We start from the raw sequence: 114,757 nt of genomic DNA on the forward strand, positions 1-114,757 counted from the left end.
TTCGCAACGGCCTGACCCCGCCGCACATTGCCGCCGGGATCAACCTGAACATGCCGGTGCTGGGCCCGCTGCTACGCCGTGGCGGGGCATTTTTCATGCGCCGCACCTTCAAGGGCAACCCGTTGTACACCTCGGTGTTCAACGAATACATGCACACCCTGTTCACCAAGGGTTTCCCGGTGGAGTACTTCGTCGAAGGTGGCCGCTCGCGCACCGGACGCATGCTGCAACCGAAAACCGGGATGCTGGCCATCACCGTGCGCAGTTTCCTGCGTTCATCACGCACGCCGATCGTGTTCGTACCCGTATACATCGGTTACGAACGCGTTCTTGAAGGCCGCACCTACCTGGGTGAGTTGCGCGGCGCGAGCAAGAAAAAAGAGTCGATTTTTGACATTTTCAAAGTGATCGGTGCGCTGAAAAAACAGAAGTTCGGTCAGGTCGCAGTCAACTTCGGCGAGCCGATCAAGCTGGCCGAGTTTCTTGAGCAGGAGCAGCCGGGCTGGCGTCAGCAGGAGCTTGCACCGTCCTACCGCCCTGAATGGCTGAGCCAGACCACCAACCGCCTGGGAGAAAAGGTTGCCCGGCATCTGAATGAAGCGGCGGCCATCAACCCGGTAAACCTGGTGGCACTGGCCTTGCTGTCCACTACCCGCCTGGCCCTGGATGAGCAAGCCATGGCCCGGGTACTGGACCTCTATCTGGCCCTGCTGCGCCGTGTGCCTTACTCGCCGTACACCACCTTGCCCGAAGGCGATGGCCCGGCGCTGATCAAGCATGTCAAAGACATGAATCTGCTGGCCGAGCAAAGCGATGCGCTGGGCAAGATCCTCTATCTGGATGAGCAGAACGCGGTACTGATGACTTATTACCGCAACAACGTGATGCATATCTTTGCCTTGCCATCATTGCTCGCCAGCTTCTTCCAGAGCACTTCGCGCATGAGCCGCGAACAGATCCTGCGCTACACCCATGCGCTGTATCCGTACCTGCAATCGGAACTGTTTATCCGCTGGTCCGAGCAAGAACTCGACGGAGTGGTCGATCAATGGCTTGAAGCCTTTGTCGAGCAAGGGTTGCTACGGTTCGAAAAAGACGTGTACCTGCGCCCTGCGCCAAGCTCGCGACACTTTGTATTGCTGACGCTGCTGTCCAAAAGCATTGCGCAAACCCTGCAGCGCTTTTACATGGCCATATCCCTGCTGCTCAACAGCGGCCAGAACACCCTGAGCGCCGAAGAACTGGAAGACCTGTGCACCATGATGGCCCAGCGCCTGTCGATTCTGCATGGGCTCAACGCCCCGGAATTCTTCGACAAGAGCCTGTTCCGGCACTTTATCCAGACCTTGCTTGAAGAGGACGTGTTGCGCCGCGATAGCAATGGCAAGCTGAGCTACCACGAACTGCTCGGTGAACTGGCTGAAGGGGCCGCCAAGCGCGTGTTGCCTGCGGAAATCCGCCTGTCTATTCGCCAGGTGGCATTGCACCGCAGTGAAGATGCCGCGGATATTTCCGAGAGCGTGGGATAATCCTGCAAAGTTGAGTTGAAACGTCTCAACCGGTTTCAGCCTTCCAATCCGCGACTAGCCTTGGATGTGTGCCGAAGATTTCGGCACACATCCAAAGCAAACCAACGATAAGGAAGTCTGGAAATGACCCAAGACAACAAAACCCCCTCCGAACACCCCTCTCCTGAAACCAGGGGTAATGCTGGCACGCCCTGGCATGTTCAGAATCCCGATGGCAGCGTCCACGGTGGCAACGGCATCCAACCCGCCAGCCACAACAACCCCCCTGACGAATCCCAGGATGAACCTCTGACTGAATAACCCACTGAAACAGCAGCGGTTGTCAGGCACAGGTTTGCCGCTTCAAAGGCAAGTTCATTGCTAGAATCCCTTCCTTTCTCCAGTGTGAAATGTCTTACACAGGAAAAGAAACGGAGTCTGCCCTATGAAAAAGTTACTTTTACTGAGCCTGACCGCCCTGCTGGGAGCCTGTAGTTCCATGACCTCGACCCCGCAAGCGTCCCTCGACGGTGAAGTGTTCTACCTGCAACGTATCGCCCTGCCACCTACCGCTACACTGGAAGTGAGCCTGCAGGATGTGTCTCTGGCCGACGCGCCAGCAGTAACACTGGCCAAACAGAGCGGCCCGGTAAAAGGCCAGGTGCCACTGCCTTTCCACCTGACCTATGACCCGGCGCAAATCAAACCCGGCCACACCTACGCAATCAGCGCGCGGATTGAAGAGAACGGCCAGTTGCTGTTTATCAACACCGAGCGCAACAGTGTCGACCTGACGGCCAAGACCCAGCAGCCGATCCGTGTGCGCGTGGATCAGATTCGCTAATCCGCAGGCTCGCCCTCACCCCAACCCTCTCCCGAAGGGAGAGGGTTGGGGTGAGGGGCTTTGGCTCCTAGACCTTCTTCACCTTGAACCAAGCCGCATACAACGCAGGCAAGAACAGCAACGTCAGCACAGTCGCCACGATCAACCCGCCCATAATGGCCACCGCCATCGGCCCGAAGAACACGCTGCGTGACAGTGGAATCATCGCCAGTACCGCCGCCAGCGCGGTCAGCACAATCGGCCGGAACCGCCGCACCGTCGCTTCAATCACCGCCCGCCACGGGTCCAGCCCCGCCGCCTTGTCCTGCTCGATCTGATCCACCAGGATCACCGAGTTGCGCATGATCATCCCCGACAACGCAATGGTGCCCAGCATCGCCACAAAACCGAACGGTTTGCCAAACAACAACAGGAACAATGTCACCCCGATCAAACCCAAAGGCGCCGTCAGGAATACCATCACCATGCGCGAGAAACTGCGCAACTGCACCATCAGCAACGTCAGCACTACCACGATAAACAGAGGTACACCGGCCTTCACCGAGTCCTGGCCGCGGGTGGAGTCTTCCACCGTGCCACCCACTTCCAGCAGATAGCCATCTGGCAGCTCGGCACGCACACCTTCCAGGGTCGGCAGAATCTGCTGCACCAGGGTCGCCGGTTGCTCCTTGCCGTAAATATCCGCCCGCACCGTCACGGTCGGCAGACGATTGCGGTGCCAGATAATGCCTTCTTCAAAGCCGTACTCCAGGGTCGCAATCTGCGACAGGGCAACGCTCTGGCCATTATCGGTCGGTACCGCCAGGCTCGGCAGCAGCGCCAGTTCGGTACGTTCCTGGGCTGTGCCGCGCAGCAGAATTTCGATCAACTCGTTATCTTCGCGGTACTGGCTGACCGTCGAGCCCAGCAAGGTACTTTGCAAGAAGCGTGACAGGTTGGCCGTACTCACCCCCAGGGCACGCGCCCGGTCCTGATCGATATTGAGGTTGACCACCTTGCTCGGCTCTTCCCAGTCCAGGTGCACGTTAACCACATAGGGGTTGCCCCGCACCTGGGCTGCGACCTTGCGCGCCAGCGCCCGTACCTCTTCGATATGCTCGCCGGTCACCCGAAACTGCACCGGATAGCCCACAGGCGGGCCGTTTTCCAGACGCGTCACCCGCGAGCGTATCGTCGGGAACTGTTCATTGAGCGTGTCGATCAACCAGGTGCGCAGGCTTTCCCGGTCCTCGATGGTCTTGGCCAACACCACAAACTGGGCAAAGCTCGCCGCGGGCAGTTGCTGATCCAGTGGCAGGTAATAGCGGGGCGAACCGGTGCCTGCGTAAGCCACATAGTTCTCGATGCCCGGGTGATCCTTGAGCAGTGCCTCGAGCTGCTTGACCTGGTCGGTGGTGTTGCTCAACGAAGCACCCTCGGCCAGCTTCATATCGACCATCAGCTCCAGTCGGCTGGACGCCGGGAAGAACTGCTGCGGAACAAACTTGAACAGCACCACCGAGCCTATAAACACCAACGCGGTCAGGGCAATCACGGTTTTGCGCCGGGTCACGCACCACTCCACCAACCGACGTACGCGCTGGTAAAATGGCGTTGCATAGGGGTCAGGCACGCCAGCCCCTGTGCCGTGGTTGGCCGCATGAATCTTCGCCAGGTCCGGTAACAACAGCGCGCCCAAATACGGCACAAACACCACCGCAGCCACCCACGACGCCAGCAGGGCAATGGTCACCACCTGGAAAATCGAGCGGGTGTATTCGCCGGTGCTCGACTGCGCCATGGCAATCGGCAAAAAGCCCGCAGCCGTTATCAGCGTACCGGTGAGCATCGGGAACGCGGTGCTGGTCCAGGCAAAGCTGGCGGCCTTGAGCCGGTCGTAGCCCTGCTCCATTTTGATCGCCATCATTTCCACGGCAATGATCGCGTCGTCGACCAGCAGGCCCAGCGCCAGTACCAACGCGCCCAGCGAGATCTTGTGCAGGCCGATGCCAAAGTAATGCATGGCGGCAAAGGTCATGGCCAGCACCAGCGGAATGGTCAGCGCCACCACCATGCCGGTACGCACACCCAGGGAGAAAAAACTCACCAGCAAAACGATGACCAGTGCTTCGACCAGCACCTGCACAAACTCACCAACGCTGGTTTTCACCGCCGCAGGCTGGTCTGACACTTTGCCCAGCTGCATCCCCGCCGGAAGGTTTTTCTGGATCCGCTCAAACTCGGTGTCCAGTGCCTTGCCCAGCACCAGAATATCGCCACCGTCCTTCATCGCCACGGCCAGGCCAATCGCGTCCTGGCCCATAAAGCGCATGCGCGGTGCCGGAGGATCATTAAAACCGCGACGCACATCCGCCACGTCGCTGATGCGCAAGGTGCGCTCGCCTACGCGAATGGGGAAGCGCTCGATCTCTTCGACCGTCTTGAAGTTACCGCTCACACGCAATTGCACGCGCTCGGTCGGGGTTTCGAAGAAGCCCGCCGTCGATACTGCGTTTTGCTCTTCAAGGGCTTTTTGCACGGCAGCCAGCGGCAAACCCAGGGTCGCGAGCTTGAGGTTGGACAGTTCGATCCAGATTTTTTCGTCCTGCAGGCCCAGCAACTCGACCTTGCCCACATCCTTGACCCGCTGTAGCTGGATCTGGATACGGTCAGCGTAGTCCTTGAGTACCGCGTAGTCGTAACCTTCGCCGCTCAGGCTGTAGATATTGCCAAAGGTCGTGCCAAATTCATCGTTGAAGAACGGCCCCTGAACGTCCGGTGGCAAGGTGTAGCGGATATCACTGATCTTTTTGCGTACCTGATACCACAGCTCGGGGATCTGGTCGGAATGCATCGAATCGCGGGCCATAAAGGTCACTTGCGATTCACCCGGGCGCGAGAACGAGACAATGCGCTCGTACTCGCCGGTTTCCATCAGTTTCTTCTCGATTCGCTCGGTGACCTGACGCGAGACTTCTTCAGCCGTGGCGCCCGGCCAAAGGGTGCGGATCACCATCGCCTTGAAGGTAAACGGCGGGTCTTCGCTTTGCCCTAATTTGGTGTAAGAAAGACCGCCAACGATTGCCAGCAACAGCATCAGAAACAGGACGATCTGGCGATTACGCAATGCCCATGCGGACAGGTTGAAACCCATGGGGATCACTCCTTGGCCGCAATATTGATTGCCCGGTTGGAGCGATCAATCGGCCGCACCTCCTGGCCGGGATGCAACACATGCACACCGGCGGCAACAATCCAGTCATCGGCCGTAAGGCCTTCGAGCACCGGCACGCTGCTTTCGCCAAACGGCCCCACACGCACGGGCACCTGCTCCAGCTTGTTGCCTTGGCCCACCCGCCACACATAGGACGCACCATTTTCCGCAGTCAGGGCCGACAACGGCACCGACAGCGAGCTGACACCTTCACTCTGAATAAACACCCGGGCACTTTGTCCCAGTTCGGCAGGCACTTTGCCAGCGGTGAAAGCGATACGGGCAGCAAAGGTGCGCGATTTAGGATCAGCTGAAGGCGACAGTTCGCGGATGCGACCGCTGAAGCGCTGGCCAGGCTGCGACCACAACTCGACCGCTACCGGCATGCCTATCTTGAAACGGCCAAAATCCTGTTCCGGCAAGCTGATCAATACCTCACGCTCGCCATCGGCAGCCAGGGTAAACACCGTTTGCCCGGCATTGACCACCTGCCCCACTTCGACCTGGCGCTGGGCAATCACTCCGTCTTGCGGCGCACGCAACACCGCATAACTCGCCTGATTGCTGGCCACGTCCTGCTCGGCCTTGAGCTGTTGCAGCCTGGCTTCGCCTGAGCGGTAGAGGTTTTCGGCGTTGTCGAACTGCGAACGGCTGACCATCTGCCGGTCCAGCAGGGTCTTGTAGCGGTCGCGCTCGGCACGCACCAGGTTCAGGTTGGCCTGCCCGGCGGCGACCTGGGCGCGAGTGGCGTCCAGTTGCAGGCGCACGTCCTGCGGGTCCAGCTCGGCCAGCGGCTGATTAGCCTTGACCCGCTCCCCCTCGTCCACCAGACGCTTGGTAACTTTGCCGCCAATGCGAAACGCCAACTGCGGGTCAAAGCGTGCCCGCACTTCGCCGGGGTAACTCTGGCTGGCCAGTGCCGAAGGCTGCGGTTGCACCACCATCGCCGGGCTGATGCTGATTTTTGCGGGCTCCTGCTGCCCACACCCAGACAATAAAAACAGCAGACACACAGGCACAGCGCGGGGCAAGGCATGGCGCAACATGGTGATGACCTTTCGCTAATGGGGCTTGGAATATTTATACTGGCAGCATGTTATTAATACTAAACTCACCAGTCCAGTAATAAACGGATATGTCTGACAATCCTTTACCCCCCAATGCCCTCGGGCGCCCCAAGGACCTGGCAAAACGCCAGTCGATCCTCGACGCCGCCAAAACCCTGTTTTTGACCAAGGGCTATGCCAACACCAGCATGGATGCGGTTGCGGGCCTGGCAGGCGTGTCAAAACTGACGGTCTACAGTCACTTCACCGACAAGGAGACCCTGTTTTCCTCGGCAATCAAGTCCAAATGCACCGAACAGTTGCCGGTACTGTTCTTTGAATTGCCGGCGGGCAAGCCGATCAAGGATGTATTGCTGAACATTGCCCGTGGTTTTCAGGTGCTGATCAACAGCGAAGAGTCGCTGAACCTGCATCGCCTTATGGTTGCCCTGGGCAGCCAGGACCCCAAGCTGTCGCAGATCTTTCTGGAGGCCGGGCCGGAGCGCGTGGTGCACGAGATGGAGGGGCTACTGCGCAAGATGGATCAAAGCGGCGCGCTGCAGATCGACAACCCCCATTATGCGGCGGAGCACTTCTTCTGCATGCTCAAGGGCGCGCCGAACTTTCGCCTGCTGTTTGCTGGCGGTGAACCGCCGGGGCCTGAGGAAAGCGAGGCCCATGTGCAGGAAGTGGTGGGGATATTTATGCGGGCGTATCAGCCATTGTCGTGAGACCGCGGCGCCTTTTACCCTCACCCCAACCCTCTCCCGGAGGGAGAGGGGGCTGATCTGTGGTGTTACGCAGATTTGCTTTTACCTTTTAGGCCCCTCTCCCTCCGGGAGAGGGGCTTTTAAGGTTTCAACGCTTTTTTCGGATAAATATCGTAACGGCTCGACTTACCATCCAGCGCATGGCTCGGCTTGGGCCCGGCAATGCACGGTGCCTTGCGCGGGCGCTTGACCACCACCCGGTGGCTGGCCAACGCCAGCGCAGCTTCCAGCAACGCCGGGGCATCGTTGTCATCACCCACCAATGGCCGGAACAAGCGCATTTCCTTTTTCACCAGGGCGGTTTTTTCGCGATGGGGGAACATCGGGTCCAGGTAAATCACCTGCGGCGGTTCGCCTTGCCAATTGCGCATCACTTCGATCGAATTGCCCTTGAGCAAGTGCATACGCGACACGATCGGCGCCACCTCAAAGTCATCCAGACCACGGGCCAGCCCGTCTTCGAGCAAGGCACCGATCAGCGGCTGGCGCTCGATCAGGCTCATTTCACAGCCCAGGCTCGCCAGCACAAATGCATCCTTGCCCAGGCCCGCCGTGGCATCCAGCACCCGCGGGCGCACACCCTGCTGAATCCCCACGGCCTTGGCGATCATCTGCCCCGTGCCGCCGCCAAACAAACGTCGATGGGCCGCGCCACCTTCGACAAAGTCGACCCGCACCGGGCCCGGCGCATCTGCGCCCAACTGCTGCAGCTGCAAACCCTGGGCGCTCAATTGCAAGGCGAACTCGGCGTCCGGTTCGTCCAACGACAAACCCAGACGCTCGGCCCATTGCTCGGCCAGGGCCTGATAAGCCTCGTCCAGTGCCTCGACTTTGATACGACAGCCCGCTGTTTGCTCAATCATCTAAAAACACGCTCAAAAATTTAATGATCGGCAAAGACTGCCGATAAATGAAATATCCGGCATTTTGCCAGAGCTGAGCGCCAACCGAGAGTTATGTCAGACATTCAATCCGCATCTATCGGCTTTATTGCGCCCATTGGTGACTTTGGCCGACACAATTCCCAGATCACAGGAAGCGTCAACCACCTGTGGAAGGACTTCTACGCCCAGGCATTGGCCGAGCAGTCCGGTACTGAAGACTATGCGACGGTTGATACAGCGCCGACAGCCAAAAATGAAAATGCCGAGCCCCGTGGCGGCAGTGAGGTTTTGGGCACTATCGTGACCCAGCGCCACTGCGACGTTCAGGACACTGAACTGCGCCCGCCTGAAGCCCTGTTTTTGCCCATTGCCGAATTTGAACTGGACCTGCTGCCACCGCCCGCCGTGCCCTACCCGCCTGAGGTCATTGTCGAGCAACAACACCAGCAGGATTTCAACACTACGTGGGTGCGCCCAGTAGTCATGGCTCAGGGCCATCCGCTGCCTGAACCGGGCCCTGCGCCTGAACCTCGCGCGTTGCATCTGCCCATTGCCGAGTTTGAGTCTGACTTGCTGTCGCCGCCTGCCGAGCCCTTCGATGCCATGACCCTGATCGAGCAACAACGGGCCATGGATTTCGATCTGGGCTGGGCACGCCCGCTGGTGGTCAACAACTTGCGCCTGGCGGCTTAAAGCAGGCCTAGTTGTTCGCGACTCTGGGGGGGATGCAGCTCGGGCAATGCCGGCAACCCAGGTAACCTTTCACTCAGTTGAAGATGAAAACGCCGTGCCAGTTCCGGAGCACGGTGATTGTCCGGCGTGTGCAAAAAAACATAGGGCGTGCGCCCTTCCTCGATCCAGCCCGCGACTTTTTCAACCCAGGGCACCAGGTAAGGATCGTTGGCCTCAAGCTCCGGACGGCCAATAAAACGCACCTGCGGACATTGCGTGAAAGCCGCCGGACGTGGGGGCACCCTGGGCTTTTTCGATTGTGCGTGAAGCACGGCAGGGTCGCCCGAATCACAACTGAACAGTGCCCGCGAATCAAGGCAGATACGCTCAACCCCTCGATCCATCAGCAGACGATTGAGCAGGCGCTCGGCATCGCCCTTGGCGAAGAACTCCGGATGCCGCACCTCAACGGCCAACGGCCTCTGCAAGGCGTCCACAAAGCTCACCAGCTCCGCCAGGCGCTGTGGCCCGAAGCTTGCCGGGAGTTGTAGCCAAAATGGCGCTACACGCGCTCCCAAGGGCTGCAACAGTTGCAGGAAGTCTTCGGCTGCATGCAATTGCTCGCGCAAATCACCGCCGTGACTGATATCCCGAGGGAACTTGGCCGTCAGCCGAAAGTGTTCAGGCAGGCTTTGTGCCCATCGGACCACCGTGGTCGGTGCAGGCCTGGCGTAAAACGTGGTGTTGCCCTCGACCGCATTGAACACCTGCGCATACAGGCTCAGAAAATCCGCCGGGCGGGCGTTTTGCGGATACAGCCCTTCGCGCCAGGCGTTTTCACTCCAGGACGGACAACCGAGGTAGTAAGGAAGGTCAGTCATGTACTCAGATGTAAAGATCCAGGCCCAGCACTTCCTGTTCCCAGTCGACGAAGCCTGCGGTGGTCAGGTAGCTGGCAAGGGCACTGGCCGCGCTTTTGCTCATGGCGCGCTGGAAGATCATGTCTTGCGAGCGCACCGGCAACTGGCTGATGCGCTCGGCGCCGGAGGATGTGCGGGGGGTGTTTTCGGGCGCAGCCTCAGTGTCTTCAACCGACTCATCAACCACCGCCTGACCATTACGCGGCTTGCGCTTGATGGGGTATGACCGGGGAGAAAAGCTGTCAATGCGCATGGCTGCATGCTCTGTAACGATAGATACAATTTAGCGGCGCAGGGCAGACTAAGCAAATGGGCCGGCCATTTTGTAGCAGCAGCCTCGCTCCGCTCGGCAGCTGCTACAAAAGTGGATCAAACGCCACGTTCGGCTTTTGTAGCCGCTACCTTGTCGCGCAGGTACACAGGCTGGGCGTCATCGGCACGGATGGCTTCGCCGCGGGCCCAGGCAAAGCGGGCCAGGGTCAGCAGGTCTTCGGCGTGGGGCAACATGCCTGCGTCCATTGCATACGGCTTGACGTTCAAGCGCTCGGCATAGCCCCAGCCAGTGCCCGCGCCATACCAGTCGCCTGTAGCACCATCGGGCAAGGCCGCAGCCTCAGGCGCCAATACCGCTTCAGCGCCTTGCAGGCGCATTTCACCCGCTTCTTCGCGGTAGCAGCCCCAATACACCTCGTCCATGCGCGCATCGATCGCCGACACCACCTGGGTTGCGCCGTGCTCACGGTGAGCACGCTGGGCCAGGACCGCCAGGTTGGAGATCGGCAACACCGGGCGCTCCAGTGCAAAGGCCAGGCCCTGAACCACGCCAATGGCAATACGCACACCGGTAAAGGCACCAGGCCCGCGACCGAAGGCAATGGCCTCAACCGCCGACAGCTCGACACCGGCCGCGGCCAGCAGCGCCTTGATCATCGGTAACAGCTTTTGCGCATGCAGGCGCGGGATCACCTCGTAGTGGCTAGTAACCTTGCCATCGTGCAACAAGGCAACTGAGCAAGCTTCAGTCGCGGTATCCAGGGCCAGCAAGGTGGTCATCGGTGTTCCCGTCAGAATCAGAATTGAAAAAAGTGCAGCAGTATAAACAACAACAGCCCGCAAGCGGGCTGTTGTCATGACGCAAAATCGACTTATCAGCTCAGTGCTTCAAGCACCTTGGCCGTGATCGATTCGACCGAGCCAACGCCTTCAACGTGGCTGTACTTGGGCTTGCCCTGAGCAGCGGCCAGCTTCTGGTAGAAGTCCACCAGCGGCTTGGTTTGCGAATGGTAAACAGACAGGCGGTGACGAACGGTTTCTTCGGTGTCGTCCTTGCGCTGTACCAGATCTTCGCCGGTCACATCGTCCTTGCCTTCAACCTTTGGCGGGTTGTAGACGGTGTGGTACACACGGCCCGAGGCTTCGTGTACACGACGGCCAGCAATACGCTGGACGATCTCTTCGTCTTCAACGGCGATTTCCAGCACGTGGTCCAGCTCGACACCGGCTTTAACCAGCGCTTCAGCTTGCGGAATGGTGCGCGGGAAACCGTCGAACAGGAAACCGTTTACGCAATCCGGCTGAGCAATGCGCTCTTTGACCAGATTGATGATCAGGTCGTCGGAAACCAGGCCACCGCTGTCCATCACGCCTTTGGCGATCAGGCCCAGCTCGGTGCCGGCTTTTACGGCTGCACGCAACATGTCGCCGGTGGAGATTTGCGGGATGCCAAATTTTTCAGTGATGAACTTTGCCTGAGTACCTTTACCGGCCCCGGGAGCTCCCAGCAGAATTACGCGCATCGATGTGCTCCTCAAATTTTTTATTTAAATGACAACAAACTCGCCTCTTTGGGCCAGTCTCAAAATCGGGTTATGGCCATCAAAACGGCCAAGGGCTGATCAAGATACACAGCAGGCCCGGCCCACACAAGCCGCCCAAAGTAGGAAAAATTACAGCCAAACGGGCCTGTGCGGCCGGGTGTCACAGGTCGCAACCCCACAATAAAGTGTCGCGCCCGCGCAGCGATCGGCATCCAGTCTGCCGTGTCCCCGCCCGCTCTGGCGCGACATTTGCCGCTGTTTTGCCTTAGCCGGTGTTGCGCAAGCCGGCCGCGATCCCGGCCACAGTCACCAGCAACGCTTGTTCCAGAGGGCTGTCCTGCGCCGCTTGCTGGCGACGCGAGCGTGCCAGCAGCTCGGCCTGCAATAGATGAAGAGGATCAAGGTAAGTGTTGCGCAAACGGATGAACTCGAGCGTCTCCGGGCTATGTGCCATCAACTGCGCCTGCCCGGTCAAGCCCAGCACCACTGCGCACGCCTGCGACAATAAGTCGCGTAAGTGCGCACCCAATGGCAGCAGTTCCGGGCTCACCAGGCGCTCGTCGTAAAGCCGGGCGATATCGGCATCGGCCTTGGCCAGGACCATTTCCAGCATGTCGATACGGGTGCGAAAGAAGGGCCACTGCTCACGCATTTGTGCCAGTTGATCACCTTCACCGCGTTCCAGCGCACGACGCAATGCAGTTTCCCAACCCAGCCAGGCGGGCAACATCAGGCGGGTCTGGGTCCAGCCAAAAATCCACGGGATGGCCCGCAGGCTTTCAATGCCCCCTGCCCGGCGCTTGGCCGGCCGACTGCCCAGAGGCAAGCGGCCCAGCTCCTGCTCCGGGGTGGACTGGCGAAAGTACTCGACGAACTGCGGATTATCCCGCACTACGCCACGGTAGGCAGCGACCCCGTCTGCCGCCAGCTCATCCATCAGTACCCGCCAGCCCGGCTCCGGCAGGGGCGGTGGCAGCAAAGTGGCCTCCAGCACGGCGGCCAGGTACAGGTTGAGATTTTGCTCGGCAATGTCCGGCAGGCCGAATTTGAAGCGAATCATTTCGCCCTGTTCAGTGGTGCGGAAACGCCCCGCCACCGAGCCCGGCGGCTGCGACAGGATGGCCGCGTGAGCCGGGCCACCGCCGCGCCCCACGGTACCGCCGCGACCATGAAACAACAGCAGCTCGACGCCTTGCTCACGGCAGATATTGACCAGGGCTTCCTGCGCCCGGTACTGCGCCCAGGCGGCCGCGGTGGTGCCCGCATCCTTGGCCGAATCGGAATAGCCGATCATCACTTCCTGCGGGCCCTGCAGGTGCGCGCGATAACCCGGCAACAGCAGCAGGCGCTCGATCACCGGCCCCGCATTGTCGAGGTCGGCGAGGGTTTCGAACAGCGGTACAACCCGCATCGGCCGCTCCAGCCCAGCCTCCTTGAGCAACAGTTGCACCGCCAGTACATCCGAGGCAGCACCGGCCATCGAGATCACGTAGGAGCCCAGCGAGGCGCCCGGTGCGGCAGCGACTTCGCGGCAGGTCGCCAGCACTTCGGCGGTGTCGGCCCCCGGCTTGAAATAACCGGGCAACAGCGGCCGACGGTTGTTCAATTCGCGCATCAGAAAGCTAAGACGCGCATCTTCGTCCCAGTCCTCATAGCGGCCCAGGCCCAGGTAATCGGTGATTTCAGTCATGGCCGAGGCATGGCGTGCAGCATCCTGGCGCACATCGAGGCGCACCAGGAACAGGCCGAAGGTTACAGCCCGACGCAGGAAATCGAGCAGCGGGCCATCGGCAATTACGCCCATGCCACAGGCATGCAGGGACTGATAACACAGCTGCAACGGCGCCAGCAGTTCGCGATTGTCCTGCAGCACTTCAGGCGGCGCGGCCTGGGTGCTGTGCAAGGCTGTATGCGCCCAATTGCGGGTGGCCCGCAGGCGTTCACGCAATTGTTTGAGTACGGCGCGATACGGCTCGGCGCTGTCGCCTGCAGCGGCCAGCAGTTGCGCCGAGGCCTGTTGCATCGACAGATCGGCCGCCAGTTTGTCGATATCGCGCAGGTACAGGTCCGCCGCCATCCAGCGCGCCAGCAGCAGTACTTCACGGGTAACGCTGGCCGTGACATTGGGATTGCCATCACGGTCGCCGCCCATCCAGGAAGCAAAGCGGACCGGTGCGGCCTCAAGCGGCAAATGCAGGCCGGTCGCGGCATGCAGGGCCTTGTCAGCCTTACGCAGCATATGCGGCACGGCGTGCCATAACGAATGCTCGATCACCGCAAAACCCCACTTGGCCTCATCCACAGGGGTAGGTCGGGTGCGACGGATTTCTTCGGTGTGCCAGGCCTCGGCGATCAACCGCTGCAAGCGCTGATGAATCTCGGATTTTTCCGCGAGGGTCAGGTCACGATGGTCCTGGGCCGCCAGTTGCTCGGCTATGGCATCGTACTTCTGGATCAGGGTGCGGCGAGTCACTTCAGTGGGGTGTGCGGTGAGTACCAGTTCAATTTCAAGACGGCTGACCTGGCGCGCCAGCGACTCGGGGTCATGGCCTTCGGCGAGCAGGCGCGCAAGCAGTTGCGGCAACACCAGCGCCTCAAACGGCTGGGGCTGGCCTTCTTCACGGCGGTGGATCAGTTCGTACTGCTCGGCAATATTGGCCAGGTTCAAAAACTGGTTGAAGGCTCGCGCAACGGGCAGCACTTCGTCATCGCCCAGGGCGTCCAGAATGGCGCTTAACTCCTCGCCGGTGGTGCCGCGCCGGTCGGCTTTGGCCCCCTGGCGAATGCGCTCGATCTTGGCGAGAAAAGCTTCGCCGTATTGGTCACGAATCGTATTACCCAACAGCTCACCCAGCAGGTGAACATCATCGCGCAAGCGTGCATCAATATCGGTCATCAGCAGTTTCTCCAGCAGGATCCGGGGACAGCTCGTGCCCCAAGAGTGCGTTGCAAAGGCAGTTGGAGGCAAGCCATGGGAAGCACAGATTTAAAAAAATGCGCTGACCAATCGGTCAGAAAATCTTTTAGGCCAAATGCCATCTTTTATTGAACTATTCAAAAAACGCTTCGGTCACAGCCATTAACCATCACCGCTGGAACTCGTGTTCCAACACTCCGGGTGACGTCGCCAGTCGTGATGGAATTTGCTTTTTTAAGGAGCTTCCCAATGGAGTTGAAGACCATGATGACCCGCACTGTCAAAACCACCTCACCTCGCCTGCGCGGGCTAAAACTGGCTGCGCTGGCAATCGGCACCAGCTTCGTTCTGGCCGGTTGTGCTGGCAATCCACCTTCAGAGCAGTACGCCGTGACGCAATCGGCGGTGAACAACGCCGTGAGCGCAGGTGCCACTGAATATGCACCGGTGGAAATGAAGTCAGCCCAGGACAAGCTCAAGCAGGCCGAGCTGGCCATGCATGACAAAAAATATGACGAGGCCCGCCGCCTGTCCGAACAGGCTGAGTGGGATGCTCGCGTAGCAGAGCGCAAGGCCCAGGCAGCTAAAGCAGAGAAGGCTGTTCAGGATGCTCAGAATGCCGTTCAGCAATTGCGTCAGGAAGGCATGCGCAGCGTTCAGTAAACGCTGCCCTTTTTTGACTGCATCTGACGACACAGCATTCCTAATCGATAGAAAGGACGACATATCATGCGCAATACAGTAATGATCCCTGCCCTGTTGGCCCTGAGCGTTGGCCTGGCGGCGTGCTCGCACCAGCCCAACGTCAACCTGGAAAACGCCAAGACCAACTTCTCGGCCCTGCAAACCAACCCTGAAGCGACCAAGGTTGCAGCGCTCGAAACCAAGGACGCCAGCGAATGGCTGGACAAGGCTGAAAAGGCTTACCTGAACAAGGAAGACGAGTCCAAGGTTGACCAGCTGGCTTACCTGACCAACCAGCGTGTGGAAGTGGCCAAGCAGACCATCGCGTTGCGAACCGCTGAAAACAATCTGAAAAACGCCGGTGCGGCGCGCAACCAGGCCTTGCTCGATGCCCGTGATGCGCAGATCCAGCAACTCAAAGGCATGAACGCCAAGCAAACCGAACGCGGCACACTGGTGACCTTTGGTGATGTGCTGTTCCAGTTCGGCAAATCCGAGCTGCAACCCAACGGCATGCGCAATATCAACACCCTGGCCGAATACCTGCTGCAGAACCCGGACCGCAAGGTGATTGTCGAGGGTTACACCGACAGTGTCGGTTCGGCGGCTTTCAACCAGACCCTGTCCGAGCGCCGTGCCGAGTCGGTGCGTAATGCACTGGTGCGCAAAGGCGTAGACCCTACCCGCATCGTGGCGCAGGGCTATGGCAAGGAATACCCGGTGGCCAGCAACAGCACCGATTCTGGCCGCGCCCAGAACCGCCGCGTTGAAGTGACCATCTCCAACGACAACCAGCCGGTTGCTCCGCGTTCAACCATGAAGTAAGACATGAAAAAGCCCCGCCTGAGTAATCAGGCGGGGCTTTTTTTTGCGCAAATATATTCACAACTGTGAGAGCGGGCTTGCTCGCGATGCAGACAGCGCGGTTCGTCAGGCATACCGAGGCGATTCAATCGCGAGCAAGCCCGCTCCCACAACAGAACGTTACTGCTCCAGCTTCGGCGTTTCCTGGCCCAGGCAACGTACGGCCTGTTTCTTGTTGTTGACCAGCACACCGGTCAGGCCTTTTTGCTCGGTATCGAACAAGACGATGATGCCGTCGATGCACTGCGCCACCTGGTTGGCCGGCGTGAGCGAGACCTTATAGTCCTCCCCCGGGATAGTTTTGAGCATGGTGAAGTCGCTGAGCAGCAAGGCGTCCTCGGGCTTGGCAAAATGCAGGTAACCGTAGTACCACAGGGCGCCCACGGTGCCGATAATGCTGCAGATACCGGTGATGATCAGGGGGATGGCGTTGCGTTCTTCACTCATTGTTGGCTCTCGGATTCAAGTTCGGTGTTCGGTGACGCGGGGTAATTGGCAATTTCGCCCAGGCGCCGCACGCCATTGAAATGTTGCGGGTCATCCAGGTAACGCAGCATTACCTGACGCCAGGTCGGGTCGGCAAACGTCTGTACATGGCCGCCACGGGTCAGTTGCAGCACCTTGGGCGGTGGCGCAGCCTGGTACAGGCGCAGGCCATTGGAAAGCGGCACGATGGGATCATCGAGGCTGTGGAAGATCAGCATCGGCGTGTCGCCCATGTTCGGTATCGCGTAAAGAGCACTGTCGGCATCCGGTACCAGCCAGGACAGCGGCACCTGCAGCGGCCAGGTCAGCCAGGACGTACTCAGGGCAAACTGCCCCACTTCGCGGTAACTGGCCGGCACGCCATCGAGCACCACCGCCTTGACTCGCGCGCGCTGCTGCGGGTGCTCGCTCAGGTAGTGGATGCCCATGGCGCCGCCCAGGCTTTGCCCCAGCACAATCAACGGCAGGCCGCGGGTTTGCGGCTCATGCTGCAACCAGTCAAAAGCGGCATCGATGTCCTGATACACCGCCGGCAGCCCGGGCTCTCCTTGGGACAGGCCGTAACCGCGATAGTCGAGCATCAGCACTTGATAACCCTGCTCCGGCAACCAGGCAGTGGCGCCGAGATGGTAAGCCAGGTTGCCGCCATTGCCGTGCAGATGCAGCACCGTGCCCTTGAGCGGCACGCCTTTCTTGGCCGGTAGCCACCAACCGTGCAGGCGCGTGCCATCGGCGGCAGTCAGGGTGACATCGCTATAATCCAGGCCAGCGGCCTTCGGGGTAACCGGCTGGCCGGGCTCAGGGTAGAACAACAGGGAACTGCATCCGCTGAGGGTCAACAGCAGGCAGAGTGCAGCCAGGATTTTCATCAGAACGATTCGCCTGAACGAGTGAGTGTGGGAGCGGGCTTGCTCGCGATGGCATCGACGCGGTTCAACTGAAACGCCGCAGCGCCTGTATCGCGAGCAAGCCCGCTCCCACAGGGTTCACAAAATGTTGGAGTAATCCGCTTCGATACGGTCAAGGCTCAAATGGTTGAGGAAGTTGCTGAAGCACATCCAGGCCGAGAGCGCGTTCATGTCGCGGAACTGGTCCGGCAGGTACTTGGGCGCTACCACCAGGCCTTCATCCACCAACTGACGCAGGGTTCGCATGTCCTCCAGGGTGGTCTTGCCACAGAACAGCAGCGGCACTTGTTCCAGCTTGCCTTTACGTACGGCCAGCTGAATGTAGTTGTAAACCATGATGAAGCCCTTGAGGTAGGACAAGTCTTTGGTGAATGGCAGTCCATTTGGCACCGACCCACGGAAAACCCGACTCGCGTTGCCATAACTTTCTGGCATCTCGAAGCCTTGCTCGCGGAAAAACTCGTACACCTGCATGAAATCTGCGCCCTCCTCCACCATATGGATGGCGCGGGTTCGGTTGGTCAGTTTGCGCAGGCGACTGGGGTAGGAGGCAAAGGTGATGATCTCCATCAGGATTGCCAGGCCTTCCTGGGTCACGGTGGAAGAAGGCGGCCCCTTGGACAGGAAGGTGCAGATCGGCTGGTTCAGGCCATTGAGCGTGGTGCCCACATGCACCAGCCCTTCGTGGACTTCGAGGGCGCGCACGTCGCGTTCGTTGAACATCGCATCGGTACGGATCTTGATGTAATCGGCACCCGCCGCCGCATCTGCCACGATACCGTCGGACTCGAACACGCGGATGGTTTCTTCAGCCTCGCCAAACACCTTGTTCAGGCGGCTTTGCAGCAGATTCACGGCATCCTTGGCGGTCAGGATCTTGGCTTCGTCCTTGAGCGCCCCGCGCCCGTCGATGTTGTCCAGGTAATCGGACATCATCAGGCCCAGGTCAGCCAGGGTCGGATCGCCAGCATGAAACGCATCGGAAGCTGCGCCATACAGCTCCTGGGAAATAAGCCCGAAATCCTCGGTGCCACGGGCTTCGAGCATGCGCACCACCATGCGGTATTCCTTGCACATGCGCCGCATGATCTGCCCGACCGGGTTGAATTGCCCCAACTGGCGGGTGATATCCCGCTCGATGTTCTGGAACTCGGACTTCACCGCCGCCGAATCAAAAGCCAGTGGCCGGCCCAGGTAATAGTCGCGATCAACTGCAGGCATGGCCTTGCCTTTGGCCTTTAAAAAGCCCTGGCGGATGCTGTCATCCCACTTCACCGCATCCAGCACGCGGATCGGTGTCTGTGCCAGCACGATGCGGTCAGACAAGGTGCGTATCGTGCGCTGGTAGTCGTCCACCGGCAGCTTCCTTCAGTTAACAGCGTTATTTGGCCACACGTTTATAGCGGGCCGCTTCGACAAATACGTCGGAATTGGCCGGGTCATCCAGATAGGCAAAGACTTCAGCCGACGGGCTTTTGATCAGGGTACCCGTCCCTTCAGCGGTTTCCACAGGCTCACCGTTCAATGCGGACTGGCCAATGGCCTGCTTGATCTGATCCAGGTCAAGATCGTAGATCACCAGTTCGCCGTTATCGGTCAGCTCAAATCCGCTGAGGGTATGGTTGCCGCCCAGTTTGGCCGGTATCGCGGCCGAGGCATACCAGCGGCTGCCGTGGCGGGCGACGATAAAGACATAGCGCTCACGGGCCTTGGGTTCGCCCTTGGGGTAAACGACGGCCTGGTAGCGTGTTTTGTCGATGGCACTGATATCGAGATTGCGCGCCTGGCCCCAGGCATCCTTGCTGACCCATTTGCCCAGCAGCTGTTTGGGTGCCGGCTGCGCCTCGATCGGGGCCTGGCTGAAGGTCACGAGACAGCCGTTCAACATCAAAAACGACAATGCCATAAGCATCACGCGCCAAACTTTCATGCCTGCATCCTTCTATAGAGCGGCCAACACCAAGTGCATGTAACGCGTAAGAATAGCCAGACGGTCGTCATCCGCCTCGGGCTGCGCGCCATCAAGTAGGGCCTGATATTCCATCCGACCGATAATCGCCGTCAAGACTTTGGCATCCTGCTGAGGTTGTGTGGAGCCTAGCACTTCGAAGATCTGCCCGGCACCCTGCAGGAAAATCTGCTGATGGGCACGTACCAGCACCGCCAGCCGCGGGTTGATCAATGCGGCCTGATGAAAAGCTTGCTCGGCCATCAACTGGTCGCGGCGGGTGAGCAGTTGGCGCTGAAGGTAATCGGCAGTCATCCGTGCAATATCATCGGCCAGCAGCCCCCGCGCCCGGTGGCTGCCATCGCCCTGGGCCATCATTTCCCGCAACTTGCCTTCGGTGCCCTGCCACAGCTTGGCCATAAAGGCCGCACTGCGCTCCACATACTGGGCGAAGGTGTCGTTGATCAGGTCATCGATATCCTTGAAGTAATACGTGGTTGCCGACAACGGCACCCCCGCTTCGGCGGCCACCGCCCGATGGCGCACGCCCCGCACGCCGTCGCGTATGACGATGCGCATGGCAGCATCGAGAATCAACTGGCGGCGCTGCTCGCTGCCATGCCGGCTGGCCTTGCGACCCTGGTATTCGACACTTTGGGCAAGCGCCACCGCAACATTTGCTGCGCCTTGAGGAGGCATCACAGATTCCTTCTGAATTGAGCGGCGTTACCGAAACTGTGGGAGCGAGCCTGCTCGCGAAAGCCACCTTCGCGAGCAGGCTCGCTCCCACAAACTCTCCTGATTATTCTGCTGGCTGCATGCCAGGCAATAAAAAGCCGCCTTTAACGGCGGCTTCTTATTCTGCATCGTTACGCTTGCGGGCGCATATGCGGGAACAGGATAACGTCGCGAATCGACGGTGAGTTGGTCAACAACATCACCAGACGGTCGATACCGATACCTTCACCGGCAGTCGGCGGCATGCCGTATTCCAGGGCGCGGACGAAGTCGGCATCGTAGTGCATGGCTTCGTCGTCACCGGCGTCCTTGTCGGCTACCTGTGCCATGAAGCGCTCTGCCTGGTCTTCTGCGTCATTAAGCTCGGAGTAGGCGTTGGCGATTTCACGGCCACCGATGAACAGCTCAAAACGGTCAGTAACGTTCGGGTTCTCGTCGTTGCGACGGGCCAGCGGCGACACTTCGAACGGGTACTGGGTAATGAAGTGCGGTTGCTCCAGCTTGTGCTCGACCAACTCTTCGAAAATCATCACTTGCAGCTTGCCCAGACCTTCGAAGCCCAGCACCTTGGCGCCGGCTTTCTTGGCGATGGCGCGAGCCTTGTCGATGTCGTTGAGGTCGTCAGCGGTCAGCTCGGGGTTGTACTTGAGGATCGAGTCGAATACCGACAGTCGCACAAACGGTTCGCCAAAGTGGAACACCTTGTCGCCGTACGGTACGTCTGTAGTGCCCAGAACCAGCTGCGCCAGTTCACGGAACAGCTCTTCGGTCAGGTCCATGTTGTCTTCGTAGTCGGCGTAAGCCTGGTAGAACTCCAACATGGTGAATTCAGGGTTGTGACGGGTCGACACGCCTTCGTTACGGAAGTTGCGGTTGATCTCGAACACTTTCTCGAAACCACCCACCACCAGACGCTTGAGGAACAGTTCCGGCGCGATGCGCAGGTACATGTCCATGTCCAGGGCATTGTGGTGGGTTTCAAACGGCTTGGCCGCAGCGCCACCCGGGATGGTTTGCAGCATCGGCGTTTCGACTTCCAGGAAGTCGCGTGCCATCAGGAAGCTGCGAATGTGGGCAATCACTTGCGAACGTACACGGAAGGTGTGACGCACGTCTTCGTTAACGATCAAGTCAACGTAACGCTGGCGATAGCGCTGCTCGGTGTCGGTCAGGCCGTGGTGCTTGTCCGGCAGCGGACGCAGGGATTTGGTCAGCAGGCGCACGCTGGTCATTTCAACGTACAGGTCACCTTTGCCGGAGCGGGCCAGGGTGCCTTCAGCGGCAATGATGTCGCCCAGGTCCCAGGTTTTTACTTCGGCCAGGGTTTCTTCCGGCAGGGTCTTGCGGTTGACGTAGACCTGGATGCGACCGGTCATGTCCTGGATCACCATGAACGAGCCACGGTTAAGCATGATGCGACCGGCAACCTTCACCGGAATGGCGGCTTCGGCCAGCTCTTCCTTGGACGCTTGCGCATACTTCTTCTGCAGGTCAGCGCAGAGGCTGTCACGGCGGAAGTCATTCGGGAAGGCATTGCCCTTGGCACGCACGGCAGCAAGCTTTTCCTTGCGCAGGGCGATCAGGGCATTTTCTTCCTGTTGCAGGTCTTGCGGGTCGAGTTGTTGGTCGCTCATGTCTTTAAAAATTCCATCACAGTTCTGTTGCCCCCGCCTTGCGGCAGGGGGAAGCGGGCTTTGGCGCGCCCTATGGGCATCGCACTGGCTTCGCACACGTTTTGTTGCCGACTTACAGCCCTTGTTTCAGGCTGGCTATCAGGTATTCGTCGATATCGCCGTCGAGCACCTTGTCGCAGTCGCTGCGCTCGATATTGGTACGCAAATCCTTGATCCGCGAGGCGTCGAGAACGTACGAGCGGATCTGATGACCCCAGCCGATGTCCGACTTGGTGTCTTCCAGGGCCTGGGAAGCGGCATTGCGCTTCTGGATTTCCTGCTCGTAAAGACGCGCCCGCAGCATTTTCATCGCGGTGTCTTTGTTCGCATGCTGGGAACGTTCGTTCTGGCAGCTCACCACGGTATTGGTCGGCACGTGAGTGATACGTACGGCCGAGTCAGTGGTGTTTACGTGCTGACCACCCGCTCCGGAGGAGCGATAGGTATCGATCCGCAGGTCAGAGGGGTTGATGTCGATTTCGATGTTGTCATCGATTTCCGGCGAAACGAATACAGCCGAAAACGAGGTATGACGACGGTTGCCCGAATCGTACGGGCTTTTGCGTACCAGACGATGGACGCCAATCTCGGTGCGCAACCAACCAAATGCATATTCGCCTTTGATATGAACGGTTGCACCCTTGATACCGGCAACTTCACCGGCGGACAGTTCCATGATGGTGGCATCGAAGCCGCGCTTGTCGGCCCAACGCAAATACATCCGCAGCAGGATATTGGCCCAGTCTTGCGCTTCGGTGCCACCGGAGCCAGCCTGGATGTCCAGGTACGCGTTGTTGGCATCCATCTCACCACTGAACATGCGGCGGAATTCGAGTTTTTCAAGGGCTTCGCGCAGGCGTTCAACTTCAGCGGCCACGTCATCGACGGCGCCCTGGTCTTCTTCCTCGGCGGCCATCAACAGCAGGTCTTTGGCATCGGCCAGGCCTGTGTGCATCTCATCGAGGGTTTCAACGATCTGCGCCAGCAGGGAGCGCTCGCGCCCCAGTTCCTGGGCGTATGCAGGGTTGTTCCAGACACTCGGATCTTCAAGCTCGCGATTGACTTCGGTCAGACGCTCATGCTTTTGATCGTAGTCAAAGATACCCCCGAATGGTTTCGGAGCGCTCTGACAGGTCCTTGATGCTGTTAAGGATCGGGTTGATTTCCATGGCTGGCGGCACTCTCAGGCGATTTTTACAAAGCCGGGGAGTATACCGTAAACCGAGCGTATCAGCAGCCCGCCTGGCGGGGTTATGTGGCCAGTGACAACAGGTCGCAAGCCTTCTTCGATGAGCGATACGTCGCACATAATTCTGGGCACAGAATTACATCTGAAAGACGAGGCCATCTCAGCCGTACGACAAGTTTGAATACTACATAGGAATAGTTACCCAATTTGAGAGAAAAGTACTACGCGCCAAATAATTGCACTTAAAAACCTGCACCGCTATACCTACAACACACTTACAACACCTGATTACCTGATACCCACACGCCATATCCGAACAACCAATAATTAAATGGCAGCCCCATGTCGAACTTAGCGAACGGTCACTCATTCGGTATAGCGACCCCCCACTTCAAGTCCTCGATGATGGCCATGCAGGCCTATCTAACATCAGGGGCGACCCCGCATGCCGTATTAAGTGCAGCCGTGTCACTGACGTATAACCTCCCGCACTTATGCGGCCTGGGAGGCGACGCAATTATCATGCAATCAACCCCCCATAACCTGGCCATCTTCAACGGAACGGGCAGAACAGGTTTTCACCAGCATCACGACAACTACTTGCATAAAGGCCTTGTATCAATTCCTCGCAGAGGGATTTACAGCACCATGATCTATGGCTGCCCTTCAGCTTATGATCGATATACACGCCTACATGACATCGACTTGAACGGCGTATTTAAACACCTGCACGACAATGACTTGAAACATGGCGTGGTGGCGTCCAGCAGTTTGATTCAGGCGTTTGATAACAGCACTAAAGACTCACTCAGGCAGACACGATTTTCACAATGGAACAAATACTTTATTCAACAGCAAGATCCAGCGCCCTTCTACCGTCAAACCCTGGCCACTTTGGCGCGTGAAGGTTTTGCATCCATGTACAGGGGGCAGTTGGCGGCGCAGGTATTTGACGCGCTGTCGACCTGCGACCCGCATTTGTATACACCTGAAGATTTTTCCGACTTTACCCCTAACCCCTTTGAAGTAAAAAAAACCACCTTCATGCACGCCAATGTCACGGCGCATGGCAGTAACAGCCCATGGAAAGAGCTGTTCCTGCTCTTGAAAGTCTACCAGTGGAGTGCCGAAGACACGGCCTTGCTCACACCGGCACAGCTCTGTACGGCAGCCGGGCTGATCGACAGCTGGGTGGCATCGCCGCTTTCTTCAGAGACGCACAGCGATGACAGCCTGAGCCAACAGGCCGCCCTGATCTATCAACAGCTCAAATTCGACAACCCCGAACCTGTGCCTCAATTGTCCAAACCCTCCCACACCATCTTTATGGCATGTGCCGAGGCCGACGGGACCCTGACCGGCATAACCAACTCCATCTTTACCCCCCTGGGGTCACTGTTCGAGATCGATGACACAGGCATTATCCTGAGCAACCGGGCATTCTCATTCAATGGCCCCCATCTGGGTTCGACCTTCAAAGGCAACACAGCCGCCAAACACACCACCAACTGCGTGCGCGTCACCACCGATCACCTGGAATTTATCATTGGTACATCCGGGGGGCCTGTGCAGTCCCAGACACTGGCGTACGTCATCTACAAAATTATCGCTGAGCAATGCCCGGTTCAAACCGCACTGTCGAGCCCGCGCTTTGCCAATCTGGGCCGGCACCCGAAGACAAACGGCATTACCTATTTAAGCGAATCCGCACAAACGAACCCGATATTTACCTGTACTCACGGGCTATCCGATAAATTCGGGGTGGTACAGCTGGCTGGCATCAACACCCTGACCGGTCAGGTGTTCGCCGCTGCAGACCCTCGTGGCAGCGGTGTGGCGCTGGCGGTATGAAGGCTCACAGTTGCGGTTCAGGCCATGCAGCCATACTGACTGTCGCCAGTGCTTTCTTTCTGGAAGTACTGGATGCAACCATCATGCTGATGGCCATCATCCCCATGGCCAACGACCTGGGCGCCAGCATCAGCGGCGTGACACTGTCACTGGCCACCTATCTACTGGCCCTGGTCTTGTTCCTGCCCCTGAGCGGGCATTTGTTCAACCGTTTCGCGCTTGCCCAACAATTCCTGTGCGGCCTGGCGATTTTTTGCCTCGCCTCCCTGGCCTGCGCCATCAGCCAGAATATTTACCTGCTGTGCATCGCCCGCCTTGTCCAGGGCTTTGGCAGTGCGTTGGTGGTACCTGCCGGACGAGCCTTGATCCTGGCCAACACCCCGAAGATTGCCATTCCCAAAACCATGGCCTGGCTGATTGCGCCTGCGCTCGTCGCCCCGATGGTTGCCCCCTATATGGCCAACCTGCTGTTAAACATCGGCAACTGGCGACTGATTTTTGCCTCTATCGGACTCTTTGCCGCAGGATTGATTATTGCCTGCCGCATCACCCTGTACTCACTGCCTGCCCCTGAAACCCCGCGTTTACAGCTTGATAAACATGCCTACGCACTATGGGCACTGTCCTCATCGGCCTTGTTCATGATGTTTATGGCGGCTTCGAATAACTGGCTCTTCTGCAGCGTTCTGGCCGCAGGTGCAATGCTCTATGGCAGCAAACGACTGTGCACAAGGCTGCACCAGCACGCGAAGGCGCAATTGTTTGATTTGTCCTTGCTCAATGATCCGGCGTTCAAGTTCAACATTTTCTCCGGCAGTTTGTTCCGTATCAGCATTTATGCATTTCCAACGCTGCTGATTATTCACCTCATGAAAAACTCGAATTATTCGCCCGTTTCGATTGGCCACTGCCTGTTGTTTATTTTCGCCGGCAACCTTGTTTCAAAACCACTGGCAGTCCGGCTATTAACGGGCTGCCGCTGCCTGAAACGCTATTTCATCTATTCGGCACTGACGACATCCGTCACGTTGGGCCTGTTTCTTTTCCCGCCACTGCTCAGCCAACTACCGGCACTGTGGTTGATGTGTTTTCTACACGGTTGCGCACGCTCATTTCAATTTCTCGGCTACTCATCCACCGCACTGCGCAATGTGCAACAGCACCGCATGCATCACGCCAATATCCTGATCAGTTCGGTGATGCAACACAACGCCCTGATCGGCCAGGCAGTACCTGCCCTTCTGAGTGCCTTCTTTATTCCCGAACACCTGCCGTTCTTCACGATCGGCATGTCCACCGTGACGCTTGCGTCACTTCTTACCGTGCTGGGCGCACTGCGCCTGCCCAACTCAAACAGGAGCCATATCGACCCCATGCACTTCAAGTCCGATTAACGGAAAACCTGGGTATGTCCCGTACTCATGTGGTGTTACGCAAGGAGCTGAAGATGAAAGCATTGACGTTGAAAACCACCGTTGAAATTCCGATAGAGGGCGTTCCTCAACTCACCCGATTTGTGTCATTTGAAGGTGTCGATAAAGAACACTTCGCGCTATTGATTGGTGACTGTCAAACCACTCCCGTACTCACCCGGGTTCATTCCGAGTGCCTGACAGGCGATGTATTCGGCTCAAAGCGTTGCGATTGCGGCGCCCAGCTCAAAGAAGCCCTGTCGCAAATAGCCGCGCGAGGGGGTGGCGTATTGATCTATCTGCGTCAGGAAGGGCGCGGTATTGGCCTGTACTCCAAGTTCGATGCCTACCTGCTGCAAAACCAGGGCATTGATACCTTCACTGCCAACGAGATGCTCGGGTACGCCGATGACTTGAGAGAGTTTGAAAGTGCGGGGGCCATGCTCAAGGCCCTGCATATTCATCACATCGACCTGATTACCAACAACCCGGCAAAAATCCTGGCCCTGGAAAATTGCGATATCACCATCAATACCACCCTGCCCTCCGGGGTTTTCCTGACCGTCGAAAACGAGGACTACCTGCGCAGCAAAATCAATAAAAAACACCATACGATCAACTTGAAAAACAAAAAATGGTGATCGCAATGAGCACTTACATTCTGAATTTTTCACCTACAGGCATGCTACCAACAAAGCAGATGAACCCCCACACACCCATCAGCACCTCAGAAATTATCGACGATGTATTGATGGCCGCCGAACTGGGTGCGTCCATTGCGCACCTGCACGCCAGGGATCAAAAAACCGGCGAACCGACCTGCGACCTCAACACATTTGCCACTCTCTTCGAAGGCATCAGAAAATATAATAAACAACTGATTTTATGCGCCTCACTCAGTGGTCGAAACATTTCCGATCCGACTCTCAGAGCGCTGCCCCTGTCATTGGACGGTGACGCAAAACCCGATATGGGTTCATTGACCTTGTCGTCCATGAACTTTTCCACGCAGCCCAGCATTAATGCCCCGGCGACAATCAACTACCTCGCCGAACAAATGGCGCTAAAAGGCATCTCGCCCGAGGTTGAGATATTTGATAGCGGCATGTCGAACTACCTGCATTGCCTGATCAAAAAATCGTTAATGCCGCCCACTGTCTACGCCAATATTTTGCTGGGCAATATTTTTGGCGCACAGCCCAGTTTTGCGCACATGGCAGCCATTACCAGCTCACTGCCGGGCAATGTCGTCAGTTCTTTCGCCGGGCTGGGCAGCTATCAACTGCGCAGCAATACCCTGGCTCTCGCCTCTGGTCACGGCATCCGCATCGGCCTTGAAGACAATATCTGGCTCGACCATAAACGCACCACCCTGGCGAGTAATCGCAGCCTGCTCGAGCGCATCACCGCCATTGCCAACCTGCAGGAGTTGACACCCGCCACCCCCAGGCAGGTCAGGGAACAACTAGGACTGCAACCTGGACAAGGTCGCTATGGCTTGCCCCCTATCGTTGACTGATACGAGGAAACAGAAAATGGAGAATGTCTGGTTTACTCCCGAAAATTATCAACGCACCTCCAAAAACCTGCAGAGACGCTGTTTGAAACTATTGCTGTCGTTCGCGCCCCCCCAAGGCACATTGCTGGATGTCGGGTGCGGAACCGGTAATACCCTGCTCTTCACGGACAAAGAAAAGATTGAGCAGTACGTGGGCATTGATATTTCCGCTGACATGATTGCGTACGCCAACCGCGCTCATGCAGCACCCAATATCAGATTTATGGTCAGCGACTTCCTGGACTGTTCCCTCGAACACTGGCCAGCGTTTGACGCAGCCGTCTGTGCCGCCTGCCTGCATTGGTTTATTCCCAACGAACAAACCGTTATCGATAAATTATTCAGGGCTTTGAAACCGGGCGGTTACTTATATTTATCCTGTGCGTTCGACTTCGATTATGTACAAGGTGAGCGATCAATCCAGGAGCGGGTGCTGACCGCTATCCGCCAGCAATACCCCTGTATTGCCGAGCCCGTGGTATTCGATGATTTCAGGTTCAACAGGCACTCCCTTGTCACGGCACTTCACGGTTTCGAGATCATTCGCTCGCACCGTATCGAGGAACCCGTGCACTTCAAGACGTTTGAAGATTTCAGGGATTGGCACCTGGGTAGCGGCTCCGTGGTCTATGGCCAGTTCGAAGAAAGCGTCCGCGACCTGGCAATCGCCGCTTACTATCAAAAACTCTATGAGCACTATTGCGCCGCAGAATACAAAACCGCGTATTCCACTGGCTTGATGCTGCTTAAAAGGAGGGCTGCCTGATGTATACCGGAATTGTTCAAGGCACTGCCCGGGTGCTGTCGGTGCACACGCAGGCTGGGCACAAACGTATCGTCCTGGCCCAGAAAGCCTCTCTATTCGAAAACGTTGATATCGGTGCCAGCGTGTCGGTCAACGGCACCTGCCTGACCGTCGTTGCCTACTCTGCAGGCACCGCGACGTTTGATATTTCTCACCGAACGGCCGAAATCACGACACTCAAACACTTGAGTATCGATGAGCAGGTCAATATTGAACGCTCACATCGAACTGGCGATGAGAATGGCGGGCACGCACTGTACGGCCATGTTGAAAGTACCGCGCAGGTCGTGTCGTGGCAGCCACTGGGCGAAACGGTGACTGCGCAACTCCAGCTGGATGCGTCGACCTTTGCCTACCTGTTCAAAAAGGGTTTTGTCGGTATGCATGGCTGCAGCCTCACCATCGATAGCCTGGATGAAGAGCGGCACTGGGTGACGGTCAACCTGATTGCGCAAACACTCGCCCTGACCAATTTGAGCAGCTTGCGGGTGGGCGACCGGGTCAATATCGAAATCGACCAGACCACCCGCACCCTGGTGGATACCCTTAGGACTACCCTGGCCCGCCTGCTCCCGGGAAACCTGTAGCGTGCGGCAAAGCAGTCACCGTTGATGCCATCGCGCGCAGGCTCGCTCCCACGACAGTGCTGTAAGCACTCCGGCTGTGTGAACGACACAAAACCTGTGGAAGCTGGCTTGCCTGCGATGCAAGCGACAAGGTCTTGAGAGCAATCACTCAATACCCACCTGATTACGCCCATTCTTCTTGGCCAGGTAAAGCCCCTTGTCCGCCGCCGAAATCAGCTCACGGCAGTTGCTACCCTGCTGCGGGGTCATGGTCGACAGGCCAATACTGATGGTCAGGCTGGAGCCTGCTGTCGGCGAAATATGCGGGATTTTCATCGCTTCAACCGCCATGCGCAGTTTTTCTGCCACCAGCCGCGCGCCGCCCTGGGAAGTGTTGGGCAGTACAATGGCAAATTCCTCACCGCCATAACGGGCCGGCAAGTCAGATGGCCGGCTGCTGGCATCACGGATGCCCGCCGCCACCTTGCGCAACGCTTCATCGCCGTCCAGATGGCCAAATGAGTCGTTGTATGATTTGAAGTAATCAACATCGATCATCAACAACGACAATTGGTTCTGCTCACGCATGGCGCGACGCCATTCCAGCTCAAGGTATTCATCAAAGTGGCGGCGGTTGGACAGCCCGGTCAGGCCATCGGAGTTCATCAGCCGTTGCAGCACCAGATTGGTGTCCAGCAATTGCTGTTGGCTGACCCGTAGCGCACGGTAGGCAGCATCACGCTGCAACAGCGTCATGTAGGAGCGCGAGTGATAGCGGATACGCGCCACCAGTTCGATGTTGTCCGGCAGCTTCACCAGGTAATCATTGGCCCCGGCCGAGAACGCCGCGCTTTTGATCAACGGGTCCTCTTTGGTGGACAACACGATAATCGGGATATTTTGCGTCGCCGGGTGGTTGCGGTATTCGCGCACCAGGCTCAAGCCGTCCAGGCCCGGCATCACCAGATCCTGCAAAATCACCGTCGGCTTGATGCGGATAGCCTGGGCAATGGCCTGGTGCGGGTCGGCACAGAAGTGAAAATCAATGTTCTGTTCAAGGGCCAACCCTCGGCGCACGGCTTCGCCGATCATTGCCTGATCGTCTACCAGCAACACCATGGCCGCGTTTTCATCAGTTTTAACGTCGTCCAACTGCAAGTCGCTCATGCGCGTTCACCTGAATTACTGCCTTCAAGCCACTCTTGCCGGGTTCTACCAGTCATTTGGCAAATTTCTCCAGCAAGCGTGGCGCAATCTTGTCCAATGGGCGAATCTCGACTGCGGCATCGATGGCCGCTGCCGCTTTGGGCATTCCGTACACCGAGCTGCTCTGCTGATCCTGGGCAATGGTGAGAAACCCCTGCTGGCGCATGAGTTTAAGACCTTGAGCCCCGTCACGCCCCATGCCGGTCAACAGCACTCCCACCGCTTCACCATTCCAGTAGCGGGCAACACTTTCAAAAAAAACATCGATCGATGGCCGATAAATCTCATTGACCGGCTCGGCGGTGTAAGCCAGCGTGCCATTTTTCAATAGCCTGATATGGTGATTGGTGCCCGCCAGCAGCACAGTGCCCACCTGCGGCGTCTCCCCGTCGCGGGCCAGGCGCACATCAAGTCCGCACGAAGTGCTCAGCCACTCGGCCATACCTGCAGCAAACACCTGATCAACGTGCTGAACCAGTACGATAGCTGCCTCAAAGTTTCTCGGCAGACCTTTAAGCAGGGTTTCAAGTGCAGCCGGACCACCTGCCGACGAACCGATGGCCACCAGCCCTGCCCGCACACCCGGTACACGAGCATGGGTCACTACCGGCTTGACCCGTTTCTCACTCTGCCCCATCAACCAGCCAACATTGAGTATCTTGCGCAGCAAAGGCGCCGCCGCCTCTCTGGGGTTGCTGCCGCCCAGCACGGGGGTATCCACCACATCCAGCGCACCAAAGCCCATGGCCTCAAAAACACGGTGCACATTCTGCTCGCGGTCGATGGTGACAATCACAATCGCACAAGGGCTTTCAGCCATGATCCGGCGCGTGGCCTCGACGCCGTCCATGACCGGCATGATCAAGTCCATCAGAATCAGGTCCGGGGTGTTCTCGGCGCACAGGCGCACCGCCTCCTGACCATCACCGGCAACCCAGATCACATGGTGCGCGGGTTCGAACGCCAGCGCCCGGCGCAAGGCCTCAACCGCCAGGGGCATATCGTTGACGATGGCGATTCTCATGTCTGGGCTCCACCAATGAGTTCAACCACTGCGTCGAGCAGGGCATCGTCATGGAAACTCGCTTTGGCTAGATAATAGTCGGCGCCTGCATCCAGGCCGCGCCGACGGTCTTCTTCACGATCTTTGTACGACACCACCATCACCGGCATTGATTGCAATCGGTTATCGCGACGCAACAGGGTAACCAGTTCGATGCCATCCATGCGCGGCATATCGATGTCGGTAATCAACAAATCGAAATGTTCGGCACGCAGCGCGTTCCAGCCGTCCATGCCGTCAACCGCCACAGCCACTTCATAACCACGGTTAATCAGCAACTTGCGTTGCAGTTCGCGCACCGTCAATGAGTCATCCACCACCAGAATACGTTTGCGGGTCAATTCGGCGGTGTGCCGGTTACGCCGGTCGATACGCTCAAGACGCCCGGTATTAAGCAGTTTGTCTACCGAACGCAGCATGTCTTCGACATCTACGATCAGCACCGGTGAACCATCATCCAGCAAGGCCCCGGCGGAAATGTCCTGGACCTTGCCCAGACGCGGATCAAGGGGCAGGACCACCAGGGTGCGCTCGCCGATAAAGCGCTCAACGGCCACGCCATAGACCGCGTCGCGTTCGCGAATCACCACCACCTTGAGGGTTTCGTCATCGCTCTGGCTGGCAGGGCGCTGCAACAATTGGCTGGCGGCAACCAGCCCCACATGGCGGCCTTCATGCCAGAAGTGCTGACGGCCTTCGAGCTGCACGATGTCGTCGGGCTCAAGGTCGCGCATGCGCTCGATATGGGCCAGCGGGAAGGCATAGGCTTCGTCGGCCACTTCAACCACCAGGCTGCGCACCACCGACAGAGTCAACGGCACTTCAAGATGGAAGCGGCTGCCATGCTGGGGGGTGTGCTCCAGCACAATGGCACCGCGCAACAGGCGCACCATATGCTGTACGGCATCCAGCCCCACACCGCGCCCCGATACTTCGGTGACGGTGTCGCGCAGACTGAAACCGGGTAAAAACAGAAAGGTCAGCAGCTCTTCTTCGCTCAGTTGCGCCACCGTCTCCTCGGTGGACAACTGACGCTCGACGATGGTGCGACGCAAACGGTCCAGATCGACACCGGCACCGTCATCGCTCAACTCCAGCACCAGCAGACCGGCCTGATGGGAGATGCGCAGGCGGATCAGGCCTTCGGCCGGTTTACCCGCCAGCAAGCGCTGTTCCGGGGTTTCAATACCGTGGTCGACGGCATTGCGCAATAAATGGATCAAGGGTGCTTCGAGCTTTTCCAGCACGTCGCGGTCAACCTGGGTTTTCTCGCCTTCGATTTCCAGGCGGATCTGCTTGCCCAGGGCGCGACCCAAATCACGCACCATGCGCTCCTGCCCGACCAGCACATCGGCGAAGGGCCGCATGCGACACGCCAGTGCAGTGTCGTAGAGCAATTGCGCACGCTGGCCAGCCTGCCAGCAAAATTCGTCAAGTTCGGCGGTCTGCTCGCTGAGCAGGTGCTGGGACTCGGCCAGCATCTGCCGGGCATCGACCAGTGCCTGCTCGGCTTCATGGCTGATGCCCGAGACCTTGAGGTGTTCATTGAGCGTGTCCATGGCCCGCAAGTTGGTGCTTTGCATGCGTTTAAGCCGTTGCAATGTCACCAGAAAGGGCTTGAGGCGCTGGGTTTCCACCAGGGATTTGCTCGACAGATCGAGCAGGCTGTTAAGGCGCTGGGCCGTGACCCGCAGTACCCGCTCGCCGCTTTCGGTCAGACGCTGGGGGCGACGTGCTGGCTCCGCTGCCGGCTCGGCTGGCACCTCGACCTGACGCTCAACCACAGGTTCTGGCGCAAATTCGGGTACTGCTGGCGAGGGCATCAACAACAGCTGCGACACGTCAAATTCGGGCGGCGCCACCCGCGCACCGGGGGCAGACGGATCCAGCAGCTCATTCATGTGCGCCACATAGGCGTCGATGTCGTGAGGCGTGACAGTGTTGCCGGGGGTGGCAATGCGCATCAGCAGGTCGGTACCTTGCAACAAGGCATCAATGTGTTCGCGTTGCAGGTACAAACGGCCTTCCTGGGCACTGACCAGGCAGTCTTCCATGACATGGGACACGCTGACCCCGGCATCCACCCCGACAATCCGGGCTGCGCCCTTGAGCGAGTGGGCCGCGCGCATGCAGGCTTCCAGCTGGTCAGCCTGGGTCGGGTTGCGTTCCAGCGCCAGCAGGCCTTCGTTGAGCACCTGGGTTTGCGCCTCGGCCTCCAGGCTGAACAGCTCAAGCAGCGAGGCGTCGCGCATTTGCTCGGGGGTCATGTCAGGCTCCGGGTGATTGCGCTCAACAGTTGCTCTTCATCCAGTAAACGCAGGCTGCGGGTTTTCCACTGCAGCACACCCCGGGTGTATTTGGCGCTGACATGCTCGCCGGAGAGCGATGCAGCATTGATGTCGCCCTCGGCAATATTATGAATGCCATCCACCTCATCCACCGGCAGCACCACGGCTCCACCGTGGGCGGCCACAATCAGCATGCGCGGCATCACCCGCTGCGAGGAGGCTCCCGGCGTGGCTGGGTCAAGCCCCAGCAGTTCAACCAGCGACAGGCACGGCACCAGAGTACCGCGCACATTGGCCACACCGCGCAAGGCCCGGGAACGCTGGTGCGGCAGGGAGTGAATGGTTTGCATCGGTGCCACTTCATCCAGGCAACGCGTGGGCAGCCCCAGCCACTCCTCACTCAGGCGGAAAATCACCAGTGAGCAGGTTGCAACCTTTTGCTCATGGGCCTGCGGGGCATAAAGCTCCTGGCTTTGCTGCTCAAATGAATAGCGGTCGAGCAAACGGGTCGCGGCAGCAGCATACGTGTCGCAGTTGCGGCAATGGATATGCTGGGGCAGCAACGGGCAGCTTTTGTCACCGTAGATGCCAATGCGGTTCCAGCAGTCATCAATGGCCTGCGCTTCGGAGTGAATCAAGCTCTGTGCTGCTAAAGCGCTCATTGTTTACGCTCACTTTGAGTGGAACGCCCGTTACGGGCTGCGCGCTCGTGCAAGCGCCGGGCGCCTGCTTCATCGCCTTGTGAAGCCAACAGCGCTGCCAGATGGGCCAGCGCTTCCGAATGCTGGGGTTCCAGGTACAGCGCCTTGCGATAGAAGCCCTGGGCCTCTGAGGTCTGGCCCTGCACATCGCTGAGCAGGCCCAACCAGTAAAACACCTCGGCCTGCGGGTCATGCCGCTGCAAGAACTGTTCGCAGACCGCACGCGCCTCAAGGCTTTTGCCTTCATTGGCCAGGCTGGCAATCTGTTCAAGCAACAGACCCGGCCCATCCACTGGCGAAGCCGATTTTTGCCCGATCGGGGCTTGCGCGCGCGGGGCAAAAGGCCGGCTGGCCGGTGTCGGCACAGGCGCTGGCGCTTTTGGTCGTGCCAGTGGCTTGAGTTCGGCAAGCACAGGGCGCGCTGCCGGCAATGGCTCATGATTGTGGCAAAAGGCAAACGACTGCGGAGCACCGATCGAACGCATGCCCAGCCGGTTGAGCAAGCTGCCTTCGGCCGGACCTATAAATAAAACACCATCATCACGGGTCAGGCGCTTGAGCACATCAAGGGCCTGCTGCTGGGTTTTAAGATCAAAGTAGATCAACAGGTTGCGGCAGAACACAAAGTCATAAGGCTCGTGGCTGGCGAGCAGTATCGGATCCAGCAGATTGCCTGCGGTGAAGCTGACCTGCCCGCAGACCCGCTCCGACAACTGATAACCATCGCTCTCGACACAGAAGTAGCGCTCACGAAAATCTGTTGGCTGACCTCGAAAGGAGTTTTTGCCATACAGCGCGTTTTGCGCACGCTGCACCGAAAGCGGACTGACATCCAGGGCGTCGACCTTGAATTGGTGTGCAGCAAAGCCGGCATCGAACAGTGCCATGGCAATCGAATACGGCTCTTCGCCGGTCGAACACGGCAGACTCAGGATACGCAACGGGCGTCGGCTGCCGATTTCCGCCAGGCGCTGCCTGGCCAGGCGGCCCAGGGTGGCAAAGGATTCGGGGTAACGGAAGAACCAGGTCTCGGGCACGATCACCGATTCGATCAGGGCTTGCTGTTCATCCTGGGAACTGAGCAGGCGCTGCCAGTAGCGATCGTTATCAGCCATGCCCAATGCAATGCAGCGCTGGCGTACGGCACGTTCGATAATCGCCGGGCCGACCGATGCCACATCCAGGCCGATGCGCTGCTTCAAATAGTCAAAAAAACGCTGATCAAGACTCATGGCGCCACCTGGACGCAGGTGTCATCTTCGCCCTGGGCAAAAAGCAGAGCAGACACCGCAGGGCTGAGCAGATCGTCGACACTTAACCACTGCAACAGCCCGGCCTCATCTTTGCGCACCGGTCCCAGGTAAGGCGCATCGCGGTTATCGACACCGTAGGGCTGAAACTCCGCCGGATCGCAGCGCAAAGTGTCACTGGCCTGTTCAAGCAACAGGCCGAGCAATTGCCCGCGATAATTGACCAGCACCAGCCGGGTGCTGGTGCGGGCTACGGCGGCGGTTCCAAAGGTCATGGCACTGATATCGATCACCGGAACCATTCGATCACGATGAGCAAAAACCCCCGCTACCCACTCGGGGGCATGGGCTATGGGCTTGAGTGGCAAGCGCGGCAACACTTCGACCACATCGCCAGCGGCCAGTGCATAGCGCTCGTTACCAATATAAAACACCAGAAACAGGCGTTTTTGCGACACCTTGGCGCCCGGTTTTTTGGCTGAAAGCTCGCTCATCAGACTTTGAAACGCGAAACGCCGCTGCGCAACCCAACGGCAACCTGACTCAATTCGTCGATCGCGAAGCTGGCCTGACGCAGGGACTCAACGGTCTGGCTGCTGGCATCACCCAATTGCACCAGCGCAAGGTTGATCTGCTCGGCGCCCGTAGCTTGAGCCTGCATGCCTTCATTGACCATCAGTACACGCGGCGCCAGGGCCTGAACCTGATGGATGATCTGCGACAGCTGCTCGCCCACTTGCTGCACTTCGGACATGCCGCGGCGTACTTCTTCAGAGAACTTGTCCATGCCCATCACGCCCGCCGACACTGCCGACTGAATCTCGCGCACCATCTGCTCGATATCGTAGGTAGCCACGGCAGTCTGGTCGGCCAAACGGCGCACTTCGGTAGCAACCACAGCAAAACCGCGGCCGTATTCACCGGCTTTTTCAGCTTCAATGGCCGCGTTAAGCGATAGCAAGTTGGTCTGGTCGGCGACCTTGACGATGGTCACCACCACCTGATTGATGTTACCGGCCTTCTCGTTGAGGATCGCCAGTTTGGCGTTGACCAGATCGGCAGCCCCCATCACCGAGTGCATGGTTTCTTCCATGCGGGCCAGGCCCTGCTGCCCGGAACCGGCCAGGATCGAGGCCTGGTCGGCTGCCGAGGTCACTTCGGTCATGGTGCGCACCAGGTCACGGGACGTGGCGGCAATTTCCCGGGAAGTTGCACCTATTTCCGTAGTGGTGGCTGCGGTTTCAGTTGCTGTGGCCTGTTGTTGCTTGGAGGTAGCGGCAATTTCCGTAACCGACGTAGTGACCTGCACCGAAGAGCGCTGGGCCTGGGACACCAACGTAGTCAGCTCGGCCATCATGTCGTTGAAGCCGGTTTCCACCGCGCCAAACTCGTCCTTGCGCTCCAGATTCAAGCGCGAGCTCAGGTCACCGGAACGCATCACTTCCAGAATCGTGACGATACGCTGCATCGGCGACATGATTGCGCGCAGCAACAGGAAGCCACACAGCGCTGCTGCAAGTACGGCAATAACCAGGGAAATGATCATGCTGATCTTGGCAGTCAATACGGCGTGACCAATATTGTCAGTGGCGAGCTTGGCCGACTCGCTGTTGCCTTCAATGATGCTGTTGAGCAACTTGCGGCCTTCCATCCAGGCTGGAGCCAGTTGCTCACTAAGCACCTTGTGGGCCTGGGCGTAATCCTTGTTCTGATAGAGATCAAGAATTTTCGCCAACACCACGCCGTACTCTCCATGCAGACGCTCGAAGTCGTCGAAGTGGGCCCTGTCTTCACCTTCAAAAATAGTGCCGCGATAGTTATCCAGTTCTTTGTTCAAGCGGTCTTCGTAGCTGGCGTACAACTTGCGGTCTTCGTTGGTCAGGTCACGCTGATTAAGCGAGCCCACCAGCTCCAGGGTCAGGACATAGCTGTCGACCCAGGCGCTACGAATCATCGAACTGTAATAGACCCCAGGAATCGAGTCGGTTTGCACCTTTTCTTCACTGGTTTCGATCGACAGCAGGCGCGAGTAAGACGCAACAACCATCAGCAGCATAATGGCGATGATTACAGCAAAGCTCGCCAAGATGCGTTGGCGTAACGTCCAGTTCTTCACAGTCGATCCTCGGGTGCCATTCAAATGAAGGTGAGTATAGCCGAGGGTAAGCAATGATTCGTACAGGCGTTGAGACAGATCTCACAGCAATAGACAAAAATTCCTACATGCAAAACTTCAAACCTGTGGGGGGGCTGTTGTCAAAACATCAATGCATTGGTCAGGTCGCCCATGGGCGCTTGCCCCCGCGCCTTCATGGCATCGTCACGTTGCTTGAGGCCATCCAGCACTTCCAGCTGATGCACCCGGCTAATCAGGCGCAGAATCGAAGCGGTGTCATACACCGTGTGATCCACCGTCCCCTTGCGTGCGAAAGGTGATACCACTAGAGCCGGAATCCTTGTACCCGGCCCCCAGCGATCACCTTTGGGCGGTGCAACGTGATCCCACCAGCCACCGTTTTCGTCCACGGTAAGCACGATCACCATGTTTTGCCATTGCGGGCTGTTGCGCAGCACCTTGAGCACACGGTCAAGGTGCCGGTCACCGGCAGCCACATCGGCATAGCCAGCGTGCAGGTTGAGGTTGCCCTGAGGCTTGTAGAAACTCACGGCAGGCAGGCTGCCAGCCTCGGCGTCAGCCAGAAAGCGGTTGCTGCCAGACTCATCGCCCAGGCCTGCGTCGCGCAGGCGCTTGCTGCGCTCCTGCGGGTTCTGCGGACCTTGTTGAACAAAGTAGTTGAATGGCTGGTGGTGGTACTGGAAGTTGGGGATCTTGGGGATCCCGTCCGAGCCCTTGAACTGCTCCAGCGTGGCCTGCCAGGCCCCCGCGTACCAGGCCCAGTCAATGTTCTTTTTGCTCAGTTTGTCGCCGATATGCTCATGGCTTTGTGGCACCAGTACGCTTGGCAGGTCGGGCTTGGCATAGTCGGGACGCTCGGGGTCGCGGATCCAGGTCGGCCAGTAAGGCGGCGCCATGGTGTTGACTGCAAAACCGTCCGGAGTAAGAGCGCTGGGACCGAACTGCGCGGCGCCGGTCATGGCGCTGGCCGGGGATTTGTCCAGAGGCTTCAAGCGTGTACCGGCAGGGTCATCGCCCTGCAAAACAGCAATCTGCGCCTCGGCAACAGAGGTATTCGCGTTCGGATAGAACGGCACCGCTGCGCTGATCAGGTATTGGTGGTTAAGGAACGAACCGCCAAAAGCCCCCTGGAAGAAGTTGTCGCACAGTACGAATTCACGGGCTACGTCCCACAGACGCAGCGAATACTGCGACTGGGCGTAGTAGCCCATGGGCAAGCCGCCGGAATCCCCCCAGGCCACGAACTGGTCGTTCTTGCCATCGTTGATCTGCATCTGGTTCTGATAGAACACATGCCACAGGTCGCGGGTCACCAGATTCAACGGCAGATCTTGCTGATTCGGCCCTTTCAGCGCGAAGGGGGCGTTGGGCAGGTTCTCCTGAAACTGCTCACCCGGCGCATAGGTCACGCCGTCTACCGTCTGCGGTCCCACTTGCAGCAGCCCGCCCCATATCGGTGGCAGGGTCTGTAGCAGGCTGCCATCACGGTCGCGTTGCTGGTAGTCGGCGGGTTTGAGGGCCGACAACGGCTTCTCGACACCGGGGAAGTTTGCAAACAGGTTGTTGAAGCTGCGGTTCTCGGCATAGATCACCACGATGGTCTTGACCTGTTCGTGGAGCTTTTTGTCCAGCTCGGCCGGGGTCAGCGGTTGCGGCCTGACGGGGGGTTCATGCTGACTGCTGCCGCAAGCGCTCAAGGTGGCCGCGCCAACGCCCAGTGCGGCAGCACCGGCGAGGAAGCGACGGCGGCTGCTGTCGGCCGGGCGTTGGGTGTCCTGGTCTTTCTTGTCGCTCATTGCGGCTTCCTGATTACACGTAACAAATTATTTCTGGCGGGCAGGCTAACAGGGGATTATGACGGGGAAGTTGCAGTGGATCGAAGCCACGAAGCATAAAAAAACGCCCCGGGCCGTTGCGGCTCGGAGCGTCTAAAACAAGCATGTTGCGGCGCCTGCATCGTGATGCAGGCTCGCGCCCACAGAGTGCGCTAGCCCTGCGCCTGCTTGACCTGGGCTTCCAGCTCGATCTTGAGCCCCGGGTCGAGCTTGAGCTGTTTGGCCAGCTCTTCCAGATAGGCGCGCTCCATGAAATGTTCTTCATCCACCAGAATCAGGCTGGCGATATACATTTCGGCCGCGATTTCCGGGGTGCTGGCAGCTCTGGCAACCTCTGCCGGGTCCAGCGGCTTGTTCAGTTCAGCTTGCAGCCATTGGCGCAATGCAGGGTCGCCATTGAGTTTGTTCAACTCGCCATCGATCAGTTGGCGCTCACGCTCATCCACATGCCCATCAGCCTTGGCAGCAGCCACCAGGGCCTTGAGGATCGCCTGGCTGTGTTGCTCCACTTGCGGCGCCGGAACACGGTCAATGGTTTGCGGCTCGGTCTGCGGTGCCGTGCCCTGATTGGCCTGCCAGTTGCCGTAGGCCTTGTAGGCCAGAACGCCCAGGGCGGCAAGGCCGCCATAGGTCAGTGCCTGACCACCGTATTTGCGCGCACTCTTGTTGCCCAGCAGCAGCCCCAGGGCACTGGCTGCCAGAGCGCCGCCACCCGCGCCGGAAAGCAGGCCGCCCAGGCCACCAGACCCGAGCAGGTCACCCAGGCCGCCTTTATCGTCACGGGAGGCGCTGCCTTGGGCGCCGGTTTTTTTCGCCAGCATCTGTTGGCCGGATTTAAGCAGTTGGTCGAGCAAACTCATAAGCATCCTCTCTTAACAGGGTCAGGGGGCGCCAGAAAACCCGCCCGCAGGCAGGTTTATCGTAAAGAGCACTGGCTATCAGTCGCGCAGGTCGGACTCATGAATCGGTTGGTCGCGATGGGTCGCGCGCTGGTACTGGGCTGGCCAGATGGCCTTTTTACCGCCCAGGTCATCGTCTGCATGCAACGGCCAATACGGGTCACGCAACAGTTCACGCGCCAGCAGGATCAGGTTGGCCTGCCCGGTACGCAAAATATGCTCGGCCTGGGCCGGTTCGGTGATCATGCCCACCGTACCGGTGGCAATGCAGGCCTCCTTGCGCACGCGCTCGGCAAAACGGGTCTGGTAGCCAGGCCCCACCGGAATCTCGGCATTGGCTGCGGTACCGCCCGAAGACACGTCGATCAGGTCCACGCCCAATGCCTTGAGGCGTCGTGCCAGTTCGACGGTTTCGTCAGGGTTCCAGCCGTCTTCCACCCAGTCGGTGGCCGAGACCCGCACAAACAGCGGTAGCTCCTGCGGCCATACACCGCGCACGGCCTCGGTGACTTCCAACACCAGACGGATGCGATTCTCGAACGAACCGCCGTATTGGTCACGTCGCTGGTTGCTCAACGGTGAAAGAAATTGATGCAACAAGTAACCATGAGCAGCATGTACTTCAACCACCGAGAAGCCAGCCTCCAGCGCTCGCTTGACGGCAGCCACGAACGCCTGGATAACCTCATTGATCTGGGTCTCGTCCAGTTGCACTGGCGCAGTGTGCTGTGGGTCGAAGGCAATGGGTGACGGCCCGACAGGCACCCAGCCGCCCTCCTCCACCTTGACGCTGCCATGCTTGCCCAACCAGGGGCGGTGGGTGCTGGCCTTACGCCCGGCATGGGCCAGCTGGATGCCGGCTACAGCGCCCTGGGAGCGAATAAAGCGGGTGATGCGTTGCAGGGGTTCAATCTGCTCGTCGTTCCACAGGCCCAGATCCTGGGCAGTGATACGGCCTTCGGGGGTGACGGCAGTGGCTTCGGTAAAAATCAGCCCGGCGCCGCCAACGGCACGGCTGCCCAGGTGGACCAGGTGCCAGTCATTTGCCAGCCCATCGACGCTGGAGTACTGGCACATTGGCGAGACCGCAATGCGGTTAAGAAGGGTCAGTTGGCGCAGGGTATAGGGTTCGAGCAGCAGACTCATGGGTCACCTCTAATTCCAGTGGGCAGGCTCCAAGTACTTCTGAAGAGCCTAGTCGACAACACTGGATGAGGGGGAGTTCATATCGCAACGGGACGTGGTGGTTTTGGTGGGAGCGGGCTTGCTCGCGATACGGGCACCGCGGCCTGTCAGGCCAACCGCGGTGAAAGCATCGCGAGCAAGCCCGCTCCCACAGGGGATTGGCGGATTAGCGCGGCTCGATATGGGCAATCATCAACTGTACGGTTTCGTTGCCGCGAAATTCGTTGAGGTCAAGCTTGTAGGCCAGTTCCACCCAGCGAATGGTCGGGTTCGGCCACACTTCGCGGTCGATCCCGAAAGCAATGCCGTCGAGCTTTACGCTGCCGCATTCGGTCTTGAGCACGACTTTCAAATGCCGCTCCCCCACGATGCGTTGCTCCACCAACTGGAATACCCCGTGGAACAGCGGTTCGGGAAAGTGCTGCCCCCATGGCCCGGCATTGCGCAGGGCACGCGCCAGCTCCAGGTGAAACTCTTCCACTGCCAGGCTGCCGTCAGACAGCATGCGCCCGGTCAGGTCTTCTTCACGCAATTGACGCCGCACTTCAGCATCAAAGGCCTCACAGAACAGCGGGAAGTTAGCCTCAGGCAAAGTCAGGCCAGCCGCCATGGCATGGCCACCGTATTTGCTGATCAAGTCCGGATGCTGTGCAGCCACCACACTCAGTGCATCACGAATATGAAAGCCCGGCACCGATCGGCCGGAGCCCTTGAGCATGCCATCCCCGGCATCGGCAAAGGCAAAAGTCGGGCGGAAGTAACGCTCCTTGAGCCGCGAAGCCAGAATTCCGATCACTCCCTGGTGCCACTCGGGGTCGAACAGGCACAGGCCAAACGGCATGCTGTCGATGGTCAGATCCTTGAGCTGGGCCAGCGCTTCACGTTGCATGCCCTGCTCGATGGATTTACGGTCCTGGTTCATTTCGTCCAGTTGCGCAGCCATTTCCCGTGCGGCATTGGCGTCATCGGTGAGCAGGCATTCGATACCCAGGCTCATGTCGTCCAGGCGCCCGGCGGCATTCAGGCGCGGCCCGAGGATAAAACCCAGGTCGGTGGAGGTAATTTTCGAATGGTCACGCTTGGCCACTTCCAGAATAGCCTTGAGCCCGGGCCGGGCACGCCCGGCACGGATGCGCTCAAGCCCCTGGTGTACCAGGATGCGGTTGTTCGCATCCAGCGGCACCACGTCCGCGACGCTGCCCAGCGCCACCAGATCCAGCAATTCGGCAATATTCGGCGCCTTGCTGTTCTGGTACCAGCCCAGGCTGTTCAAGCGCGCGCGCAAAGCGATCAGCACATAGAAGATCACCCCTACCCCCGCCAGCGCCTTGCTCGGGAACTCGCAGCCGGGCTGGTTGGGGTTGACGATGGCATCCGCGGCCGGCAATTCACTGCCCGGCAAGTGGTGGTCGGTAACCAGCACGCTCAAACCAGCTTTTTTGGCTGCGGCCACACCTTCGATACTGGAAATTCCGTTATCGACCGTGATCAACAGCTGCGGCGTACGGGTCAGCGCAACTTCGACGATTTCCGGGGTCAAGCCGTAGCCATATTCGAAGCGGTTAGGCACCAGGTAATCGACATGGGCCGCCCCCAGCAGGCGCAGACCCAGCATGCCCACGGTGCTGGCTGTGGCGCCATCGGCGTCAAAGTCGCCGACGATCAGGATGCGCTGGCGCTGCTCAAGCGCGACCACCAGCAAGTCCACCGCAGCATCGATGCCCTTGAGCTGCTGATACGGAATCAGCCGCGCCAGGCTCTTGTCCAGTTCTGCTTGCGACTGCACACCCCGAGCAGCGTAAAGACGGGTCAGCAGGGTTGGCATTTCGCCCAGAAAAGGCAGGGTTTCAGGCAGTGGACGAGGTTCGATGCGCATAAGCAGGTGAAGAGTCTCTAAGCGTAAAAAAGGGTTGGAACTTAGCCGCGTTCGCCTTGCAGCCACTGCAGTTGCACTTCGTGCTGGCCGCGATCGTCGGTCACGAAAATCGTGCCTTCGCTGATCATCACGTCCCACTTGATAACCCGTGGCATATCTTTGGCCAGCACCTCAAGAATCTCTTGCGGAACGGCTGCGATATTGACGTTCTTCAGGTTCTTGATTGCAGGAATCACCTTGCCTTCCCACACACGCAAGCTGCCATAGGCCAGCAGGCTGGTGCGCTCGGTACGGCGCGAGCACCAGGTCAGACGGTCGGCATCGGGCTGTCCGACTTCGATCCAGTGCAGAACACGGTCATCCAGGCTTTTTTCCCACAGGGCCGGTTCGTCTACATCTGACAGGCCTCGACCAAAAGACAGCTGCTCGTTGTACCAAAAAGCGTAGGCCAGAAGGCGCACAGTCATGCGTTCTTCGGTCTCCGAAGGGTGGCGGGCGATGGTCTGCTTGACGCTTTCATAGACCCCGCGATCGAGATCGGTAAGGTTGAGTTCAAACTTGTAGGTCGTGGACGGCTGTGCCATGAACGGGCTTCTTGATACGGAGAAAGGCGACAAGTCTAACCGATACACCGTGATTGAACGAATCGGCCAGCTTCTTGCCAGCCGCCAGCTATGTTAAAAGGCTGTACTCGCTCGCCCTTGGACAAGGATTCCACATGCCGCTCGCCACCAAACCCCTTTCAGGCCTTAAAGTTGTTGAATTGGGTACCCTGATCGCCGGGCCATTTGCATCGCGCATTTGCGCCGAGTTTGGCGCCCAGGTGATCAAGGTCGAATCTCCTGACGGCGGCGACCCGCTGCGAAAATGGCGCAAGCTGTATGAAGGCACATCGCTATGGTGGTTCGTCCAGGCGCGCAACAAAAAATCCCTGACCCTGAATCTAAAACACCCCGACGGTCTGAGCATTCTCAAGGAGCTGCTGACAGACGCCGATATTCTGATCGAAAACTTTCGCCCCGGGGTTCTGGAGAAACTCGGACTGGGTTGGGATGTGCTGCATGCACTGAACCCCAAGCTGGTGATGGTGCGCCTGTCCGGCTTTGGCCAGACCGGCCCGATGAAAGATCAGCCGGGGTTTGGTGCGGTCGGCGAATCCATGGGCGGGCTGCGTTATATCACCGGTTTCGAAGATCGTCCGCCAGTGCGCACGGGCATCTCGATTGGCGACTCGATTGCCGCTCTGTGGGGCGTGATCGGTGCCCTGATGGCTTTGCGTCATCGCGAGGTCAACGGCGGCCAGGGCCAGGTGGTAGACGTGGCCCTCTACGAAGCGATTTTTGCCATGATGGAAAGCATGGTGCCCGAGTTCGATGTATTCGGTTTCATCCGTGAACGTACCGGCAATATCATGCCGGGTATTACGCCCTCTTCCATCCATACCAGCCTGGACGGCAAGCACGTACAGATCGGCGCCAATGGCGACGCCATTTTCAAGCGCTTTATGCAGATTATCGGGCGCGACGATCTGGCCAACGACCCGGAGCTTGCACACAACGATGGTCGTGACGCACGCCGTGACGAACTGTATGGCGTGATTGACCGCTGGGTCGGCTCGCTGCCGCTGGCCACGGTACTTGAACAACTGGGCGCAGCGCAGGTGCCTGCCAGCCGTATTTTCTCGGCAGAAGACATGTTCAGCGATCCACAGTTTCTGGCCCGTGAAATGTTCCTGCAGGCCAAACTGCCTGACGGTAAAGACTTCAAGATGCCCGGTATCGTGCCAAGGCTCTCCGATACTCCGGGCACGGCAGATTGGGTAGGCCCCGAACTGGGTGCACATAACATCGAGGTGTTGAACGACCTGGGTTACGACGCTGCAGCAATCGCCAACCTCAAGCAAGCGGGCGCCATCTAGGCGTGTTGCCCATTTTTAGTGGCCACCCAAGGAGATCAGCAGCATGACCCAGCGTTCGACCTTGCGAAGACTTTGGGCAGGCCTGATCACCGCATTGTTTCTGGCCTGGGCCCCTGGCAGTCAGGCAGCACCCACACTCATCTGGTTGTTGCGCGACCTGCCACCGTTAACGGTGTTTCATGGCCCGCAAAAAGGTAAGGGGATAGTCGACCAGGTGATGCCAGCCCTGATCGCAGGCATGCCGCAATACCAGCACGTGATAATGCGGGTTAACCGGGCTCGGGCCCTGCAGATGCTTGAAGAACCCTCGCTGACCTGCGATCCGGCGCTGATCTGGAATCCCGCCCGCGCCCTCTCGATCGTTTACTCCGAGCCCGTTGCGATCATGCACAGCAATGGCATGGCCATACTGCGTGAGAATCAGCATTTGATCGAACCCTTTGTCCATGACGACAAGGTAGACCTGCCGGGGCTGCTCAAGGCGCAAACCCTCAAGCTTGGAGTCATTGCCAAACGCAGCTACGGAGTATTGATTGATAGCCAGCTGAAGCTGAGCCCGCCAGGCCAGATTGTCATGCATTACGGTAACGATCCGTTGGGCAGCCTGCTGCAAATGCAACATGCAGGCCGTATGCCGACGCTATTGGGCTACTGGCCAGAAATCCAGGCCAAGGCCAGTCAGCAAGGTTTGTCATCCGACGAACTGCTGTTTTATCCGATCCAGGGCGCCCCGGAATATCAGTCGATTTACGTTGGCTGCTCGGACACTGCGCAAGGACGTGAGGTCATTCGCAGGGTCAATTCGATACTCACCACATTGGGTTCGCCATCCCTGTCTTACCTGGATGAGCAATGACACGTACGCATAAAAAAACCCCGAGCAGTGGGGAGGCTGCTCGGGGTTTAACAGGGTCATGATAACCCGCTCAACAGGCTACAAGTATCGGAGCAATAAACTTGCTCCTGCTGATGAAAAATCTGACAAACCAAACCTGCTGGAAGTTCCCCCGGTACTGGCAATTAATCTGCATTCGCGCCATCAGCACTTATCTGCTGTAGCTCGAAGGCGCCCAACAATTGCCCCAGCGCCCCTATGGTCACGGGTTTTGACAGACACCCCAGCACCCTGAGACCTTGACTGCGGGCCACTCTGGCCGCCCTCTCGACCACCGGAGGTGCAGCAGCACTCAAAATGATCAACGCTGCAGCTTTGCGTTCAAGGGCCAACTCGCTGATCAGCTCCTGCCCTGATGCCCCTTCCATATACAAATCACAAATGGCCACGTCTATGGCACCGCGCCTGAGCAAGGACTCGCGGGCGCAATCAACGCTTTCGGCCGTCAACACGTCAAAAATGCGGAAGGCGTTCAACATCTGATGCAACACCATTAATTGAAACGGGTTGTCTTCAAGAATCAATACTTTCAAAGATCGCATCATGGGCCTTCAGGCATAAACCTAGCGCTACAGAGGAGGTAAACCTTAGTGGGCTCAACACTCAATACACATAGGACATATCTGTAAATACCATAGGAATCCACAACGCCTTTCATTTACTGGATCAAACCAGCTTACTGATCCCACTTTTTAGCTTCAGATTTGTCGAACCATCCTCCTACCAGCCCCTCCAGACGCCCAGTCTCTGAATAAAACGGAACAACCCACTGATAGATTTCCATGCCTCCGGACTTAAACTCCACCCAACGTTTTTGGTAACAGGGTTTGCGGCTTTGAATCATGCGCATTATTTCCCGCTGGAGCTTCTCGGCCAGCTCCTTCGAAAACAAATCAACATCAGTCACCTTCAACCCGCGAATCCGTCCCAACTGGACTGATAAACGCTGCTCATAGCTTTGATTGCAGGTAATCAGCTCTCCCTCCAGGCCAACCACGAAAATCGGGCTGGGAATGCCATCCAGAAAGCGGTGACTGAGCCCCAACTGCTCATTCAGGGTTTTCTCGGATTGACGCGCAATAATCAGTTGCCTGCGCAGAAACCAGTTGTACACAAACAACATAAGCCCGGCCGCAATCAAGACCGCTATCGCCCAATAAAGACGGGCTGAGTGATACAGGCCACTCTCGATGATCAGCGGTTTGCCCACCCCCCCCAGCCACTTGGTTCTCAGCGCCCGAATCTCGGCCATGGGCATGGCTTCCAACGCCTTGTTCATGATGCTGAAAAGCTCCGGGTATAGAACAGGGACCGAAAAGCTGGCGGCAGCCCATTGCCCGTCAACACTGCGTCCGACCTTGAGGCGCCCCGGTGGGTAAAGATGAGCCTGTGTCTCTGTTTGTATCGTCGCATCTGCCTCGCCATTGGCGACCGCGTGACGTGCCTGGGCGTAGGTATCAACCAGATGCAAGGTGATTGCGGGGTATTCACGTCGAATCAAGTCTTCGAGGGCATGCCTGGCTGGAAGCGCCAGAACCTTGCCGGCCAGTTCGTCCAATGAACCCAGCCGGGAATCATTGACTCGTACAACAAACACCCAGGGTGCCCCACCGTAGGAATAGGTGAAGTTCAAAAAAGCTTTGCGCTCACGACTTCTGGAGAGGCTTGAGTTCATCAGTGCCTCGCCACTTTTGAGCATGTCGAGGATTTGTACCGTTGAAAACGCTTCTTTATGTACAAACTGCAACCCGGTCATGCGAGAAATTCGCGCCAGAATATCCACACTCAGCCCTACCCAACGACCGTCCCCGGTCTTGAATGCGTACAAGGGGAACTGCTGGGTCGCCAGGGCTACAACCGGATTGCGCTGGATCCACTCAAGCTCGCCAGGCAGCAGGTTGATATGCGATTGAACAGCGTGCCCTTCAAGCCCGATGATCCAGCGTGAAAGCACCATGCGCGATGTATTGTCATCAAGGCTGCCCAGCGCGCGGTTGATCAGCAACCCAAGTTCGGGGTCAGAGAGGCGTGTAGCAAATGCAAATCCGGAGGATGGCAAGGCGCTATCACCGATAATGCGCACCCCCGAATGAGGCCGGACACTTTTGAATGACTGCACGATAAGTTCATTGCCGATAAACCCGTCGATATCCCCCTCAACCAGCGCGTCCATTGCATTATGCAGGTCACTGATGGTGGTGATTTCACTGTCAGGGTAAAACGCCTGGGCGGTATGAATATCGACGTAGCCCTCCATAAAGCCGATTTTTTTCCCGACCCAGTTTTTGACCGGCTCTTCCTCACATGAGCGACAAACGATAACCAGTCGATCAGTCATGTACTCCCGGGAAAAAGCTACACCTTCAATCCCTCGCTCAAACCCGCTGGCGCTGGCCAGAATATCGATATTGCCGGCCAGCAGCTCTGCAACGGCCTGATCACGACGCCTGTAGCCCAGGACTTCAACAGGCACGCCCAACGTGTCTCGAACGATGCTCAGGTAATCTGCGCTGATGCCCTGATAGTTATTGCGGTCGTCGGTGATGTCGACCGGTTCGTAATCACCGATGGCGATACCAACCCGTAGCGTTCCATGATTGGCCAGCCATTGCCGCTCCGGGGCATCCAGTTGCAGAGGCTGGATATCCACAAAGCGTGTTGCGAGCCTGAAAGGCGTTCCGGAAGCGCCCATCACCGGCAGGGCCAGGCTCAACAAGGCCATGCCCAGCACTATGCGCATCCATGATTCAAATGTCTGGTGAATACGTGACATGACAGCATCCTTGACCGGGTATTCGCCAGCACAGAAGGGGCGAAGACCTGGCAAGTTTGCCATGCACCAATAAAAAAGCCCGTCAGATGACGGGCTTCAAATTACGTAAGACGAATGCCGTTAAAGCGGCTTGCCACGGTTGCCATGCTGGCTGACAAAGCCCTGGACAGCCTTGAGGTCATTAGCCAGTACGGTGTAACGCTCCTCTCGCTCAAACAAGTCAGAAAGGTGAGACGGCAGTTCGAGCGCTTTTCCTATGCCGGCTTTTTCAACCGCTTCAGGGAACTTGACCGGATGTGCCGTGCCCAGAATGACCATCGGGATATCCAGACTGCGACGGCATTCACGGGCCGCACGCACGCCGATAGCGGTGTGCGGATCGAGCACTTCGCCGCTTTCGACAAATACCTGAGCGATGGTTTCGCAGGTTTGCTCATCATCAACCGCCAGCGAATCAAACAGACGACGCGCTTCGGTCCAGCGATCTTCATCAACGCTGAAATTACCGGTTTGCTTGAAGGTATCCATCAGACCGGCAACGGCTGCGCCATTGCGACCATGAAGGTCGAACAGCAAGCGCTCGAAGTTCGACGACACCATGATGTCCATCGACGGCGACAGAGTCGCGTGCAAGGTGTCCTTGGCGTACTGATTGCCGCTCATGAAGCGGTGCAGGATGTCGTTGCGGTTGGTGGCAACGATCAGCTGGTTGATCGGCAGGCCCATGTTGCGTGCCAGGTAGCCCGCAAAGATGTCGCCGAAGTTGCCGGTAGGCACCGAGAACGACACGGAACGGTGTGGCCCGCCCAGTTGCAGGGAGGCATGGAAGTAGTAAACGATCTGGGCCATGATCCGCGCCCAGTTGATCGAGTTTACGGCGACCAGGCGTGTACCCTTGAGGAAACCCTGGTCGGCGAAGCTGGCCTTGACCATTTCCTGGCAGTCATCGAAGTTGCCTTCGATGGCGATGTTATGAATGTTGTCACCGAACAGCGTGGTCATCTGCCGACGCTGGACTTCCGATACCCGGTTGTTGGGGTGCAGGATAAAGATGTCGACGTTTTCGCAATGCTTGCAGCCTTCGATCGCCGCCGAACCGGTATCCCCGGAAGTCGCGCCGACAATCACTACACGCTCGCCACGTTTTGCCAGCACGTAATCGAGCAAGCGGCCGAGCAGTTGCAGGGCGAAATCCTTGAACGCCAGGGTCGGACCGTGGAACAGCTCAAGTACCCATTCATTGCCGTTTAGCTGACGCAGTGGCGCTACAGCTGCGTGGGAAAACGCGCCGTAGGTTTCTTCGAGAATCTTTTTGAAGTCTGCATCCGGAATGCTGCCGGTCACGAACGGGCGCATAACCCGAAAGGCCAGTTCGTGGTAAGGCAAACCGGCCCAGGAAGCGATTTCTTCCTGGGTAAAGCGCGGCAGGTTTTCCGGTACATACAAACCGCCATCACTGGCCAGACCGGCCAGCAACACATCTTCAAAATTCAGGGCCGGTGCCTGGCCACGGGTACTGATATAGCGCATGGGTTCAAACCTTCGGTTTGAGCGCCAAGCGGTTTAGCGCCAGGCAACAAGTAAAAGCCGATGTGCTCTTGCTTGCCGCTTGCCGCTGCCGCTTGCCGCTCTTAATTAATTAAGATGCTCAACGCGGATGCGAACGACCGGACCCACAACGCCCTGCAATGCTTCAAGCGCGGCAATGGCATCGTTGATGTGCTGTTCAATTACCCGATGGGTCAACAGGATCATTGGCACCAGGCCGTCATGCTCTTCGACTTCTTTCTGCATGATCGATTCGATGTTGATGCCGCGCTCGGACAAGATGCTCGCTACCTGGGCCAATACGCCCGGGTGATCTTTGGCCTGGATGCGCAGGTAGTAGGCGCTTTCGCACGCTTCGATCGGCAGGATCGGATGGTCGGAGAGCAGATCCGGCTGGAAGGCCAGGTGCGGTACGCGGTTTTCCGGGTCGCTGGTCATGGCACGCACCACGTCTACCAGGTCGGCAACCACGGACGAAGCCGTTGGTTCCATACCGGCGCCAGCACCATAGAACAGGGTCGAACCGGCAGCGTCACCGTTGACCATGACTGCGTTCATTACGCCGTTGACGTTGGCGATCAGGCGGTCAGCCGGAATCAGCGTCGGGTGAACCCGCAACTCGATGCCGTTGGCCGTGCTGCGTGCAACACCCAGATGCTTGATGCGATAACCCAGCGCCTCTGCGTAATTCACATCAGCGGTTGTCAGTTTGGTAATGCCTTCGGTGTAGGCCTTGTCGAACTGCAACGGGATACCGAAAGCAATCGACGCCAGAATGGTCAGTTTGTGCGCCGCATCGATACCTTCAACGTCAAACGTCGGATCTGCCTCGGCATAACCCAGCGCTTGTGCTTCAGCCAGCACGTCTTCGAACGTACGGCCTTTTTCGCGCATTTCGGTGAGGATGAAGTTACCGGTACCGTTGATGATGCCCGCCACCCAGTTGATACGATTGGCCGAGAGACCTTCACGGATCGCCTTGATCACCGGGATACCGCCTGCAACGGCCGCTTCGAACGCCACGATCACGCCCTTTTCCTGGGCTTTGGCGAAGATTTCATTACCGTGAACGGCAATCAGCGCCTTGTTCGCGGTCACGACATGCTTGCCGTTTTCGATGGCCTTGAGCACCAGTTCACGGGCGATGGTGTAACCACCAATCAGCTCGATAACAATGTCGATTTCAGGGTTGGTCGCAACAGCGAATACATCGTTGGTAATGGGGGTACCGGTAATGTCGCACTGAGGGTTTGGCGTACGCATTGCAATTTGCGCAACCTGGATACCACGCCCGGCACGGCGGGCAATCTCCTCGGCGTTACGCTTTAGTACGTTGAAGGTGCCGCCACCGACGGTCCCGAGCCCACAGATACCTACTTTGACCGGATTCACGCTGAACTCCCCATAAAACGGCCGACTCAAGGTCGGCCGTGAAAAACAACCGTGGATTGCCACGGTTCTCTATTAATGGCCGGGCAACTGAACTGCCCCGCCATGATCGTCACAGGCTTATCGTGACGACACTGGATTATTTAACACTGAGTGCCAGCTTGCCAACCTGCGCAGCAGGCTGATAACCCGGAATCACCTGACCGTCAGCCAAAACGATGGCTGGCGTGCCATTGACGCCGATGGACTGGCCCATGGCGAACTGCTTGGCAACCGGATTGGCGCATTTTGGCGCCTCGACGGTTTTACCATCAGTCATCTTGTCCATCGCCGTTTTTTTGTCCTTGGAACACCACACCGCCTGCAGCTGCTGGTCACCCGGTGAGCCGAGGCCCTGACGCGGGAACGCAACATAGCGCACTTCAATCCCCATCTTGTTCAGTTGCGGGACTTCGGCATGCAATTTGTGGCAATACGGGCAAGTGGTGTCGGTAAATACCGTGATATGCGACTTGGTTTCGCCGATGGCAGGGTAAACGACGGTCTCTGCCACCGGAATGCCATTAATCAACTTGGCCACGCCAACACGTTCGGCCTGCTCGGTCAGGTTCACCGGCTTGCCGTCCTTGAGCTGGAACATGTAGCCCTGAACGATGAACTGGCCATCGGCACTGGCATACAGCACGCGGCTGCCCTTGAGCTTGACTTCATACAGGCCGGCCATGGGGCTGGCACTGATGCTCTCGACCGGCACATCCAGTTGCAGGGTTTCGAGGCTCTTGCGGATTGCTTGTTCGGCGCCGGTATCGGCGAACGAGAAGGTGCTGACCAACGCAATGGCTGCGGCGGCGAAAATCTGGATCACACGCATGGGAACTCCTGAAGACGGGCAAAGCTGCCAACCCCGATACCCGTCCTGAAACAACGGGTTTGGGCGGCGCGCTTTCTAAACCGGCAAAGCCTACCACAGATGGCCTGCATGACCGACTCCGACTAGCCACGCGGGTGATGGAGGGCATGCAGGTCCTGCAGTCGGGCACGGGCAACATGGGTGTAAATCTGTGTCGTCGAGAGGTCGCTGTGCCCCAGCAGCATTTGCACCACACGCAAATCGGCGCCGTGATTGAGCAAATGGGTGGCGAAGGCATGGCGCAAGGTATGTGGCGACAGCGACTTGTCGATCCCGGCCACCCTGGCCTGATGCTTGATGCGATGCCAGAAGGTCTGGCGGGTCATCTGTTCACCGCGCTGACTGGGAAACAGCACATCACTGGGGCGACCGCCCAGCAGCTCATGCCGGGCATCGCGCATGTAGCGCTCGACCCGGACGATGGCCTCCTCCCCCATCGGCACCAGGCGTTCCTTGCTGCCCTTGCCCATCACGCGCAAAACGCCCTGGCGCAGGTTGACCTGCTCCAGAGTCAGGCTGATCAATTCGGTTACGCGCAGGCCACAGGCATACAGTACTTCAAGCATGGCCCGATCACGCTGGCCGATAGCCTCACTCAGATCAGGGGCGGCGAGCAGCGCTTCTACGTCTGCCTCTGACAGGGACTTGGGTAATGGCCTGCCCAACTGGGGCATATCGACCTGCAAGGTAGGGTCGACGGCAATCAGGTTTTCTCGCAGCAGATAACGATAGAAGCCACGCAAACCTGAGAGCAAGCGCGCAGTCGAGCGAGGCTTGTAGCCCTGCTCCAGGCGCCAGGCGAGATGATCGAGGATCAACTCGCGCCCGGCGCTGGCCACAGCGATACCGCGCTCCTGCAACCAGCCATTGAATAAGGCCAGGTCACTGCGATAAGCACCGCGGGTGTTGTCCGACAGGCCTTTTTCCAGCCACAGGGCATCCAGAAAACGGTCGATAAGTGGGTCGTCTATAGCGGGCATTGGCTCTCGAAACGCACAGGCCGGAGGCTGCGCACAAATATAAAGTGAACTGCAAAAGTGAGCGCTAGTCTTTCATGGCTGGCGGATGCCATAAACCCCAAGTTTTCACAGGATGACCTTATGACCGAACAACAGATTTTGCTGTCTTTCGGCGGCATCGGCATCGCTGCCCTGGGCTCACAGTGGCTGGCCTGGCGACTGAAGCTGCCGGCCATCCTGTTTCTGCTGTTGAGCGGGATCCTGGTCGGCCCGGTATTGGGCTGGCTGGACCCGCAAGAATTGTTCGGCCCGCTGCTGATGCCGCTGGTCTCACTGGCGGTGGCGCTGATTCTGTTTGAAGGCAGCCTGACCCTGCATTTGTCCGAGTGGCGCGAAATCGGCACTGTGGTCCATCGGCTGGTAACTATCGGTGCGCTCTCGACCTGGGCCGTGATCACCCTGGCGACCCATTGGCTACTGGGCTTTGACTGGCTTCTGGCCTTGCTGTTCGGCACGCTGACACTGGTCACCGGGCCTACGGTGATTGTGCCGATGCTGCGCGTAGTACGGCCCAAGGCATCGATTGCCAATATCCTGCGCTGGGAAGGCATTGTCATCGACCCGATTGGCGCGCTGCTGGCGGTGGTGGTCTACAGCTTTATCATCGCCAGCGCCACGGGCGAGGGCCTGAGCCACAGCCTGCTGACCTTTGCCGGGGTGATTGTATGCGGCAGCTTATTCGGCATTGTAGGTGGCTGGATCATGGGGCAGATCGTACGCCGCCAATGGCTGCCGGAGTACCTGCACAGCCTGGCCACGCTGGCAGCAGTGCTGGGCGTATTTATTGGCGCCAATACGGTGATGCATGAGTCCGGACTGCTGGCGGTCACCTTGATGGGCATGTGGATGGCCAATATGAAGGGGGTGGATGTACGCAACATCCTGCACTTCAAGGAAAACCTGAGCATCTTCCTGATCTCGGGGCTGTTTATCCTGCTGGCGGCGCGCCTGGACTTGAACGCCATGATCGGCCTGGGGCCTGTGGTGCTGGTGTTGCTGCTGATTATTCAATTTATCGCCCGGCCGCTGAACGTGGTGATTTCGACCTTTGGCTCAAAACTGAACTGGCGCGAACGCGCCTTGCTCGCCTGGATCGCCCCACGCGGGATCGTCGCGGCAGCCGTTTCAGCAATTTTTGCGATCCGCCTGGACGAAGCAGGCCATGACGGCGCGCTGCTACTGGTGCCCCTGACCTTTGCAGTGATCATCGGTACGGTGGTGCTGCAAAGCGCGACGGCACGGCCCCTGGCCCGCCTGCTCAAAGTGGCGGAGCCGGCCCCCAGCGGCTTTTTGATCGTTGGCGCCAATGGCCCGGCCCGGGTTATTGGCAAGGCATTGCAGCAACTGGGCAGCCGCGTACTGCTAACCGATTCCAACTGGGAACACATTCGCGCCGCGCGCATGGACAACTTGCCCACTTACTTTGGCAATCCGGCTTCAGAGCATGCCGAGAGTCACCTGGATCTGGTGGGGCTGGGGCATTTGCTCGCACTGTCACCCTCTGGCGAGTTGAATACCCTGGCAGCGGCACGCTTTCATCACGAGTTCGGGCTGCAGCGCTTGTTTACACTGACCAATGGCCAGGAAATTCGTCGCACTGACAAGCATCGCGCCAGCCACGAGTACCGCGGTCAAGCCCTGGGCAACCCGGCGCTGACCTACGGCCAGCTCGCCAGTGAGTTGAGCCAGGGAGCCGAGCTGTACAGCACCACACTGACCGACAACTTCACCTGGGCGGACTACCTGGCCCTGCATGGCAAGCGCGTCACCCTGCTCTTCGCCCGCGACAACACTGGCTGGGTGCATGTAGTGACACCTGACAGTGAATTGAAACCAGGCTCCGGGTGGACGCTGCTGGCGTTGATCAGGCACCCGTAGCAGCTGTTACGAGGCAAACCCTGGCAACACCGGTACCGGGCGCTTGTCATCATCGATGGCGACAAAGCTGAACAAGCCCTGGATCGCCAGTTCGCGACCATCGCAGCTCATGCTTTCGACATACACCTCGACCTCAACCTTGAGGCTGGTGTTGCCAACTTTAACCACACGCCCCACCAGCTCAACGATGGAGCCAGCCGCGATCGGATGGTTGAAATCAATACGGTCCGTGGACACCGTCACCAACGGCAGACGACAAAAACGCGTTGCGGCAATAAACGAAACTTCGTCCATCCACGCCAGCGCGGTGCCGCCAAACAGGGTGTTGTGGTGATTGGTGGTAGAGGGGAATACCGCTTTGGTAATACGGGTAACGGAGAGGTCGGTACGGCGTTGAATCTCTTGCTCACGCGAAGTCATGCTTTCTTACTACCTACAACTGGACAAAGGTCTGACAAATCTCAGGCAACAAAAAAGCAGCCCGAAGGCTGCTTTTTTCTGCATCGGGAAGCTGGACTTAAGCCAGTTTTTCCTTGATGCGAGCTGCTTTACCCGACAGGTCGCGCAGGTAGTACAGCTTGGCTTTACGCACGTCACCGCGACGCTTAACAGCCATGCTGTCGATTTGCGGGCTGTAGGTCTGGAAAGTACGCTCTACGCCAACACCGTTGGAGATTTTACGAACAGTGAAAGCACTGTTCACGCCACGGTTACGCTTGGCAATCACTACACCTTCGAAAGCTTGCAGACGCGAACGATCGCCTTCCTTCACTTTCACCTGAACGACAATGGTGTCGCCCGGGGCAAAAGGAGGGATCTCTTTAGTCATCTGCTCTGCTTCGAGTGCAAGGATGATTTTGTTAGTCATGCTGTGCTCCTAAGGTAGATCAACTGATCTACCATCGATACGTTGTTAACTATCGTCCCGCTCGCGGATGTATTCCTCGAGCAGCTTCTTCTCTTCTCCAGAAAGCGAGCGGCTTTCCAGAAGATCGGCGCGTCGTTCAAAGGTCCGCCCAAGGGACTGCTGTAAACGCCAACGCCGGATGTGTGCATGATTGCCACTAAGCAATACGTCGGGAACACGCTGATCCGCATACACCTCCGGTCGGGTGTAGTGCGGGCAATCCAGCAGACCATCTGTGAAGGAATCTTCCTCCGCGGAGTCCGCATGCCCTAAAGCTCCAGGCAGCAGTCGTGTAACCGCATCAATCAGAACCATCGCCGGCAGCTCGCCACCAGAGAGTACATAGTCACCAATTGACCACTCTTCATCGACATAAGCGTCTATAAAACGCTCGTCAATGCCTTCATAACGACCTGCAATAAGGATTAATGCTTCCTCATTCGCCAGCTCGCGTACCGCCGACTGATTCAGTTGACGGCCTTGGGGCGACAGGTAAATCACCTTCGCCGCCTCTCCGGCTGCTTCTCTGGCCTGAACCAGTGCATCTTCCAGAGGCTTGATCTTCATCACCATGCCCGGACCACCGCCAAATGGGCGATCATCCACAGTGTGATGCCGATCCGTTGTGTAGTCTCGCGGGTTCCAACAAGTCAGCTGCAAGAGCCCTTGTTTCACCGCACGACTAGTGATGCCGTAGTCGCTGATGGCGGAAAACATTTCGGGAAACAAACTGATCACTTCTACGCGCAATTTAGCCACGCTTAGAAGTCCGCATCCCAATCCACCTTCATCTCGCCAGCTGCAAGGTCGACGCTCAACACGCATTGCTCTGTATAGGGCAACAAGCGATCACGATCATCCAGGCTACCTGGGCAAGGTTTGACTTCCATGACATCGTTCGAGCCAGTTTCCATCAGGTCAACAATCTTGCCGAGCAATTGCCCTTCAAGGTTGGTCACTTTCAGTCCCTGCAGCTGGTACCAGTAGTACTCGCCGTCGGTCAGCTCAGGAAACAGGTTACGCGGCACGCAGATTTCGAATTCACGAAGAAGACCAGCTTCATCACGGTCATCGAGACCCTTGAGCTTTACAACCAGAAACTTGCCGTTATGAGAACGGCCACTGACCAGCTCTGCCTGTCGTACATCATTACCGCGCCGAAGCGTCAGTTTTTTGTAGTCCAACAGGTTATCAATTGGATCCGTAAAGGAATAAACCTTCACTTCGCCGCGCACGCCGTGAATCGAGTAGATTTTGCCGATAACGATCAAATCATCAGCAGTTTCAGGCGTCACGCTCATATTGCTCAGGCCGCAGCCTTAGCGTTTTCTTTAACCAGCTGAGCAACACGCTCAGACAGTTGAGCACCAACGCTCAGCCAGTAGGCGAGGCGGTCTTCTTTAACGGAGAAACGGATTTCCTGACCACGGGCAACCGGGTTGAAGAAACCAATTTGTTCCTTGTGGGAACCGTCACGTGGGTTACGGCTGTCGGTAACGGTCAAGTGGTAAAACGGGCGCTTTTTGGAGCCGCCAAGGGCAAGACGGATTGTTAGCATGTGAACATCGTTCCTGTAGTCGGTGCTGCAAATCTAAAGGCACAGCGGGCATAGGTGCCCGAAAGGCCGCATATTCTAAGGAATATCCGGACTTTTGCAAATGTCTTTTTCTGGCGCCTATCGGCATGCCGTACAGACTTGCAACTAGGTCACCACGAATGGTGACAGGTCAGCTCCCGCACAGTGCGGGTTTGCCGGGTGTCTCGCATTGCTGCGAGTTGCCCGGACGCAAGCGTCCGGGCGGGTAAATTACATTTTTGGCATGCCGCCGCCGGGCATCATCGAGCCCATGCCGCGCATCATTTTCGCCATCCCACCTTTGGTGGAGAATTTTTTCATCATCTTTTGCATCTGCTTGTGCTGCTTGATCAAGCGGCCGATGTCCTGCACCTGAGTGCCGGAGCCCATGGCAATCCGGCGTTTGCGCGAACCGCTGATCAGCTCAGGGTCGCGGCGCTCGGCCGGGGTCATGGAGTTGATGATGGCTTCCATCTGCTTGAACTGTTTCTCAGCTGCGCCCTGGGCATTGCCCATTTGCGCCAGATTGACACCACCCATGTTCGGCAGTTTATCCATGAGGCCGCCAAGGCCACCCATGTTCTTCATCTGTTGCAGCTGGTCACGGAAGTCTTCGAGATCGAAGCCTTTGCCTTTTTTAAGCTTTTTAGCCAGTTTGTCGGCTTTGTCTTTATCGAGGGTCTGTTCGGCCTGCTCGATCAGGCTGAGCACGTCGCCCATGCCGAGGATGCGCGAAGCGATACGATCCGGGTGGAACGGCTCGAGCGCATCGCTCTTCTCACCCATACCGATGAACTTGATCGGCTTGCCGGTAATGGCTCGCACGGACAACGCCGCACCACCCCGGGCATCACCGTCGACCTTGGTCAGGATCACCCCGGTCAGCGGCAATGCATCACCGAACGCCTTGGCGGTGTTGGCCGCATCCTGGCCAGTCATGGCGTCGACGACAAACAGGGTTTCTGCCGGCTTGACGGCCGCGTGCAGCTCCTGGATCTCGGTCATCATCTCGGCATCGATATGCAGGCGACCTGCGGTATCGAGGATGACCACGTCGATGAACTTCAGCTTGGCTTCCGCAATGGCGGCGCGAGCGATGTCTACCGGCTTCTGGCTAAGGTCGGACGGGAAGAAGGTTACACCGACTTCATTGGCCAGGGTTTCGAGCTGTTTGATCGCAGCCGGACGATAAACGTCGGCCGAGACCACCATCACAGTTTTCTTTTTGCGCTCTTTAAGGAAGCGCGCCAGCTTGCCGGCAGTCGTGGTTTTACCAGCGCCCTGCAAACCGGCCATCAATACAACGGCTGGCGGCGTGACATTAAGGACCAGGTCCTCGTTGGCAGCGCCCATCAGGCTTTCAAGTTCAGCCTGAACAATTTTTACAAACGCCTGGCCCGGCGTCAGGCTGCGCGACACTTCAGTGCCGACAGCGCGCTCTTTGACCGCAGCGACGAAGTCTTTGACCACTGGCAAAGCCACGTCGGCTTCCAGCAACGCCATGCGTACTTCACGCAGGGTGTCTTTGATATTGTCTTCGGTCAGCTTGGCCTTGCCGGTGACATGGCGCAGCGTCTGCGAAAGACGGTCGGTTAAATTTTCAAACATGCGCGATCCTTTCAGGCCCAAAGTAGACCGGGGTTATTGCGGCCCAGCCCGTGTAAAACTGATGCTCGGCGAGCCTGCGGCGTGGGCAGGTCGCGGATTATAGCGAAGACTGGCCGTGTCCGACACCATGCCGTCGGCTTATGTGGTCTTTCGTGCACAGGCGGTTGTATGCCAAACTCAGTCCTTTCGGGCTTGCCTAACAGGATTTATGCTCCCCTTGTCACCCAGTTTGCTACCCAGCCTCGCCGCCGCCTGCTTGTATGCCGCTGCGACCTTCTATCAGGGCTCTTGTCTGCGCCAGGGCGCAAAGGCAAACAAACGCCTGTTGGTGACGCTCGGCATTCTTGCCGTACTCGCCCACGCCGCCAGCCTGTTCACCCACCTGATGACGCCTGCAGGCCTTGAACTGGACTTCTTCAGTGCAGCCAGCCTGATTGCCGTGGCCGTGATTACCGTGACCCTGGCGGCCTGCGCCCGCATACCGGTCGAGAACCTGCTGCTGCTTTTATACCCGCTGGGCATGCTGACAGTACTGCTGTCCGAATTCGCCCCGCCCGGCACGGTTCAGGTCATTAATGAAGAGCCAGGCATACTCGCGCATATCCTGCTGTCGATTCTGGCCTATGGCATGTTCACCATTGCGGTGTTCCAGGCGCTGTTGCTGTCGCTGCAGAACTATCAGCTCAAGCACAAGCATCCCAAGGGCCTGATCAAGAACTTCCCGCCACTGCAAACCATGGAAAGCCTGCTGTTCGGCTTTCTCTGGGCCGGCTGGTCGCTGCTTTCGCTGTCCCTGGTTTCCGGTTGGCTGTTTCTGGGCAACCTGTTCGCCCAGCACCTGGTGCACAAGACCCTGCTGGCCTGCCTGGCCTGGATCGTATTCAGCGTGTTGCTGTGGGGCCGTCACCACCTCGGCTGGCGCGGTCACAAGGCCATCCGCTGGACCTTTGCCGGTTTTTGCCTGCTGATGCTGGCCTACTTTGGCAGCAAGCTGGTTCGTGAATACATTCTGCATATCTGACGGGCGATAATTATGGATAGCTTGCCCCCTGGGCCGATTCTGACAATTTCGGCACTATTGATCGCAGGAGCCGCTGTATTTATCGGCTTTATACTGGGCAAAAGCAGTGCCCGCGCCAGGCGCACCAACGCCCAGCAGCTGCGAGAGGAGGCTCCCCAGCAACAGGACGAGCAGCCCAACAGCCGCCCGGCCCTGCTATCAGGCATCCATGCGCTGGACAACATCACGGTCAACGATATCCTGATCCCGCGCAACGAAGTCGAAGGCTTGAACCTCGACGACCCGATCGAAGACCTGATTGAGCAGTTGCGCCAGACCTCGCGCACACGCCTGCCGGTGTTTCACAACGACATCAACCAGGTCGAAGCCATCCTCAACACCCGCCACATCCAGCACATGCTGCCCGACGCCAGCCTGACCAAAGAAGCACTGCTGGCCGTTTGCCACGAACCTTACTTCATCCCCGAAAGCACCCCGCTGCAACTGCAACTGCTTAACTTCCACAAGCAGCAGCGCCGCCTGGGCGTGGTGGTCGATGAATACGGCGAAGTGCTTGGCATCGTGACGCTTGAGGACATCCTCGAAGAGATCGTCGGCGAGTTCGAAGACGAGCAGAATATCGATAACCCCCATATCGACCCCCTGCCCGACGGCCGTTATGTTGTCGATGGTGCAGCCTCCATTCGCGAGCTGAACAAGGCCCTGGGCTGGCACCTGCCCTGCGACGGCCCGAAAACCCTCAATGGCCTGGTCACCGAAGCGCTGGAAACCATCCCCGAGACCACCGTGTGCCTGAAAATCGGCGGCTATCGCCTGGAGATCCTCCAGACCGAAGAAAACCGCGTCAGCCGCGTACTGATCTGGCACAACAGCGTCAAGCCCGCGGTTTAATCGCCGCGCAAGGTCTTGTTACATTTGAGCGGGCCTCCCTATAATCATCATCGCTTACCCAAGCCTCGCCAACACGCGTGTTACCCGCACCCAGCGCTGTCGGCGCGTTGTATGACGCAGTACCTGCGTACGTTCCCATCCTGAACTGCGCTTGCACCCTGTTATCCCTCAGGGCCAACGACCATAAAAATTGCTCGCCATGTCGCACCGCCAAAGCGGACATCGGCACAGGGCTCATAACTGTCAGGGATATACGCATGACCTCCAGCACAACCTATAGCGAAGCTACGCCCGACAAGCCGGCCAACTCCGCCACCCGCGTTGCCACGGCCAGCTTTATTGGCACGGCCATCGAGTTCTACGACTTTTATGTGTATGCCACCGCCGCTGCACTGGTGATAGGCCCGGTATTTTTTCCGCAGACATCCGGTACCGCACAAATGCTGTCGGCGTTTCTGACCTTCGGCATCGCCTTTCTCGCCCGCCCGCTGGGCTCATTCCTGTTTGGCCACTTCGGTGACCGCATCGGACGCAAATCCACCCTGGTGGCCTCACTGCTACTGATGGGCGTGTGCACCACATTGATCGGGGTGCTGCCGGGCTACGCCACGATCGGCGCCTGGGCCCCGATCCTGCTGTGCGTGCTGCGCTTCGGCCAGGGCCTGGGGCTGGGTGGCGAATGGGGCGGCGCGGCATTGCTGGCCACCGAAAACGCCCCCAAGGGCAAGCGCGCCTGGTATGGCATGTTTCCGCAGCTGGGGCCTTCGATCGGTTTTCTGGCGGCCAATGGCCTGTTTCTGATTCTGGCCATGAGCCTGAGCGATGAGCAGTTCCGCTCCTGGGGCTGGCGCATTCCCTTCCTGCTTAGCGCAGCGCTGGTGATGGTGGGTCTGTATGTACGCCTGAAGCTGGAAGAGACACCGGTGTTTGCCAAGGCCGTGGCACAGCACGAGCGGGTGAAAATGCCCATCGTCGAACTCTTCAGCCAATACTGGGCACCGATGCTGCTGGGCGCCGCTTCGATGGTGGTGTGTTACGCACTGTTCTATATCTCGACAGTGTTTTCCCTGAGCTATGGCGTCGCCACCCTGGGCTATACCCGCGAAACCTTCCTCGGCCTGCTGTGTTTTGCCGTGCTGTTCATGGCGGCGGCCACACCTCTGTCGGCGTGGGCCAGTGACCGTTATGGACGCAAGCCGGTGCTGATAGTCGGTGGCGTGCTGGCGATCTTGTCAGGTTTTCTGATGGAGCCTCTGCTCACCCACGGCACCACCTGGGGTGTGGCGCTGTTCCTGTGCATCGAGCTGTTTTTGATGGGCGTGACCTTTGCCCCGATGGGTGCCCTGCTCCCTGAACTGTTCCCGACCCGCGTGCGCTATACCGGCGCGTCGGCGGCTTACAATCTGGGTGGCATTGTCGGAGCTTCCGCTGCACCTTTTTTTGCGCAAAAGCTGGTGAGCATGGGGGGGTTGAGCTGGGTAGGCGGGTACGTGTCGGGCGCAGCGATTCTCAGCCTGATTGCCGTGCTGTGCCTGAAGGAAACGAAAGAGGCTGACCTGAACAAGGTGGCTTGAAGAAACACTTAACCTGTGGGAGCGGGCTAGCTCGCGATTGCAACGCCTCGGTACATCAGATGTACCGGGGCAATTGAATCGCGAGCTAGCCCGCTCCCACAATGGTTTTTACAGCTCTACAACTACTGCCTTGGCCGCGCGGGTCGCTTTGGCGCGAGCTGCTTCAATCGACTCATCGCGAGCCAGGGCCACGCCCATGCGACGCTGGCCGTTGACCTCTGGCTTGCCGAACAGGCGCAATGCGGTGTCCGGTTCGCTCAGGGCAGCACCCAGGTTGGCGAATGCAGTCTGGGTCGACTGACCTTCTACCAGAATCACCGCCGAAGCCGATGGCCCGAACTGACGAATCAATGGAATCGGCAGGCCGAGAATGGCGCGAGCATGCAATGCGAACTGCGACAGATCCTGAGAAATCAATGTCACCAGGCCGGTATCGTGCGGGCGCGGCGACACTTCGCTGAACCACACCTGATCGCCCTTGATAAACAACTCAACGCCAAATAGACCACGACCACCCAGCGCTTCAGTAACAGCCTTGGCGACACGCTCGGACTCGGCCAGCGCGATCGGACTCATTGCCTGCGGCTGCCAGGATTCCTGGTAATCGCCCTTCTCCTGTCGGTGACCAACCGGTGCGCAGAACGTGGTACCGCCAATATGGCGCACGGTCAGCAAAGTAATTTCGTAATCGAAGTCGATAAAGCCTTCGATAATGACCCGACCCTTGCCCGCACGACCGCCTTCCTGCGCGTAGTCCCACGCAGCCTTAACCTCCTCAGCACTGCGCAGCAGGCTCTGGCCCTTGCCTGACGAACTCATCACCGGCTTGACCACGCACGGGAAGCCCAGATCCAGCACGGCGGCGCTGTAGTCTTCAAAGGTGTCGGCAAAATGGTACGGCGAGGTTGGCAGGTCCAGCTCTTCGGCTGCCAGGCGACGAATGCCTTCGCGGTTCATGGTCAACGACGTGGCACGCGCCGTCGGAATAACGGTGAAACCTTCAGCTTCCAGCTCCACCAGGGTGGCGGTGGCGATGGCTTCGATTTCCGGAACGATAAAGTGCGGTTGTTCTGCTTCGATGACGGCACGCAGGGCGGCGCCGTCAAGCATGTTGATCACATGACTGCGATGGGCAACCTGCATGGCAGGTGCATTGGCGTAGCGATCGACGGCGATCACTTCGACCCCCAGGCGCTGCAATTCGATGACAACTTCTTTGCCCAGCTCACCGCAGCCACACAACATGACGCGGGTCGCAGTGGGCGACAGTGGAGTTCCGATACGGGTCATTTCAGGTCCTCAAGGAAACAAAATCATCGAAGGCACTGACCAAGCCAGCGCCTGCAGGGGGATACAAAGGCCGGCATTTTACATGACTAGACCGAGGCTTTGCGCAAACGCCAGGCCATTGCCAGCCATACGCAGGTGACGCCGGCGAATTTCGAGGCCATGGCGGTAATGATCACGCCAGGGGTAAAGGCATCGATCATGCCGAAGAAGATAAAGGTGTCGATCGGGATGCTCAGCGCAGAGCTGATCCACAAGCGGTCATGCAAAGGCCGCTTGGTGATGCTGAAGACCAGCCAGTCGATGCACTCGGACACGGCGAAGGCAGTGGCGCTGGCCAGTGCAATGGAAGGATCGGAGGTGACGTACGACAACACCAGGGCCGCCAGCATGGCCAGTAGGGCACCGTGACCGAATCGGGTTTGCACCATGTCGCGCAATACAAACACCAGGCCACCCCAGGCTGACCAGATGATGTCCAGGTGCGGCGCAGTGGAAAACGCGTAGTTGATCAGCACGACGCTGGCGATATAAGCGACAAGAAACAGCATGGCAGCGGGCGACACCTCTAAATAAGGCGCACAGGGTACTTGAGTCGCAGTCGATTTTGTACCCGCGACATCCCCCTGCGGGAGCGGGCTTGCTCACGATGACATCAGCGCAGTTTGCCTGACAGCTCGCGGCGCCTGCATCGCGAGCAAGCCCGCTCACACAATAAAGAAGCGTTGTCAGCTACCGGAACCCAACATCCACACCACACCACTGGCTTTGGCCCGCTCATGGCACAGCACTAGCACCTCGCGGCGCTCCGGGTTGGTCATGCGGCTCCAGCGGGTGATTTCCGCCACGGTACGCTGGCAGCCACTGCACACATCGTCGTCGTCCAGCGCGCAGATATTCACACAGGGCGAGGCGACCGGGCGCTCTGCTTCCGTCATTGTTCTTGCACCTGAAGGTCACGGGCATATCGCTGGCCGTTCTTGACGTAGTGGGCCGCGCTGGCTTCCAGCAATTTTTTCTGCTCATCCGTCAGGTCACGTACCACCTTGCCCGGCGACCCCATGACCAGCGAGCCGTCCGGAATTTCCTTACCTTCGCCAATCAACGAGTTGGCGCCAATGATGCAATGCTTGCCGATTTTCGCGCCATTGAGGATCACTGCATTGATACCGATCAGGCTGTAATCGCCCACCGTACAACCATGCAACATGGCGTTATGACCGATGGTCACGCCCGTGCCAAGTGTGAGCGGATAGCCCATGTCGGTATGCATCACCGCACCATCTTGCACATTGCTGTGCTTGCCGATCAGGATCAGTTCGTTATCGCCACGCAACACGGCGTTAAACCAGACACTGGCGCCCTCTTCCAGGCGCACCTTGCCGATCAGGGTGGCATTGGGCGCGGTCCAGCTTTCGGGATGGGTTTCGACGAACGAGTCGCCCAAGCGGTATTTCATGGGATGTCCTCAAGGCAGGCGTGGCCGTCTGCTGACGGCTCTAAATTGGAATGGAACGTTCAGGCGGGGTATGCAGGTTGATATTGACGTCGTCATAGAGCAGGTTCATCAGCTCCACGATCATGATTGCCGTCAGTCCCCAGATTTTATACACGCCAAAACGGTAGCTCGGCACGTACCAGCTACGGCCCTGGTAGTCGATGCGATGAGTGTGCTCACGCGGGTCCTGGCGGAAGAACTCCAGCGGCACGCTGAATACCGCAGCGATTTCGGCGTCATTGGCCAGATACTCAACGTAATCCGGGACCAGACCGACATAAGGCGTTACGCGAATACCGTGTAACGAGATCAAGGGGCTCAGCGGCCCGATCACCTCGACCAGCCCCGGCGGCAAGCCGATTTCTTCTTCGGCCTCACGCAGGGCGGTGAACACCAGGTCGGGGTCTTCCGGGTCGCGGCGACCGCCCGGAAAAGCCACTTCACCACCGTGGGTCGACAACCCGCTGGCACGCAGGGTGAGAATCAGCTCAGGCTCAGAACTGCGTGTGACCGGCAACAACACCGCAGCTTCCGGGTAATTCCGTTCTGTTTCCAGCGTCCGTGGGGTATAGCGGCTCACACGGCCAAGCAGCTCGTCCAGCATAGGTCATCTCGATCCGGCACTTATCGGGCATCATGCACCAAATCGCACCGGGCACCCAAGTCCTACAGTGTCGCAGCCCGCCAGACCACACTTGCCGCGAGCCCACCTCAGCCCCCAAGATAGACAACGAGCCAGAGACCACAGCATGAAATTTTGTAGCCAGTGCGGCCATTCCGTCAGCCAGCATATCCCGCAAGGCGATTCGCGCCTGCGCTATGTCTGCGACCACTGCCAGACCATTCATTATCAAAACCCCAATATTGTCGCCGGTTGCGTGCCCGTGTGGGGCACACAAGTGCTGCTGTGCCGTCGCGCCATCGAACCGCGCAAAGGCTACTGGACACTGCCCGCAGGCTTTATGGAGAACGGCGAGACGGTTGAAAACGCGGCCCGACGCGAAACCCTGGAGGAAGCCTGTGCCGTGGTTGAGAACCTGGCCATCTACACCCTGATCGATGTGCCGCATATCAATCAGGTGCATATTTTCTACCGCGCCGACCTGCTGGGCCCGAACTTCGCAGCCGGTGAAGAGAGCCTGGAAGTGCGCCTGTTCGAAGAAGTCGACATCCCTTGGTCAGAGCTGGCTTTCCGCACGGTCAGCCGTACCTTAGAATGCTTTTTCGCTGACCGCCCGGGCGCTCACTACCCCGTACGCAGCGAGGCTGTAGCACCGCTGGCCAGCCTGAAGACCGCCCCAAAATAATGCTGCTTGCCTTGTAACTCAGGAATGTTCCTCTAATGCGTTGGTTGCTCGCTGCTCTATGCCTGTCATTTGCCGTTACCTGCCAGGCCTCTGTTGTCATAACCGTAAACGGCAAACCCGTTGATAAAAACCAGGTCCTGAAACCCGCCCCTTCGTCGCTTCCGGTACGTCCCGGGCAGAATATCGACAAGGTGCTGGTCATCAAGTCTGCCCGCAAGCTGGAGCTGATCAGCAACGGCAAACCGGTCAAGACCTACCGCATCTCCCTGGGCAAACAACCCAAGGGCCCAAAAGTACGCGAAGGGGACAAACGCACTCCCGAGGGCATCTACTGGGTCGACTGGCGCAAAAAAAGCGACAAGTTCAACTTGGCGATGCACATCAACTACCCCAACATCAGCGACGCTGCCACGGCCCGGCGTGAAGGCCTGAACCCGGGCTCGATGATCATGATCCACGGCACTCCGGACAGCGAAGACAACCCCGAGGAACTGTTCCATACCCTGGACTGGACCGATGGCTGCATCGCGATGAAAAACCACGAAATGCGTGAAGTCTGGAACCTCGTTCCAGACGGCACCATGGTTGAAATCCGCCCGTAGCCAGCTGTCATACGAGCAACAAAAAACCCGCTGACCGGTACCGGTTCAGCGGGTTTTTTATATGACTTGTGGCTAGAAATCAGCCAGTTGCCACACTTCGTACGCCGGGGTTTCATACGGGTGGCTGTGCTTGAGCGCAGCCACCACGGCCTGAATCAGATCATCGGCGACGACCAGCTCAACCTTCCACTCCCCCACATACTCGACCTGACCAGTTTGCCCGATGAACGGCTGGCTGCCGTCCAGCGCGCGAAACTGGCCCTGGCCCATGGTCTGCCAGGCGCAGTGGTCATAGCTGCCGATCCGTCCGCCACCGGCAGCGAATACGGCATCCTTGACCACGTCCACATGGCTCGGAGGAACGAAAAAGCTGAGCTTGTACATGCTCTTAATCTACCCACACACGAGCGTTACGGAACATGCGCAACCACGGCGCATCTTCGTTCCACTCTTCCGGGCGCCACGAGTTCTGCACGGCGCGGAATACCCGTTCCGGGTGCGGCATCATGATGGTCACACGGCCGTCACGGCTGGTCAGGCCGGTAATCCCGCGCGGCGAGCCGTTAGGGTTGGCCGGGTAGTTTTCCGTGACCTTGCCGTGGTTGTCGACGAAGCGCAGCGCCACCGAACCGGACAGGTCCGCTTGCAGCATGGCTTCTTCGCTGGCGAACTCGGCATGACCTTCACCATGAGCAATGGCGATCGGCATGCGCGAACCGGCCATGCCCTGCAGGAAGATCGAGTTCGACTCCTGAACCTGAACCATCGCCACACGGGCTTCGAACTGCTCGGAACGGTTGCGCACAAAGTGTGGCCACAGCTCGCTGCCAGGGATCAGTTCGCTCAGGTTGGACATCATCTGGCAACCGTTGCACACACCCAGGGAGAAGCTGTCAGTGCGCTCGAAGAAGCTCTGGAACGCATCGCGGGCACGGGCATTGAACAGCGCCGACTTGGCCCAGCCTTCACCGGCACCCAGTACGTCGCCGTAGGAGAAACCACCGCAGGCAACCAGACCTTTGAACTCGTTCAGGTCGACACGGCCGGCCAGAATATCGCTCATGTGTACGTCGATTGCATTGAAACCGGCACGGTCAAACGCCGCGGCCATTTCAACCTGACCGTTGACGCCCTGCTCACGCAGGACAGCCACTTGCGGACGAATGCCTTTCTTGATGTACGGCGCGCTGATATTGGCGTTGACGTCAAAGCTCAACTGGGCAGTCAGGCCCGGGTTGTCTTCTTCGAGCAGCACGTCGAACTCTTGCTGTGCGCAGTCCGCGTTGTCACGCATACGCTGGATCTGGAAGCTGGTTTCAGCCCACTGGCGCTGCAACTCGCCACGCTGACCGACAAACACTTTTTCACCGTTGAAGGTGATGGTGACTTCGCTGTTGTTCAGCGGCTGGCCGATCACGTCGACACACTCGCCCAGGCCTGCAGCGCTGAACTGTGCAAGCACATCAGCAGTCGCGTCCTGACGCACCTGAATTACGGCGCCCAGTTCTTCGTTGAACAGGATGGCCGGGAGCTGGCTGGCGCTGTCTGCGAGGCAATCCAGGGTCAGGTTCAGACCGCAGTGGCCGGCAAAGGCCATTTCCATCACGCTGGTCAGCAAACCACCGTCGGAACGGTCATGGTAAGCCAGCAGGTGACCATCGGCATTCAGGCCCTGGATCACCGCGAAGAAAGCCTTGAGGTCTTCTGCGTCATCAACGTCAGGGGCCTGCTTGCCCAGCTTGCCGTAGGTCTGGGCCAGGATCGAGGCGCCCATGCGGTTCTGGCCACGGCCCAGGTCGATCAGGATCAGATCGGTCAGGCCTTTGTCCATGCGCAGTACCGGGGTCAGGGTCTGGCGAACGTCGAGCACCGGGGCAAAACCGGTCACAACCAGCGACAGCGGCGAGGTCACGGTTTTGTCCGTGCCCTCTTCGCTCCAGCGGGTTTGCATCGACATCGAGTCCTTGCCCACCGGAATGGTGATGCCCAGCTCAGGGCACAGCTCCATGCCGACAGCCTTGACGGTGTCGTACAAGCGGGCGTCTTCACCCGGGTGGCCTGCAGCGGACATCCAGTTGGCTGACAGCTTGATATCGCTGATCTTGCCAATGCGCGAAGCCGCGATATTGGTCAGGGTCTCACCAATTGCCATGCGGCCCGATGCCGGAGCATCCAGCAGTGCCAGCGGCGTACGCTCGCCCATGGCCATGGCTTCACCGGTGTAGACGTCGAAGCTGGTTGCGGTGACAGCAACGTCAGCCACAGGAACCTGCCACGGCCCGACCATCTGGTCGCGGGCAACCAGACCGGTGATGGTGCGGTCGCCGATGGTGATCAGGAAGCTTTTGCTGGCAACGGCCGGGTGATGCAGAACGCGCTCGACGCACTCGCCGATGCTCAGTTGTGCTGGGTCGAAATCATCGCCCAACTCTTCTTCGCGAACAGCCGAACGGTGCATGCGCGGCGCCTTGCCCAGCAACACTTCCAGTGGCATGTCCACCGGGTTGTTGCCGAAGTGGCTGTCGGTCACGGTCAGTTGCGGCTCGGCAGTGGCTTCACCGACGACGGCAAACGGGCAACGCTCGCGTTCGCAGATCGCCTGGAAGCGCTCGAAATCTTCGACGCCCACCGCCAGAACATAACGTTCCTGGGATTCGTTGCTCCAGATTTCGTGCGGGGCCATGCCCGGCTCGTCGTTTGGAATGTTGCGCAGTTCGAAACGGCCACCACGGTCGCCGTCGTTCACCAGCTCAGGGAATGCGTTGGACAAACCGCCAGCACCCACATCGTGGATAAAGCTGATCGGGTTCTTGTCACCCAGCTGCCAGCAGCGGTCGATCACTTCCTGGCAACGACGCTCCATTTCCGGGTTTTCGCGCTGTACCGAAGCGAAGTCCAGGTCAGCCGAGCTTGCGCCGGTGGCCATAGAGGATGCTGCACCGCCACCCAGGCCGATCAGCATGGCCGGACCGCCCAGCACGATGAGCTTGGAGCCCACGGTGATTTCGGCTTTCTGCACGTGTTCGGCGCGGATGTTGCCCATGCCGCCGGCCAACATGATCGGCTTGTGGTAACCACGCACTTCTTCGCCACGGGGGGTGGTGATGGACTGCTCGAACGTACGGAAGTAACCGGTCAGGGCAGGACGACCGAATTCATTGTTGAATGCAGCACCGCCCAGCGGGCCTTCGATCATGATGTCCAGCGCGGTAACAATGCGCTCAGGCTTGCCGTACGGCACTTCCCACGGTTGTACAAAGCCCGGGATCTGCAGGTTGGACACGGTGAAACCGGTCAGGCCGGCCTTTGGCTTGGCACCACGACCGGTTGCACCTTCGTCACGGATCTCACCACCGGAGCCTGTCGCTGCACCCGGGAACGGGGCAATGGCGGTCGGGTGGTTGTGGGTCTCTACCTTCATCAGGATGTGCACTGGCTCCTGCACCGCACCGTACTGGCGGGTTTCAGGATCTGGGAAGAAACGCCCGGCAACACTGCCGACGATAACCGACGCGTTGTCTTTATAAGCAGACAGAACGCCTTCGCTGTGCATCACGTAGGTGTTCTTGATCATGCCAAACAGGCTCTTGTCCTGGCTTTGGCCGTCGATGTCCCAGCTGGCGTTGAAGATCTTGTGGCGGCAATGTTCGGAGTTGGCCTGGGCAAACATCATCAATTCGATGTCGTGCGGGTTGCGGCCCAGACCGTTGAAGGCATTGACCAGATAATCGATTTCGTCTTCGGCCAGGGCAAGGCCCAGCTCGACGTTGGCTTTTTCCAGCGCGGCACGACCGCCACCCAGTACGTCAATCGCGGTCAGCGGCTTTGGCTCGGCGTGGCTGAACAAGCCTGCAGCCTGCTCCAGAGCGCCCAGCACGATTTGCGTCATGCGGTCATGCAATACAGCGCCGATCAGTTCGGCATCCGCATCGCTGAACTGGCCAGCTACATAGAATGCAATGCCGCGTTCCAGGCGCTGGATTTTAGCCAGGCCACAGTTACGGGCAATGTCGCTGGCCTTGCTCGACCAGGGAGAGATGGTGCCAAACCGCGGCAACACCAGGAACAGTCGGCCGCTCGGCTCTTGGACCGGCACGCTTGGGCCGTACTTCAGGAGACGAGCCAGTACCTGCTGTTCATCGCTGGTCAGCTCACCGGTGGTATCGGCAAAGTGGGCGAATTCAGCATACAAACCAGTGACAGACGGAACCTTGAGGCTCAGTTGTGCAAGGAGTTTGCTGTGGCGAAAGGCAGAAAGGGCAGGAGCGCCGCGCAGGATCAACATCTTCGGGACAGCCTCGGGAGGGGTATGCTTTGAGGCCGGGCATTCTAGCCTAAACCGTTCGCCACGGCACCCGAAACGGCACACCTGAAGCGCACCAGACGTCGCGAATCGACCAAAGCCTTATTCTTTATAGCTATCAGCCGCTTAACGGATGCTCGATTATGATCTTTAAACAGAGCTCTACCCCCCATTTTACAAGGGTTTGAGCGATTTTCGCGGTCAATATCAGAATGACTGGAAATTGTCGAGATATGGCACCCGTGCTGCTTTGCGTATACTGCGCGGATGTTTTCTCTAACTGATATCCGCCCGCGCTGCGCCAAATGGCTGCTCGCAACCGGACTCTTCCTGATGCTCAGTGCCTGCGTTGAAAAACCCAGCACCCTGGAGCGCGTAAAGGAGGATGGGGTACTGCGGGTGATTACCCGCAACAGCCCTGCGACCTACTTTGAGGATCGCAATGGTGAAACCGGCTTTGAATACGAGCTGGTGAAGCGTTTTGCCGACGATCTTGGGGTTGAGCTCAAAATCGAGACCGCGGACAACCTGGACGAACTGTTCAATCAACTGGGCCAGCCTGACGGCCCGGTTCTGGCTGCTGCCGGACTGGTCAGCAGCGAGAAACGCCTGCAACAAGCCAGATTTTCCCACCCGTACCTCGAAGTCACACCACAGATCATCTACCGCAACGGCCAGTCCCGCCCCACCTCTGCTGCAGATCTGGCCGGCAAGCGCATCACGGTCCTTAAAGGCAGCTCCCACGCAGAGCAACTGGCCGAACTGAAAAAACAGTATCCCGGAATCGAGTACGACGAATCCGACGCGGTCGAAGTCGTCGATTTGCTGCGCATGGTCGATGAAGGCCAGATCGACCTCACGCTGGTCGACTCCAACGAAGTGGCGATGAACCAGGTGTACTTCCCCAACGTGCGCGTCGCCTTTGACCTGGGCGATGCACGCAGCCAGCGCTGGGCAGTGGCGGCCGGTGAAGACAACAGCCTGCTCAACGAGATCAACGCCTATCTGGACAAGGTCGAAAAGAACGGCACCCTGCAACGCCTTAAAGACCGCTACTACGGGCATGTCGATGTCCTTGGCTACGTTGGCGCGTACACCTTCGCCCAGCACCTGCAACAGCGCTTGCCCAAGTACGAAAAGTTCTTCAAGGAAGCGGCCAAAAAAGAACAGATCGACTGGCGCCTGCTGGCAGCCATGGGTTATCAGGAATCTTTATGGCAACCCGCCGTCACCTCAAAAACAGGTGTCCGCGGCCTGATGATGCTGACCCAGAACACGGCTCAAGCGATGGGCGTGTCCAACCGCCTGGATGCCAAGCAAAGCATCATGGGCGGCGCCAAATACCTCGCATTGATCAAGAGCGAGCTGGACGATGATATTCAGGAACCGGATCGGACCTGGTTCGCACTGGCTGCCTACAACGTGGGTGGCGGTCATCTGGAAGACGCACGCAAGCTGGCCAAGAAAGAAGGCCTGAACCCGAACAAGTGGCTTGATGTAAAGAAAATGCTGCCTCGCCTTGCGCAGAAGCAGTGGTACAGCAAAACCCGCTATGGCTACGCCCGTGGCGGCGAGCCAGTACATTTTGTGGCCAACATCCGTCGTTACTACGACATCTTGACCTGGGCCACGCAGCCACAGCTCGAAGGTGATCAGGCGGCCGACAGCAAGCTGCATATCCCCGGCATCGACAAGACCAAGCCCAAAGAAGAGCCGCAGTTGTAGAACACAATTCCGTGGGAGCGAGCCTGCTCGCGAATGAGCTTCGCGAGCAGGCTCGCTCCCACAATTGAATGATCCCGTAGCCGTTTTTAAACCTTGGCCGCAGCCACAATCAGCGCTTTCATTTCAGCCACTGCCGACTTGAAGCCCACGAACAATGCATGCGCCACCAGCGCATGGCCAATGTTCAATTCATTGATGCCCTTGATCGCGGCTACCGCTTCCACGTTGTGGTAATGCAGACCGTGGCCGGCATTGACGATCAGCCCTTGAGCCAGGCCAAACGCAACGCCATCGGCGACACGCTGCAACTCTTCGGCGACTTCGGTCGGGGTCTGGGCATCGGCATAGCGTCCGGTGTGCAGTTCGATTGCCGGTGCGCCTACGCGCCTGGACGCTTCGATCTGACGCTCATCGGCGTCAATAAACAGCGACACTTCACAGCCAATCTTGCTCAGCCGCTCGACAGCTGCCTTGATCCGCGCTTCCTGCCCGGCAACATCCAGACCGCCTTCGGTGGTCAGTTCCTGACGGGTTTCAGGCACCAGGCAGATATGCGCCGGGCGAATGCGCTCGGCAAACAGCATCATCTCTTCGGTAACGCCCATTTCGAAGTTCATGCGCGTTTGCAGGACATCCTTGAGCAGCAACACATCGCGTTCCTGGATATGTCGACGATCTTCGCGCAAGTGCACGGTAATGCCGTCGGCGCCCGCCTCTTCTGCATCCAGCGCTGCCTTGACCGGATCAGGGTAACGGGTGCCGCGAGCCTGACGCAGCGTGGCTACGTGGTCGATGTTCACGCCGAGAAGAATGCGATTGCTTTGGGTCACGGGGGGCTCTCCTGAAGAGTTGACGATTCGGCGCACAGCATACCGGTCTATTCAGGGCTTGCGAAACAACTCACGACTGGCCAGCGGTTTACCAGCCAAATGCACGGCCAATGCCTGACGCATCAGGCGCTTGGCGGCGGACAAGGCTCCGGGCACGGTCCAGTCAGCCTCGGCCATTGCGTGCAGTTCGGTGCCATGAAACAGACCGGGCTGCACCAGATAAATCCGCTCAAGCCCGGCATCTACCTGCAAACGGTACATGCCATCGCTGGCCACCGGTTCGCCTTGAATGTCCCGGGTCAACGAAAAGCCATAGCCCAGATCGTCCAGCAGGCGCCATTCGAACGCTCGCAGCAGAGGCTCGAGCGCGCGCCCTTGCGCAAGCGCCACCAGCGTCGCGGCATAGTGGTCGAAGACCGCCGGATGCGGGTCTTCGGCTGGCAACAGCCTGATCAGCAGCTCATTGAGATAGAGGCCGCTGAACAGCGCTTCGCCATTGAGCCAGGTGGCAATCCCGGCACTCTCCATGCGTCCGACGTTTTTCAGCTCGCCACGGCCGCGAAATTCGATTTCCAGCGGCACAAAAGGCCGGGCCAGCGTCCCCGCCTTGCCCCGCGCACTGCGCAGCACGGCCCGCAGGCGCCCTTGAGGCGTGATGAAATCCACCAGGGCACTGGTTTCACGATAGGGGCGACTGTGCAGGACGTAGGCGAGTTGGGGGGCCGGGGGTTTACTGGACATGGAAGTCAGCTATCTCAAAAGGCAAACACTGCCAGGAAGAACAGCATAAAACTAATGTGGGAGCGGGCTTGCTCGCGATAGCAGCAACTCGGCCTGTCTGAAGTTCCGAGTTGATGCTATCGCGAGCAAGCCCGCTCCCACAGGGGGGGTGTAATGCTGTGCTTACAGGTCGCCGTAGCCCAGCGAACGCAGGGCGCGCTCGTCGTCGGACCAGCCACCTTTCACTTTAACCCAAAGGTTAAGCATGATCTTGGAGTCGAACAGCAGCTCCATATCCTTGCGCGCTTCGGTACCGATACGCTTGATACGCTCGCCCTTGTCGCCAATGATGATTTTTTTCTGACCATCACGCTCAACCAGAATCAAGGCATGGATATGCAGGGTTTTGCCCTGCTGCTTGAACTCTTCGATCTCGACGGTGATCTGGTACGGCAGCTCGGCCCCCATCTGGCGCATGATCTTTTCACGTACCAGTTCGGCGGCCAGGAAGCGGCTGCTGCGATCGGTGATCTGGTCTTCCGGGAAGAAGTGCTCGTTTTCCGGCAGGTGATCGGCAATCACGCGCTCAAGGGCTTCAAGGTTGTGCCCGTGCTGAGCCGAGATCGGGATGATCTGGGCGTTCGGCAGTTGCTCCTGAAGCCAGCTCAGGTGCGGCATCAGCTCGGCCTTGTCTTCGATACGGTCGGTCTTGTTCAACGCCACGATCAGCGGGCCGGTTACGTACTGCACGCGCTCCAGCACCATCTGGTCTTCGTCGGTCCACTTGGTGCGGTCAACAACGAAGATCACCACATCGACGTCTTTCAACGCAGCCGAAGCGGTTTTGTTCATGTAGCGGTTCAGGGCCTTTTCGCCGCCCTTGTGCATGCCCGGGGTATCCACGTAGACCGCTTGCACGTTGCCTTCGGTCTTGATGCCCAGCATGTTGTGGCGGGTGGTCTGAGGCTTGCGCGAGGTGATCGCCAGCTTTTGACCCAGGATATGGTTCAGCAGTGTGGATTTACCCACGTTTGGACGACCAACAATGGCAACGTAGCCACAGCGAGTTGCGGTTGAATCAGTCATGACCATTCTCCACGCCAAGGGCAATCAGTGCTGCGGCGGCCGCTACCTGTTCGGCAATACGACGGCTCACGCCCTGTCCCCGGCTTTTTTCATTCAATAAGGCAATCTCGCACTCGACAAAGAAGGTGCGGCAATGCGGTTCGCCCTGGATATCCACCACTTCGTAACGTGGCAGGTCGCAGGCACGCGACTGCAAGAACTCTTGCAGGCGGGTCTTTGGATCTTTGTTGGTGTCGACCAGGGTCAGCGTCTCGAACTCGCTGGCCAGCCAGGCCAGTACGCGGTCGCGAGCGACATCCATGCCGGCGTCCAGGTAAATGGCACCGATCAGCGCCTCAAGGGCATCGGCCAGGATCGATTCACGGCGAAATCCGCCGCTTTTCAGTTCACCGGAACCCAGGCGCAGGTACTCGCCCAGCTCAAAGCCGCGGGCCAGTACTGCCAGGGTCTCACCCTTTACCAGCCGCGCACGCAAGCGTGACAACTGGCCTTCGCGCGCCAGCGGGAAACGGTCAAACAAGGCTTCGCCGGCAACAAAATTGAGAATGGCATCCCCCAGGAACTCAAGGCGCTCGTTATTGCGCCCCGCGAAACTGCGGTGTGTCAGGGCCAGAACCATCAGTTCCTGGTCTTTGAAGGTGTAGCCGAGCTGACGCTCTAAACGTTCTAAAGAAAAACTCACGATTTACCCACGCTGAGTTCGTGGCCGAATGTCACCACCGGACCGATATTAGGGATCAGTGATGCTCGTTTATCGCATAGCAAATGGACAGGGAACAGGCTGTTCGCCGCCGTCACACTTAACGCTTTGTTCAAATCCACATCCTGAATACTCAGGCGCGCGACTTGTTTCGCACACCTGAAAAGCAATCGGCGCTGTTATAAACAGCGCCGTTCTGGCTACTTGATCAGACCAACCCGCGAGAAGTTCGGCAGGTTGCTCGCCTTGGGTTCCGGCCAGCTCATCCAAACAGCGAAGGCCTTGCCGACAATATTCTTGTCGGGAACCATGCCCAGCTCGTCTTTGGGAATGTTCGGATCATCCCAGTAACGGCTGTCGTTCGAATTGTCACGGTTGTCACCCATCATGAAGTAATGCCCGGCCGGAACCGTCCACTCCTTGTCAGGCGGCGCACGATAGCGGCTCATTTCCTTGCGGATCATGTGCTCGACTTCGCCCAGCTTCTCTTTGTACAACTCGGCACTGCCCAGGGTTCCAGGCTCGGCCTTGACCAGTTGCTCGGCAACCAGTTGGTCGTTGACATAAAGATGCTTGTCGCTGGTATAGCGGATCTTGTCGCCCGGCAGGCCAACTACACGCTTGATGTAGTTGACTGTCGGATCGCTTGGGTAGCGAAACACCATCACATCGCCCCGCTTCGGATCACCCACTTCGATGATTTTCGTGTCGAGTACCGGCAAGCGGATCCCGTACGAAAACTTGTTCACCAAAATGAAATCGCCCACATCCAGGGTCGGTTTCATCGAGCCGGACGGAATCTGGAACGGCTCAACCAGAAACGAACGCAACACCAGCACGATAAACAACACGGGAAAGAACGACTTGCCGTATTCAACCAGCAGCGGCTCCTTGTTGAGCTTTTCGACTACCTGCATATCAACCGGCGTAACGCTGGCTTGATAGTTGGCAATGGCCTTGCGCCGGCGCGGAGCCAGGAAGACCAAATCGAGCAGCGCCAGCAAACCGCACACGGCAACAGCAATGACCAGCAACAGCGGGAAATTTAGTGACATAGGACCTAGCTATCCAAACGGAGCACTGCAAGGAAGGCTTCTTGTGGAATTTCCACGTTGCCCACTTGCTTCATGCGTTTTTTACCGGCCTTTTGCTTTTCCAACAGCTTGCGCTTACGGCTAACGTCACCACCGTAGCATTTGGCCAGTACGTTCTTTCTGAGTGCCTTGACGGAGGTCCGTGCAATGATCTGCCCGCCAATGGCGGCCTGGATCGCGACGTCGAACATCTGGCGCGGAATCAGTTCTTTCATCTTCTCGGTCAACTGGCGACCTTTGTAGTGCGCGTTTTCCTTGTGCACGATCAGGGCCAGCGCATCTACCTTGTCACCGTTGATCAGCACATCGAGCTTGACCAGATTAGCTGACTGGTAACGATCGAAGTGGTAATCAAGCGAAGCATAGCCGCGACTGGTGGATTTGAGACGGTCGAAGAAGTCCAGAACCACTTCGTTCATCGGCAAATCGTAGGTCACTTGTACCTGGGTACCCAGGAACAACATGTCGTGCTGCACGCCACGTTTCTCAATGCACAGGGTAATGACGTTACCCAGGTGCTCCTGAGGCACAAGAATGTTGGCACGCACGATTGGCTCGCGCATGTCTTCAATCATTGAAAGATCTGGCAGCTTGGACGGGTTATCGACGTAAATCGTTTCACCGGTCTTGAGCAGCAGTTCGAAAATTACGGTTGGCGCAGTGGTGATCAGGTCCAGGTTGTACTCGCGCTCCAGGCGCTCCTGAATGATCTCCATGTGCAGCATGCCCAGGAAGCCGCAACGGAAGCCGAAGCCCAGTGCGTCAGAGCTTTCTGGCGTGTATTGCAGCGAAGAGTCGTTCAGCGTCAGTTTTTGCAACGCATCACGGAAGTCTTCGAAGTCATCGGAGCTAACCGGGAACAGGCCCGCGTATACCTGAGGCTGAATACGCTTGAAACCGGGCAGTACATCAACATCCGGAGTCGTGCTCAAGGTCAGGGTATCGCCCACTGGCGCACCGTGAATGTCCTTGATACCGGCGATGATGAAACCTACTTCACCGGCTTTCAGGTCTGCAGTGGCGGTGTGTTTCGGGTTGAATACACCAACGCTGTCCACCAGGTGGATCTTGCCGGTGGATTTGACCAGAATCTTGTCGCCCTTTTTCACGCGGCCGTGGCGCACGCGAACCAGGGACACAACGCCCAGGTAGTTGTCGAACCAGGAGTCGATGATCAACGCTTGCAGCGGATCTTCGATATTGCCGGTCGGCGCAGGAATGGTGTGTACCAGGCGCTCAAGCACCTCGTCCACGCCCAGGCCGGTCTTGGCACTGCAGGTCACGGCATCAGTGGCGTCGATGCCAATGATTTTTTCGATTTCTTCCTTAACGCGATCAGGATCAGCCTGTGGCAGGTCGATCTTGTTCAGCACCGGCATGACTTCCAGGCCCTGCTCAATCGCGGTGTAGCAGTTGGCTACGGACTGGGCTTCTACACCCTGCCCCGCATCGACCACCAGCAACGCACCTTCACAGGCCGCCAGGGAACGGCTAACTTCGTAGGTGAAGTCAACGTGGCCCGGGGTATCAATGAAGTTCAACTGGTAGGTATTACCGTCTTTGGCCGTGTAATACAAGGTGACGCTGTGGGCCTTGATGGTGATCCCGCGCTCACGCTCGAGGTCCATGGAGTCCAGTACCTGGGCCTCCATTTCGCGGGCAGTCAGGCCACCGCACATCTGGATGAAACGATCGGCCAGCGTCGACTTGCCATGGTCAATGTGGGCGATGATGGAGAAATTGCGGATATGACTCAGATCACTCACGGGTCAACACTCAAAAAAGTCGCAGGCAGACTGCCCGCCGAAAAATAGCCGGGAATTGTACCTGAACATCGCGCCAAGCGTCACGTTCACAGGCCAATGGGCACCTACAAAAAAGCCCCTATCGCGAGATAGAGGCTCTTGATTGGCTCAATGAGCGCTACTCAACCCGCCCGACGTAACAGCCAGATACCGGCCACGGCACAAATGGAAGCCGGCAGCAGCACCGCAAACAGCGGCGAGAAGCCGAACACCAGGCTCAAAGGCCCCAGCAGGTCCTGGGCGATCTTGAAGGTAAACCCTACCAGCACCCCGGTAAAAACCCGCTGCCCCAGCGTAACAGAGCGCAACGGGCCGAAGATGAAAGATATGGCCATCAATACCAGCGCGGCAGTCACCAGCGGCTGCAACACCTTGACCCAAAAAGCCAGCCAGTAACGGCCGTTGTTCAGGCCCTGATCCTTGAGGTAGTGGATATAGTTCCACAACCCGGAAATCGACAGCGATTCGGGCGCCATGACCACGGTATTGAGCAGTTGCGGGCTCAACGACACGTCCCATTTTTCTTCAGGCGCCTTGACTACCTCAGTGCTGTCGCCATGAAAAAGAGTGGTGCTCACATCACTCAACTGCCAGTCGCCCTGGTGGTACTGGGCCTTTTTGGCAAAGCTTGCCGACTGCATCTGATGGTCTTTGTCGAAGCGATAACGGGTCACACCGTAAAGCAGGCCATCGGGCTGAACGGCGTTGATATGGATAAACTCATCACCCTGGCGGTGCCACAGGCCATGCTTGGAGCTTTGCGAGTCGCCACCGCCCTGGGCCAGCGCGCGGTTGGCCTGGGCAATGTTTTCCGTGGCAGGCACCACATATTCGCCAATCAGCACCCCTGCAACCATCAGCACCAGCATCGGCTTCATCACGGCCCAGACGATGCGCCCAAGGGACACACCTGCGGCACGCATGATGGTCAGCTCACTGTTGCTGGCCAGGCCGCCCAAACCGATCAGGCAGCCAATCAACGCTGCCATCGGCAACATTTCATACAGGCGTCGGGGCGCAGTCAGCATGACAAAACTGAACACATCCAGAACGGTGTAGGTGCTGCTGAGACTGCGCATCTCGTCGATCACGGCAAACAGCAGGGCCAGCCCGAGGATGATCCCCAACACGGCCAGAATCGCCAACAACACACTGCTACCAATGTAGCGGTCGAGCTTAACCACGGGCCATCTCCTCGGCACTACGGCGACTTGCCAGTTTCAAGCGCAGCGGCTCCCAGTACATCAACCCCAGGCCAATGATCAGGAACAGCCCATGCACCCACCACAGGCCCAGCGCCATCGGGGTCTTGCCATCCTGAAGAAGCCCCTTGCCCCAGGTCAGCATGCTCAGGTAGCTCATATAAAGAAGAATCGCCGGCAACAACTTGAGGAAGCGCCCCTGACGCGGATTGACCCGCGATAACGGCACTGCGATCAAGGTCACGATAAAGACCAGCACGGGGAAGGCAATCCGCCAATGCAGCTCGGCAACCACACGAGGGTCCGTGCTGCCGAGAAGGCTTGCGGTAGGGATCGCATCGCGGTCTGTCACTTCATTGCTGACTTCCGGCTTGGGCAGCAGCACACCATAGGTGTCGTACTTGATTGCCCGATAATCGGCCTGCCCAGGATTGCCGTCATAGCGATAGCCATTGTTCAGCACCAGCCAGCGACTGCCGTCAGGACGCACTTCCTGATGACCCTTCTCGGCCAGCAGCACGGAAATACTGCGATCCTTGGCCTCTTCTCCGAGTTTCTTCTGCGAAATGAATACGCCGGACAAGAGGCTGCGGTCATTGCTCAATTCTTCGGTGTAGGTCACCCGCGTACCGTCGCTCAGCGACTGGAAGCGCCCGGCCTCCAGGGTGTCGAATTCGGTCAGGGCATCCTGCTTGTTGAGCAGCAGCTGAAATTCATTGTTGCCCTGCGGGGCCAGGCTCAGACTGAGCCAGGCCACGATCAGCGCGACCAGCGCAGCCGGTGCCATGGTCATGGCCAGCAACCGCTGACGACTCATGCCGGTGGCCGACAGCACGGTCATTTCGCTCTCAAGGTACAAGCGACCATAAGAGAGAAGAATGCCCAGGAACAGCCCCAGAGGCAGGATCAGCTGCATGAAGCCCGGCAGGCGAAAGCCCATGATCAGGAACAACGAACCCGGGTCCAGGGCGCCCGAGGCGGCCTGGGCCAGATATTTGATGAAGCGACCGCTCATGATGATGACCAGCAGCACAGCACTGACAGCGCTCAATGTAAGCAGGACTTCGCGGGACAGATAACGGAAGACGATCAAACCAGACACTCCAGGGTCGTCAGGCTAAGGCGGCCAAACAAACAGCATAACGAGTCGGCACATACCTCATCATAGATGAGATGGGCCGTCTAAAAAGATGGCGCATTATCCTGTGAATGCCCTCCCCTGTCACTGCACAGTCTTGAAAGTGGCAACTTGGCCCTAAACCGGGGTTGTCAGGCTCCTCCGACGGGGTTCAAACTGCCCGCCTTGACGCCAGCCTTGATCACAGGTGAAGCGCTTCTTCTATATAAGCAAACAAACAGAACTGTTTGTGCGCATGTTGACCATTTGACTCAGGGACCCGGACATGGAACTGGTTGTAAAAAGCGTTAGCCCAGAAACGTTGAAAACGGCCACTCTGGTGGTCGCCATCGGCGAAGGCCGCAAGCTCGGCCCAACCGCCAAAGCCCTCGACGAACTCACCGGTGGCGCCATCAGCGCAGTCCTCAAGCGCGGCGACCTGGCCGGCAAAACCGGTCAAAGCCTGTTGCTGCACAGCTTGCCCAACCTCAAAGCCGAGCGCGTGCTGCTGCTGGGTACCGGCAAGGATGAAGAACTGGGCGATCGCCCGTTCCGCAAAATCATCAGCGGCGCACTGGGTGTACTCAAAGGCCTGGGCGGTAGCGATGCGGTGTTCGCACTGGACGAATTGGTGGTCAAGGGCCGCGACAGCTACAGCAAGACCCGCTTGCTGGCCGAAACCCTCGTAGACGGCGAATACACCTTCGACCGCTTCAAAAGCCAGAAGGCCGAACCCCGCGCCCTGAAAAAAATCACCCTGCTGACCATCAAGGCCGCGCAGGCTGAAGTGCAGCGCGCCGTGACCCACGCCCAGGCAATTGCCGCCGGCATGGCGTTCACCCGCGACCTGGGCAACCTGCCGCCGAACATCTGCCACCCGAGCTTCCTTGCCGAGCAGGCCAAGGACCTGGGTAAAGAGTTCAAAGGCCTGAAAGTCGAAATCCTTGACGAGAAAAAGATCAAGGATCTGGGCATGGGCGCGTTCTACGCTGTAGGCCAGGGCAGCGACCAGCCGCCTCGTCTGATCGTGATGAACTACGCCGGTGGCAAAAAATCCGAAAAACCGTACGTACTGGTAGGTAAAGGCATCACCTTCGACACCGGCGGCATCAGCCTCAAGCCGGGCGCCGGCATGGATGAAATGAAGTACGACATGGGTGGTGCTGCCAGCGTGTTCGGCACCCTGCGCGCCGTACTCGAGCTGAAACTGCCGATCAACCTGGTGTGCATTCTGGCCTGTGCTGAAAACATGCCTAGCGGCGGCGCGGCACGCCCGGGCGACATCGTGACGACCATGAGCGGCCAGACGGTCGAAATCCTCAACACCGACGCCGAAGGCCGTCTGGTGCTGTGTGACGCCCTGACCTACGCCGAGCGCTTCAAGCCACAGGCCGTGATCGACATCGCCACCCTGACCGGCGCCTGCATGGTTGCATTGGGCGCTCACACCTCGGGCCTGATGGGCAACAACGACGACCTGATCAACCAGTTGCTGGAAGCCGGCAAGCAAGCCGACGACCGTGCATGGCAACTGCCGCTGTTCGACGAGTACCAGGAACAACTGGACAGCCCGTTCGCCGACATGGCCAACATTGGCGGGCCTAAAGGCGGCGCCATCACTGCTGGCTGCTTCCTGTCGCGTTTTGCCAAGGCCTATAACTGGGCGCACCTGGACATCGCCGGCACGGCATGGGTCAGCGGCGGCAAGGACAAGGGCGCAAGTGGCCGCCCAGTGCCCCTGCTGACCCAGTACCTGCTGGATCGCGCCAACGCTTGAAGCTGACAATCGAAGACTGCGCCGCTTGAGGGCGGCGCAGTCCCGATTCAGGAATCGCAATGACCCCCGAAGCAAACCAAGAACTCACCAAGATCGACTTTTATATCCTGCCCAGCGCCGAACCCTCTGCGCGGCTGGATTTTGCCTGCAAACTCACCGAGAAGGCCTGGCGCCTGGGCCATCGCGTGTATCTGCATTGCTCTGACAGTGCCCAGCGCCAGGACCTGGATGAACGCCTGTGGCGCTTCAAGGGCGAAAGCTTCGTGCCCCACAGCAACACTGAAGACCAACCCGATGGCGTCGTGGTCATGGGCTGTACGGATGCACCCGCAAACCACCAGGACTTACTGATCAACCTGGACCTCAAAGTCCCCGACTTTTTCAAACGTTTCGCCCGCGTGGCCGAAGTGGTGGTCGAAGACCCCGCCGTGCGACAGGCTGCACGGGAGAGTTTCCGTTTCTACCGAGAACAGGGCTATCCTCTGCAGGACCACAAGTTACAACGACTCTGAGCACACGATGGACACCTCCAATTCGCCGCAAAAAGCTGCACACCTGCTTGATGATCTTGAGTCCATTCGCAAGCTGCTCGGCGATGAGGGGCTGCAACCGCCGCTGCTGACAGAGATGGTAGGTCGGCCCGACGAACAGATCCCGTTGCTCGACGAAGTTATCAGCGATGAACCAGAGCCGGAGCCGGTGCCCACGCAAATACCGCTGGTCGGCATCACCCCGGCGCCCGCGACGGAGAAAGCCCCTGACGCACTGCTTGCGCACCTGGACCGAGAGCTGCGCACTGCTGCCCAGGCCATCATGCAGGACGTGATCAACGACTTCGCCCCGCACATCGAAACCGAGATCAAGCGCCGCCTTGATGCCCACATGGAGCGTCTGCTCGCCCAACATCAAAGCTGACCCTGTGGGAGCGGGCTTGCTCGCGATTGCAGCACCTTAATGAAGCCGATGCACCGGGTTGCCCGTATCGCGAGCAAGCCCGCTCCCACAACAGCAATAGGTTCCCCGCGCAGTCCCACCCCGCTATACTTGCCGGCTTTCCTGAATTAATGCCAATAGGGTCCCGCCGCGCATGGATAAGACCTACCAGCCGCACGCCATTGAAACTTCCTGGTACAAAACCTGGGAAGAAGAGAATTATTTTGCCCCGCAAGGCGCGGGCGACCCGTACACCATCATGATTCCGCCGCCGAACGTCACCGGCAGCCTGCACATGGGGCACGGCTTCAACAACGCGATCATGGATGCCCTGATCCGTTTCCGTCGCATGCAGGGCCGCAACACCCTGTGGCAGCCGGGTACCGACCACGCCGGTATCGCCACCCAGATGCTGGTCGAGCGTCAGATCGAAGCACAAGGCCTGAACCGCCACGATTTGGGTCGTGAAAAATTCCTCGACAAGATCTGGGAATGGAAAGATCAGTCCGGCGGCAACATCAGCCGTCAGATCCGCCGCCTGGGTTCGTCCGTAGACTGGAGCCGCGAGCGCTTCACCATGGATGACGGCCTGTCTGAAGCCGTGAAGGAAGCCTTCGTGCGCCTCCACGAAGACGGCCTGATCTATCGTGGCAAGCGCCTGGTCAACTGGGACACCAAGCTGCACACGGCCATCTCCGACCTTGAAGTGGAAAACCACGACGAGAAAGGTTTCCTGTGGAACCTGCGCTACCCGCTGGCTGACGGCGCCAAGACCGCCGAAGGCCTGGACTACCTGGTGGTTGCTACCACCCGTCCGGAAACCATGCTGGGCGACGCAGCTGTTGCGGTAAACCCGGAAGACGAGCGCTACAAGGCCCTGATCGGCAAGTTTGTCGAACTGCCGCTGGTTGGCCGCCGCATTCCGATCATCGCGGACGATTATTGCGATCCTGAATTCGGTACCGGTTGTGTGAAAATCACCCCGGCCCACGATTTCAACGACTACGAAGTCGGCAAGCGTCACAACCTGCCGCTGCTCAACATCTTCGATAAAAACGCCGCCGTGCTGCCTGCTGCCCAGGTGTTCAACCTCGATGGCACGCTGAACGAGTCCATCGACGGTACCCTGCCGGCCAAGTATGCAGGCCTGGACCGCTTCGAAGCGCGCAAGCAAATTGTCGCTGATTTCGACGAAGCCGGCCTGTTGGTCAGCGTCGATGATCACGCCCTGAAAGTGCCGAAAGGCGACCGTTCGGGCACCGTGATCGAACCGTGGCTGACTGACCAGTGGTACGTGTCGACCAAGCCTCTGGCAGAGCCTGCCATTGCTGCCGTGGAAGACGGGCGCATCGCGTTCGTGCCTAAACAGTACGAAAACATGTACTTCTCGTGGATGCGCGACATCCAGGATTGGTGCATCAGCCGTCAACTGTGGTGGGGCCACCGCATTCCGGCCTGGTACGACGAATCGGGCAAAGTCTATGTAGGCCGCGACGAGGCCGAAGTACGCGCCAAGAACAACCTGGGCCCGGACGTTGCCTTGCAACAGGACAACGACGTGCTCGACACCTGGTTCAGCTCGGGTCTGTGGACGTTCTCCACCCTCGGCTGGCCGGAAAAAACCGAAGCACTGAAAACCTTCCACTCCACTGACGTGCTGGTTACCGGTTTCGACATCATTTTCTTCTGGGTTGCCCGGATGATCATGCTCACCATGCATTTGGTGAAAAACGAAGACGGCACCCCGCAAGTTCCGTTCAAGACCGTGTATGTCCACGGCCTGGTCCGTGACGGTCAAGGCCAGAAGATGTCCAAGTCCAAGGGCAACGTCCTGGACCCGCTGGACATCATCGACGGCATCGAGCTCGAAGACCTGGTGGCCAAACGCACCACCGGCCTGATGCAGCCAAAACTGCTGAAGAAAATCGAGAAGCAGACCCGCGACGAATTCACCGACGGCATCGCCAGCTACGGTACCGACGCCCTGCGCTTCACGTTCTGCTCGCTGGCGTCCACCGGTCGTGACATCAAGTTCGACATGGGCCGCGTCGAAGGCTATCGCAACTTCTGCAACAAGATCTGGAACGCCGCACGCTACGTGCTGGACAAGGGCGAAGACTGCGGCCAGAACGGCGAAGCCTACGAACTGTCGCTGGCTGACCGCTGGATCATCTCGCAGCTGCAGCGCACCGAAGCAGAAGTGACCCGTCACCTCGACCAGTTCCGTTTCGACCTCGCGGCGCAAGCGCTGTACGAGTTCATCTGGAACCAGTACTGCGACTGGTACCTGGAACTGTCCAAGCCTGTGCTGTGGGACGAAAACGCCCCGGTAGAACGTCAGCGCGGCACTCGCCGTACGCTGGTTCGGGTGCTGGAAGTGGCGTTGCGCCTGGCGCATCCGTTCATGCCATTCATCACCGAAGAAATCTGGCAGCGCATCGCGCCGCTGGCCGGCGCTGAAGGCAAGACCATCATGCTGCAACCGTGGCCGGTACCGAACGAAGCGCGCATCGACCAGGCCGCCGAAGACGATATCGAATGGCTCAAGGGCCTGATGCTGGGTATTCGCAACATCCGTGGCGAAATGAACATCGGCCCGGGCAAGCCTTTGCAGATCTACCTGAAAAACGTCAGCAGCGAAGATCAACGCCGTCTGGCCGAGAACGATGCCTTGCTCAAAAAGCTGGCTAAACTCGAAGCGATCACCGTGCTGCAAGAGGGCGCCGAAGCACCGCTGTCGGCTACCGCACTGGTAGGCGAGATGGAAGTGCTGGTGCCCATGGCCGGCCTGATCGACAAAGATGCAGAGTTGGCGCGTCTGGACAAGGAAATCCAGCGTCTGAACGGCGAAGTGGCCCGCGTAGGTGGAAAACTCTCTAACGCCGCGTTCGTTGACAAAGCTCCGGCCGAAGTCATCGAAAAAGAACGAACCAAGTTAGCCGAAGCCGAACAAGCCTTGAGCAAATTGGCCGAACAGCACGCGCGGATTTCCAGCCTGTAATAAAGCTGCGCACCTGATCGCGGGCAAGCCCTTAGCTCTGAAAGGAACTAAGGGCTTGCCCGCGATTGCTTTTGTGGAATGAATTGAACATGACAACCCCACGCACTTCCAAAGCCACACGCCACAAGCCCAAGGCTGTCAGCGACGCCAAGCCGGCTGAGCCACGGGTCAAGCCAAGCCTGCACCCACGTAACCGCCATCAGGGCCGCTACGACTTCCCGCAGCTGATTTCGGTCTGCCCTGAGCTGGCAGAGTTCGTGATCATCAACCCGTACGGCAAAGAAAGCATCGACTTCGCCAACCCGGATGCCGTGCGCGTATTCAACCGTGCGCTGCTCAAGGCGTTCTACGGTATCGCCCACTGGGACATCCCGACTGACTACCTGTGCCCGCCTGTGCCCGGTCGCGCTGACTACGTGCACTTTCTGGCCGACCTGCTGGCCACCATGAACGATGGCGTCATCCCGCGTGGCCCGAGCGTGCGCGTGCTGGACATCGGTATGGGCGCAAACTGCGTTTACCCGCTGATTGGTCACAGCGAATACCGCTGGCAGTTCCTGGGCACCGAAGTTGACCCTACAGCCGTTAAAGCGGCCAAGGCGATCGTGCAGTCCAACGGCCTGAACAAAGCCATCAGCCTGCGCCTGCAACCCGATCAGAAGAAGATCTTGCTGGACGTCCTGGACAGCGCCGAGCGTTTTGACCTGAGCATGTGCAACCCGCCCTTTCATGCGTCGATCGATGAAGCAACGCGCGGCAGCGAGCGTAAATGGCGGGCACTGGGCAAGGCTGATCCCAAGCGCAAACTGCCTGTTCTGAACTTTGGCGGTCAAGCGGCCGAATTGTGGTGTGAAGGGGGCGAGCAGCGCTTTGTGACCCAGCTGATTCGCGAAAGCGTGCAAGTGGGCCGTCAGGTGCTGTGGTTCAGCGTACTGGTGTCCAAGGCGTCCAACTTGCCGGCGATCCAGACCGCACTGAAAAAAGCCGGTGTGCGTGAAAGCCAGGTGGTCGACATGTCACAGGGCAACAAGCAAAGCCGCTTTGTCGCCTGGACATTCCATGACAAAGAACAGCAACAGCTGTGGCGCGAGAAGAACTGGAAGTAATCTTGTAAATATGCAAAACCTCGTAGCAGCTGCCGAGCTGCGCGAGGCTGCGTTCGGCAGCTGCTACAAGATTTGCAGGCATAAAAAAGCCGCGCTTCGGAGTAATCCGAAGCGCGGCTTTTTTACAGCAGTCTTACTTGTTAACAGCGTCAGTCAGGCCTTTGGCCACAACGAGCTTGATAACTTTTTTGGCTGCGATTTCGATGGCTGCGCCAGTCGAAGGGTTACGGCCAGTACGGGCAGGACGCTCGGTCACTTTCAGTTTGCCAATACCTGGCAGAGTGATTTCGCCGCCATTTTCCAATTGATCAGCAACGATCTGGGCCAGTTGGTCCAGAGCGTTACGCGCGGTAGTTTTCGGCGCGTCGATAGCTTCAGCGATATCAGCGATCAGTTGGTCTTTAGTAATAGCCATTGAGATGTTCCTTCCCTATCAAATTCATTTGGTTTGCAGAGTGCAATGTCAGCCATCGAGCCAGATCTCAAGGGTCTGGCACACCCGCCAGCTTTCACGACGAATCGCGGATGTAGATAGCTAAAACGGGGTTTGGTTCGACCTGACACATGCTGAATGCACGCTTTACGCCGTTTCCGAGCGCAAGACCGGGCAAAACTAGCACAGAGACAGTTAAATATCCGCCTCTACCTGGGCTTTTGGTCAGCTTTATGGCCTTAAAACGGTAAAAAAACCGTCCAGGGCGCCCTCAAGCCCCCCAAACCCCGACCCGAGGCTCAGGTGCGGTACACTTGGCGCCTTTGCGGGGTGTGCACCCTGCCCTCTCATTACACACCGAGAAGCCCATGCCGATCCGTCATTGCATCGTCCACTTGATTGACAAAAAACCCGACGGTACGCCCGCAGTTCTCCACGCCCGTGACTCTGAACTGGCCGGGTCTCAAGCCATCGAGAACATGCTCGCTGACCTCAACGAAAGCTATAACGCCAAGCAAGGTAAAGCCTGGGGGTTTTTCCATGCCGAGTCCGGCGCGCATCCGTTCAGCGGCTGGCTCAAGGAATACCTCGATGGCGGTAAAGACTTCACGGCGTTCAGCCGCGTCGCCGTCGAGCATCTGCAAAAACTGATGGAAGAGTCCAACCTTTCCGTTGGCGGCCACGTGCTGTTCGCCCATTACCAGCAAGGCATGACCGACTACCTGGCCATCGCCCTGCTGCACCACAGCGACGGCGTTGCCGTGACCTCGGAGCTGGACGTGACGCCTTCGCGCCATCTGGACCTTGGCCAGTTGCACCTGGCCGCACGGATCAATATTTCCGAGTGGCAGAACAACAAGCAGTCCAAGCAATACATTTCGTTTATCAAAGGTAAAAACGGCAAGAAGGTTTCGGAGTACTTCCGCGACTTTATCGGCTGCCAGGAAGGTGTCGATGGCCCGGGCGAAACCCGTACCCTGCTCAAGGCCTTCAGTGACTTCGTAGAAAGCGAAGACTTGCCGGAAGAGTCCGCCCGGGAAAAAACCAAGACCCTGGTCGATTACGCCAGCAGTCAGGCAAAAATCGGCGAACCCATGGGCCTGGAAGAGTTGTCCGAGTTGATCGACGAAGAACGCCCCAAGGCTTTCTACGATCATATCCGTAACAAGGATTACGGCCTGTCCCCCGAAATTCCTGCTGACAAGCGCACCCTGAACCAGTTCCGTCGCTTCACCGGGCGCGCTGAGGGGCTCTCTATCAGCTTTGAGGCACACCTGCTGGGTTCCAAGGTCGAGTTCGACGAAGAAGCCGGTACGCTGGTGATCAAGGGCTTGCCGACCCAACTGCTCGATCAGCTCAAGCGCAGCAAGTAATGCTCAACGGTATCTTGAAGAAAGTCCTGTTTGTTCTGGTGGTGGTGGTCATCTTTCAGAACTGGGGCAAGATCGAGCGCGTGCTCAACCCTTCGGGTGTCGTCAGTGAGCAAACCCGGGCCAGCGCCCGGGTGGTGTTGTACTCCACCGAGTGGTGCGGCTACTGCAAGGCCACTCGGCGGTTCCTGGATGAGAAAGGCATACCGTTCAAGGAATTCGATATCGACAAGGATGCCAGTGCCCGCCAGGCTTACGAGGCGCTGGGCGGGCGCGGCATTCCGATACTGGATGTAAACGGCACGCTGATTCGCGACTTCAAGCCCGATGCGATATTGGCGGCACTGAAATAAGCCGGGAACAACTGTTCAATTTCTGTGGGAGCGGGCTTGCTCGCGATGCAGGCGCTGCGGTCAGCCAGACAAACCGCAGAGATACCATCGCGGGCAAGCCCGCTCCCACAGGAAAATCACTCCAGCTTCTGACTTTGCACCAGACACTCCTTGGCACTCTTCCTGAGTTTCTTGATCAATCGCTCCTGGCGCAACGCTTCACCCTTGTCCGGCCAGGATTCGACATACACCAGCGCCACTGCCGGGCTTGAAGCAAAAAAACGCGCGCCCTTGCCCGTTTGATGCTTGGCAAAACGGCGCACCGGGTCATCGCTGATACCGCAATACAAAGAGCCATTAGCGGCCCGCACAAGGTACACAAACCAGGGTTTCTCGACCACTTTCAGCGGCTGCCCTGAAAGGCCTTGAGCCCTTTTTGCGCCTGCGCCCGAATGGCGTTTTGTACCAGCGGTGTCCACCCCAGCAACAGGCCCTTGGTGCCCAGTGCCTGACGCGACCAGCGCCACAGATCGAAATGGTCGTGATGCTCGCAAATCTTGCCATCACGAAACACAAACCGTGCCTGGATATCATTGACCACCGTGGCGCCGGTCTGGCCAAACACATAGGTCGCCACCCAGTGCGCGCTGCCATGCTGGCCGTCAGCCTGAACCTGATCGAAGGTGAGGCTGAAATCCTTGGCCCGCGAGGTCAGCATGCGCCACATGTCAGCGGCATTGTGGCCACGCAGCTCGCCAAACACAGGGTCGCTGAACACCACGTCAGTGGTGTAACAGTCAGCCATTGCCTCGGCATCAAGCCGCTGGAAGGCCTGGTAGAAACGAGTGATCAATGCTTGGTGGTCTTGGCTCATGGCAGGGTCCGTACAGGTCTGGAATCAGAGCACGATAATCTGCCATGAACAGAAACACTATGGGCCTCAGACTTTCTCGCTTTGTACATTCACATACAGTGAACGGCCGGCGCCAAGCCCGGCGACGATGGCCCCCAGACCGATGACTGCAAATATCCAGCCCACGGCACTCCAGCCACCCGTCACTTCATGCACCACGCCCACCGCCAGCGGCCCCATCGATGCCACGGTGTAACCAATGCCCTGGGCCATGCCCGACAGATTGGCGGCGACATGGGCATCGCGCGAGCGCAGCACGATCATGGTCAAGGCCAGGCTGAATGTGCCGCCCTGCCCCAGGCCCAGCACAATCGCCCAGCCCCACAAGCCCTCGATAGGCGCATAAAGGCAACCAAACAGCCCGGCCAGGGTCATGCCCATAACCAGCACGATTGCCAGCCGCTGGTCTTTACCCCGCGTGGCCAGCCACGGTGCCGTCAGCGCCGTGATCAATTGCACGATAACCGAGCCGGACATCACCAGCCCCGTCTGGGTAGGCGTCAGGCCGCGACCAATCAGGATTGACGGCAACCAGCCAAAAACAATGTAGGACAACGAGGATTGCAGCCCCATATAGAGCGTCACTTGCCAGGCCAACGGGTCACGCAACAAGCCACGCACGCGGTAAGCAACGTTGTGCGTGCCCTGACGCTTGCCCACCTGTGGCAGCCAGAAAACAACCGCAAGCAATGCGGGCAAGGCCCAGAAGCCAAGCCCCATTGCCCAGCTCTGCCCCAGTGACTCGCTAAGGGGCACCGTAGCCCCCGCCGCCAGTGCCGCACCCAGGCACAGGGCCATGGTGTAAACACCGGTCATGGTTCCGGCATGCCCGGCGAAATCACGCTTGATGATGCCCGGCAACAACACACCGATGACGCCGATACTGGCCCCCGCCAGAATGCTCCCGGCAAACAGCCCCACTTCGCCCAGGCAACTGCGCAGAACGATCCCGCCACCCAGCGTCAGCAAAATCCCCAGCACTACCCGCTCGGTACCAAAACGCCGCGCCAGGATTGGCGCCAGGGGCGCGAACAGCCCCAGGCACAGCACGGGCAACGTGGTCAACAGGCCAGCCTGCGCCGCAGACAAGCCCAGTCTGTCAGACACCTCACCCAGTAACGGCGCCATGCTCGACAGCGCGGGGCGCAGGTTCAAGGCCACCAGCACCAGCCCCAGAAGCAATAACCACGGACGCAAGACAACAGGCGCAGTGTGCTGAACCTGCTCGTCGTCAATTTCAGCGTCGATCAGCAATTCTTCCAGTTCATCGAGATGACGAACGGGCTCGACGCTGGCATTGGAAATTGACGAAGGGTGGCTCATGGCGTGCTCCGGCTCAAGGTTCATTGATCAACGTCCGGCACAGCGCCATGGCCCGTTGCGGGTTTTGTTGTTCTACGGCTTCCAGTAAATCAACGTGCAGGTCGAACACCACTTGACGACGCGGATGGACGTCCATGGTCTTGCGCAAATGATTGGTCAAGACGCTTGAGGTAAAGCGGTAGAGCTCGCTCAGGGCCGGGTTGTGGGCGGCATCAATCAGTCGTTGGTGAAACACCAGGTCACAGCAAATATAGGTATCGAGTTCACCGTGATAGTGCTGGCCACTGGCGTCCAGCGCCTGATGCAGCAGGCGCAAGTCCTCGTCCGTGCGGCGCAGGGCGGCCAGGCCAGCGGCTTCAACCTCAATGATGTGACGCATCTCCCGGCCCTGCTCCAGAGAGCAGGATGACAGCGCGCGCAGCGTGTCCATCGGGTCGACACGGCTGCGCAAATAGCTGCCATCGCCCTGGCGAATCTCTATCAGCCCGGCAAATGCCAGCACGCGCATGGCTTCACGCACAGTGTTACGACTGATGTTCAATTGCGTAGCCAGCTCGGGCTCGGTTGGCAAACGCTGACCCACCTCCCAGGTACCGTTGTTTATTCGCGCACGCAGTTGCTCCAGAGCCTGGTCGACCAGCGAGCGTTTGATGATGGGAGAAGCGTCTGTCATTTAATTCGCCTTTTCATCCAATCATAGGATGAATTTTCCGACATGTTACTCAGACACCTCCATACGAGCAATCAACTACAGATTAAAAGCCCCCTCAAAAACCTTGTTCACCCTTGAACAAAAAACCCTTTAAGGGTAATTTTGATTGCATCGAGGCTGCCTCTTATGGAAAAGAAAACACCTCACTACAACCTCCAGTGCATTCAAGCCGATGTACAACGGCTTGGCGCTGTCGCCTTTACCAAAAGCGCATTGGATGGTGGACGAAGCATGGGCCTGGTCCTCGCACAAATGCAGAGGGTCATTACCTCGTTGGAGCGCAGTGCGCTGTACAAATCGATGTCGACCCACGCCGACCACAAGGTCTGGCAGGACGTATATCACGCACAGGCCTACGGTTTGGCCATCTCTATCAAGGTGACGTATCGCCCCTGCGGAGGGCCGCCGGTCATCGCTTTCAAGGAGAAAACATCATGAGCAAAAATGACTGCTGCACCTGCGGCGCCGCCAATGCCATGCAAGCGTTCAAGGGCCGCAGCTTCAATGTGAACTTCAAGCAATTGAACCGGGTGGTGCACGGCCTGGACGGGCACGAATGCACCGAGTGCGCCGAGATCGAATTTGATGCACCCAGCGCAGAGCTATATGCCCAGGCTGGCGACGAACTGGTAGAAGATGCCAAACGGGTTATGGCGGAAGAAATGAAGCGTATCCGCCGCAAGCTTCACTTCACCCAAAAAAATGCCGTGCAGTTGCTGTCGGGGGGCGGCCACAATGCGTTCAGTCGTTATGAACGGGCCGAGGTGGAGCCACCTAAACCCTTGTTTGTGTTGATGCGACTGCTCGATCGCCACCCCGAACTGGTCCGCGAATTACAAGCCATCAACGAGTGTGCAGACATCAATGCGCTGCTGGTGCAAAAACAGCAGCAGCGCGAAAACTGACACCTTTGGTTTTCTAGCCGCTGACGAGCGCAGCGAGGCTACGATCATCAGCGGCTACAAGTCCCGATCAATGCAAAATCTGATTCAGGAACAGTTTGGTCCGGTCATTTTGCGGGTTGTCGAAGAAGTCATTCGGGGCGGCCTCCTCCACGATTTCGCCCTTGTCCATAAAGATCACCCGGTTGGCCACGGTGCGCGCAAAGCCCATTTCGTGGGTTACGCAGAGCATCGTCATGCCGTCTTCCGCCAGGCCGATCATGGTGTCCAGCACCTCTTTGACCATCTCCGGGTCAAGTGCTGAAGTCGGTTCGTCAAACAGCATGATCTTGGGCTTCATGCACAGCGCCCGGGCAATTGCCACACGTTGCTGCTGACCACCCGACAACTGCCCCGGGAACTTGTGCGCCTGCTCCGGAATACGCACCCGTTCCAGATAATGCATGGCAATTTCTTCGGCCTGACGCCGGGGCATCTTGCGCACCCACATCGGCGCCAGCGTGCAGTTCTGCAGAATGGTCAGGTGCGGGAACAGGTTGAAGTGCTGGAACACCATGCCCACTTCACGCCGCACCGTCTCGATTTGCTTGATGTCGTTGGTCAGCTCTACACCGTCGACCACGATGCGTCCCTGCTGGTGCTCTTCGAGGCGATTGAGGCAACGGATGGTGGTTGACTTGCCGGAGCCCGAAGGCCCGCACAAGACGATACGCTCGCCCGGCTGTACGTTGAGGTTGATGTCCTTTAGCACATGGAACTGGCCGTACCACTTGTTGACGCCCAGCATCTGAATAATGCCTTCAGAGCTTGCTGGCTTTTTGATTGTTTCACTCATCTTGCAATACTCCTAACGCTTGTGGCCAGTGTCCAGCTTGTGCTCCAGATGCATGGAGTAGCGGGACATACCAAAACAGAAAATCCAGAACACCAAGGCGGCAAACACATAGCCTTCAGTGGCCATACCCAGCCATTTCGGGTCGGCGGCGGCTTGTTTGACGCTATTGAGCAGGTCGAACAGACCGATGATGATCACCAGGCTGGTGTCCTTGAACAGGGCAATAAAGGTGTTGACGATGCCGGGGATCACCAGCTTCAGGGCTTGCGGCAAAATCACCAGGCCCATGCTGCGCCAGTAGCCCAGGCCCATGGCCGCAGCCGCCTCGTACTGACCCTTGGGGATGGCTTGCAGACCGCCACGCACCACTTCCGCCACATAAGCCGACTGAAACAGGATTACGCCGATCAAGGCCCGCAGTAATTTGTCGAAGTTCATGCCCTCGGGCAGAAACAGCGGCAGCATCACCGAAGACATAAACAGCACGGTTATCAGCGGAACGCCGCGCCAAAACTCGATAAAAGTCACGCACACCACGCGAATGGCCGGCATGTCCGAGCGGCGGCCCAGGGCCAGCAAAATCCCCAGTGGCAAGGCGCCGGCAATACCTACCATGGCAATCACCAGCGTGAGCATCAGGCCGCCCCACTGGCTGGTAGCCACGTTAGTCAGGCCCAGATAGCCGCCGTGGAGCAAGGTAAACGCCAGGATGGGGTACACCACCAAAAAGCCCAGCCCGTAGATAGCCTTGTGCTTGAAGCGCGAGATAAACAACGGCGCCGCACCCACCACGGCCAGCCATACCGTCAGGTCAACCCGCCAGCGCAGCCCGGTCGGGTAATAGCCATACATAAACTGGCCAAAACGCTGCTGGATAAACACCCAGCAAGCGCCCTCTTTGGTGCAATCAGCTTGCGTGCTGCCTACCCAATTGGCATCGAAAATCGTCCAGCTCAGCAGCGGCGGCACGATCAGCCAGACCAGATAAAAGGCAAACAGGGTCAGCAAGGTGTTGAGCCAGCTGGAAAACAGATTTGCCCGCGCCCAGGCGACAATACCGATGCGGTTGCCAGGCGGCGGCATGTCGGGTTTGAAAACATGAGTCGTCATAGTCCAGTCCTCATCGCTCGATCAGCGCAATGCGCGTGTTGTACCAATTCATCAGCAGCGAAATGCTGATGCTGATGGCCAGGTACACGCTCATGGTGATGGCAATGACTTCAATCGCTTGCCCGGTCTGGTTGAGGACCGTGCCGGCAAACAGTGAAACCATTTCCGGATAACCGATGCCCGCCGCCAGCGACGAGTTTTTCACCAGGTTCAGGTATTGGCTGGTCAAAGGCGGGATGATCACCCGCAGCGCTTGCGGGATGATTACCTTGCGCAGCGTCGGCCCCGGGCGCAGCCCCAGCGAGCGGGCGGCTTCGGTCTGACCGTGACTGACGGATTTGATCCCCGACCGTACGATTTCGGCAATAAAGGCCGCGGTGTACACCGTCAACGCAATGGTCAGCGCCAACAGTTCCGGGATCAGCACCCAGCCACCGACAAAGTTGAAGCCCTTGAGCTGTGGCATCTCCCAGTGCACCGGGGTACCGAACAGCAACACGCACAGGCCAGGAATCGCCAGCAGCAAGAACAGCCCGACCCAGAACTTGTGAAATGGCTCGCCGGTGTCTTCAAAGCGCTTGTTGGCCCGACGGACCATCAGCACCACGGCCACGATAGCCAGCACCACACTGGCCACAAACGGCCAGAAGGCATCCGTACCCACTGCGGCCGGCATGTTCAGGCCACGGCTGCTCATATAGAAGGTGTTGGCAAAGTTATGGCTGTTGCGTGGCCCTGGCATGGTCAGGAAGACCGCGAAGTACCAGAACAGGATTTGCAGCAATGGCGGGATATTGCGAAAGATCTCCACATACACCGTTGCCAGCTTGCTGATCATCCAGTTCGACGACAGGCGTGCCACGCCGATGATAAACCCCAGGATCGTCGCCAGGACGATACCGATCACGGACACCAGCAAGGTGTTGAGCAACCCGATCAGAAAGACCCGCGCATAACTGTCGGACTCGGTGTAATCAATCAAATGCTGCGCAATGCCAAACCCGGCACTGCGCTCCAGAAAGTCAAAACCCGAAGTAATGCCGCGATGTTGCAGGTTGGTCTGGGTATTGTTGAACAGATACCAGCCCATAAGGACCACCAGCGCGACGGTGACGATCTGAAATAACCACGCACGCACACGTGGATCGCCGAGGCTGAGCCTGGGCTTGGGTGCGCCGACTTTAATTTGCATGAAGTGCCCCTAACAATGGATCAGACAACATCACCCGGCAGTTGGCCTGCCGGATGAAAGGGCTATCAGCGCACAGGGGGTGCGTATTGAATGCCGCCGTTATTCCACAGAGCGTTCAGCCCGCGGTCGATGGCCAGAGGCGTGTTTTTACCGAGGTTTTTCTCGAAGACTTCACCGTAGTTACCCACCTGGCTGACAATCTGCACCACCCAGTCTTTTGGCAGTTTCAGGTCTTTGCCGTATTCGCCGTCAGCACCCAGCAAGCGGGCGACATCCGGGTTTTTGGTGGATTTGGCTTCAGCCACAACGTTTTTCGAGGTGATGCCGGCTTCTTCAGCATTGAGCATGGCGAACAGGGTCCACTTCACAATGCTGAACCAGTCTTCGTCGCCCTTGCGCACGACAGGCCCCAGAGGCTCCTTGGAGATGGTTTCAGGCAATACGACATAGTCGCTCGGGTTGGCCAGCTTGCTACGCTGTGCGTACAACTGGGACTTGTCGGAGGTCAACACGTCGCAACGGCCGCTTTCCAGAGACTTGGCGCTTTCATCAGAGGTGTCGAAGGTGATCGGGGTGTACTTGAGGTTATTGGCGCGGAAGTAATCCGACACATTCAGCTCGGTAGTCGTGCCGGCCTGGATACAGATGGTTGCACCGTCCAGTTCCTTGGCACTTTTTACCCCCAGCTTGTTGTTGACCAAAAAGCCGACGCCGTCGTAATAGGTCACGCCCGCGAACACCATGCCCATGCCCGCATCACGGGAACTGGTCCAGGTGGTATTGCGCGACAACACATCGACTTCGCCCGATTGCAGCGCGGTGAAACGCTCCTTGGCGTTCAACTGGCTGAACTTGACCTTGGTAGCATCGCCAAACACTGCGGCGGCCACTGCACGACAGACATCCGCATCGATCCCCATGATCTTGCCGTCTTTATCCGGTACCGAAAAGCCCGGTAAACCGTCACTCACGCCACATTGCACAAAACCTTTCTTCTTGACACTGTCCAGGGTCGCGCCTGCGTGGGCAAAACCGCTGGCACTGAGTAACACGATGGCTGCTGTGGCCAAAGCCAGGGTGGATTTCAATTGCTTCATTCAAACCTCCAGTGCTGCTTTTTTGTGTTTGAACAAGGCCCGCCGCCCCCTTGTGAGGCACTGTTGACCCATGTTGGCTTTTTATTGGGTCAAGCGGCATAAGCCTTGAGCGATGGGTGCATCGCACGAACCGTCAAACTGAAGCGCTCACTTGAGCTGTTGAATTCCTTGTCTAACTCCAACCTCGGGATTTTTGCAGCCCCCCCTGTTAGTGTTACCGTCCAAAGGGGGCGCATTCACGCCACTGTCCACATAGCAAGGCGCGTACCACTCTTGGCCCCTAAGTAAGTTCAGTAGGTAATGCAGGAAAAAACGTTCAAGCACGCGACATATTCTGTAATCCTTAGTCGATCAAGCACACTTGTAGCGCACCCGATTTGCGCACATGCACAACGATGGAGCAGCCATGACCCAACCCCTGATCATCCAGCCTCAAAAAACCGCAGACGCCTGTGTTATCTGGCTCCACGGTCTGGGTGCCGACCGTTATGACTTCATGCCGGTGGCTGAGATCCTGCAACAGTCGTTGCTGACCACGCGCTTTGTATTGCCGCAGGCTCCAACCCGCGCCGTGACCATCAATGGCGGCTATGCCATGCCTAGCTGGTACGACATCAAGGCCATGAGTCCTGCCCGCTCGATCAGTGAAGAAGAGCTCGAAGAGTCGGCCGACATGGTCATTGCCTTGATCGAAGCCCAGCGCCAGAGCGGTATCGACGCCAGCCGGATTTTTCTGGCCGGGTTTTCACAAGGTGGCGGCGTGGTTTTCCATACCGCTTATTTGAAATGGCAGGGCCCACTGGGTGGCGTTATTGCCCTTTCAACCTATGCGCCAACCTTCAACGAAGGCCTGCCATTGTCGGCCAGCCAGCAGCGAATCCCGGCTTTGTGCCTGCACGGGCAGTACGATGATGTAGTCCAAAACGCTATGGGTCGTACGGCTTATGAGCATTTGAAAGCCGCAGGTGTGTCCGTTACATGGCAGGAGTACCCAATGGGCCATGAAGTGTTACCAGAGGAAATAAGCGATATCGGTACCTGGCTGACGAAACATCTGAGCTAAAACCGAAACATCCCGTCGTTCACTACACGCCGAGCGCCCGACTTGCATTACACTGCCCGGCGTATACTCCTTAACCAACTGATGAGATGACCGTGCTCAAAGCACTTAAAAAAATATTCGGTAAAAGCGAGGCTGAGCCGCTCGCGCCAGCTTCCGTTACACCTCCAGGCAACGCCAGAGCGCGAACCGACGCGCAACAACCTGGCCGTTCTGCTCCTGTTCCAGCCCCTGAGCCGGTGAACACTCCCGACGCACAATCCGCTGCTGAACAACCGCGTATCGAAAAACCCAAAATTGCCAAGCCACGGCGTGAGGCGGCCCCCAAGCCACCGGTCATTCCCTGGAAACTCGAAGACTTCGCCGTCGAGCCACAAGAAGGCAAAGTCCGCTTTCACGATTTCAAGCTCGCCCCCGAGCTGATGCACGCCATCCAGGACCTTGGTTTTCCGTACTGCACGCCGATCCAGGCAGGCGTACTGGGCTATACCCTGAGCGGGCGTGACGCCATTGGCCGTGCCCAGACCGGTACGGGCAAGACGGCTGCGTTCCTGATCTCGATCATTAGCCAGTTGACCCAGACGCCGCCGCCAAAAGAGCGTTACATGGGCGAACCACGCGCTCTGATCATCGCGCCGACCCGTGAGCTGGTGGTGCAGATCGCCAAGGACGCGGCCGACCTGACCAAGTACACCGACCTCAATGTCATGACATTCGTGGGCGGCATGGACTTCGACAAGCAACTCAAGCAGCTTGAAGCCCGCCATTGCGACATTCTGGTGGCCACACCGGGCCGTCTGCTGGACTTCAACCAGCGCGGCGAAGTGCATCTGGACATGGTCGAAGTGATGGTGCTCGACGAAGCCGACCGCATGCTGGACATGGGCTTCATCCCGCAAGTACGCCAGATCATTCGTCAAACGCCACCAAAAGCCGAACGTCAGACGCTGCTGTTCTCCGCGACCTTTACCGAGGACGTGATGAACCTGGCCAAGCAATGGACCACAGACCCTGCCATCGTCGAGATCGAAGCGGTCAACGTCGCCAGTGACATGGTTGAGCAGCACGTCTATGCCGTCGCCGGTGCCGACAAGTACAAGCTGTTGTTCAACCTGGTCAACGACAATGGCTGGGAACGGGTGATCGTATTTGCCAACCGCAAGGACGAAGTGCGCCGCATCGAAGAGCGCCTGGTACGTGACGGTATCAACGCGGCGCAACTGTCGGGGGATGTACCGCAGCACAAACGTATCAAGACCCTGGAAGGCTTCCGCGAAGGCAAGATCCGCGTGCTGGTAGCTACCGACGTTGCAGGTCGTGGCATCCACATTGATGGCATCAGCCACGTGATCAACTTCACCCTGCCTGAAGTGCCGGACGACTATGTACACCGTATTGGCCGTACCGGCCGTGCTGGCGCCAGCGGTGTATCGATCAGTTTTGCCGGTGAAGACGACTCGTACCAGTTGCCGTCGATCGAAGCCCTGCTAGGTCGTAAAATCAGCTGCGAAACGCCGCCAGCCGAGCTGCTGCGCCCTGTCGTACGCGCTGTGCGCAAGCCGCAGGACCCGACTGCAACGGCCTGATACGCAAATCTGTAGCCGCTGCCGAGGCACCAGGCTGCGATGGGCTGCGAAGCGGCCCCGCTTTTTGAAGGGCCTGCGGCCCTTATCGCAGCCTGCGGCAGCGGCTACAGGGCTTGATTACTTCCAGCGCTGCGCCGCCACCTCATCGCTCACCCGCCCCTCCACCCATCGCGGGCCTGAGGGGGTCTGTTCTTTTTTCCAGAACGGGGCGCGGGTTTTCAGATAATCCATCACAAAACTGCAGGCATCGAAAGCGGCCTGACGGTGAGCACTGGCTACGCCAACAAACACAATCGGCTCTCCCGGCTCCAGCAGGCCAATACGGTGCAGCACTTCAAGCTTGAGCAGCGGCCAGCGCTGCGCAGCTTCATCAATAATTTTGCCCAGGGCTTTCTCGGTCATGCCCGGATAATGCTCCAGGAACATCCCCGCCACGTCACGGCCGTCATTGAAGTCGCGCACATAACCGACAAAACTCACCACTGCGCCCACGCCCAGATTCGCGGCATGCAGTGCATTGACTTCAGCGCCAGGATCAAAGGCCGCCGCTTGCACCCGAATCGCCATGTTCAGCCTCCGGTCACGGGCGGAAAAAATGCCACTTCGTCGCCGTCCGCCAGGGGTTCGGCGAGCTTGCACAGCTCTTCATTGCGCGCACACATCAGGTTGGGCTCGGCCAGCACCTGCCAGGCACCACCGCGTTGCGTCAGGTGCGCGCGCAACTGCTCAATGGAGACGAACCCGCCCTCCACTGCCTCACTATCCAGCCCCAGAACCTCGCGATAGCGGGCAAAGAAAACCACTTTGAGCTTCATGACGCATCCGCCTGAAAGTGCCCGCTCTTGCCGCCGAGCTTTTCCAGTACGCGCACACCTTCGATGGTCATGCCGCGATCGACCGCCTTGCACATGTCGTAAATAGTCAGGGCTGCAACGCTGGCGGCGGTCAGGGCTTCCATTTCGACGCCGGTCTGCCCGGACAGCTTGCAGCGCGCCACGATCAATACCGCGTAGCTGCCTTGGGCACTGAGCTCAACCTTGACGCTGGTGAGCATCAACGGATGGCACAAAGGGATCAGGTCCGAGGTTTTCTTCGCTGCCTGGATCCCGGCAATCCGCGCCACGGCAAACACATCACCCTTGGGGTGACCGCCACTGATGATCATGTCCAGGGTTTCAGGGCGCATGCGCACCACCGCTTGTGCCACAGCCTCACGGGAGGTCACCGCTTTGTCGGTGACATCGACCATGTTGGCGCGGCCTTGGGAATCTAAGTGAGTCAGCACAGGGGGTACTCCAGAGAGGAGTATCGATTGTAAACCCGAGGGTCAGCTTAAGGCCATCGACCCCGCGAATACCGCGCATCAGAACATGGAATTGGCCGCCCGCAGGCAATCGCCGTACAAAGGTCGAAACTTTGGAGTCATACCTATGCCACTTTTTATTGCCATTGCCCTGAGCCTGCTGGCGGGTGCTGCGGTGCCCCTGCAAGCGGGCAGTAACGCTCGATTGGGCGTGGTGCTGGGCCATCCCTTTTGGGCCACCGTGATCTCATTACTGATCAGCGGCCTGGCGATTGCGCTGGTAATGCTGATTGTCAAAGTGCCCCGCCCCAATCTCGCGGCCCTGCTCACCGGCCCCTGGTGGATCTGGCTCGGCGGGCTGGCCGGGGTGTTTTACATCACCGTGGCGCTGATCAGCGTGCCGCGCCTGGGGGCGCTGAACTTCATCATGGCGGTGGTGGTGGGCCAGTTGATCAGTTCACTGCTGATCGATTACTTCGGCTTGCTGGGTTTGCCAAGAAACACCCCCAGCCTGCAAAAACTGCTCGGGGTCAGCGTGGTGCTGGCAGGTTTTGTCATCGCTTCACGCGGCTGAAGGCGCACTCACTTGCCTGACCAGATCCCGCAGCCAGCGATGAGCCGGGTCTTCGTTGAAACGCTGATGCCAGACCTGCACATAATTGAACGGCGCTATCGTCATGGGAGGCGGCAGTGCCACCAGGCTGTCGCCAAATGACAGATTGTCCAGGGTACGGGTGGCCACGGTAAGAATCAGGTCGGTGTCGGTAATCATCCCCGGTGCCGTGCCCCAGTGCGGCACATTGACCGCAACCCGGCGCTGCAACCCCCGGGCGTGCAACACGTTATCGACCTCGCCCTGGGTATTGCCATCCGTCGACACCAGCAGGTGCGGGCGCGCCAGATAGCTGTCCAGATCGAGCACGCCATTGTCCGGGAGCGAACGACGATTGAGCAGGCAGGTAAAGGTTTCTTCAAACAATACATCGCTGCAGATATCTGCTGGCATCGTGGGGAAAACCCCAACGGCCAGATCGATCTTGCCCTGCTCGATCTGCTCCAGCATGCCCAGGCGGCTGTCCTGGATGACCACCAGCGAAGTGTCCGGTGCTTGCTCGCGCAGCAGCACCAGCAGTTTTGGCAACACGATGGTCGCGCCGTAATCGGACATGGCCAGGCGAAAGGTACGCTGTGATTCTGCCGGCACAAAGTCGATGGACTGGCCGAGCAGCGTTTCGACCTGTCCCAGGATGGCCTTGAGCGGCGCCTGGAGATTTTGCGCCATCACGCTCAGCACCACCTCGTTGCCCTGACGGATCAGCAACGGGTCATCAAGCAGCACCCTGAGTTTGTTCAGTGAGTGGCTGATGGCGGGCTGGCTCAAATGCAAACGAACACCGGTGCGGGTTACGTGTTTTTCCGTGAGCAGCGCATCGAGCACCACCAGCAGATTCAAATCGATATTACGCAGTAACACCTGACGCTCCTGTCTTGGCCAACTCCAGGGCAACGCTGCATGATCCATGCGCGCAACCGCCGTCAGCTTACATGAAGCCAAAACGCCAGTGGGAGCGGGCTTGCTCGCGATGAAAGTGGCGCGGTGTATCTGGGATACCGCGTCATCTTCATCGCGAGCAAGCCCGCTCCCACCTTCAGGCAGTTACAAATGTGACTCGGCGTATTCCGCCAGAATCGAGCGAGGCACCCCTTGCAGGGCTATATGCACACCGTTGGGGAAGTCTTTGAAACGCTCCGTCAGGTAGGTCAGCCCCGAACTGGTGGCCGACAGGTAGGGGGTATCGATCTGTGCCAGGTTACCCAGGCACACCACTTTGGAACCGGCACCGGCACGGGTAATGATGGTTTTCATCTGGTGCGGTGTCAGGTTCTGGCACTCATCGATCAGGATCAGGCTCTGCTGGAAACTGCGACCGCGGATGTAGTTCAGGGATTTGAACTGCAATGGCACCTTGCTCAGAATGTAGTCGACGCTGCCGTGGGTATTTTCATCATCCATGTGCAGAGCTTCGAGGTTGTCAGTAATGGCACCCAGCCAAGGCTCCATTTTTTCGGCTTCGGTGCCCGGCAAGAAGCCGATTTCCTGGTCCAGGCCCTGCACGCTGCGGGTACAGATAATCCGCCGGTAGCGTTTGCTGACCATGGTTTGTTCAATCGCTGCCGCCAGCGCAAGGATGGTCTTGCCCGATCCCGCCGCACCCGACAGGTTGACCAGGTGAATGTCCGGGTCGAGCAAAGCAAACAGCGCCAGCCCCTGGTAAATATCCCGCGGTTTGAGGCCCCAGGCTTCCTGGTGCAGCAGCGGTTCCTGATGCATGTCGAGGATCAGCAACTGATCCTTGCGCACCTCCTTGATCCAGCCGACAAAGCCCTGCTCATCAATGATGAATTCATTGATATGCACCGCCGGCAGGTTTTCGTTCATTTGCACCTGATGCCAGGTACGGCCATGCCCCTGGCGGGTTTCGACCTTGTTGACGCGGTCCCAGAACGAACCGGTCATGGTGTGATAGCCGCGCGAGAGCATCGACACGTCGTCAACCAGCTGGTCGGTACTGTAATCCTCGGACTCGATCCCGCAAGCCCGGGCCTTTAGGCGCATGTTGATGTCTTTGGTGACCAGCACCACGCGCAATTGCGGCTCACGGGCGTGCAAGTCGATCAACTGGTTGATGATGATGTTGTCGTTGAGGTTTTCGGGCAGCAACGCGTTGGGCTCGCGGCGCTTGCTCATCATGATCGACAGGAAGCCCTTAGGTGCGCCTTTGCCGCGCTGGATCGGCACACCTTTTTCGACGTCATCGGGGGTGGCAACCCCCAGCAACTGGTCAATGAGGCGAATGGCCTGACGGCACTCGGCTGCCACCAGTAATTTGCCGGTTTTGAGCTTGTCGAGCTCTTCGAGCACCGTCATCGGGATCGCGACGTGGTGTTCCTCGAAGTTAAGCATTGCGTTTGGATCGTGAATCAGAACATTGGTATCGAGTACATAAAGGATTGGCTGGTTGGAAGAAGGAGTGCGTCCGTGATCATCCATACTCGGTCACCTTTGTGGGAGCCATTCGACGCAATACCGCAACAGTGCTGCGCCTCGAAGTGACTGCCGTATACCCTGCCCGATGGCGTCCTGGAAGACGCCACCTGTTTCGCAGGTTTCGGCCGTCTGTCTTCGTAATACTCCTAAATGTGTGACAAAAAAAATGTTTTTTCACATTCCAGCACTTTATTTTTTGAATGACGAACAACCCTTGGCGCATTCCGGGACCGCAACTAAGCTAATAGATCTACCGATATTAAAAAACGCTGCAATCAACCTATTCTTCCTCTGTCGCGGCAGTGAGCAGCGCTCAAACCTGAATTCGACACCCCTTCATTAAAGCCAGTTAATTCCTACATAGATCCAGGACAAACCCTGCGCCAGCATCTTTTCGCCCGCATTAAGCTGCAGCTGGTACTGAGTCCGCTAACCGTCACTTCCGTGGTGATTTTCTGATTCAACTCCGCGCAACACCTTCATTAATGCACGAGGTCACGGTACTGACGCACCCCTCTTCAGGTGACGAATAAATACCGCGACCGCGTTACTGCGAAAGGATGACTGTATGACTCCCATCTCCAAAACACTGGAACAATTGCTGCTCGATATTTACAAGGACGGCAGCGTTTCGTTTACCGAGTACGAACAGCTGCGCGACAATGCTGATGAAAGAATGGAAAGGATCATTGAGCACTTTGGCCATCACAACAATACGACCGCTTTTCAAAAGGCCATGGATGTCGCCATGCAATTGCTGCAACTGGCAGTAATCGATGCCAAGAACGCCAAGCTGACCGATACCGGTGAAGCCATCGTCAAGGATGCAATCACCGCCCAGGTTGAATACCTGCGCGCAGGCAGCCATCTGGCACTGCGCCTGCTGTAACGCCGTGTTTCCTGGCCCGTCGAAGCCGGCGGGCCAGGAGGAATGGTCTAGCGCTCACCGAGCGCTTCACAACTGTCCCAGCCCAATCCACTTTGTGAGGTAGCGTTCATCAGCCAGGGTAATGCCGTACGCACCTTGTCCTGGGTGTCATGAAACGCAATCACCCCATGCCGCCAAAGCAGCATCAGGGTCAATACTCGATGGGCTGACTGCTCGCCGTTCAAGCTCGTCGCCAAGTCCTGGGCATCGATGCCCCACAAGGCCACCCGCATGCCCTGAGCCTCAAAAAAACCGCCGCTGTCGGCCCGGCGCTGCCCGTAGGGCGGGCGAAACAGAGGCACGTAGCGCTGCGGCACAACCTGATTGACCAGGGCGGCGCTACGCGCAATAGAGTCCTGCCAGTCTTTCCAGTGACTGTGGGAACGGTACTCCCAGCCCTGCACACCCACACACTGTCCCTTGTAGAGTGCCTGCAAGGCCAGCGCGCCCTCCTTGTCGAGACGCACCTGCAAGCTGTTACCCAGCACGAAAAAAATCCCGCTGATGGATTGCTTGCGCAGGTACCCGGTCAGCCAGTCAGTAGTGCCCGGCAATTGCGTGGGGCCGCTGTCGAAGGTCAACAAAAACAGCCGGTCGTGCATCGTCTCGCCGTTGACTTCCTGGTCGCCCAACAGAGCGATTTCACTGCTGATTTGCGGGAGCAGCGCCGCCATGCGTAATTGCTCATCCAGGTAGCGCTGGTGAAACTCACGGCCGGGCTCGGCCCAGGCCACATAAAACGAGTCATCGGCGATTGCGAACTTGCCCGCCTGCTCACGCAGACTGTCCATGTCATCGACGTAATAGCAGAACGAAGCATCCTGATCGCAACTTTGCTGCGCCAGGTTGTAGTTGGTCAGTAACCGCTGCCACATCCGCTGGCGCAGAGCATCTATTGCCTCAACATTGATTATTTTCAGACCCAACCGCTGTTTCAGGGCGCTTTCATCCAGCGCTTCGCTGACCATCAAGGCATGGGCAAAAGCGAGTATTTCGGCACGCGAGGCAACATCGAACAAGGCCGGGCTGGTCAATTGTTCGGGCCATGTGCTGCGATCCAGCGTCGCGGGCTCGACAGGTGCCGCCACCGCCCCGGCACACACCAGCCAGACCCACAAGAAAAGAGCAATGCGCACTGATCAACCCCCTGTAAAAACTGACTGCACTATAACCCGACCAGTGCCCGACCCCGCAGGCGTTGGGGGATCTATCGCGTTCATAGGTGGAGTCAAACTGCGCCAACGCCTAGAATCCCCCGACGCTAAAAGGAGACAACCCCATGCTGATGGTGATTTCACCCGCTAAAACCCTCGATTATGAAACGCCGCCCGCCACAGCACGTTTCACCCAGCCCCAGTACCTGGACCATTCCCAGGAATTGATCGAACAATTGCGCGAACTGAGCCCGCAACAGATTGGCGAGCTGATGCATTTATCCGACAAGCTGTCGGGCCTCAACGCGGCGCGCTTTGGCAGCTGGACGCCCGCCTTTACCCCCGCCAATGCCAAGCAGGCACTGCTGGCGTTCAAGGGCGATGTCTACACCGGCCTCAATGCTGTGGACTTCAGCGAGGCCGACTTCGACTATGCGCAAAGCCACCTGCGCATGCTCTCGGGGCTCTACGGCCTGCTGCGTCCGCTGGACCTGATGATGCCGTATCGCCTGGAAATGGGCACCAAACTGGCCAACGCACGGGGCAAGGACCTGTACGCGTTCTGGGGCACGCACATCAGCGAATGGCTCAACCAGGCCCTGGCCGAACAAGGCGATGACGTACTGCTCAATCTGGCATCCAACGAATACTTCTCGGCGGTAAAAAAGTCGGCATTGAACGCCCGCATCATCAATACCGAGTTCAAGGACCTGAAAAACGGCCAGCATAAAATCATCAGTTTCTATGCGAAAAAAGCCCGAGGCATGATGAGCCGGTTTGTGATCAAGGAGCGCATCGACAACCCTGAGCACCTCAAGCAGTTTGATGAGCAGGGTTATCGCTTCAGCGCCGAGCAGTCCAAGCCGGATTTGCTGGTGTTTTTGCGCGACCACGCCCCGCAGTGACCCGCTGCATGCCTCATGCTGGTAAGTTATAGGTATTCCCTGCAAGAGGCCCAGCCATGTTTATCGGCGTTTTACTGATCATCACCTGGCTTGTCCTGTTGTTGCGCTACCCGGCCAAGGCCTTGCCGGTCTCGCTGGCTGCCGTACTGGGGCTGGCGATAGTTGCAGCCTCGGTGGCGTGGCTGGACAGCCGTGAGGCGGCACAACTGGCACGTCTGGAACTGCGCATCGTCTATGACCCTGCCCAATGCCCGGCAGACCGACCGCTGCAACTGACCCTGAAAAACAGCAATGACGTACCACTGGTCGAACTTGGCTGGCGCATTGCCGCCTATGCACCGGGCGACACCGTCAATCTTGCCGACAACCTTTACACCGCCCCGCGCTACCGCGGCCCCGGCGAATTGCAAGCAGGGGCAAGCTGGCAGGACTGCTTGCCGATGCCGCCGCTGCGCACGGGTTATCGCCCGCAAACCCTCGAGTTTCGGGCAGAACGCCTGCAAGGCAGTTTTTCCAATTAAGGATGTTCCCATGCTGCGTGTTTTGATCACCGGTTGTTCCAGCGGTATTGGCCGCGCCCTGGCCGATGCTTTCAAGGTGGCGGGGCATGATGTCTGGGCCTGCGCCCGCAAGCCTGGGGATGTAGCACTATTGGCTGCGGCGGGGTTTGCCGCTGTGCAACTGGACGTCAATGATCCGCAGGGGTTGGAGCAATTGGCCGAGCGCCTGGAGCAGGCAGGCGGCGGGCTGGACGTGCTGATAAACAATGCAGGTTTCGGCGCTATGGGCCCCCTGCTCGATGGCGGCGTCGAGGGCTTGCAGCAGCAATTTGAAACCAATGTATTTTCCATTGTGGGCGTTACCCGCGCGCTGTTCCCGGCGCTGCGCCGCAACAAGGGCCTGGTGGTCAATATCGGCAGTGTTTCCGGGGTACTGGTCACCCCGTTTGCCGGCGCCTACTGTGCCTCTAAAGCTGCAGTACATGCCTTGAGTGATGCCCTGCGCATGGAGCTGGCGCCTTTTGCCATTGGCGTGCTGGAAGTGCAGCCCGGGGCCATTGATACCAGCTTCGCGAAAAATGCCAGCGCCCAGGCCGAGCAGTTGATTGCCGAGAGCTCCGCCTGGTGGCCCATGCGCGACGGTATTCGCGCCAGGGCCAGGGCCTCACAAGACAATCCCACCCCGGCCACAGCCTTTGCCGACGCAGTATTCAAGGCCGTCATGAAACCCAAGCCAGCGATGTTGCTGCGTTACGGTAATGGCAGCCGCGCCTTGCCGCTGCTGGCTGCGCTGGTGCCCGCTGCCCTACTGGAAAAAATCCTGATGAAGCGGTTCGGCCTCAATACCCGTGCCTGACACTCATTATGTAGCAGCTGCTACGGGTGATAGCACTGGCCTATGCATACGCCTTCATAAAATCGATAAACACCCGCACCTTCAGCGGCAAATGCCGTGTATCGGGGTAGAGCGCGTACACCCCCTGGCGGCTCAGTTGCCATTCGGGCAGCAGATGTACCAGCCGCCCCGTGCGCAAATCCTCCTCGATCAGCCAGTCGGGCAGGATCGCCACGCCTTGCCCGGTCAGGGCAAACGCCTGCAACACCGATGAATTGTCCGCCCTGATGCGCGCCTTGCAGGGGTTGGGCTGGTAAGGACGGACCACACCGCTGCTCACCTCGGTAATAGTCAACTCCCCAACCCGGCCATGCTCCAGCCACGGCGTTTGCTCAAGCGCGTGCACGCTGTCTATCGGCACCACGCTGGTAACGAACGCCGGCGAGGCCACCGGCAGAATGCCGAAGGTGCACAACTGCACGGCACGATGGCTGGAGTCGAGCACGCGACCCAGTCGCAAGGCCACGTCAAAACGCTCGGAGATCAGATCCGCATGGGTCGATGAGGTCGACAGCTGGACGTTGAGGTCAGGGTGCAAGGCACTGAAGAGCTCCAGCGCCGGCACCACCTTGGCCAGGGCATATTCAACGGTGGTGGTGATGCGCAGCGTGCCCTTGAGTTCGGTGTGTTCGCTGCGCGCTTCGTCAATCGCCAGCCGGGCCTCTTCCAGCATGCTCAGGCAGCGCTGGTAAAAGCGCTCACCCGCCTCAGTCAGGGCCAACCGTCGGGTGTTGCGCGTTAGCAGGGTCACGCCCAGCTCAGCCTCTAGACGCTTGATATTGAAGCTGACCACCGCACGGGTTTGCCCCAGTAAATCAGCCGCGGCGGTAAGGGAGCCAGCTTCGACCACGGCCTTGAAGGTGTCGAACCGGTCGAGGCTGACCATAGAGAAACCTGCCAATTGTCAAAATAATTTTGACAATCTAGCAGCAGACGGACGGTTCCTCCATAAGCCAAAGCTGCTTACTGTGCGCTCTACTGAACAGGAGCCACCCATGGCTTACCGCAATAAAGTCGCGCTGGTGTATCTGCTGGGATTTGCCCTGGATCTGGTGAATATGTTCGCAGCCTCGATCGCCTACCCGGATATCAGCCAGCAGCTGCATGCCTCGGTCACACAACTGGCGTGGATTGGCAATGCCTACATGCTTGGCCTGATCCTGGTCATTGTGCCCAGCGTATGGCTAACCCAACTGTTTGGTGAGAAACGCCTGATCGTGCTTTCACTGACATTATTCAGCGTGGCGTCGTTGTGTGTCGCCCAAGCGACCTCAATTGAAGCTCTGATCGGCTACCGCCTGCTGCAGGGGCTGGGGGGCGGGCTGTTGATTCCGGTCGGTCAGGCTATGGCCTATCGGCACTTCCCGATCCGCGACCGGGCCCGACTGACCTCAGTGATTTTGCTGGTGGCGCTGCTAGTGCCCGCACTGTCGCCAGCACTGGGCGGCTGGATGGTCGAAGCGCTCACTTGGCGCTGGGTGTTTTATGCCAATCTACCACTGACCTTGCTTACCCTGCTGCTGGCAGTCTGCTGGCTGCAACCCGACCCGCCTGCGCAGCCCGTATTGCCCATGACTTACAGGCGCATTCGAGCTGGCGCAGCCAATATGGGCCGCCTGTTCAAAAGCCCGTTGCTGCAAGTGGCAATGCTGACCTACCTGTTTATCCCCGGCATTTTCATCGGCACGCAACTGGTGAGTATCTTGTACCTGCACCAGCTGGGTTTTAGCGCCACGCAAACCGGCATGCTGATGCTGCCCTGGGCTCTGGCTTCAGCGCTGGGCATCACCCTGAGCCGCTACCAGTTCAACCGCCTTGGCCCCAAACCCTTGCTACTGCTGGGCATGAGCGCACAAGCCGCTGGTATTGCGTTACTGCCCCAAATCGATAGTTCCAGCATCGGCTTGCCCATGGCGCTGTACGCCGTGATGGGCTTTGGTGGCAGCCTGTGCAGCAGCAGCGCACAAAACACAGCCTTTATCGATATCGCACCCGAACACATGGGCCACGCCAGTGCACTGTGGAACCTCAACCGCCAATTGAGCTTCCTGCTCGGCCCGGCCTTGATGATGGCCCTGTTCGGTACATTGACCGCAATCACCTCGACGTCCCACGCCTTTGCCCTATGCTTTGCCATCGGGGGTGCATTGACGCTGGTGCCGCTGGTTCCCGTTCTACGCCTTGATACATCCCGCGTGCTGGCCTTGCTCGCACCCTGACCTGGAGATATTGATGAGTGACTATAAGCGCTACTTCGACCTGGTAAGCGAAACCCACGTCGAAATTGAAGGCTGGTTTTCCGGTCTGGAACCCGGCGTGCTGCCGGTATTGCTGGCGCGGTTTTCGCCGCAGTTTTCGATGATTGCCCCCAGCGGCACAGTGCTGGACGCCAACGGCGTAGAAACACTGTTTGAACAACTGCGCGGTGCGCGCCCGGGCCTGAACATCACCCTCAGCGAGTTCAAGGGCATTGCCCTGCATCCAGGTGGTGCAGTAGTCAGCTACCGCGAGCTGCAGGAAGAACACAACGGCAACCGCACCGACCGCCGCGCCACCGTGGTATTCGAGAAAGACGCCGACGGCAAGATTCTGTGGCGGCATTTGCACGAGACGTTTTGCGCGGCTTGAACCCCGGCCTCGCGCTTGTGGGAGCGGGCTTGCTCGCGATGCCGTCACTGCGGTGTTTCAGTTAAACCGCGTCGAGGCCATCGCGAGCAAGCCCGCTCCCGCATTAACTTTACTCGGCCTTGCCCTGATCCACGATCACCGTACAGGTCGTACCCGCTGCCAGCAGGAAGCCATCGGGGATCTCGTCAATATGGATCCGCACCGGTACCCGCTGGGCCAGACGCACCCAGTTGAACGTCGGGTTAACGTCAGCCACCAGCTCACGGCTTTCGGGGTTGTCGCGGTCGTATATACCCCGCGAGATGCTTTCAACGTGGCCCTTCAACACTTCACCGCTCATCATTTGCAGATCGGCTTTGTCGCCCACGCGGATATGCGGCAGTTTGGTTTCTTCAAAGAAGCCATAGACCCAGAACGAATCCTGGTCGATCACGGCCATTTTCGGATCACCCACCCGCGCATAGTCGCCGCGATGCACATTGAGGTTGGTCACGTAACCATCGACCGTGGCCAGGACCTTGGTGCGCTTGAGGTTGAGCTGCGCCGCGTCCAGCTGCGCCAGGGCGTGCTGATAGTCGGCCAGGGCCGAGTCGGCGATGTTGCTGGCGTCGTCACGGTTCTCGCGGGAAATCACCAGGCTGTCCATGTCAGCCCGACGATGGGCGTTGACCTTGCGCATTTCCCAGGTTGCCTTGCGGGAGGCCACCAGCGACTGGGCTTGCTTGACCATGATTTCGTAGTGCTCAGGGTCGATTTCCAGCAGCACGTCGCCCTTTTTCACCAACTGGTTGTCCTTGACCGGCACGCCGACCACATAGCCGTTGACGTCGGCCGCGA

At 58.4% G+C, this 114,757-nt stretch carries 110 protein-coding genes and 1 pseudogene (2 of these 111 only partly in view); 40 read left to right on the forward strand and 71 right to left on the reverse strand.

Features of this window, described 5'->3' with window-relative positions:
• The 3 genes from plsB to HBN79_RS11510 all read left to right on the forward strand — a co-directional run.
• Positions 1-1,529 carry the 3' portion of a glycerol-3-phosphate 1-O-acyltransferase PlsB gene (gene plsB / locus HBN79_RS11500; RefSeq protein ID WP_095018176.1) on the forward strand. It extends 970 nt beyond the left edge of the window, so 1,529 of the gene's 2,499 nt are visible here — the last part of the coding sequence; the start codon falls outside the window, past its left edge; it ends in the stop codon at positions 1,527-1,529.
• 123 nt (positions 1,530-1,652) lie between these two features.
• Positions 1,653-1,829: a hypothetical protein gene (locus tag HBN79_RS11505; RefSeq protein WP_153328079.1), complete on the forward strand. Its 177-nt coding sequence runs from the start codon at positions 1,653-1,655 to the stop codon at positions 1,827-1,829.
• Between the two features lie 124 nt (positions 1,830-1,953).
• Positions 1,954-2,352, forward strand: coding sequence for a YbaY family lipoprotein (locus tag HBN79_RS11510; RefSeq protein WP_095001293.1), 399 nt, complete (start codon positions 1,954-1,956; stop codon positions 2,350-2,352).
• Positions 2,353-2,419: 67 nt separating this feature from the next.
• On the opposite strand, the gene HBN79_RS11515 is transcribed toward HBN79_RS11510, so the two are convergent.
• Together HBN79_RS11515 and HBN79_RS11520 are read right to left on the reverse strand one after the other, a co-directional pair.
• Positions 2,420-5,485: an efflux RND transporter permease subunit gene (locus HBN79_RS11515; RefSeq protein ID WP_169916739.1), complete on the reverse strand. Its 3,066-nt coding sequence runs from the start codon at positions 5,483-5,485 to the stop codon at positions 2,420-2,422.
• A gap of 5 nt (positions 5,486-5,490) precedes the next feature.
• Positions 5,491-6,591, reverse strand: a complete 1,101-nt coding sequence (locus HBN79_RS11520) for an efflux RND transporter periplasmic adaptor subunit (RefSeq protein ID WP_095001291.1) — start codon at positions 6,589-6,591, stop codon at positions 5,491-5,493.
• An 89-nt stretch (positions 6,592-6,680) separates the two neighbouring features.
• On the opposite strand from HBN79_RS11520, the gene HBN79_RS11525 reads away from it, so the two are divergent.
• Entirely contained in the window at positions 6,681-7,322 is a 642-nt protein-coding gene (locus HBN79_RS11525; RefSeq protein WP_169916740.1) for a TetR/AcrR family transcriptional regulator, read from the forward strand.
• Positions 7,323-7,441: 119 nt separating this feature from the next.
• Here the strand turns inward: HBN79_RS11525 and HBN79_RS11530 are convergent, their stop codons facing one another.
• Entirely contained in the window at positions 7,442-8,224 is a 783-nt protein-coding gene (locus HBN79_RS11530) for a class I SAM-dependent methyltransferase (RefSeq protein WP_095001289.1), read from the reverse strand.
• Positions 8,225-8,317: 93 nt separating this feature from the next.
• Here HBN79_RS11530 and HBN79_RS11535 point away from each other — a divergent pair, with 93 nt between their 5' ends.
• Positions 8,318-8,938: an energy transducer TonB gene (locus HBN79_RS11535; protein ID WP_095018179.1), complete on the forward strand. Its 621-nt coding sequence runs from the start codon at positions 8,318-8,320 to the stop codon at positions 8,936-8,938.
• On the opposite strand, the gene HBN79_RS11540 is transcribed toward HBN79_RS11535, so the two are convergent.
• From HBN79_RS11540 to ppc, 5 genes are all read right to left on the reverse strand, one after another.
• Positions 8,935-9,798 (reverse strand): DUF72 domain-containing protein, encoded by an 864-nt coding sequence (locus HBN79_RS11540; protein ID WP_095018180.1) that lies wholly within the window; start codon positions 9,796-9,798, stop codon positions 8,935-8,937. The two genes, HBN79_RS11535 and HBN79_RS11540, sit on opposite strands and share 4 nt — an antisense overlap.
• Before the next feature lie 4 nt (positions 9,799-9,802).
• A complete protein-coding gene (locus tag HBN79_RS11545; protein ID WP_095018181.1) occupies positions 9,803-10,090 on the reverse strand; it encodes a hypothetical protein in 288 nt (95 codons plus the stop codon).
• Between the two features lie 116 nt (positions 10,091-10,206).
• Positions 10,207-10,890 (reverse strand): tRNA (adenosine(37)-N6)-threonylcarbamoyltransferase complex dimerization subunit type 1 TsaB, encoded by a 684-nt coding sequence (gene tsaB / locus HBN79_RS11550; protein WP_095018182.1) that lies wholly within the window; start codon positions 10,888-10,890, stop codon positions 10,207-10,209.
• A gap of 95 nt (positions 10,891-10,985) precedes the next feature.
• Positions 10,986-11,633 (reverse strand): adenylate kinase, encoded by a 648-nt coding sequence (gene adk, locus HBN79_RS11555; RefSeq protein WP_095001284.1) that lies wholly within the window; start codon positions 11,631-11,633, stop codon positions 10,986-10,988.
• Positions 11,634-11,919: 286 nt separating this feature from the next.
• Positions 11,920-14,550 (reverse strand): phosphoenolpyruvate carboxylase, encoded by a 2,631-nt coding sequence (ppc, locus tag HBN79_RS11560; protein ID WP_095001283.1) that lies wholly within the window; start codon positions 14,548-14,550, stop codon positions 11,920-11,922.
• 285 nt (positions 14,551-14,835) lie between these two features.
• Between ppc and HBN79_RS11565 the strand changes: the two genes are divergently transcribed.
• On the forward strand, positions 14,836-15,234 hold the full coding sequence (locus HBN79_RS11565; protein WP_169916774.1) for a DUF4398 domain-containing protein: 399 nt from the start codon (positions 14,836-14,838) through the stop codon (positions 15,232-15,234).
• A 66-nt stretch (positions 15,235-15,300) separates the two neighbouring features.
• A complete protein-coding gene (locus tag HBN79_RS11570; RefSeq protein ID WP_095001282.1) occupies positions 15,301-16,080 on the forward strand; it encodes an OmpA family protein in 780 nt (259 codons plus the stop codon).
• A 159-nt stretch (positions 16,081-16,239) separates the two neighbouring features.
• Here HBN79_RS11570 and HBN79_RS11575 read toward each other — a convergent pair whose 3' ends face one another.
• The 7 genes from HBN79_RS11575 to prfB all read right to left on the reverse strand — a co-directional run bounded on the left by HBN79_RS11575 (position 16,240) and on the right by prfB (position 23,041).
• Positions 16,240-16,566: a hypothetical protein gene (locus tag HBN79_RS11575; protein ID WP_029611547.1), complete on the reverse strand. Its 327-nt coding sequence runs from the start codon at positions 16,564-16,566 to the stop codon at positions 16,240-16,242.
• Positions 16,563-17,474 (reverse strand): alpha/beta hydrolase, encoded by a 912-nt coding sequence (locus tag HBN79_RS11580; RefSeq protein WP_095018184.1) that lies wholly within the window; start codon positions 17,472-17,474, stop codon positions 16,563-16,565. Before HBN79_RS11580 ends, HBN79_RS11575 begins: the two co-directional genes overlap by 4 nt.
• 117 nt (positions 17,475-17,591) lie before the next feature.
• Positions 17,592-18,875, reverse strand: coding sequence for a flavohemoglobin expression-modulating QEGLA motif protein (locus HBN79_RS11585; protein WP_153326490.1), 1,284 nt, complete (start codon positions 18,873-18,875; stop codon positions 17,592-17,594).
• A gap of 19 nt (positions 18,876-18,894) precedes the next feature.
• Complete coding sequence (locus tag HBN79_RS11590; protein WP_095026621.1) at positions 18,895-19,443, reverse strand: hypothetical protein; 549 nt, start codon at positions 19,441-19,443, stop codon at positions 18,895-18,897.
• A gap of 12 nt (positions 19,444-19,455) precedes the next feature.
• Complete coding sequence (locus HBN79_RS11595) at positions 19,456-20,160, reverse strand: TetR family transcriptional regulator (protein WP_095001278.1); 705 nt, start codon at positions 20,158-20,160, stop codon at positions 19,456-19,458.
• A 170-nt stretch (positions 20,161-20,330) separates the two neighbouring features.
• Complete coding sequence (gene lysS, locus HBN79_RS11600) at positions 20,331-21,833, reverse strand: lysine--tRNA ligase (RefSeq protein WP_095001277.1); 1,503 nt, start codon at positions 21,831-21,833, stop codon at positions 20,331-20,333.
• Positions 21,834-21,945: 112 nt separating this feature from the next.
• Positions 21,946-23,041, reverse strand: a protein-coding gene (prfB, locus tag HBN79_RS11605) for a peptide chain release factor 2 (protein ID WP_130872011.1) whose coding sequence is annotated in 2 segments (ribosomal slippage) — positions 21,946-22,968 and positions 22,970-23,041 — 1,095 coding nt in all. Because the reading frame shifts where the segments join, the coding sequence is not laid out codon by codon here.
• 431 nt (positions 23,042-23,472) lie between these two features.
• On the opposite strand from prfB, the gene HBN79_RS11610 reads away from it, so the two are divergent.
• The 6 genes from HBN79_RS11610 to HBN79_RS11635 are packed head-to-tail and all read left to right on the forward strand — an operon-like array spanning position 23,473 to position 29,274.
• Positions 23,473-24,912 (forward strand): gamma-glutamyltransferase, encoded by a 1,440-nt coding sequence (locus HBN79_RS11610; protein ID WP_262372442.1) that lies wholly within the window; start codon positions 23,473-23,475, stop codon positions 24,910-24,912.
• Positions 24,909-26,306 carry an MFS transporter gene (locus tag HBN79_RS11615; RefSeq protein ID WP_130872009.1) on the forward strand — a complete coding sequence of 466 codons (1,398 nt, stop codon included), beginning with the start codon at positions 24,909-24,911 and terminating at the stop codon, positions 26,304-26,306. The genes HBN79_RS11610 and HBN79_RS11615 overlap by 4 nt, the downstream gene beginning before the upstream one ends.
• A 14-nt stretch (positions 26,307-26,320) precedes the next feature.
• Positions 26,321-26,965: a GTP cyclohydrolase II RibA gene (ribA, locus tag HBN79_RS11620; RefSeq protein ID WP_232527636.1), complete on the forward strand. Its 645-nt coding sequence runs from the start codon at positions 26,321-26,323 to the stop codon at positions 26,963-26,965.
• Between the two features lie 5 nt (positions 26,966-26,970).
• The gene (locus HBN79_RS11625) at positions 26,971-27,843 is read left to right on the forward strand and encodes a 3-keto-5-aminohexanoate cleavage protein (protein ID WP_095001395.1); all 873 of its coding nucleotides are present in this window, start codon (positions 26,971-26,973) and stop codon (positions 27,841-27,843) included.
• 16 nt (positions 27,844-27,859) lie between these two features.
• Positions 27,860-28,648 (forward strand): class I SAM-dependent methyltransferase, encoded by a 789-nt coding sequence (locus HBN79_RS11630; RefSeq protein ID WP_165446516.1) that lies wholly within the window; start codon positions 27,860-27,862, stop codon positions 28,646-28,648.
• The gene (locus HBN79_RS11635; protein ID WP_095018188.1) at positions 28,648-29,274 is read left to right on the forward strand and encodes a riboflavin synthase subunit alpha; all 627 of its coding nucleotides are present in this window, start codon (positions 28,648-28,650) and stop codon (positions 29,272-29,274) included. Before HBN79_RS11630 ends, HBN79_RS11635 begins: the two co-directional genes overlap by 1 nt.
• A 144-nt stretch (positions 29,275-29,418) precedes the next feature.
• Here the strand turns inward: HBN79_RS11635 and HBN79_RS11640 are convergent, their stop codons facing one another.
• The 12 genes from HBN79_RS11640 to HBN79_RS11695 form a co-directional block, all read right to left on the reverse strand.
• On the reverse strand, positions 29,419-30,420 hold the full coding sequence (locus HBN79_RS11640; RefSeq protein ID WP_095001271.1) for a diguanylate cyclase: 1,002 nt from the start codon (positions 30,418-30,420) through the stop codon (positions 29,419-29,421).
• 52 nt (positions 30,421-30,472) lie between these two features.
• Complete coding sequence (locus HBN79_RS11645) at positions 30,473-31,483, reverse strand: chemotaxis response regulator protein-glutamate methylesterase (RefSeq protein ID WP_095001270.1); 1,011 nt, start codon at positions 31,481-31,483, stop codon at positions 30,473-30,475.
• Positions 31,480-33,789 (reverse strand): hybrid sensor histidine kinase/response regulator, encoded by a 2,310-nt coding sequence (locus HBN79_RS11650; protein WP_095018190.1) that lies wholly within the window; start codon positions 33,787-33,789, stop codon positions 31,480-31,482. The genes HBN79_RS11645 and HBN79_RS11650 overlap by 4 nt, the downstream gene beginning before the upstream one ends.
• Complete coding sequence (locus HBN79_RS11655) at positions 33,786-34,472, reverse strand: chemotaxis protein CheW (protein WP_095001268.1); 687 nt, start codon at positions 34,470-34,472, stop codon at positions 33,786-33,788. The genes HBN79_RS11650 and HBN79_RS11655 overlap by 4 nt, the downstream gene beginning before the upstream one ends.
• Positions 34,469-35,743, reverse strand: a complete 1,275-nt coding sequence (locus tag HBN79_RS11660) for a protein-glutamate O-methyltransferase CheR (RefSeq protein WP_095018191.1) — start codon at positions 35,741-35,743, stop codon at positions 34,469-34,471. Before HBN79_RS11660 ends, HBN79_RS11655 begins: the two co-directional genes overlap by 4 nt.
• On the reverse strand, positions 35,740-36,255 hold the full coding sequence (locus HBN79_RS11665; protein ID WP_095020557.1) for a chemotaxis protein CheW: 516 nt from the start codon (positions 36,253-36,255) through the stop codon (positions 35,740-35,742). The genes HBN79_RS11660 and HBN79_RS11665 overlap by 4 nt, the downstream gene beginning before the upstream one ends.
• A complete protein-coding gene (locus HBN79_RS11670; protein ID WP_095001265.1) occupies positions 36,255-37,877 on the reverse strand; it encodes a methyl-accepting chemotaxis protein in 1,623 nt (540 codons plus the stop codon). The genes HBN79_RS11665 and HBN79_RS11670 overlap by 1 nt, the downstream gene beginning before the upstream one ends.
• Before the next feature lie 140 nt (positions 37,878-38,017).
• Positions 38,018-39,694: an acid phosphatase gene (locus HBN79_RS11675; RefSeq protein WP_095001264.1), complete on the reverse strand. Its 1,677-nt coding sequence runs from the start codon at positions 39,692-39,694 to the stop codon at positions 38,018-38,020.
• Between the two features lie 191 nt (positions 39,695-39,885).
• On the reverse strand, positions 39,886-40,593 hold the full coding sequence (locus HBN79_RS11680) for a tellurite resistance TerB family protein (protein WP_095018194.1): 708 nt from the start codon (positions 40,591-40,593) through the stop codon (positions 39,886-39,888).
• 78 nt (positions 40,594-40,671) lie between these two features.
• Positions 40,672-41,778 carry an NADH:flavin oxidoreductase/NADH oxidase gene (locus HBN79_RS11685; protein ID WP_169916742.1) on the reverse strand — a complete coding sequence of 369 codons (1,107 nt, stop codon included), beginning with the start codon at positions 41,776-41,778 and terminating at the stop codon, positions 40,672-40,674.
• Between the two features lie 205 nt (positions 41,779-41,983).
• Positions 41,984-43,693, reverse strand: coding sequence for a single-stranded-DNA-specific exonuclease RecJ (recJ, locus tag HBN79_RS11690; RefSeq protein ID WP_095018196.1), 1,710 nt, complete (start codon positions 43,691-43,693; stop codon positions 41,984-41,986).
• Positions 43,694-43,734: 41 nt separating this feature from the next.
• Positions 43,735-44,277, reverse strand: a complete 543-nt coding sequence (locus tag HBN79_RS11695) for a YaeQ family protein (protein ID WP_016781928.1) — start codon at positions 44,275-44,277, stop codon at positions 43,735-43,737.
• A gap of 134 nt (positions 44,278-44,411) precedes the next feature.
• Between HBN79_RS11695 and HBN79_RS11700 the strand changes: the two genes are divergently transcribed.
• The gene (locus tag HBN79_RS11700; RefSeq protein WP_095001260.1) at positions 44,412-45,611 is read left to right on the forward strand and encodes a CaiB/BaiF CoA-transferase family protein; all 1,200 of its coding nucleotides are present in this window, start codon (positions 44,412-44,414) and stop codon (positions 45,609-45,611) included.
• Between the two features lie 43 nt (positions 45,612-45,654).
• On the forward strand, positions 45,655-46,467 hold the full coding sequence (locus HBN79_RS11705) for a TIGR02285 family protein (RefSeq protein WP_095001259.1): 813 nt from the start codon (positions 45,655-45,657) through the stop codon (positions 46,465-46,467).
• Positions 46,468-46,631: 164 nt separating this feature from the next.
• Here HBN79_RS11705 and HBN79_RS11710 read toward each other — a convergent pair whose 3' ends face one another.
• The 6 genes from HBN79_RS11710 to xerD all read right to left on the reverse strand — a co-directional run bounded on the left by HBN79_RS11710 (position 46,632) and on the right by xerD (position 54,106).
• Positions 46,632-47,051 (reverse strand): response regulator, encoded by a 420-nt coding sequence (locus HBN79_RS11710; protein WP_095001258.1) that lies wholly within the window; start codon positions 47,049-47,051, stop codon positions 46,632-46,634.
• Between the two features lie 131 nt (positions 47,052-47,182).
• Positions 47,183-49,279 carry a transporter substrate-binding domain-containing protein gene (locus HBN79_RS11715; protein ID WP_095001257.1) on the reverse strand — a complete coding sequence of 699 codons (2,097 nt, stop codon included), beginning with the start codon at positions 49,277-49,279 and terminating at the stop codon, positions 47,183-47,185.
• Positions 49,280-49,399: 120 nt separating this feature from the next.
• Positions 49,400-50,809, reverse strand: a complete 1,410-nt coding sequence (thrC, locus tag HBN79_RS11720) for a threonine synthase (RefSeq protein WP_095001256.1) — start codon at positions 50,807-50,809, stop codon at positions 49,400-49,402.
• Positions 50,810-50,914: 105 nt separating this feature from the next.
• A complete protein-coding gene (locus HBN79_RS11725) occupies positions 50,915-52,219 on the reverse strand; it encodes a homoserine dehydrogenase (protein WP_016781922.1) in 1,305 nt (434 codons plus the stop codon).
• A 136-nt stretch (positions 52,220-52,355) separates the two neighbouring features.
• Entirely contained in the window at positions 52,356-53,087 is a 732-nt protein-coding gene (locus tag HBN79_RS11730) for a DsbC family protein (protein WP_095001255.1), read from the reverse strand.
• 122 nt (positions 53,088-53,209) lie between these two features.
• Entirely contained in the window at positions 53,210-54,106 is an 897-nt protein-coding gene (xerD, locus tag HBN79_RS11735; RefSeq protein ID WP_095001254.1) for a site-specific tyrosine recombinase XerD, read from the reverse strand.
• A 120-nt stretch (positions 54,107-54,226) separates the two neighbouring features.
• Between xerD and HBN79_RS11740 the strand changes: the two genes are divergently transcribed.
• Positions 54,227-56,023 (forward strand): sodium:proton antiporter, encoded by a 1,797-nt coding sequence (locus HBN79_RS11740; protein WP_095001253.1) that lies wholly within the window; start codon positions 54,227-54,229, stop codon positions 56,021-56,023.
• A gap of 6 nt (positions 56,024-56,029) precedes the next feature.
• On the opposite strand, the gene HBN79_RS11745 is transcribed toward HBN79_RS11740, so the two are convergent.
• The 6 genes from HBN79_RS11745 to ffh form a co-directional block, all read right to left on the reverse strand.
• Positions 56,030-56,443, reverse strand: a complete 414-nt coding sequence (locus tag HBN79_RS11745) for an acyl-CoA thioesterase (RefSeq protein ID WP_095001252.1) — start codon at positions 56,441-56,443, stop codon at positions 56,030-56,032.
• 97 nt (positions 56,444-56,540) lie between these two features.
• The gene (rplS, locus tag HBN79_RS11750; RefSeq protein ID WP_003440273.1) at positions 56,541-56,891 is read right to left on the reverse strand and encodes a 50S ribosomal protein L19; all 351 of its coding nucleotides are present in this window, start codon (positions 56,889-56,891) and stop codon (positions 56,541-56,543) included.
• Between the two features lie 45 nt (positions 56,892-56,936).
• Entirely contained in the window at positions 56,937-57,689 is a 753-nt protein-coding gene (gene trmD / locus HBN79_RS11755; protein ID WP_003440270.1) for a tRNA (guanosine(37)-N1)-methyltransferase TrmD, read from the reverse strand.
• Positions 57,690-57,691: 2 nt separating this feature from the next.
• Complete coding sequence (gene rimM, locus HBN79_RS11760; protein ID WP_048363294.1) at positions 57,692-58,231, reverse strand: ribosome maturation factor RimM; 540 nt, start codon at positions 58,229-58,231, stop codon at positions 57,692-57,694.
• A gap of 5 nt (positions 58,232-58,236) precedes the next feature.
• Positions 58,237-58,488, reverse strand: coding sequence for a 30S ribosomal protein S16 (gene rpsP, locus HBN79_RS11765; protein ID WP_095001251.1), 252 nt, complete (start codon positions 58,486-58,488; stop codon positions 58,237-58,239).
• A gap of 249 nt (positions 58,489-58,737) precedes the next feature.
• Entirely contained in the window at positions 58,738-60,114 is a 1,377-nt protein-coding gene (gene ffh / locus HBN79_RS11770) for a signal recognition particle protein (RefSeq protein WP_095001250.1), read from the reverse strand.
• Between the two features lie 208 nt (positions 60,115-60,322).
• Here ffh and ccsA point away from each other — a divergent pair, with 208 nt between their 5' ends.
• The 3 genes and pseudogenes from ccsA to HBN79_RS11785 all read left to right on the forward strand — a co-directional run bounded on the left by ccsA (position 60,323) and on the right by HBN79_RS11785 (position 63,600).
• Positions 60,323-61,135, forward strand: a complete 813-nt coding sequence (gene ccsA, locus HBN79_RS11775; RefSeq protein ID WP_095001249.1) for a cytochrome c biogenesis protein CcsA — start codon at positions 60,323-60,325, stop codon at positions 61,133-61,135.
• 195 nt (positions 61,136-61,330) lie between these two features.
• A pseudogene (locus HBN79_RS11780) lies at positions 61,331-62,026 on the forward strand (transporter associated domain-containing protein); the annotation flags it as partial.
• A 257-nt stretch (positions 62,027-62,283) separates the two neighbouring features.
• Positions 62,284-63,600, forward strand: a complete 1,317-nt coding sequence (locus HBN79_RS11785; RefSeq protein WP_095001248.1) for an MFS transporter — start codon at positions 62,284-62,286, stop codon at positions 63,598-63,600.
• Positions 63,601-63,708: 108 nt separating this feature from the next.
• On the opposite strand, the gene purT is transcribed toward HBN79_RS11785, so the two are convergent.
• From purT to HBN79_RS11810, 5 genes are all read right to left on the reverse strand, one after another.
• Complete coding sequence (purT, locus tag HBN79_RS11790; RefSeq protein WP_133144293.1) at positions 63,709-64,890, reverse strand: formate-dependent phosphoribosylglycinamide formyltransferase; 1,182 nt, start codon at positions 64,888-64,890, stop codon at positions 63,709-63,711.
• Between the two features lie 86 nt (positions 64,891-64,976).
• Entirely contained in the window at positions 64,977-65,438 is a 462-nt protein-coding gene (locus tag HBN79_RS11795) for a VUT family protein (protein ID WP_095018202.1), read from the reverse strand.
• 177 nt (positions 65,439-65,615) lie between these two features.
• Entirely contained in the window at positions 65,616-65,825 is a 210-nt protein-coding gene (locus HBN79_RS11800) for a DUF1289 domain-containing protein (protein WP_016781908.1), read from the reverse strand.
• Positions 65,822-66,346, reverse strand: a complete 525-nt coding sequence (locus HBN79_RS11805; RefSeq protein ID WP_095001245.1) for a gamma carbonic anhydrase family protein — start codon at positions 66,344-66,346, stop codon at positions 65,822-65,824. The genes HBN79_RS11800 and HBN79_RS11805 overlap by 4 nt, the downstream gene beginning before the upstream one ends.
• Before the next feature lie 40 nt (positions 66,347-66,386).
• The gene (locus tag HBN79_RS11810) at positions 66,387-66,989 is read right to left on the reverse strand and encodes a CoA pyrophosphatase (protein WP_095001244.1); all 603 of its coding nucleotides are present in this window, start codon (positions 66,987-66,989) and stop codon (positions 66,387-66,389) included.
• A 145-nt stretch (positions 66,990-67,134) separates the two neighbouring features.
• On the opposite strand from HBN79_RS11810, the gene HBN79_RS11815 reads away from it, so the two are divergent.
• Positions 67,135-67,692, forward strand: coding sequence for an NUDIX hydrolase (locus HBN79_RS11815; protein ID WP_169916743.1), 558 nt, complete (start codon positions 67,135-67,137; stop codon positions 67,690-67,692).
• 35 nt (positions 67,693-67,727) lie between these two features.
• Positions 67,728-68,294, forward strand: a complete 567-nt coding sequence (locus HBN79_RS11820; RefSeq protein ID WP_095001242.1) for a L,D-transpeptidase family protein — start codon at positions 67,728-67,730, stop codon at positions 68,292-68,294.
• A 72-nt stretch (positions 68,295-68,366) separates the two neighbouring features.
• On the opposite strand, the gene HBN79_RS11825 is transcribed toward HBN79_RS11820, so the two are convergent.
• On the reverse strand, positions 68,367-68,678 hold the full coding sequence (locus tag HBN79_RS11825; RefSeq protein WP_095001241.1) for a YqfO family protein: 312 nt from the start codon (positions 68,676-68,678) through the stop codon (positions 68,367-68,369).
• 4 nt (positions 68,679-68,682) lie between these two features.
• Positions 68,683-72,579: a phosphoribosylformylglycinamidine synthase gene (purL, locus tag HBN79_RS11830; protein WP_095023045.1), complete on the reverse strand. Its 3,897-nt coding sequence runs from the start codon at positions 72,577-72,579 to the stop codon at positions 68,683-68,685.
• 285 nt (positions 72,580-72,864) lie between these two features.
• On the opposite strand from purL, the gene mltF reads away from it, so the two are divergent.
• Entirely contained in the window at positions 72,865-74,322 is a 1,458-nt protein-coding gene (gene mltF / locus HBN79_RS11835) for a membrane-bound lytic murein transglycosylase MltF (protein ID WP_095001239.1), read from the forward strand.
• Between the two features lie 86 nt (positions 74,323-74,408).
• Here the strand turns inward: mltF and pdxJ are convergent, their stop codons facing one another.
• The 8 genes from pdxJ to lptF all read right to left on the reverse strand — a co-directional run bounded on the left by pdxJ (position 74,409) and on the right by lptF (position 82,852).
• Positions 74,409-75,152 carry a pyridoxine 5'-phosphate synthase gene (pdxJ, locus tag HBN79_RS11840; protein WP_095001238.1) on the reverse strand — a complete coding sequence of 248 codons (744 nt, stop codon included), beginning with the start codon at positions 75,150-75,152 and terminating at the stop codon, positions 74,409-74,411.
• Positions 75,153-75,203: 51 nt separating this feature from the next.
• Positions 75,204-75,893, reverse strand: a complete 690-nt coding sequence (gene recO / locus HBN79_RS11845) for a DNA repair protein RecO (RefSeq protein WP_095001237.1) — start codon at positions 75,891-75,893, stop codon at positions 75,204-75,206.
• Between the two features lie 162 nt (positions 75,894-76,055).
• On the reverse strand, positions 76,056-76,958 hold the full coding sequence (gene era, locus HBN79_RS11850) for a GTPase Era (RefSeq protein ID WP_095001236.1): 903 nt from the start codon (positions 76,956-76,958) through the stop codon (positions 76,056-76,058).
• Complete coding sequence (rnc, locus tag HBN79_RS11855; RefSeq protein WP_095001235.1) at positions 76,951-77,640, reverse strand: ribonuclease III; 690 nt, start codon at positions 77,638-77,640, stop codon at positions 76,951-76,953. The genes era and rnc overlap by 8 nt, the downstream gene beginning before the upstream one ends.
• Positions 77,641-77,858: 218 nt before the next feature.
• Positions 77,859-78,713, reverse strand: coding sequence for a signal peptidase I (lepB, locus tag HBN79_RS11860; protein ID WP_095001234.1), 855 nt, complete (start codon positions 78,711-78,713; stop codon positions 77,859-77,861).
• A 5-nt stretch (positions 78,714-78,718) separates the two neighbouring features.
• A complete protein-coding gene (gene lepA / locus HBN79_RS11865; RefSeq protein ID WP_095001233.1) occupies positions 78,719-80,518 on the reverse strand; it encodes a translation elongation factor 4 in 1,800 nt (599 codons plus the stop codon).
• A 161-nt stretch (positions 80,519-80,679) separates the two neighbouring features.
• The gene (gene lptG / locus HBN79_RS11870) at positions 80,680-81,741 is read right to left on the reverse strand and encodes an LPS export ABC transporter permease LptG (RefSeq protein ID WP_095001232.1); all 1,062 of its coding nucleotides are present in this window, start codon (positions 81,739-81,741) and stop codon (positions 80,680-80,682) included.
• The gene (gene lptF, locus HBN79_RS11875; RefSeq protein WP_095001231.1) at positions 81,734-82,852 is read right to left on the reverse strand and encodes an LPS export ABC transporter permease LptF; all 1,119 of its coding nucleotides are present in this window, start codon (positions 82,850-82,852) and stop codon (positions 81,734-81,736) included. The genes lptG and lptF overlap by 8 nt, the downstream gene beginning before the upstream one ends.
• A gap of 310 nt (positions 82,853-83,162) precedes the next feature.
• On the opposite strand from lptF, the gene HBN79_RS11880 reads away from it, so the two are divergent.
• The 5 genes from HBN79_RS11880 to rlmF all read left to right on the forward strand — a co-directional run bounded on the left by HBN79_RS11880 (position 83,163) and on the right by rlmF (position 89,693).
• Positions 83,163-84,653 carry a leucyl aminopeptidase gene (locus HBN79_RS11880; RefSeq protein WP_095001230.1) on the forward strand — a complete coding sequence of 497 codons (1,491 nt, stop codon included), beginning with the start codon at positions 83,163-83,165 and terminating at the stop codon, positions 84,651-84,653.
• A gap of 59 nt (positions 84,654-84,712) precedes the next feature.
• Positions 84,713-85,165 carry a DNA polymerase III subunit chi gene (locus HBN79_RS11885; protein ID WP_095024904.1) on the forward strand — a complete coding sequence of 151 codons (453 nt, stop codon included), beginning with the start codon at positions 84,713-84,715 and terminating at the stop codon, positions 85,163-85,165.
• Positions 85,166-85,172: 7 nt separating this feature from the next.
• Complete coding sequence (locus HBN79_RS11890) at positions 85,173-85,568, forward strand: DNA polymerase III subunit chi (RefSeq protein ID WP_095001228.1); 396 nt, start codon at positions 85,173-85,175, stop codon at positions 85,566-85,568.
• A 172-nt stretch (positions 85,569-85,740) separates the two neighbouring features.
• Positions 85,741-88,587 (forward strand): valine--tRNA ligase, encoded by a 2,847-nt coding sequence (locus HBN79_RS11895; protein WP_169916744.1) that lies wholly within the window; start codon positions 85,741-85,743, stop codon positions 88,585-88,587.
• 89 nt (positions 88,588-88,676) lie between these two features.
• Positions 88,677-89,693: a 23S rRNA (adenine(1618)-N(6))-methyltransferase RlmF gene (gene rlmF / locus HBN79_RS11900; RefSeq protein WP_095018207.1), complete on the forward strand. Its 1,017-nt coding sequence runs from the start codon at positions 88,677-88,679 to the stop codon at positions 89,691-89,693.
• Positions 89,694-89,826: 133 nt separating this feature from the next.
• Here the strand turns inward: rlmF and HBN79_RS11905 are convergent, their stop codons facing one another.
• Positions 89,827-90,108 (reverse strand): HU family DNA-binding protein, encoded by a 282-nt coding sequence (locus HBN79_RS11905; protein WP_003440137.1) that lies wholly within the window; start codon positions 90,106-90,108, stop codon positions 89,827-89,829.
• A 386-nt stretch (positions 90,109-90,494) separates the two neighbouring features.
• Here HBN79_RS11905 and yejK point away from each other — a divergent pair, with 386 nt between their 5' ends.
• Positions 90,495-91,499 carry a nucleoid-associated protein YejK gene (gene yejK, locus HBN79_RS11910; protein WP_095001225.1) on the forward strand — a complete coding sequence of 335 codons (1,005 nt, stop codon included), beginning with the start codon at positions 90,495-90,497 and terminating at the stop codon, positions 91,497-91,499.
• On the forward strand, positions 91,499-91,849 hold the full coding sequence (locus HBN79_RS11915; RefSeq protein WP_016781886.1) for a glutaredoxin family protein: 351 nt from the start codon (positions 91,499-91,501) through the stop codon (positions 91,847-91,849). Before yejK ends, HBN79_RS11915 begins: the two co-directional genes overlap by 1 nt.
• 116 nt (positions 91,850-91,965) lie before the next feature.
• On the opposite strand, the gene HBN79_RS11920 is transcribed toward HBN79_RS11915, so the two are convergent.
• From HBN79_RS11920 to HBN79_RS11935, 4 genes are all read right to left on the reverse strand, one after another.
• Complete coding sequence (locus HBN79_RS11920) at positions 91,966-92,229, reverse strand: GIY-YIG nuclease family protein (RefSeq protein WP_232527635.1); 264 nt, start codon at positions 92,227-92,229, stop codon at positions 91,966-91,968.
• Positions 92,230-92,231: 2 nt separating this feature from the next.
• Positions 92,232-92,702, reverse strand: coding sequence for a nuclear transport factor 2 family protein (locus HBN79_RS11925; RefSeq protein ID WP_095031480.1), 471 nt, complete (start codon positions 92,700-92,702; stop codon positions 92,232-92,234).
• 66 nt (positions 92,703-92,768) lie between these two features.
• Positions 92,769-94,088, reverse strand: coding sequence for a CynX/NimT family MFS transporter (locus HBN79_RS11930; RefSeq protein WP_169916745.1), 1,320 nt, complete (start codon positions 94,086-94,088; stop codon positions 92,769-92,771).
• The gene (locus HBN79_RS11935) at positions 94,078-94,737 is read right to left on the reverse strand and encodes a FadR/GntR family transcriptional regulator (RefSeq protein ID WP_095001222.1); all 660 of its coding nucleotides are present in this window, start codon (positions 94,735-94,737) and stop codon (positions 94,078-94,080) included. Before HBN79_RS11935 ends, HBN79_RS11930 begins: the two co-directional genes overlap by 11 nt.
• A gap of 165 nt (positions 94,738-94,902) precedes the next feature.
• Here HBN79_RS11935 and HBN79_RS11940 point away from each other — a divergent pair, with 165 nt between their 5' ends.
• Entirely contained in the window at positions 94,903-95,214 is a 312-nt protein-coding gene (locus HBN79_RS11940; RefSeq protein ID WP_095001221.1) for a type II toxin-antitoxin system MqsR family toxin, read from the forward strand.
• On the forward strand, positions 95,211-95,681 hold the full coding sequence (locus tag HBN79_RS11945) for a type II toxin-antitoxin system MqsA family antitoxin (RefSeq protein ID WP_095001220.1): 471 nt from the start codon (positions 95,211-95,213) through the stop codon (positions 95,679-95,681). The genes HBN79_RS11940 and HBN79_RS11945 overlap by 4 nt, the downstream gene beginning before the upstream one ends.
• Positions 95,682-95,748: 67 nt before the next feature.
• Here HBN79_RS11945 and HBN79_RS11950 read toward each other — a convergent pair whose 3' ends face one another.
• The 4 genes from HBN79_RS11950 to HBN79_RS11965 all read right to left on the reverse strand — a co-directional run bounded on the left by HBN79_RS11950 (position 95,749) and on the right by HBN79_RS11965 (position 99,912).
• On the reverse strand, positions 95,749-96,513 hold the full coding sequence (locus HBN79_RS11950; RefSeq protein ID WP_095001219.1) for an amino acid ABC transporter ATP-binding protein: 765 nt from the start codon (positions 96,511-96,513) through the stop codon (positions 95,749-95,751).
• Positions 96,514-96,525: 12 nt separating this feature from the next.
• Positions 96,526-97,623, reverse strand: coding sequence for an amino acid ABC transporter permease (locus tag HBN79_RS11955; protein WP_169916746.1), 1,098 nt, complete (start codon positions 97,621-97,623; stop codon positions 96,526-96,528).
• A gap of 10 nt (positions 97,624-97,633) precedes the next feature.
• Positions 97,634-98,815 (reverse strand): amino acid ABC transporter permease, encoded by a 1,182-nt coding sequence (locus HBN79_RS11960; RefSeq protein WP_095024906.1) that lies wholly within the window; start codon positions 98,813-98,815, stop codon positions 97,634-97,636.
• 65 nt (positions 98,816-98,880) lie between these two features.
• Positions 98,881-99,912, reverse strand: a complete 1,032-nt coding sequence (locus tag HBN79_RS11965; RefSeq protein ID WP_095001216.1) for an amino acid ABC transporter substrate-binding protein — start codon at positions 99,910-99,912, stop codon at positions 98,881-98,883.
• Between the two features lie 406 nt (positions 99,913-100,318).
• Between HBN79_RS11965 and HBN79_RS11970 the strand changes: the two genes are divergently transcribed.
• Positions 100,319-100,975, forward strand: coding sequence for an alpha/beta hydrolase (locus tag HBN79_RS11970; protein WP_169916747.1), 657 nt, complete (start codon positions 100,319-100,321; stop codon positions 100,973-100,975).
• Between the two features lie 86 nt (positions 100,976-101,061).
• Positions 101,062-102,558, forward strand: coding sequence for an ATP-dependent RNA helicase RhlB (gene rhlB, locus HBN79_RS11975; protein WP_095001214.1), 1,497 nt, complete (start codon positions 101,062-101,064; stop codon positions 102,556-102,558).
• A 117-nt stretch (positions 102,559-102,675) separates the two neighbouring features.
• Here the strand turns inward: rhlB and moaE are convergent, their stop codons facing one another.
• The 3 genes from moaE to moaC are packed head-to-tail and all read right to left on the reverse strand — an operon-like array spanning position 102,676 to position 103,843.
• Positions 102,676-103,125, reverse strand: a complete 450-nt coding sequence (gene moaE, locus HBN79_RS11980) for a molybdopterin synthase catalytic subunit MoaE (protein ID WP_095001213.1) — start codon at positions 103,123-103,125, stop codon at positions 102,676-102,678.
• A gap of 2 nt (positions 103,126-103,127) precedes the next feature.
• On the reverse strand, positions 103,128-103,373 hold the full coding sequence (locus HBN79_RS11985; protein WP_095001212.1) for a MoaD/ThiS family protein: 246 nt from the start codon (positions 103,371-103,373) through the stop codon (positions 103,128-103,130).
• Positions 103,370-103,843 carry a cyclic pyranopterin monophosphate synthase MoaC gene (gene moaC / locus HBN79_RS11990; RefSeq protein WP_169916748.1) on the reverse strand — a complete coding sequence of 158 codons (474 nt, stop codon included), beginning with the start codon at positions 103,841-103,843 and terminating at the stop codon, positions 103,370-103,372. The genes HBN79_RS11985 and moaC overlap by 4 nt, the downstream gene beginning before the upstream one ends.
• Positions 103,844-103,988: 145 nt before the next feature.
• Here moaC and HBN79_RS11995 point away from each other — a divergent pair, with 145 nt between their 5' ends.
• A complete protein-coding gene (locus HBN79_RS11995) occupies positions 103,989-104,435 on the forward strand; it encodes a DMT family transporter (RefSeq protein ID WP_095001210.1) in 447 nt (148 codons plus the stop codon).
• On the opposite strand, the gene HBN79_RS12000 is transcribed toward HBN79_RS11995, so the two are convergent.
• Positions 104,424-105,335 (reverse strand): LysR substrate-binding domain-containing protein, encoded by a 912-nt coding sequence (locus tag HBN79_RS12000; protein WP_095031478.1) that lies wholly within the window; start codon positions 105,333-105,335, stop codon positions 104,424-104,426. The two genes, HBN79_RS11995 and HBN79_RS12000, sit on opposite strands and share 12 nt — an antisense overlap.
• 183 nt (positions 105,336-105,518) lie before the next feature.
• Positions 105,519-106,913 (reverse strand): PhoH family protein, encoded by a 1,395-nt coding sequence (locus HBN79_RS12005; protein ID WP_095001208.1) that lies wholly within the window; start codon positions 106,911-106,913, stop codon positions 105,519-105,521.
• A gap of 565 nt (positions 106,914-107,478) precedes the next feature.
• Between HBN79_RS12005 and HBN79_RS12010 the strand changes: the two genes are divergently transcribed.
• A complete protein-coding gene (locus HBN79_RS12010; RefSeq protein WP_095018213.1) occupies positions 107,479-107,799 on the forward strand; it encodes a hypothetical protein in 321 nt (106 codons plus the stop codon).
• A 47-nt stretch (positions 107,800-107,846) separates the two neighbouring features.
• Here HBN79_RS12010 and HBN79_RS12015 read toward each other — a convergent pair whose 3' ends face one another.
• Entirely contained in the window at positions 107,847-108,974 is a 1,128-nt protein-coding gene (locus HBN79_RS12015) for a polysaccharide deacetylase family protein (protein ID WP_095024909.1), read from the reverse strand.
• 143 nt (positions 108,975-109,117) lie between these two features.
• Here HBN79_RS12015 and yaaA point away from each other — a divergent pair, with 143 nt between their 5' ends.
• Genes yaaA through HBN79_RS12030 form a run of 3 tightly spaced genes read left to right on the forward strand, consistent with a single transcriptional unit; the run spans position 109,118 to position 111,253 of the window.
• Positions 109,118-109,897: a peroxide stress protein YaaA gene (gene yaaA, locus HBN79_RS12020; RefSeq protein ID WP_095001205.1), complete on the forward strand. Its 780-nt coding sequence runs from the start codon at positions 109,118-109,120 to the stop codon at positions 109,895-109,897.
• Positions 109,898-109,953: 56 nt separating this feature from the next.
• The gene (locus HBN79_RS12025; RefSeq protein ID WP_095001204.1) at positions 109,954-110,418 is read left to right on the forward strand and encodes a multidrug transporter; all 465 of its coding nucleotides are present in this window, start codon (positions 109,954-109,956) and stop codon (positions 110,416-110,418) included.
• A 10-nt stretch (positions 110,419-110,428) separates the two neighbouring features.
• Positions 110,429-111,253, forward strand: coding sequence for an SDR family oxidoreductase (locus HBN79_RS12030; protein WP_095031475.1), 825 nt, complete (start codon positions 110,429-110,431; stop codon positions 111,251-111,253).
• A 40-nt stretch (positions 111,254-111,293) separates the two neighbouring features.
• On the opposite strand, the gene HBN79_RS12035 is transcribed toward HBN79_RS12030, so the two are convergent.
• On the reverse strand, positions 111,294-112,178 hold the full coding sequence (locus HBN79_RS12035; RefSeq protein ID WP_095031474.1) for a LysR family transcriptional regulator: 885 nt from the start codon (positions 112,176-112,178) through the stop codon (positions 111,294-111,296).
• Between the two features lie 109 nt (positions 112,179-112,287).
• Here HBN79_RS12035 and HBN79_RS12040 point away from each other — a divergent pair, with 109 nt between their 5' ends.
• Positions 112,288-113,511 carry an MFS transporter gene (locus HBN79_RS12040; protein ID WP_138738583.1) on the forward strand — a complete coding sequence of 408 codons (1,224 nt, stop codon included), beginning with the start codon at positions 112,288-112,290 and terminating at the stop codon, positions 113,509-113,511.
• A 13-nt stretch (positions 113,512-113,524) separates the two neighbouring features.
• Positions 113,525-113,920, forward strand: coding sequence for a DUF4440 domain-containing protein (locus HBN79_RS12045; protein WP_133144303.1), 396 nt, complete (start codon positions 113,525-113,527; stop codon positions 113,918-113,920).
• Between the two features lie 109 nt (positions 113,921-114,029).
• On the opposite strand, the gene HBN79_RS12050 is transcribed toward HBN79_RS12045, so the two are convergent.
• Positions 114,030-114,757, reverse strand: the 3' portion of a protein-coding gene (locus HBN79_RS12050) for an HlyD family secretion protein (RefSeq protein ID WP_016781860.1). 136 nt of this gene lie beyond the right edge of the window; only the last 728 of its 864 coding nucleotides appear in the window; the start codon falls outside the window, past its right edge; the stop codon is at positions 114,030-114,032.

The sequence above is a fragment of the Pseudomonas sp. WS 5051 genome, from assembly GCF_012985715.1.
GTDB classification, from domain to species: Bacteria; Pseudomonadota; Gammaproteobacteria; order Pseudomonadales; family Pseudomonadaceae; genus Aquipseudomonas; species Aquipseudomonas bubulae.

Coding starts and splice junctions, on each gene's coding strand:
- HBN79_RS12025 (WP_095001204.1), top strand. CDS start 109,954: ATGTTTATCGGCGTTTTACTGATCATCACCTGGCTTGTCCTGTTGTTG.
- HBN79_RS11685 (WP_169916742.1), bottom strand. CDS start 41,778: ATGAGTCTGCTGCTCGAACCCTATACCCTGCGCCAACTGACCCTTCTT.
- HBN79_RS11630 (WP_165446516.1), top strand. CDS start 27,860: ATGGAGAATGTCTGGTTTACTCCCGAAAATTATCAACGCACCTCCAAA.
- HBN79_RS11950 (WP_095001219.1), bottom strand. CDS start 96,513: ATGAGTGAAACAATCAAAAAGCCAGCAAGCTCTGAAGGCATTATTCAG.
- HBN79_RS11635 (WP_095018188.1), top strand. CDS start 28,648: ATGTATACCGGAATTGTTCAAGGCACTGCCCGGGTGCTGTCGGTGCAC.
- rimM (WP_048363294.1), bottom strand. CDS start 58,231: ATGAGCGTGACGCCTGAAACTGCTGATGATTTGATCGTTATCGGCAAA.
- HBN79_RS11525 (WP_169916740.1), top strand. CDS start 6,681: ATGTCTGACAATCCTTTACCCCCCAATGCCCTCGGGCGCCCCAAGGAC.
- HBN79_RS11640 (WP_095001271.1), bottom strand. CDS start 30,420: ATGAGCGACTTGCAGTTGGACGACGTTAAAACTGATGAAAACGCGGCC.
- HBN79_RS11820 (WP_095001242.1), top strand. CDS start 67,728: ATGCGTTGGTTGCTCGCTGCTCTATGCCTGTCATTTGCCGTTACCTGC.
- HBN79_RS11885 (WP_095024904.1), top strand. CDS start 84,713: ATGACCCCCGAAGCAAACCAAGAACTCACCAAGATCGACTTTTATATC.
- HBN79_RS11905 (WP_003440137.1), bottom strand. CDS start 90,108: ATGGCTATTACTAAAGACCAACTGATCGCTGATATCGCTGAAGCTATC.
- HBN79_RS12040 (WP_138738583.1), top strand. CDS start 112,288: ATGGCTTACCGCAATAAAGTCGCGCTGGTGTATCTGCTGGGATTTGCC.
- HBN79_RS12045 (WP_133144303.1), top strand. CDS start 113,525: ATGAGTGACTATAAGCGCTACTTCGACCTGGTAAGCGAAACCCACGTC.
- HBN79_RS11965 (WP_095001216.1), bottom strand. CDS start 99,912: ATGAAGCAATTGAAATCCACCCTGGCTTTGGCCACAGCAGCCATCGTG.
- HBN79_RS11930 (WP_169916745.1), bottom strand. CDS start 94,088: ATGAACCTTGAGCCGGAGCACGCCATGAGCCACCCTTCGTCAATTTCC.
- HBN79_RS11580 (WP_095018184.1), bottom strand. CDS start 17,474: ATGAAAATCCTGGCTGCACTCTGCCTGCTGTTGACCCTCAGCGGATGC.
- HBN79_RS11540 (WP_095018180.1), bottom strand. CDS start 9,798: ATGACTGACCTTCCTTACTACCTCGGTTGTCCGTCCTGGAGTGAAAAC.
- rhlB (WP_095001214.1), top strand. CDS start 101,062: ATGACCGTGCTCAAAGCACTTAAAAAAATATTCGGTAAAAGCGAGGCT.
- moaE (WP_095001213.1), bottom strand. CDS start 103,125: ATGGCGATTCGGGTGCAAGCGGCGGCCTTTGATCCTGGCGCTGAAGTC.
- yejK (WP_095001225.1), top strand. CDS start 90,495: ATGCCGATCCGTCATTGCATCGTCCACTTGATTGACAAAAAACCCGAC.
- HBN79_RS11895 (WP_169916744.1), top strand. CDS start 85,741: ATGGATAAGACCTACCAGCCGCACGCCATTGAAACTTCCTGGTACAAA.
- HBN79_RS11565 (WP_169916774.1), top strand. CDS start 14,836: ATGATGACCCGCACTGTCAAAACCACCTCACCTCGCCTGCGCGGGCTA.
- HBN79_RS11645 (WP_095001270.1), bottom strand. CDS start 31,483: ATGAGAATCGCCATCGTCAACGATATGCCCCTGGCGGTTGAGGCCTTG.
- HBN79_RS11960 (WP_095024906.1), bottom strand. CDS start 98,815: ATGCAAATTAAAGTCGGCGCACCCAAGCCCAGGCTCAGCCTCGGCGAT.
- HBN79_RS11610 (WP_262372442.1), top strand. CDS start 23,473: ATGCAGGCCTATCTAACATCAGGGGCGACCCCGCATGCCGTATTAAGT.
- era (WP_095001236.1), bottom strand. CDS start 76,958: ATGACTGATTCAACCGCAACTCGCTGTGGCTACGTTGCCATTGTTGGT.
- rpsP (WP_095001251.1), bottom strand. CDS start 58,488: ATGCTAACAATCCGTCTTGCCCTTGGCGGCTCCAAAAAGCGCCCGTTT.
- HBN79_RS11695 (WP_016781928.1), bottom strand. CDS start 44,277: ATGGCACAGCCGTCCACGACCTACAAGTTTGAACTCAACCTTACCGAT.
- HBN79_RS11800 (WP_016781908.1), bottom strand. CDS start 65,825: ATGACGGAAGCAGAGCGCCCGGTCGCCTCGCCCTGTGTGAATATCTGC.
- ppc (WP_095001283.1), bottom strand. CDS start 14,550: ATGACCGATATTGATGCACGCTTGCGCGATGATGTTCACCTGCTGGGT.
- HBN79_RS11545 (WP_095018181.1), bottom strand. CDS start 10,090: ATGCGCATTGACAGCTTTTCTCCCCGGTCATACCCCATCAAGCGCAAG.
- HBN79_RS11740 (WP_095001253.1), top strand. CDS start 54,227: ATGACCGAACAACAGATTTTGCTGTCTTTCGGCGGCATCGGCATCGCT.
- rplS (WP_003440273.1), bottom strand. CDS start 56,891: ATGACTAACAAAATCATCCTTGCACTCGAAGCAGAGCAGATGACTAAA.
- HBN79_RS12030 (WP_095031475.1), top strand. CDS start 110,429: ATGCTGCGTGTTTTGATCACCGGTTGTTCCAGCGGTATTGGCCGCGCC.
- tsaB (WP_095018182.1), bottom strand. CDS start 10,890: ATGACCACCTTGCTGGCCCTGGATACCGCGACTGAAGCTTGCTCAGTT.
- HBN79_RS11730 (WP_095001255.1), bottom strand. CDS start 53,087: ATGCGTGTGATCCAGATTTTCGCCGCCGCAGCCATTGCGTTGGTCAGC.
- HBN79_RS11535 (WP_095018179.1), top strand. CDS start 8,318: ATGTCAGACATTCAATCCGCATCTATCGGCTTTATTGCGCCCATTGGT.
- HBN79_RS11515 (WP_169916739.1), bottom strand. CDS start 5,485: ATGGGTTTCAACCTGTCCGCATGGGCATTGCGTAATCGCCAGATCGTC.
- HBN79_RS11945 (WP_095001220.1), top strand. CDS start 95,211: ATGAGCAAAAATGACTGCTGCACCTGCGGCGCCGCCAATGCCATGCAA.
- HBN79_RS11665 (WP_095020557.1), bottom strand. CDS start 36,255: ATGAGCGAGCTTTCAGCCAAAAAACCGGGCGCCAAGGTGTCGCAAAAA.
- HBN79_RS11825 (WP_095001241.1), bottom strand. CDS start 68,678: ATGTACAAGCTCAGCTTTTTCGTTCCTCCGAGCCATGTGGACGTGGTC.
- recO (WP_095001237.1), bottom strand. CDS start 75,893: ATGTCCAGTAAACCCCCGGCCCCCCAACTCGCCTACGTCCTGCACAGT.
- HBN79_RS11595 (WP_095001278.1), bottom strand. CDS start 20,160: ATGCCTCCTCAAGGCGCAGCAAATGTTGCGGTGGCGCTTGCCCAAAGT.
- HBN79_RS11700 (WP_095001260.1), top strand. CDS start 44,412: ATGCCGCTCGCCACCAAACCCCTTTCAGGCCTTAAAGTTGTTGAATTG.
- HBN79_RS11890 (WP_095001228.1), top strand. CDS start 85,173: ATGGACACCTCCAATTCGCCGCAAAAAGCTGCACACCTGCTTGATGAT.
- HBN79_RS11575 (WP_029611547.1), bottom strand. CDS start 16,566: ATGAGTGAAGAACGCAACGCCATCCCCCTGATCATCACCGGTATCTGC.
- purL (WP_095023045.1), bottom strand. CDS start 72,579: ATGTTGATCCTGCGCGGCGCTCCTGCCCTTTCTGCCTTTCGCCACAGC.
- yaaA (WP_095001205.1), top strand. CDS start 109,118: ATGCTGATGGTGATTTCACCCGCTAAAACCCTCGATTATGAAACGCCG.
- HBN79_RS11815 (WP_169916743.1), top strand. CDS start 67,135: ATGAAATTTTGTAGCCAGTGCGGCCATTCCGTCAGCCAGCATATCCCG.
- HBN79_RS11955 (WP_169916746.1), bottom strand. CDS start 97,623: ATGACGACTCATGTTTTCAAACCCGACATGCCGCCGCCTGGCAACCGC.
- HBN79_RS11805 (WP_095001245.1), bottom strand. CDS start 66,346: ATGAAATACCGCTTGGGCGACTCGTTCGTCGAAACCCATCCCGAAAGC.
- lepB (WP_095001234.1), bottom strand. CDS start 78,713: ATGTCACTAAATTTCCCGCTGTTGCTGGTCATTGCTGTTGCCGTGTGC.
- HBN79_RS11705 (WP_095001259.1), top strand. CDS start 45,655: ATGACCCAGCGTTCGACCTTGCGAAGACTTTGGGCAGGCCTGATCACC.
- rlmF (WP_095018207.1), top strand. CDS start 88,677: ATGACAACCCCACGCACTTCCAAAGCCACACGCCACAAGCCCAAGGCT.
- HBN79_RS11880 (WP_095001230.1), top strand. CDS start 83,163: ATGGAACTGGTTGTAAAAAGCGTTAGCCCAGAAACGTTGAAAACGGCC.
- HBN79_RS11655 (WP_095001268.1), bottom strand. CDS start 34,472: ATGAGCGCTTTAGCAGCACAGAGCTTGATTCACTCCGAAGCGCAGGCC.
- HBN79_RS11795 (WP_095018202.1), bottom strand. CDS start 65,438: ATGCTGTTTCTTGTCGCTTATATCGCCAGCGTCGTGCTGATCAACTAC.
- HBN79_RS11935 (WP_095001222.1), bottom strand. CDS start 94,737: ATGACAGACGCTTCTCCCATCATCAAACGCTCGCTGGTCGACCAGGCT.
- HBN79_RS11505 (WP_153328079.1), top strand. CDS start 1,653: ATGACCCAAGACAACAAAACCCCCTCCGAACACCCCTCTCCTGAAACC.
- lysS (WP_095001277.1), bottom strand. CDS start 21,833: ATGAGCGACCAACAACTCGACCCGCAAGACCTGCAACAGGAAGAAAAT.
- ccsA (WP_095001249.1), top strand. CDS start 60,323: ATGCTCCCCTTGTCACCCAGTTTGCTACCCAGCCTCGCCGCCGCCTGC.
- HBN79_RS11940 (WP_095001221.1), top strand. CDS start 94,903: ATGGAAAAGAAAACACCTCACTACAACCTCCAGTGCATTCAAGCCGAT.
- HBN79_RS12005 (WP_095001208.1), bottom strand. CDS start 106,913: ATGGATGATCACGGACGCACTCCTTCTTCCAACCAGCCAATCCTTTAT.
- HBN79_RS11745 (WP_095001252.1), bottom strand. CDS start 56,443: ATGACTTCGCGTGAGCAAGAGATTCAACGCCGTACCGACCTCTCCGTT.
- HBN79_RS11650 (WP_095018190.1), bottom strand. CDS start 33,789: ATGACCCCCGAGCAAATGCGCGACGCCTCGCTGCTTGAGCTGTTCAGC.
- xerD (WP_095001254.1), bottom strand. CDS start 54,106: ATGCCCGCTATAGACGACCCACTTATCGACCGTTTTCTGGATGCCCTG.
- HBN79_RS11715 (WP_095001257.1), bottom strand. CDS start 49,279: ATGTCACGTATTCACCAGACATTTGAATCATGGATGCGCATAGTGCTG.
- HBN79_RS11970 (WP_169916747.1), top strand. CDS start 100,319: ATGACCCAACCCCTGATCATCCAGCCTCAAAAAACCGCAGACGCCTGT.
- HBN79_RS11590 (WP_095026621.1), bottom strand. CDS start 19,443: ATGAAAGTTTGGCGCGTGATGCTTATGGCATTGTCGTTTTTGATGTTG.
- recJ (WP_095018196.1), bottom strand. CDS start 43,693: ATGCGCATCGAACCTCGTCCACTGCCTGAAACCCTGCCTTTTCTGGGC.
- thrC (WP_095001256.1), bottom strand. CDS start 50,809: ATGCGCTATATCAGTACCCGTGGCCAGGCACCGGCCCTGAATTTTGAA.
- ffh (WP_095001250.1), bottom strand. CDS start 60,114: ATGTTTGAAAATTTAACCGACCGTCTTTCGCAGACGCTGCGCCATGTC.
- HBN79_RS11570 (WP_095001282.1), top strand. CDS start 15,301: ATGCGCAATACAGTAATGATCCCTGCCCTGTTGGCCCTGAGCGTTGGC.
- HBN79_RS11995 (WP_095001210.1), top strand. CDS start 103,989: ATGCCACTTTTTATTGCCATTGCCCTGAGCCTGCTGGCGGGTGCTGCG.
- HBN79_RS11985 (WP_095001212.1), bottom strand. CDS start 103,373: ATGAAGCTCAAAGTGGTTTTCTTTGCCCGCTATCGCGAGGTTCTGGGG.
- adk (WP_095001284.1), bottom strand. CDS start 11,633: ATGCGCGTAATTCTGCTGGGAGCTCCCGGGGCCGGTAAAGGTACTCAG.
- HBN79_RS11785 (WP_095001248.1), top strand. CDS start 62,284: ATGACCTCCAGCACAACCTATAGCGAAGCTACGCCCGACAAGCCGGCC.
- purT (WP_133144293.1), bottom strand. CDS start 64,890: ATGACCCGTATCGGAACTCCACTGTCGCCCACTGCGACCCGCGTCATG.
- HBN79_RS11710 (WP_095001258.1), bottom strand. CDS start 47,051: ATGATGCGATCTTTGAAAGTATTGATTCTTGAAGACAACCCGTTTCAA.
- HBN79_RS11530 (WP_095001289.1), bottom strand. CDS start 8,224: ATGATTGAGCAAACAGCGGGCTGTCGTATCAAAGTCGAGGCACTGGAC.
- HBN79_RS11615 (WP_130872009.1), top strand. CDS start 24,909: ATGAAGGCTCACAGTTGCGGTTCAGGCCATGCAGCCATACTGACTGTC.
- ribA (WP_232527636.1), top strand. CDS start 26,321: ATGTCCCGTACTCATGTGGTGTTACGCAAGGAGCTGAAGATGAAAGCA.
- HBN79_RS12035 (WP_095031474.1), bottom strand. CDS start 112,178: ATGGTCAGCCTCGACCGGTTCGACACCTTCAAGGCCGTGGTCGAAGCT.
- HBN79_RS12010 (WP_095018213.1), top strand. CDS start 107,479: ATGACTCCCATCTCCAAAACACTGGAACAATTGCTGCTCGATATTTAC.
- mltF (WP_095001239.1), top strand. CDS start 72,865: ATGTTTTCTCTAACTGATATCCGCCCGCGCTGCGCCAAATGGCTGCTC.
- HBN79_RS11660 (WP_095018191.1), bottom strand. CDS start 35,743: ATGAGTCTTGATCAGCGTTTTTTTGACTATTTGAAGCAGCGCATCGGC.
- HBN79_RS11510 (WP_095001293.1), top strand. CDS start 1,954: ATGAAAAAGTTACTTTTACTGAGCCTGACCGCCCTGCTGGGAGCCTGT.
- HBN79_RS11625 (WP_095001395.1), top strand. CDS start 26,971: ATGAGCACTTACATTCTGAATTTTTCACCTACAGGCATGCTACCAACA.
- HBN79_RS11810 (WP_095001244.1), bottom strand. CDS start 66,989: ATGCTGGACGAGCTGCTTGGCCGTGTGAGCCGCTATACCCCACGGACG.
- HBN79_RS11675 (WP_095001264.1), bottom strand. CDS start 39,694: ATGAGCGACAAGAAAGACCAGGACACCCAACGCCCGGCCGACAGCAGC.
- HBN79_RS11925 (WP_095031480.1), bottom strand. CDS start 92,702: ATGAGCCAAGACCACCAAGCATTGATCACTCGTTTCTACCAGGCCTTC.
- HBN79_RS11915 (WP_016781886.1), top strand. CDS start 91,499: ATGCTCAACGGTATCTTGAAGAAAGTCCTGTTTGTTCTGGTGGTGGTG.
- HBN79_RS11520 (WP_095001291.1), bottom strand. CDS start 6,591: ATGTTGCGCCATGCCTTGCCCCGCGCTGTGCCTGTGTGTCTGCTGTTT.
- HBN79_RS11680 (WP_095018194.1), bottom strand. CDS start 40,593: ATGAGTTTGCTCGACCAACTGCTTAAATCCGGCCAACAGATGCTGGCG.